The organism is Kitasatospora sp. NPDC052896 (genome assembly GCF_044547075.1).
GTDB lineage: Bacteria > Actinomycetota > Actinomycetes > Streptomycetales > Streptomycetaceae > Kitasatospora.
In genome coordinates this window covers 646802-758850 of sequence record NZ_JBITZU010000001.1, presented here as the reverse complement: position 1 = coordinate 758850, position 112049 = coordinate 646802, and the positions used below count along the sequence as shown (strand labels likewise).

The 112049-nt window shown below is 72.8% G+C and carries 102 protein-coding genes, 4 tRNA genes and 5 pseudogenes (2 of these 111 running past the window's edge); 50 read left to right on the top strand and 61 right to left on the bottom strand.

The annotated features are described in order from the left end of the window. The 5 genes and pseudogenes from ACIGXM_RS03555 to ACIGXM_RS03535 form a co-directional block, all read right to left on the bottom strand. Positions 1-3209, bottom strand: the 5' portion of a protein-coding gene (locus ACIGXM_RS03555) for an RICIN domain-containing protein (protein WP_396556365.1). It extends 1774 nt beyond the left edge of the window; 3209 of the gene's 4983 nt are visible here — the first part of the coding sequence; the start codon lies at positions 3207-3209; the stop codon falls past the left edge of the window. 510 nt (positions 3210-3719) lie between these two features. Then, positions 3720-4052, bottom strand: coding sequence for a hypothetical protein (locus ACIGXM_RS03550; RefSeq protein ID WP_396556363.1), 333 nt, complete (start codon positions 4050-4052; stop codon positions 3720-3722). Continuing rightward, positions 4049-4486 (bottom strand): ATP-binding protein, encoded by a 438-nt coding sequence (locus ACIGXM_RS03545; protein WP_396556361.1) that lies wholly within the window; start codon positions 4484-4486, stop codon positions 4049-4051. Before ACIGXM_RS03545 ends, ACIGXM_RS03550 begins: the two co-directional genes overlap by 4 nt. Next, a complete protein-coding gene (locus ACIGXM_RS03540; RefSeq protein ID WP_396557362.1) occupies positions 4483-4701 on the bottom strand; it encodes a UTRA domain-containing protein in 219 nt (72 codons plus the stop codon). The genes ACIGXM_RS03545 and ACIGXM_RS03540 overlap by 4 nt, the downstream gene beginning before the upstream one ends. 322 nt (positions 4702-5023) lie before the next feature. Continuing rightward, positions 5024-5212: pseudogene (locus ACIGXM_RS03535) on the bottom strand (GntR family transcriptional regulator); the annotation flags it as partial. A gap of 506 nt (positions 5213-5718) precedes the next feature. On the opposite strand from ACIGXM_RS03535, the gene ACIGXM_RS03530 reads away from it, so the two are divergent. Beyond that, positions 5719-6474, top strand: a complete 756-nt coding sequence (locus ACIGXM_RS03530) for a GntR family transcriptional regulator (RefSeq protein ID WP_396556359.1) — start codon at positions 5719-5721, stop codon at positions 6472-6474. A 425-nt stretch (positions 6475-6899) separates the two neighbouring features. Here ACIGXM_RS03530 and ACIGXM_RS03525 read toward each other — a convergent pair whose 3' ends face one another. Both ACIGXM_RS03525 and ACIGXM_RS03520 read right to left on the bottom strand, forming a co-directional pair. Then, positions 6900-7175, bottom strand: a complete 276-nt coding sequence (locus ACIGXM_RS03525; RefSeq protein WP_396556357.1) for a hypothetical protein — start codon at positions 7173-7175, stop codon at positions 6900-6902. 24 nt (positions 7176-7199) lie between these two features. Continuing rightward, positions 7200-8144, bottom strand: coding sequence for a hypothetical protein (locus tag ACIGXM_RS03520; protein ID WP_396556355.1), 945 nt, complete (start codon positions 8142-8144; stop codon positions 7200-7202). A gap of 279 nt (positions 8145-8423) precedes the next feature. On the opposite strand from ACIGXM_RS03520, the gene ACIGXM_RS03515 reads away from it, so the two are divergent. The 7 genes from ACIGXM_RS03515 (at position 8424) to ACIGXM_RS03485 (ending at position 12328) form a co-directional block, all read left to right on the top strand. Further along, on the top strand, positions 8424-8747 hold the full coding sequence (locus ACIGXM_RS03515; RefSeq protein WP_396556353.1) for a hypothetical protein: 324 nt from the start codon (positions 8424-8426) through the stop codon (positions 8745-8747). A gap of 533 nt (positions 8748-9280) precedes the next feature. After that, positions 9281-9607: a hypothetical protein gene (locus tag ACIGXM_RS03510; protein ID WP_396556351.1), complete on the top strand. Its 327-nt coding sequence runs from the start codon at positions 9281-9283 to the stop codon at positions 9605-9607. 817 nt (positions 9608-10424) lie between these two features. After that, positions 10425-10670, top strand: coding sequence for a hypothetical protein (locus tag ACIGXM_RS03505; RefSeq protein WP_396556349.1), 246 nt, complete (start codon positions 10425-10427; stop codon positions 10668-10670). 72 nt (positions 10671-10742) lie between these two features. Next, positions 10743-11051: a transposase gene (locus ACIGXM_RS03500; RefSeq protein ID WP_396556347.1), complete on the top strand. Its 309-nt coding sequence runs from the start codon at positions 10743-10745 to the stop codon at positions 11049-11051. After that, complete coding sequence (locus tag ACIGXM_RS03495; RefSeq protein WP_396556345.1) at positions 11048-11272, top strand: hypothetical protein; 225 nt, start codon at positions 11048-11050, stop codon at positions 11270-11272. Before ACIGXM_RS03500 ends, ACIGXM_RS03495 begins: the two co-directional genes overlap by 4 nt. Positions 11273-11311: 39 nt before the next feature. Further along, positions 11312-11920, top strand: coding sequence for an IS3 family transposase (locus ACIGXM_RS03490; RefSeq protein WP_396556343.1), 609 nt, complete (start codon positions 11312-11314; stop codon positions 11918-11920). Between the two features lie 207 nt (positions 11921-12127). After that, positions 12128-12328 (top strand): hypothetical protein, encoded by a 201-nt coding sequence (locus ACIGXM_RS03485; protein WP_396556341.1) that lies wholly within the window; start codon positions 12128-12130, stop codon positions 12326-12328. Positions 12329-12953: 625 nt separating this feature from the next. Here the strand turns inward: ACIGXM_RS03485 and ACIGXM_RS03480 are convergent. Continuing rightward, a pseudogene (locus ACIGXM_RS03480) lies at positions 12954-13114 on the bottom strand (tetratricopeptide repeat protein); the annotation flags it as partial. 163 nt (positions 13115-13277) lie between these two features. After that, positions 13278-13532, bottom strand: a complete 255-nt coding sequence (locus ACIGXM_RS03475; protein ID WP_396556339.1) for a hypothetical protein — start codon at positions 13530-13532, stop codon at positions 13278-13280. A gap of 138 nt (positions 13533-13670) precedes the next feature. Between ACIGXM_RS03475 and ACIGXM_RS03470 the strand changes: the two genes are divergently transcribed. Both ACIGXM_RS03470 and ACIGXM_RS03465 read left to right on the top strand, forming a co-directional pair. Continuing rightward, positions 13671-14168 carry a hypothetical protein gene (locus tag ACIGXM_RS03470; protein ID WP_396556337.1) on the top strand — a complete coding sequence of 166 codons (498 nt, stop codon included), beginning with the start codon at positions 13671-13673 and terminating at the stop codon, positions 14166-14168. A gap of 924 nt (positions 14169-15092) precedes the next feature. Then, on the top strand, positions 15093-15554 hold the full coding sequence (locus ACIGXM_RS03465) for a hypothetical protein (protein ID WP_396556335.1): 462 nt from the start codon (positions 15093-15095) through the stop codon (positions 15552-15554). Between the two features lie 109 nt (positions 15555-15663). Here ACIGXM_RS03465 and ACIGXM_RS03460 read toward each other — a convergent pair. Beyond that, positions 15664-16554: pseudogene (locus ACIGXM_RS03460) on the bottom strand (hypothetical protein); the annotation flags it as partial. A gap of 141 nt (positions 16555-16695) precedes the next feature. Here ACIGXM_RS03460 and ACIGXM_RS03455 point away from each other — a divergent pair. Then, positions 16696-17328: an RNA polymerase sigma factor gene (locus tag ACIGXM_RS03455; RefSeq protein ID WP_396556333.1), complete on the top strand. Its 633-nt coding sequence runs from the start codon at positions 16696-16698 to the stop codon at positions 17326-17328. After that, positions 17325-18116: a hypothetical protein gene (locus ACIGXM_RS03450; protein WP_396556331.1), complete on the top strand. Its 792-nt coding sequence runs from the start codon at positions 17325-17327 to the stop codon at positions 18114-18116. The genes ACIGXM_RS03455 and ACIGXM_RS03450 overlap by 4 nt, the downstream gene beginning before the upstream one ends. 783 nt (positions 18117-18899) lie before the next feature. On the opposite strand, the gene ACIGXM_RS03445 is transcribed toward ACIGXM_RS03450, so the two are convergent. The 6 genes from ACIGXM_RS03445 to ACIGXM_RS03420 form a co-directional block, all read right to left on the bottom strand. Next, positions 18900-19835: an MBL fold metallo-hydrolase gene (locus ACIGXM_RS03445; protein WP_396556329.1), complete on the bottom strand. Its 936-nt coding sequence runs from the start codon at positions 19833-19835 to the stop codon at positions 18900-18902. Between the two features lie 40 nt (positions 19836-19875). Beyond that, positions 19876-21105 (bottom strand): MFS transporter, encoded by a 1230-nt coding sequence (locus tag ACIGXM_RS03440; protein ID WP_396556327.1) that lies wholly within the window; start codon positions 21103-21105, stop codon positions 19876-19878. A 77-nt stretch (positions 21106-21182) separates the two neighbouring features. Further along, the gene (locus ACIGXM_RS03435; protein WP_396556325.1) at positions 21183-21767 is read right to left on the bottom strand and encodes a TetR/AcrR family transcriptional regulator; all 585 of its coding nucleotides are present in this window, start codon (positions 21765-21767) and stop codon (positions 21183-21185) included. Between the two features lie 605 nt (positions 21768-22372). Further along, the gene (locus ACIGXM_RS03430; protein ID WP_396556323.1) at positions 22373-22714 is read right to left on the bottom strand and encodes a helix-turn-helix transcriptional regulator; all 342 of its coding nucleotides are present in this window, start codon (positions 22712-22714) and stop codon (positions 22373-22375) included. Further along, positions 22680-23042, bottom strand: coding sequence for a response regulator transcription factor (locus ACIGXM_RS03425; protein WP_396556321.1), 363 nt, complete (start codon positions 23040-23042; stop codon positions 22680-22682). The genes ACIGXM_RS03430 and ACIGXM_RS03425 overlap by 35 nt, the downstream gene beginning before the upstream one ends. 82 nt (positions 23043-23124) lie before the next feature. Further along, a complete protein-coding gene (locus tag ACIGXM_RS03420) occupies positions 23125-23331 on the bottom strand; it encodes a hypothetical protein (RefSeq protein ID WP_396556319.1) in 207 nt (68 codons plus the stop codon). 187 nt (positions 23332-23518) lie between these two features. On the opposite strand from ACIGXM_RS03420, the gene ACIGXM_RS03415 reads away from it, so the two are divergent. Further along, complete coding sequence (locus tag ACIGXM_RS03415) at positions 23519-24529, top strand: LuxR C-terminal-related transcriptional regulator (protein ID WP_396556317.1); 1011 nt, start codon at positions 23519-23521, stop codon at positions 24527-24529. Between the two features lie 122 nt (positions 24530-24651). Beyond that, positions 24652-25137 carry a hypothetical protein gene (locus ACIGXM_RS03410; RefSeq protein WP_396556315.1) on the top strand — a complete coding sequence of 162 codons (486 nt, stop codon included), beginning with the start codon at positions 24652-24654 and terminating at the stop codon, positions 25135-25137. Positions 25138-25242: 105 nt separating this feature from the next. Here ACIGXM_RS03410 and ACIGXM_RS03405 read toward each other — a convergent pair whose 3' ends face one another. After that, positions 25243-26826: an FG-GAP-like repeat-containing protein gene (locus tag ACIGXM_RS03405; protein WP_396556313.1), complete on the bottom strand. Its 1584-nt coding sequence runs from the start codon at positions 26824-26826 to the stop codon at positions 25243-25245. A 189-nt stretch (positions 26827-27015) separates the two neighbouring features. Continuing rightward, on the bottom strand, positions 27016-27522 hold the full coding sequence (locus ACIGXM_RS03400) for a hypothetical protein (protein ID WP_396556311.1): 507 nt from the start codon (positions 27520-27522) through the stop codon (positions 27016-27018). Positions 27523-28212: 690 nt separating this feature from the next. Between ACIGXM_RS03400 and ACIGXM_RS03395 the strand changes: the two genes are divergently transcribed. From ACIGXM_RS03395 to ACIGXM_RS03365, 7 genes are all read left to right on the top strand, one after another. Continuing rightward, positions 28213-31497 (top strand): hypothetical protein, encoded by a 3285-nt coding sequence (locus ACIGXM_RS03395; RefSeq protein ID WP_396556309.1) that lies wholly within the window; start codon positions 28213-28215, stop codon positions 31495-31497. Positions 31498-31637: 140 nt separating this feature from the next. Beyond that, the gene (locus tag ACIGXM_RS03390) at positions 31638-32045 is read left to right on the top strand and encodes a hypothetical protein (protein WP_396556307.1); all 408 of its coding nucleotides are present in this window, start codon (positions 31638-31640) and stop codon (positions 32043-32045) included. Between the two features lie 164 nt (positions 32046-32209). Further along, positions 32210-32737, top strand: coding sequence for a hypothetical protein (locus ACIGXM_RS03385; protein WP_396556305.1), 528 nt, complete (start codon positions 32210-32212; stop codon positions 32735-32737). Between the two features lie 179 nt (positions 32738-32916). Then, entirely contained in the window at positions 32917-33888 is a 972-nt protein-coding gene (locus ACIGXM_RS03380) for a hypothetical protein (protein ID WP_396556303.1), read from the top strand. A gap of 290 nt (positions 33889-34178) precedes the next feature. Then, the gene (locus ACIGXM_RS03375; RefSeq protein WP_396556301.1) at positions 34179-35543 is read left to right on the top strand and encodes an FAD-binding oxidoreductase; all 1365 of its coding nucleotides are present in this window, start codon (positions 34179-34181) and stop codon (positions 35541-35543) included. Between the two features lie 279 nt (positions 35544-35822). Then, positions 35823-36158, top strand: coding sequence for a hypothetical protein (locus ACIGXM_RS03370; protein WP_396556299.1), 336 nt, complete (start codon positions 35823-35825; stop codon positions 36156-36158). Positions 36159-36397: 239 nt separating this feature from the next. Continuing rightward, positions 36398-37351: a DUF1906 domain-containing protein gene (locus tag ACIGXM_RS03365; protein ID WP_396556297.1), complete on the top strand. Its 954-nt coding sequence runs from the start codon at positions 36398-36400 to the stop codon at positions 37349-37351. Positions 37352-37365: 14 nt separating this feature from the next. Here the strand turns inward: ACIGXM_RS03365 and ACIGXM_RS03360 are convergent, their stop codons facing one another. Together ACIGXM_RS03360 and ACIGXM_RS03355 are read right to left on the bottom strand one after the other, a co-directional pair. After that, positions 37366-37770, bottom strand: coding sequence for a nuclear transport factor 2 family protein (locus ACIGXM_RS03360; protein ID WP_396556295.1), 405 nt, complete (start codon positions 37768-37770; stop codon positions 37366-37368). Between the two features lie 43 nt (positions 37771-37813). Then, positions 37814-38743 (bottom strand): zinc-binding dehydrogenase, encoded by a 930-nt coding sequence (locus ACIGXM_RS03355; protein WP_396556293.1) that lies wholly within the window; start codon positions 38741-38743, stop codon positions 37814-37816. A gap of 115 nt (positions 38744-38858) precedes the next feature. Between ACIGXM_RS03355 and ACIGXM_RS03350 the strand changes: the two genes are divergently transcribed. From ACIGXM_RS03350 to ACIGXM_RS03340, 3 genes and pseudogenes are all read left to right on the top strand, one after another. After that, a complete protein-coding gene (locus ACIGXM_RS03350; RefSeq protein ID WP_396556291.1) occupies positions 38859-39815 on the top strand; it encodes a LysR family transcriptional regulator in 957 nt (318 codons plus the stop codon). Positions 39816-39936: 121 nt separating this feature from the next. Next, entirely contained in the window at positions 39937-41604 is a 1668-nt protein-coding gene (locus tag ACIGXM_RS03345) for a long-chain fatty acid--CoA ligase (RefSeq protein ID WP_396556289.1), read from the top strand. Positions 41605-41660: 56 nt separating this feature from the next. Further along, positions 41661-41966, top strand: a pseudogene (locus ACIGXM_RS03340) (fatty acid--CoA ligase); the annotation flags it as partial. Positions 41967-42056: 90 nt separating this feature from the next. Here ACIGXM_RS03340 and ACIGXM_RS03335 read toward each other — a convergent pair. Next, positions 42057-42779: a transporter substrate-binding domain-containing protein gene (locus ACIGXM_RS03335; RefSeq protein WP_396556287.1), complete on the bottom strand. Its 723-nt coding sequence runs from the start codon at positions 42777-42779 to the stop codon at positions 42057-42059. Positions 42780-42876: 97 nt separating this feature from the next. After that, positions 42877-46287 carry a PAS domain-containing protein gene (locus ACIGXM_RS03330; RefSeq protein ID WP_396556285.1) on the bottom strand — a complete coding sequence of 1137 codons (3411 nt, stop codon included), beginning with the start codon at positions 46285-46287 and terminating at the stop codon, positions 42877-42879. Between the two features lie 214 nt (positions 46288-46501). Here ACIGXM_RS03330 and ACIGXM_RS03325 point away from each other — a divergent pair. The 6 genes from ACIGXM_RS03325 to ACIGXM_RS03300 all read left to right on the top strand — a co-directional run bounded on the left by ACIGXM_RS03325 (position 46502) and on the right by ACIGXM_RS03300 (position 52011). Continuing rightward, positions 46502-46592 (top strand) — tRNA-Ser (locus ACIGXM_RS03325). Between the two features lie 161 nt (positions 46593-46753). Then, positions 46754-46826 (top strand) — tRNA-Arg (locus ACIGXM_RS03320). 123 nt (positions 46827-46949) lie between these two features. After that, a tRNA-Arg gene (locus tag ACIGXM_RS03315) sits at positions 46950-47025 on the top strand. Between the two features lie 174 nt (positions 47026-47199). After that, positions 47200-49902, top strand: a complete 2703-nt coding sequence (locus ACIGXM_RS03310; protein ID WP_396556283.1) for an Ig-like domain-containing protein — start codon at positions 47200-47202, stop codon at positions 49900-49902. A 196-nt stretch (positions 49903-50098) separates the two neighbouring features. Further along, a complete protein-coding gene (locus tag ACIGXM_RS03305; RefSeq protein WP_396556281.1) occupies positions 50099-51301 on the top strand; it encodes an SPFH domain-containing protein in 1203 nt (400 codons plus the stop codon). Next, complete coding sequence (locus tag ACIGXM_RS03300; protein ID WP_396556279.1) at positions 51292-52011, top strand: C40 family peptidase; 720 nt, start codon at positions 51292-51294, stop codon at positions 52009-52011. The genes ACIGXM_RS03305 and ACIGXM_RS03300 overlap by 10 nt, the downstream gene beginning before the upstream one ends. A gap of 54 nt (positions 52012-52065) precedes the next feature. On the opposite strand, the gene ACIGXM_RS03295 is transcribed toward ACIGXM_RS03300, so the two are convergent. Beyond that, entirely contained in the window at positions 52066-53034 is a 969-nt protein-coding gene (locus ACIGXM_RS03295; RefSeq protein ID WP_396556277.1) for an aldo/keto reductase, read from the bottom strand. A 188-nt stretch (positions 53035-53222) separates the two neighbouring features. Between ACIGXM_RS03295 and ACIGXM_RS03290 the strand changes: the two genes are divergently transcribed. After that, a complete protein-coding gene (locus ACIGXM_RS03290; protein WP_396556275.1) occupies positions 53223-53429 on the top strand; it encodes a hypothetical protein in 207 nt (68 codons plus the stop codon). Positions 53430-53502: 73 nt separating this feature from the next. Here the strand turns inward: ACIGXM_RS03290 and ACIGXM_RS03285 are convergent, their stop codons facing one another. From ACIGXM_RS03285 to ACIGXM_RS03250, 8 genes and pseudogenes are all read right to left on the bottom strand, one after another. Continuing rightward, positions 53503-54447, bottom strand: a complete 945-nt coding sequence (locus ACIGXM_RS03285; protein WP_396556273.1) for an endo alpha-1,4 polygalactosaminidase — start codon at positions 54445-54447, stop codon at positions 53503-53505. Positions 54448-54463: 16 nt separating this feature from the next. Further along, complete coding sequence (locus ACIGXM_RS03280; RefSeq protein WP_396556271.1) at positions 54464-55165, bottom strand: spherulation-specific family 4 protein; 702 nt, start codon at positions 55163-55165, stop codon at positions 54464-54466. Further along, positions 55162-56043, bottom strand: coding sequence for an NAD-dependent epimerase/dehydratase family protein (locus ACIGXM_RS03275; protein WP_396556269.1), 882 nt, complete (start codon positions 56041-56043; stop codon positions 55162-55164). The genes ACIGXM_RS03280 and ACIGXM_RS03275 overlap by 4 nt, the downstream gene beginning before the upstream one ends. A gap of 83 nt (positions 56044-56126) precedes the next feature. Continuing rightward, a pseudogene (locus tag ACIGXM_RS03270) lies at positions 56127-56831 on the bottom strand (NDP-sugar synthase); the annotation flags it as partial. Positions 56832-56870: 39 nt separating this feature from the next. Continuing rightward, positions 56871-57863: an SDR family NAD(P)-dependent oxidoreductase gene (locus tag ACIGXM_RS03265; protein WP_396556267.1), complete on the bottom strand. Its 993-nt coding sequence runs from the start codon at positions 57861-57863 to the stop codon at positions 56871-56873. A 41-nt stretch (positions 57864-57904) separates the two neighbouring features. Further along, entirely contained in the window at positions 57905-59428 is a 1524-nt protein-coding gene (locus ACIGXM_RS03260; protein ID WP_396556266.1) for a hypothetical protein, read from the bottom strand. Next, complete coding sequence (gene pelF, locus ACIGXM_RS03255) at positions 59425-60984, bottom strand: GT4 family glycosyltransferase PelF (RefSeq protein ID WP_396556264.1); 1560 nt, start codon at positions 60982-60984, stop codon at positions 59425-59427. The genes ACIGXM_RS03260 and pelF overlap by 4 nt, the downstream gene beginning before the upstream one ends. A 95-nt stretch (positions 60985-61079) precedes the next feature. After that, positions 61080-63311 (bottom strand): hypothetical protein, encoded by a 2232-nt coding sequence (locus tag ACIGXM_RS03250; RefSeq protein ID WP_396556262.1) that lies wholly within the window; start codon positions 63309-63311, stop codon positions 61080-61082. Between the two features lie 414 nt (positions 63312-63725). Between ACIGXM_RS03250 and ACIGXM_RS03245 the strand changes: the two genes are divergently transcribed. Further along, positions 63726-64637 carry a tyrosine-protein phosphatase gene (locus ACIGXM_RS03245; protein WP_396556260.1) on the top strand — a complete coding sequence of 304 codons (912 nt, stop codon included), beginning with the start codon at positions 63726-63728 and terminating at the stop codon, positions 64635-64637. Between the two features lie 8 nt (positions 64638-64645). On the opposite strand, the gene ACIGXM_RS03240 is transcribed toward ACIGXM_RS03245, so the two are convergent. From ACIGXM_RS03240 to ACIGXM_RS03195, 10 genes are all read right to left on the bottom strand, one after another. Beyond that, positions 64646-65581 carry an RNA polymerase sigma factor SigF gene (locus tag ACIGXM_RS03240; RefSeq protein ID WP_396556258.1) on the bottom strand — a complete coding sequence of 312 codons (936 nt, stop codon included), beginning with the start codon at positions 65579-65581 and terminating at the stop codon, positions 64646-64648. Positions 65582-65755: 174 nt separating this feature from the next. Next, the gene (locus tag ACIGXM_RS03235) at positions 65756-66619 is read right to left on the bottom strand and encodes an RNA polymerase sigma factor SigF (protein ID WP_396556256.1); all 864 of its coding nucleotides are present in this window, start codon (positions 66617-66619) and stop codon (positions 65756-65758) included. 253 nt (positions 66620-66872) lie between these two features. Further along, positions 66873-67166 carry a Dabb family protein gene (locus tag ACIGXM_RS03230; RefSeq protein WP_396556254.1) on the bottom strand — a complete coding sequence of 98 codons (294 nt, stop codon included), beginning with the start codon at positions 67164-67166 and terminating at the stop codon, positions 66873-66875. Positions 67167-67228: 62 nt separating this feature from the next. Continuing rightward, a complete protein-coding gene (locus ACIGXM_RS03225) occupies positions 67229-67369 on the bottom strand; it encodes a hypothetical protein (RefSeq protein WP_396556252.1) in 141 nt (46 codons plus the stop codon). A 361-nt stretch (positions 67370-67730) separates the two neighbouring features. Beyond that, on the bottom strand, positions 67731-68156 hold the full coding sequence (locus tag ACIGXM_RS03220) for a DUF6917 domain-containing protein (protein ID WP_396556250.1): 426 nt from the start codon (positions 68154-68156) through the stop codon (positions 67731-67733). Continuing rightward, positions 68153-69109 (bottom strand): Gfo/Idh/MocA family protein, encoded by a 957-nt coding sequence (locus tag ACIGXM_RS03215; RefSeq protein ID WP_396556248.1) that lies wholly within the window; start codon positions 69107-69109, stop codon positions 68153-68155. Before ACIGXM_RS03215 ends, ACIGXM_RS03220 begins: the two co-directional genes overlap by 4 nt. Next, positions 69106-70302, bottom strand: a complete 1197-nt coding sequence (locus ACIGXM_RS03210) for an Ldh family oxidoreductase (protein WP_396556246.1) — start codon at positions 70300-70302, stop codon at positions 69106-69108. The genes ACIGXM_RS03215 and ACIGXM_RS03210 overlap by 4 nt, the downstream gene beginning before the upstream one ends. An 82-nt stretch (positions 70303-70384) precedes the next feature. After that, positions 70385-71734: a M20/M25/M40 family metallo-hydrolase gene (locus tag ACIGXM_RS03205; RefSeq protein WP_396556244.1), complete on the bottom strand. Its 1350-nt coding sequence runs from the start codon at positions 71732-71734 to the stop codon at positions 70385-70387. After that, on the bottom strand, positions 71728-72654 hold the full coding sequence (locus tag ACIGXM_RS03200; RefSeq protein ID WP_396556242.1) for a sugar phosphate isomerase/epimerase family protein: 927 nt from the start codon (positions 72652-72654) through the stop codon (positions 71728-71730). Before ACIGXM_RS03200 ends, ACIGXM_RS03205 begins: the two co-directional genes overlap by 7 nt. Continuing rightward, positions 72644-73684, bottom strand: coding sequence for a Gfo/Idh/MocA family oxidoreductase (locus tag ACIGXM_RS03195; RefSeq protein ID WP_396556240.1), 1041 nt, complete (start codon positions 73682-73684; stop codon positions 72644-72646). The genes ACIGXM_RS03200 and ACIGXM_RS03195 overlap by 11 nt, the downstream gene beginning before the upstream one ends. 326 nt (positions 73685-74010) lie before the next feature. On the opposite strand from ACIGXM_RS03195, the gene ACIGXM_RS03190 reads away from it, so the two are divergent. The 7 genes from ACIGXM_RS03190 (at position 74011) to ACIGXM_RS03160 (ending at position 82016) form a co-directional block, all read left to right on the top strand. After that, entirely contained in the window at positions 74011-75273 is a 1263-nt protein-coding gene (locus ACIGXM_RS03190; RefSeq protein WP_396556238.1) for a DegT/DnrJ/EryC1/StrS family aminotransferase, read from the top strand. Continuing rightward, the gene (locus ACIGXM_RS03185; protein WP_396556236.1) at positions 75270-76412 is read left to right on the top strand and encodes a DegT/DnrJ/EryC1/StrS family aminotransferase; all 1143 of its coding nucleotides are present in this window, start codon (positions 75270-75272) and stop codon (positions 76410-76412) included. Before ACIGXM_RS03190 ends, ACIGXM_RS03185 begins: the two co-directional genes overlap by 4 nt. 291 nt (positions 76413-76703) lie before the next feature. Further along, a complete protein-coding gene (locus ACIGXM_RS03180; protein WP_396556234.1) occupies positions 76704-77198 on the top strand; it encodes a hypothetical protein in 495 nt (164 codons plus the stop codon). Between the two features lie 80 nt (positions 77199-77278). Continuing rightward, positions 77279-78091: a class I SAM-dependent methyltransferase gene (locus ACIGXM_RS03175; protein ID WP_396556232.1), complete on the top strand. Its 813-nt coding sequence runs from the start codon at positions 77279-77281 to the stop codon at positions 78089-78091. Between the two features lie 45 nt (positions 78092-78136). Further along, positions 78137-79108: a UbiA family prenyltransferase gene (locus tag ACIGXM_RS03170; RefSeq protein WP_396556230.1), complete on the top strand. Its 972-nt coding sequence runs from the start codon at positions 78137-78139 to the stop codon at positions 79106-79108. Continuing rightward, a complete protein-coding gene (locus tag ACIGXM_RS03165; protein ID WP_396556228.1) occupies positions 79105-80703 on the top strand; it encodes a class I adenylate-forming enzyme family protein in 1599 nt (532 codons plus the stop codon). Before ACIGXM_RS03170 ends, ACIGXM_RS03165 begins: the two co-directional genes overlap by 4 nt. After that, a complete protein-coding gene (locus ACIGXM_RS03160; RefSeq protein WP_396556226.1) occupies positions 80703-82016 on the top strand; it encodes a protoporphyrinogen/coproporphyrinogen oxidase in 1314 nt (437 codons plus the stop codon). Before ACIGXM_RS03165 ends, ACIGXM_RS03160 begins: the two co-directional genes overlap by 1 nt. Before the next feature lie 74 nt (positions 82017-82090). On the opposite strand, the gene ACIGXM_RS03155 is transcribed toward ACIGXM_RS03160, so the two are convergent. From ACIGXM_RS03155 to ACIGXM_RS03140, 4 genes are all read right to left on the bottom strand, one after another. Beyond that, a tRNA-Ser gene (locus ACIGXM_RS03155) sits at positions 82091-82180 on the bottom strand. 102 nt (positions 82181-82282) lie between these two features. Beyond that, positions 82283-82810, bottom strand: coding sequence for a tRNA adenosine(34) deaminase TadA (gene tadA / locus ACIGXM_RS03150; RefSeq protein WP_396556224.1), 528 nt, complete (start codon positions 82808-82810; stop codon positions 82283-82285). Between the two features lie 56 nt (positions 82811-82866). Next, the gene (locus ACIGXM_RS03145; protein ID WP_396556222.1) at positions 82867-83391 is read right to left on the bottom strand and encodes a hypothetical protein; all 525 of its coding nucleotides are present in this window, start codon (positions 83389-83391) and stop codon (positions 82867-82869) included. A 277-nt stretch (positions 83392-83668) separates the two neighbouring features. Then, positions 83669-83869 carry a hypothetical protein gene (locus tag ACIGXM_RS03140; protein ID WP_396556220.1) on the bottom strand — a complete coding sequence of 67 codons (201 nt, stop codon included), beginning with the start codon at positions 83867-83869 and terminating at the stop codon, positions 83669-83671. Between the two features lie 144 nt (positions 83870-84013). On the opposite strand from ACIGXM_RS03140, the gene upp reads away from it, so the two are divergent. Continuing rightward, a complete protein-coding gene (gene upp, locus ACIGXM_RS03135) occupies positions 84014-84649 on the top strand; it encodes a uracil phosphoribosyltransferase (RefSeq protein WP_396556218.1) in 636 nt (211 codons plus the stop codon). 78 nt (positions 84650-84727) lie between these two features. On the opposite strand, the gene ACIGXM_RS03130 is transcribed toward upp, so the two are convergent. The 4 genes from ACIGXM_RS03130 to ACIGXM_RS03115 form a co-directional block, all read right to left on the bottom strand. Further along, a complete protein-coding gene (locus ACIGXM_RS03130) occupies positions 84728-85546 on the bottom strand; it encodes a LytR C-terminal domain-containing protein (RefSeq protein ID WP_396557360.1) in 819 nt (272 codons plus the stop codon). 232 nt (positions 85547-85778) lie between these two features. Further along, the gene (locus ACIGXM_RS03125) at positions 85779-86075 is read right to left on the bottom strand and encodes a type II toxin-antitoxin system VapB family antitoxin (RefSeq protein ID WP_030273186.1); all 297 of its coding nucleotides are present in this window, start codon (positions 86073-86075) and stop codon (positions 85779-85781) included. 160 nt (positions 86076-86235) lie between these two features. After that, positions 86236-87402: a hypothetical protein gene (locus ACIGXM_RS03120; RefSeq protein WP_396556216.1), complete on the bottom strand. Its 1167-nt coding sequence runs from the start codon at positions 87400-87402 to the stop codon at positions 86236-86238. A gap of 77 nt (positions 87403-87479) precedes the next feature. Further along, entirely contained in the window at positions 87480-88166 is a 687-nt protein-coding gene (locus tag ACIGXM_RS03115) for a rhomboid family intramembrane serine protease (RefSeq protein WP_396556214.1), read from the bottom strand. A 273-nt stretch (positions 88167-88439) separates the two neighbouring features. Here ACIGXM_RS03115 and ACIGXM_RS03110 point away from each other — a divergent pair, with 273 nt between their 5' ends. Beyond that, positions 88440-91190, top strand: a complete 2751-nt coding sequence (locus ACIGXM_RS03110; RefSeq protein WP_396556212.1) for a lectin — start codon at positions 88440-88442, stop codon at positions 91188-91190. Positions 91191-91246: 56 nt separating this feature from the next. On the opposite strand, the gene ACIGXM_RS03105 is transcribed toward ACIGXM_RS03110, so the two are convergent. Next, positions 91247-91846, bottom strand: a complete 600-nt coding sequence (locus tag ACIGXM_RS03105; protein WP_396556210.1) for an HhH-GPD-type base excision DNA repair protein — start codon at positions 91844-91846, stop codon at positions 91247-91249. 44 nt (positions 91847-91890) lie between these two features. After that, a complete protein-coding gene (locus ACIGXM_RS03100; protein ID WP_396556208.1) occupies positions 91891-93060 on the bottom strand; it encodes a 4-hydroxybenzoate 3-monooxygenase in 1170 nt (389 codons plus the stop codon). Between the two features lie 331 nt (positions 93061-93391). Here ACIGXM_RS03100 and ACIGXM_RS03095 point away from each other — a divergent pair, with 331 nt between their 5' ends. Next, entirely contained in the window at positions 93392-94843 is a 1452-nt protein-coding gene (locus tag ACIGXM_RS03095) for an amino acid permease (protein WP_396556206.1), read from the top strand. A gap of 130 nt (positions 94844-94973) precedes the next feature. Beyond that, positions 94974-95501 carry a DinB family protein gene (locus tag ACIGXM_RS03090; RefSeq protein ID WP_396556204.1) on the top strand — a complete coding sequence of 176 codons (528 nt, stop codon included), beginning with the start codon at positions 94974-94976 and terminating at the stop codon, positions 95499-95501. A gap of 57 nt (positions 95502-95558) precedes the next feature. On the opposite strand, the gene ACIGXM_RS03085 is transcribed toward ACIGXM_RS03090, so the two are convergent. From ACIGXM_RS03085 to ACIGXM_RS03075, 3 genes are all read right to left on the bottom strand, one after another. Next, positions 95559-95969, bottom strand: coding sequence for a VOC family protein (locus ACIGXM_RS03085; RefSeq protein ID WP_396556202.1), 411 nt, complete (start codon positions 95967-95969; stop codon positions 95559-95561). 19 nt (positions 95970-95988) lie between these two features. Beyond that, the gene (locus tag ACIGXM_RS03080; protein WP_396556200.1) at positions 95989-96420 is read right to left on the bottom strand and encodes a helix-turn-helix transcriptional regulator; all 432 of its coding nucleotides are present in this window, start codon (positions 96418-96420) and stop codon (positions 95989-95991) included. Positions 96421-96548: 128 nt separating this feature from the next. Continuing rightward, positions 96549-97085 (bottom strand): GNAT family N-acetyltransferase, encoded by a 537-nt coding sequence (locus ACIGXM_RS03075; RefSeq protein WP_396557358.1) that lies wholly within the window; start codon positions 97083-97085, stop codon positions 96549-96551. Between the two features lie 132 nt (positions 97086-97217). Between ACIGXM_RS03075 and ACIGXM_RS03070 the strand changes: the two genes are divergently transcribed. Next, positions 97218-98039 carry a MerR family transcriptional regulator gene (locus ACIGXM_RS03070; protein WP_396556198.1) on the top strand — a complete coding sequence of 274 codons (822 nt, stop codon included), beginning with the start codon at positions 97218-97220 and terminating at the stop codon, positions 98037-98039. Between the two features lie 114 nt (positions 98040-98153). Here the strand turns inward: ACIGXM_RS03070 and ACIGXM_RS03065 are convergent, their stop codons facing one another. Continuing rightward, the gene (locus ACIGXM_RS03065; RefSeq protein WP_396556196.1) at positions 98154-99281 is read right to left on the bottom strand and encodes an NADH:flavin oxidoreductase; all 1128 of its coding nucleotides are present in this window, start codon (positions 99279-99281) and stop codon (positions 98154-98156) included. A 223-nt stretch (positions 99282-99504) separates the two neighbouring features. Then, complete coding sequence (locus tag ACIGXM_RS03060; protein ID WP_396556194.1) at positions 99505-100179, bottom strand: TetR/AcrR family transcriptional regulator; 675 nt, start codon at positions 100177-100179, stop codon at positions 99505-99507. Between the two features lie 92 nt (positions 100180-100271). Between ACIGXM_RS03060 and ACIGXM_RS03055 the strand changes: the two genes are divergently transcribed. From ACIGXM_RS03055 to ACIGXM_RS03045, 3 genes are all read left to right on the top strand, one after another. Beyond that, positions 100272-101216: an alpha/beta fold hydrolase gene (locus ACIGXM_RS03055; protein WP_396556192.1), complete on the top strand. Its 945-nt coding sequence runs from the start codon at positions 100272-100274 to the stop codon at positions 101214-101216. A 44-nt stretch (positions 101217-101260) separates the two neighbouring features. Further along, positions 101261-102592 (top strand): PP2C family protein-serine/threonine phosphatase, encoded by a 1332-nt coding sequence (locus tag ACIGXM_RS03050; RefSeq protein WP_396557356.1) that lies wholly within the window; start codon positions 101261-101263, stop codon positions 102590-102592. Between the two features lie 196 nt (positions 102593-102788). Continuing rightward, complete coding sequence (locus ACIGXM_RS03045; protein ID WP_396556190.1) at positions 102789-103802, top strand: MASE1 domain-containing protein; 1014 nt, start codon at positions 102789-102791, stop codon at positions 103800-103802. A gap of 158 nt (positions 103803-103960) precedes the next feature. On the opposite strand, the gene ACIGXM_RS03040 is transcribed toward ACIGXM_RS03045, so the two are convergent. The 5 genes from ACIGXM_RS03040 to ACIGXM_RS03020 all read right to left on the bottom strand — a co-directional run bounded on the left by ACIGXM_RS03040 (position 103961) and on the right by ACIGXM_RS03020 (position 110583). Beyond that, a complete protein-coding gene (locus tag ACIGXM_RS03040) occupies positions 103961-106426 on the bottom strand; it encodes a helicase-associated domain-containing protein (protein WP_396556188.1) in 2466 nt (821 codons plus the stop codon). A gap of 3 nt (positions 106427-106429) precedes the next feature. Next, positions 106430-106795, bottom strand: coding sequence for a MerR family transcriptional regulator (locus ACIGXM_RS03035; protein ID WP_396556186.1), 366 nt, complete (start codon positions 106793-106795; stop codon positions 106430-106432). Between the two features lie 111 nt (positions 106796-106906). Continuing rightward, the gene (locus tag ACIGXM_RS03030) at positions 106907-108103 is read right to left on the bottom strand and encodes a metallophosphoesterase (protein WP_396557354.1); all 1197 of its coding nucleotides are present in this window, start codon (positions 108101-108103) and stop codon (positions 106907-106909) included. A 431-nt stretch (positions 108104-108534) separates the two neighbouring features. Further along, complete coding sequence (locus ACIGXM_RS03025) at positions 108535-108849, bottom strand: hypothetical protein (protein WP_396556184.1); 315 nt, start codon at positions 108847-108849, stop codon at positions 108535-108537. 516 nt (positions 108850-109365) lie between these two features. Continuing rightward, complete coding sequence (locus ACIGXM_RS03020) at positions 109366-110583, bottom strand: MFS transporter (protein WP_396556182.1); 1218 nt, start codon at positions 110581-110583, stop codon at positions 109366-109368. 89 nt (positions 110584-110672) lie between these two features. On the opposite strand from ACIGXM_RS03020, the gene ACIGXM_RS03015 reads away from it, so the two are divergent. The 3 genes from ACIGXM_RS03015 to ACIGXM_RS03005 all read left to right on the top strand — a co-directional run. Continuing rightward, entirely contained in the window at positions 110673-111131 is a 459-nt protein-coding gene (locus tag ACIGXM_RS03015; protein ID WP_396556180.1) for a MerR family transcriptional regulator, read from the top strand. A gap of 383 nt (positions 111132-111514) precedes the next feature. Beyond that, complete coding sequence (locus ACIGXM_RS03010; protein WP_396556178.1) at positions 111515-111829, top strand: hypothetical protein; 315 nt, start codon at positions 111515-111517, stop codon at positions 111827-111829. 127 nt (positions 111830-111956) lie between these two features. After that, a protein-coding gene (locus ACIGXM_RS03005; RefSeq protein ID WP_396556176.1) for a hypothetical protein crosses the window boundary here: on the top strand, positions 111957-112049 show its start. Its footprint extends 651 nt past the window's final position; only the first 93 of its 744 coding nucleotides appear in the window; the start codon lies at positions 111957-111959; its stop codon lies off the right edge, out of view.

Sequence of the window (112049 nt, the reverse complement as noted above, 5' to 3'; positions counted from 1 at the left end):
GCTGCTGCCTGAGTGTCGTACTGAATGGCCCGCGCCTGGGAGGCCTGGGCGTCCGCCGCCGCTTGTGCGGCGTGGGCGGCGGAGGCCAGGGCGTCCTTGGCGGAGGCCTGGGCCTGGGCGGCCGAGGCGGCGGCATTGGCCGCGGCCAGATCGGCGGCCTGGGCGTCGCCGGTGGCGGCGTTGGCGAGCGAGGCGGCCTGGTCCGCAGCCTGCTGCGCCTGCTGGGCCTTGGCCTGTGCCACGGCCTGTTGCTGGTCGGCGATGGTCTTGGACGCTTGCCCGGTCAGCACCGCCAAACCTGCTGAGGAGTCACTGTCCTGGTACGGCGCGCCGAGCTGGATGGCGTCATTGGCCGGGGCGGCGACCTGCTGGGCCGCCGACGAGGCTGCCGTGGCCGCCTGCGCGGTGGAGTGGGCATACCCGGCCGCCGTTGCTGCCGTAGTCTGCGCCTGACCAGCCTGCGCCCAGGCCTGGATGGCGTTCTGTCGCGCGGTGTCGGCCTGGGCCTGGGCGGTCGCGGCATCCTTCTGGGCGGTCGCCGCGTCGGTGGACGCCCGGTCGGAGGCGGCCATGGCATCGGCTGCCGCAGACTCGTCAGCGCGTACCGCCGCGTCAGCGGTGGCCTTGGCGGCCTGGGCATCGCTCGCGGCGGACTGCGCCTGGGCAGCGGCCCCCTGTGCGCGGGTCGCCTCCGCGTCCGCGGTCTGGGCCGCCGCCGTGGCGTCCTTGGCCGCTGCGGAAGCCTGGTCGGCCGCGGTGCCGGCGTCGGAGGCGTCCTTGTCCGCGGCGCCGGCCGCGTCCTTGGCGGCCTGGGCGTCCGTGCCTGTGGCCTGGGCGGCTGCGTAGGCGTCCGCGCTGTCGGCCTTGGCCTGCAGCACGTTGTGTTGCTGCTCGGCGTCCCAGGCCTTGCCGCGGGCCTGCTGCGCGGCTTGGTCGGCCTGCTGGGCGGCGTCCTTCTTCTGTGCTGCGGCTGTTCCGGCGGTCGAGGCCGCCGACGCGGCAGCAGTGGCCGCGGCGTCCTTCTGCTGGGCGGTGGCCCGGTCGCCGGCGGCCTTCGTCTGCGCGGCGGCGGCCTTGTTCTTCGCATCCGCCGCAGTGGCCTGGGCAGCTTCGGCCGCCTGGCGCTTGGTATGGGCGGTGTCGGCGGCCTGCTTGGCCGTCTGTTCGGCGCCTTGGGCGGTGACCAGGTCGGCCTGGGCCGTCTGGTTGGCCTGTTCGGCGTTCCTCGCCTGGAGCGCCGCGCCGTCGGCAGCGGCCTTCGCCTGGTCCGCGGCGGCCTGCGCCGCGGTGCTGCGGAAGGCGGCCTGCGCCGCATGGGTCTGGGTCTGAGCGAGGGCTTGCAGGGTCTGGCTGTCCGAGCCCGAGGCGGTGGTGGCGTCGTACGCGGTCTCGGCGGCCTTCGAGACGGCGGTCAGCGCCGCGGCGGAGGCCAGGGTGGCCTGGGCCTCCTGCTGGCCGGCCAGTAGACCGCGACCGCGCGGTTGACCTGCGGCGTCCGCGATCGCCCATGCCTGCTGCTGCGCGGTGGTGGTGTCCTGCGCCGCCTGCTGGGCGATGGCCGCCTGCTGCTGGGTGACCTGCCACTGAGCCTTCGCCGTCTGCTGCGCCGCGGCGAGCGCGTTATTCACCGCGTCGAAGTCCGACTGCTTGGGGTAGGAGGGGTTGTCCGTGCCGGTACCCGTCCCCGTGTTGTCCTGCTGCGCGTCGAACTGCTGCGCGCCGGTGCCGTTGCAGTCCCACATCTGCGAGGCCTGGCCCCAGTTGGGAGTGTGCAGGTCCAGGCAGAGCTGCGAGCCGACGTTGTACAGGCGGGTGAGGCCGTTGGTGGTGTCGAACTGCCACTGCTGGGAGGCGGAACCGTTGCAGTCCCAGACCTGCACGCGGGTGCCGTCGTGCTGCGGGCCCTGGGTGCCGTCCACGTCCAGGCACAGGTTCGTCTCCCCGTTGACCAGCGCGCCTGTCGGGGACGGCCGCCACTGCTGGGCCGCAGTGCTGTTGCATCCCCAGGCCTGGACGGTCGTACCGTCGTGCGGCTGGCCGTTATTGCCGTCCACGTCCAGGCAGTTGCCCGAAGCGGTGTGCAGGTGGAAGACGACCGGACCATTGCCCGCAGCACCCTTGCCACCCGGCAGCCAGTACGCCTGCCACCTGCCGAGGTGGTCGGCCAGCCACGACTGTGCCATGGCTTCGCCCAGTGCCTGCGAACCGGCCTGCAGGGCGGCGGTCGCCTTCGCGCTGGAGGCGAGGATCGCGTCTCGCTGGGTCTGTTGGGAGGCGATCTCGGTCTGCCACTCGGCAGATGCCGTCTGAACCTCCTGGCTGAGGACCTTGTTCGGGTCGACGTGGTCCGGGTTCGTGCTGTCACAGGACGCGAAGCGGGCTTTGAGGTCCTCCACCCCCACGCGGAAGGCGGCCGTGCCCGGTTGCGGCGCACTTCGCGGGAATCCGCCGTTCTCCAGGAAGATGCGGGTGTCGTCCGCCGAGAGTCCGGAGGAAGCCGCCAGCGACTGCCAGGCGTTGTACTCGTTGGCGTCGCGTAGGTAGTTCGGGTCGTGGGTGGGGTCCGGATACTGGGGATAGAGCGCGGCGCCCTGGCTCTTGACCGCCTTCGACGACGCGTCGTCGGCCTGCGGGGTGTGGTCCTGGTAGAGGCCACCTTCCGTGGTCCACATGCGCTTGCCCAACCAGGGGCCCAGACCCGTCTGGTCGAAGAAGTCCCCGTGTGGGTCCCCTGAGAACCCAGGTGCCCAGCGGAAGTCGTTCTGCGACGCGAAGCCTTCCGGTGCCGGGAGGTTGGCCAGCGGTGCCTCCCAGGTGAAGTGGCGCTGGTTCAGCTCGTCGGACTTCGCCGACACGGCCTTACTGTCGGCCGTGAACGCGTCGTGCAGTGGAGTGCTGTGAAAGCGGGTGTCGGTGTCCGCGGCGGCGTGCAGCTGGTCCGCGGTGCCGTCCAGCGCGGTCGCGGCGACCTGCTTCATCGCCGGGCCGCCCTGGCGCAGCACGGACGACATCAGGCACTGGTCCTGACGCAGCTGCGCCGCGGCCGCCGGGTCGAACCCGCCACCGGGGCCGGCCGGGGAGGGAACGTTGGCCAGCGCAGGAAGGGCTGATGCCCGGAGCGCGGTGGCGGTGAGCAGAGCGGTGGTGCCCAGTAGTCGTGACAGAGCGCCCCGTGCCCGGCGGCGGGACGGGGGAGAGTTCGTTTTCAAACGCAGAATCCCTGTTCAGGGCATGCGGGTGCCCCGGAATCACGCGCCCCCCGGACACCTGCACGCTGATACGTCGACCAAGCCGCCGCAATGGCCCCCGTGGGCGGCGGTCGTCTGACCCAAACGCGCCAGGCAGGCAACCAGCCGGCACGAGTTCACAGTATTTACTCAGAAAACACTCAGGTCAACAGGAAATCTGTCGTCAAGTCGACACCTTAAAGCATGATTTGCGGCAAACTAGCAGGCCTCGCCTGCCCGTACGGGGGCCGGCGTCGGGCGGATACCGAGGGAGACGATCGGGGCGAGGAACTACCGTGCCAGGAAAGGAAAGTGCCCGGACATCCCCTGACGGGGACATCCGGGCTGGACTACAAAGAACTGGCTTGGTGACTGTCGCTGTGACGTGAGGTGGCCCGGTCACTCTCCGGTCCGGTGTCGGCCCGGAGGAACTGCTCTTCCTCAGGTCTACGATCGTCCAGCCAGCCGCAGTACGACCTGCGGGACAAGGCGTCAGGGAGCGCGACCATCCCGGTGTGCCGTGGAGTTGGCCCGGGAGATCTTGAGCTGGCGGGTCTCACCGGAGAGCGTGAACCCCAGGGACAGTGGTCCGACGGATTCCAGCAGCCTGATCACGTTCTCCACCGCTTGCGGGCCGGTCAGGAACAGCTGATAGGCGAGCATCGTGAAGTCGTCCAGCGGCAGGTGCCTCACGGACGCCCACAGCGCGTCCATGGAGACGGACAGTCGGCCGAACACGGTCGGCGGTGTCACGCCCTCGATCTCCACGACCACGGGGATGTCGACCACCCCGCGCGCTTCCTCCGCTGGCTGGTTCGCACTCACGATCCGATCCCACCTTCCGAGGCCACCAGGGCCCAGACGACCTTGCCGACCCCCAGGCGCGGGCCGAAGCCCCACCCCGAGGCGACTTCTCGTACGAGGCACAGCCCCCGACCGGACTCGTCCTCGCCCATCGGGGTTCGGACCTTCGGGGGGTGATCGCTGGCGTCGTGCACCTCGATCCGGAGAACCCCCGAGGTGAGTTCGAACCGGACCTGGATCAGGCGATCGCGCGGGACCCGCGCATGCTGGACGGCATTGCTGACCAGCTCCGAGACGACCAGCAGCCCGGTTTCCAGGCAGCGCCCGCCGCCCTCATCGGTGCCGAGGAACCCGCGCAGCAGCTTTCGAGCCGCCCCCACCGATGCCGGACGATGCGGCAGCCAGGACGCTGCGGAGCGCGTGCTCGCCGCTTCCCGCGGTCGGATATCCGTCATCGGGCCACCTCCGTTCGGGACGGCGCGTGTGTGGTGAAGCGGATCTCGGCACGGTCACCTGGGAGGGCCAGGAGCGCGGCCTCCACCACATGTCCGGCGCGGTCAGTGGAGACGCGCTGAATCGCCAGCAGGGATGTCCGGGCGGTGACGTGAAGGAGCTCCATCTCCTTCCAGGTCGGGAACCGCGTGGTGACGTGTTCGACGACGTCCGTGATCTCGGTGCCGGTGGCGATGAGTTGATCCCGGATGTCCTCCCCCCCACGGCGAGTTGGCCGTTTCGGGCAGCTCGATGGTAGTAACGCCCAGCACGTACACGCGGGCCAGGCTGTGCGGAAGGCCGGCTTGTTCGCTGAGATAAACGAACTCGGTCAGCGGCGTGCGTTCCGGGACCCGCAGCAGCGAGGTGAGTTCGCCCAGTGCGCCCACCTCGTTGGTGGTGACCTCGATGGAGAGCGCGGGATAGGTGATCGTTGCCGGTGCCGTTCCCACACTGCGGGCGTAGGTGATGCGCCGGAGCGTCTGGCGGATGAAGTTGCCCCGCCCGTGGATCTTCTCGACCAGGCCTTCGTCCTGCAGGACCTCCAAGGCCCGGCGCAGAGTCGGCTTCCCGACTCGGTACTCGGCGGCGAGGTCCTGCTCCGACGGCAGTTGCGAGCCGGCCGGGATGCGTTCCGTGGCGATGCGCTGCCGGATGGCGTCTGCCACCTGCAGATAGCGAACGGTCATGCTCTTCTCACTCCTCCCCGACGGTCTCGGAGGCGGGCAGTTGCGTGAGGGGCCGGACTCGGCGGGAACTCCCGTCGGCCAGCGGCCTGTTCAGACCAGTTGCACGGCGGATAGTGTTGAACACGCTGATCAGCTCCCATACAGCTGATGGCAGTGCCCCCCGTCGGTGACCGCATCGCCTGTCGCGGGGGCATCTTTGCGGACGGCGGCCCACAGGATCTGGCCGCACCAGGCGGTGCTGACGTGCCCGAACCGGTCGGCCAACTCCAACAGCGCCAAGGCATCTCTCCACGACTCGATCGGCGTCGAGCCCGGCACCTCCGTTTCCACGCAGATGTGGTCGCCGTGGTCCCTCGCTCGAGGGCTGAACCCCATGGCTGAGAGTCCATCAGCGATGCGACCAGCCCGTGCTTCAGGTGAGGTCACACGACACCCCTCTGTCGCCACAGGATCACTCAGGGCGAAGCTAGTTAACTAGATTAGACCTGGTGGACTAGATTTTCCACATGCGCGAGCAACCTCCCTACCTCCGCATCGTCGATGCACTTCAGCAGCGCATCGCGAGCGGCCAATGGGCACCCGGTGACCGTCTCCCGTCCCGCTCTCACCTCGCACAGGAGTTCAGCGTCGGCGACAACGTGGTGCGCCGGGCACAGGAACTGTTGATCTCTCAGGGCATCCTCGAAGGTCGCGCTGGCTCGGGTACCTACGTCGCCGAGCCGCGGCAGCGCCTGCGCCTGGTCCGTTCACAGGCGCGCGAAGAGCGCGGAGCGTCGCCGTTCCAGGCCGACATGGCCGGGCTCGGCAAGCGAGGAAGCTGGGAGAGCCACACCGAGGCCAAGGTTCCCGCCCCCGCGGAGATCGCCACCCGCATTGGCATCGCCGAAGGTGACCTCTGCGTCCGCACCACGTACGAGTACTTCGCCAACGGCAAGCCGGTTCAGCTGTCAACGAGTTGGGAGCCGTACGCGCTGACCGCCGGCACGGTTGTCCTGCTCCCCGAGGGCGGCCCGCATGCTGGCGCGGGCGTGGTCAACCGCATGGCCGAGATCGGCATCACCGTCAGCCATGTCGTGGAGCAGCCCGAGCCGCGCCATGTGACCGACGAGGAGGCCTCCCTCCTCGGCATCCAGCGCGGCTCCCTCGTCACCCACATCCGCCGCACGTACTTCAGCACAGAGGGCCGGCCGGTGGAGACGGCGGATATCGTCGTGCCCGCCTCGCTCTGCGAGCTTGTCTACGAGGTCCCGATCAACTCCTGAGCGGGCTCGTGCCGGACGTAACGCGCCAGCAATTCCTCAAGCAAGAGCAGCGTCGTTCGCAGCATGGCATGGCGTGGCGTGATCCAAAATTCACGAAGATCAGGGCAGTGGCCGCTCAGTTGAACGCGCGAAGTCGGTGATCAGGGCGAGGCACCGATGGACGACAGCCGTCACCCAGGCCGCCCAACCCCAGGCCTCGGAGCACCGCAGTTGACGCACCGGGGTCGAGAGCAGGCCCGGCATCCAGCACCTCCAGTACAGCTGGCGCCGCAGGCACACCAGTGCCCAAGTAGGCATCGCACCCGAGCCTGCCATCCTGTCCGCCGGACCCACTTGCTGGGCCAGGTACAGGGTTCCAGCGCGTGTGCATTTGGGCATGGGTGTGGCCCGGACAGTCAGCTGTCCGGGCCACACCCATAGTCACCTCAGCGCGGAGAACCGCGGTGCACTCGCTCCACCGCCGCACCAGCAATCCCACCGAGCGCGATGGCGGGCACGATCGCCGTCCACGGCTGGCTGGTGGCCGCTCCCGCGCCCACCACCAGGGCGGCCACTACGAGAGCCACGGCCCGGGCGACGGCCGATGCGGGTACCAACGGCAGCGGCTGACCGGTCCTGTAGCGCCGAACCCACTTGACCGCGACCAGGACCACCGCCGCGACCAGAATTGGCGGAACCATCGTGTGCGAGAAACTTTCCATGGCCTCTTCGCCTCTCCCCACCTGCTAGCTGCAGTACCCGCCAGAGTACTCGTACGCCTGGAAGGTCGGGACCTTGACCTCCACGCACTTGTTGTCGTTCTGAGCGTTCCAGGCAACCCGTGAGATGTTGGCAGAGTTCAGAATTCCGTACACGTCGAACGGCGGCGGGGCAGCCGCGAAGGCAACCGCGACGAAAGCGGAGTCAGCCGCGACGTGACCGGTGTCGTGCTTGTTGAAGTACACGGTCCCGCTGATGTAACCCCAGGTCCACTTCGGATCGGCTACCACCGGGTAGGCAGTGTTCTTGTCCGTCTCGACGGTCTGGACAAGCGTGGTGCCGTCCAGGCGGTAGGTGGTGGCCAGGGACTTGCCGGTGGCGTCCTTCGCCCACGGCGCGTCGATGTGACCCAGCACCAGAGAACCGCCGTCGCCGACGCTCTGCACCAAGTCGTAGCCACCCCCGGCGGCTACGAGCCGGACGCCGGCCGGCAGACCCAGGTTGAAGCGCTGCTCGTTGGCGGCACTCGCGTCCTTGAGCGTGACCAGCGCGCGGGCACCACCATCTGTGGTGGCCTGCACCGCGAGGTCAGCGCCCTGCGCGGCATCCGGGTAGACCGTGGTGCCGGTACTCGTGGTGACACCAGCGGTATTGCTGGTGGCCGGCATGGACAGCGTGACAGCAGTGCCGTTCGGCGCGGTCACCGCGATCTTGCCGCCCGCGGTGGAAGGCACCGTGACGACTACGTTCCCGCCGGAGCCTGCGACCTGCGCCTGGGCGCCGTCGGCGCCCGCGGTCGTGTGGGCGATGCCCGTGGTGCCAGTGGCCCGCTGAACCACAGCGGCGACCTGAGCAGCACCACCGTTACTGGCTGGCTGCGCTGCCTGAGCGCTGGCAGCCCCCACCGTTCCGGCCAACGCGAGCATCAGCGACAGCGAACTGACGGTGGTGATGGAGTGGCGTATGCGCATAGATGTATCCCCCTTGCTGCCGTGTTGCCCCTGGGGCCCCGTGCCCCCATGGGGACGACAGTTCCTCGAACATACACGCTTTTTGATCACCGGTGTTCGATTTTCGGTAACCAGCCGTTCACCCAACTCACTGTCAGAGCCGGTACGGCGCCGCAGCCGACGTCGGCGCCGGCTAACAGCAGCCCCTTGGTGCCGGCGGGGGCAAAGGTTTGCGGGACACCTGACCGGCCAGCCTCTATCCTCAGGCCATCAAGATAACTTCATGTCCTGGGAGTCGAGTTGGGGGCCGCCGAGCAACTGGTGACGATCGGTGCCGTGCTGCTGGGGGCGTTGACGTCACACTTCACCAACCACTCGATGGAGCGGATGCGCAAGCAACACGAGCTGCTGACCCGGTGGGACGACAAGAAGCTCCACGCTTACGAGGGCTACATCGACAAGATCAGGTCGAGCGTCTTCCTCGCCGTGCGGCTGTACGAGCGCAGGGAGGGCATCCACCCCAGCAGCAAGAACGAAGAAGACCTGCGCCGGGAGCTGTTGGACGCTGGATGGGAGCGCGGGCCTTCGAGCGGATCATGCTGCTCGGCGGTGACGAGGTTGTAGAAGCGGCCCACCGGCTCAACGTGGTATCGCTCGAAGTCGACTGGCAGGCCAGCGGCAAGGTCCAGGGCACCCTGGACAGGTGGCGCGACCGGAACCGGGCCGTGTTCCGTGCGATCAACGAGTTCCACGAAGCAGCTCGGCCAGACCTCGGCGTGCGGGGGACCGTCACAGGCGAACAGCACCCGGAGCGGGACCTCCTGCTTCCCCCTCCTCGAAGCGAGAGCGGTACGGCTGTGAAGACCAAAGCGACGCCGTCACACTCTGGTCCGGTCCTGCCAGGAGAAGAACAATCGCCCACGTGAGTCCTGCAACGTGTGGCCTACGTGTTGAGACCTTCCCCACGTGTTCAAGGCGCCGCGCATCCGCGCGGCGCGGCCCCGCCCGGCCGCTCGCCGTCGCTCCTGTCTTCGCCCCGCTCCCGGCGGCGGCCGGTGGGCCCGCGGGGGATGAGGCTAGGCAGGACACGGCCAAAACCGCTGCACCGCCCGCGCGGTACCGTGCCGCAGGGAGTACCGGAACCAGGGAGACGGGCCGTGAGCGGCAAGCACAAGGTCGATGACTGGACAGCAGGCAGGCACCTTCGCGGCTTGGCGATGCTTGAGATCCGGGCCATGGCGCGACGACGCAAGCCGTTGACCGGGTGGCCCGACGACGACTTTGTCGCGTGCATCGCGTGGCTCGCCGATCTGTGCCACAACATGCCAGTCGTTCCCTTCCGGACGCGTCGTTGGTGGCACTGGCGCGACCGGCGTCGCCCCATGGAGTGGACCTGGAAGGTTGCCGGGCCAGCTGGCCGGGAGTGGATCCTGACGTCGCTGGAGAAGGACGGAATGAACTGGACCCCGCCGTCAGGGGAGTAGAGGCCGGGCCGTCTGTGGGCCTCCGGCGGACTGGCTGTCCGTGCCGCTACCGCCGCCCGGGTCGGCCGCCGTTGTCGGCTGCGCGAGGGCAACAGGTTGACCTGTACTGCGCCGATCGCGAAAGTCCGGCTGCCGCCGGACCCGGGCCTTGACGGTCCTTTCCGCGCTCCTTCATCACGTGGCTGACCGTCCTGCCCGGCTGACCCTACGGCGGAGAACCGAGCGAAGCGCGCCCGCAGGCGCCGGTCGCTGACCAGGCAGGACGCCGGCCAAAACCGCTCCACCGCCCGCGTGGTCACCTCACAAGCCCGTGCAGACGCAGCGAGATTCGCGTGCCCGCACTGAGGCTGTGTGCAAGGAGGCGACCTCTCCGCGCGGCAGACGGGCGACAGCCGCGAGTACGCGGGCCCGGTCAGCTGGCGTCTGGCCGACTACATCCAGCTCGCTCTGTTCCCCGAGGGTTGCTCGAACGAGCGTACTGAATACGTACTCGCCTGCTTCGGAGCTGTAGCCGTCTGCCCACAGCTCGATCACGGCCCCACTCGGCAGCACGACGTGCCAGAGTGACGGTGGTCCGCTAAGGAGTTCCATGCCGGGACTCTACGGGCTCTTGCCGTCGTGCCCCATCCGTGCCCGACTGAGCAGCGAGCCAAGGGGAAGAGCGGGGACCCACGGCCCAACTGATGGCAGGCAGCCCAGGTGGCATGCGGCCAGGCCAGCCCAGGTGGGCGCCTGCCGTCCTCCGGAGGCGGTTGGCCAGCGGTAATTGCGCGATGGTTGCCACCATCGCGCGGTAGCGTCGTCCAAGAGGTGCACCATGCCGAAGTCCGACCTCAGCGGACACGAAGCCATGTGGACGACCGAGCGCGATAAGTTCGTGTTGTGGAAGCTCAGCAGCGGGGCCTACATGCCGATGCAGAAGGGTGACCCGCCGATGGCTCAGCTGATCTGCGATGAAGAGTTGTCCCACTTGGTTATCACGAAGATGCTCGAAGCCGGGGTGCCCGTAGTTGACTCATGGGCCGACATCGCATCGGCCGCAGATCAGGCCGCCCAGGCCTGAGTGTCTGGGCTTGCTTCACTTTGACGGACACCTGAGATCCGGGGCTTCGGCCCCAGAAGGATGATGTCCATCATGGAGAGCATGGGGAAGAAGAAGCCGCGTCCTCGCCGCTCGTTCACGCCGGAGTTCAAGGCCGAGATCGTCGAGCTGTGTCGGCGCGGGGATCGCTCGGTCGGCCAGGTGGCCAAGGACTTCGAGCTGACCGAGACCGCGGTGCGCGACTGGGTCAGGCTGGCCGAGGTTGATGCGGGTGAACGGGAGGGCCTGACCAGTCGCGAACGCGAGGAGTTGGCCCGGCTGCGGCAGGAGAACCGGCGCCTTCGGGAGGATGTGGACATCCTCCGCCGTGCCACGGCTTTCTTCGCGAAGGAGACCCGGTGACGGTGCACCCGTTCATCGAGGCGGAGAAGCAGGGCGGCCACAACGTCAAGCGCGCTTGTGAACTGCTGCAGGTCTCCCGTGCCGCCTTCTACGCCCGCCGCACCGCCGCCCCGGGACCCCGTGCGGTGCGCGACGCGGACCTGACCGGGAAGATCGCCGAGGTCCACGGGACCTCGCAGGGCAGCTACGGGGCACCGCGCATCCATGCCGCGCTCCAGTAGAACGGCGAGCGGTGCGGACGCCGACGGGTCGCACGGCTCATGCGCCAGGCCGGCCTCCAGGGCCGGCACCGCAGGCGGGCCCGGCGCACCACGGTCGCGGACCCGCACGCCGGCCTGCGGCCGGACCTGGTCCTGCGGGACTTCCAGCCCGATCCGCAGGCCGTGGATACGCGCTGGTGCGGTGACATCACCTACATCCCGACCGCGGAGGGCTGGCTCTACCTGGCCACCGTCATCGACATCGCCTCGCGGCGCGTCGTCGGCTGGGCCACCGCCGACCACCTTCGGACCGAACTCGTCGCCGAGGCAATGCGGGCCGCCTGCCGCAACCGTCGGCCCGACGGCCCGGTGATCTTTCGCTCGGATCGCGGCTGTCAATACACCAGCCGCGAACTCGCAGATCTTGCAGATGAGTTGGATGTCCGGCTGTCGGTCGGTCGGACCGGCCAGTGTTGGGACAACGCGCTCGCCGAGTCCTTCTTCGCAACGTTGAAGCGGGAGCTGTTCGAGGACAGGCCCTTGTCGACCCGGGCAAGCACCCGCACCGCGATCTTCGAGTGGATCGAAGGCTGGTACAACATACGCAGGCTGCACAGCAGTCTCGGCTACCGCAGTCCCGCCGAGTACGAGACCACCCTGGCGGCCTGACCACCACAACCACGGTGTCCGTCAAAGCGGAGCAAGCTCAGTCTAACTGCGCTACAACGGCCCTGCACTTCGGCGGATAACCACAGACGCTCGGGGACTGTCTGTGTAGGTCAGCGGCGCTCGCCCCCGATATCGGGTGCGTCCCTGAGCGGCTTCGGGACGAAGAAGCCACCTGACTCCGTTGTGCCGGCGCGATACGGTTCGGGTATGGGGCACGAGGCAGCGGCAGACGGGCCGTTGAGCGAGACCGAGTGGGAGCAGCTCCGCCAACTGTTGCGGCGGTTCCTGTCGCACGAGCTTGATCAGTGGGAGAACTGGAAGGCTGACACGCCGGACGGCATGGCCTACGTACTGCTCACCCGGGCACTGCCGCCCGGGGTGCTGCCAGAGCACTTCCGGCCGATCTGAGCGTGCCATATCCGTGCCAGATCGAGTGGTGCGTGACGAACCCACGGCGCCTACGAGGCAAGCGTCCAGTAGCCGCGCCACGTCGCAGACGCCCAGGCCAGACGGGTCGTCAGATAGCAATTCTTGTAAAGCAGGGGTAGAGCGCGGGCGTCCCCCAGTGGTCAACGTAGGTCTGCAGGGCAGCCGTGAGGTGGGCCGGGGCCAGCTCGGGGCCGGGGTGACTAGCTGGGGCTCGGTTCTGACCGTTTCCTGAGGTCAGGGCCGCTTTGAGTGCGTGGGCGGCTTCGTTCTTGAAAACTGTCGTGCGGTGACCCCGTACCGTGGGTTCGAATCCCACGCTCTCCGCCAGAGAACGGCCCCTGACCAGCTAGAACGGTCAGGGGCCGCCTGCTTTTCCGGGCTCGGCCGTGATCCGCCACTGACCGTTGTTGACCGGGGTTGTCCGTCTCTTCTGGCACGGATCTGGCACGGTTGAGCGGAAATCTCAGACCGGCAGCTCCCAGCCGGCGTCGCAACGGGCTGTGGACGCGCTCCGCCGAATGTGGCGAGGGTTCGTCCCGCTCAGCCTTTCCAGGAATCGAGGGAGACGCTGGGCCTAGTGCTCAGGTAGCCGTGCAACGCCATGGGTGTCGCCAAGGTCGGCATAGGTGAGGGCGTGGGCCCGCTTGTACCTCCCGGATCCCAGCGGATCAGCGCGGCCCTGTGCTGCCGCTGGGTGCCTGCGTGGTCGCCGAGATCGGTGAGGGAACGGGCGGTGCGGCTGACGACGGTGCCGGCCGCTGGGGCCGGGCAGACGGGCACCGTGGGACGCAGCCCCCTTCCCTGTGCCCTGAAGTTCGGGGAGGGGGCTGCTGTTCCGGCATTGTCGGGGTGGGCACCTGGGGGAGCTTCGTGGGCTGACGCCTGCGGTGGCCAGCGAACAGCGCGAAGCCGGAGGCTGGGCGCGTGATCAGTTCGCGCTCTGCGCCACCGATCTGCGGCGTAGCGCGATAGCACCGAGGGTGACTCCGCCCAGGAGCAGGGCCGTGCCGTTGGCCAGGTCGATCCCGGAGGCGCTGAAACCGCTCGCGACCGTGTGGGTGTCGGCGGGTGATTGCGCGACATCCCCCGGGTCCTTCACGTGGTCGCTCTTCCCGCCACTTCGGGTGAAGGCGCCGTCGAGCCCGTGACCCGTACCCGGTGAGGAGGGCGTGCGTGCGGCCATGCCACCACCGCCCGTGTGGACGCCGCCGTGCGGATGTCTCCACTCACCTCCGCCGACGTGATCGGAGGATGGCCTTGCCGCACTCGTCTCATGCCCCCCGTGAGGACCCTGCGGCGACTTCGAGCCATGTGCCGCAGTGTGATCGGGTACTCCCTGCTGTTGCTTCTCGACGTTGATCTCAACCTGGACATGTGCGTCCTGTACCGGCTTCACCACCACCTGCTGACCTGCGTTGGTCTGACCCTGGCCGCTTCCGGGCTCGCTGGCGTGGCTACCCGGGGGGCCGTCGTGGTGCCACACAAAGTGGTAACTGTGTTGCCACTCATCCGGCTGGCCGCCGTGATCGTCGTGGTGGGGTCCACTCGGCATTCCGATGTGGTCACGCTCATCCGGCTGGCCGCCGTGATCGTCGTGGTGGGGTTCGCTCGGCATTCCGATGTGGTCACGCTCGTCGAGTTGGCCGCCGTGGTCGTCGTGGTGGGGTTCGCTCGGCATTCCGATGTGGTCACGCTCGTCGAGCTGGCCGCCGTGGTCACTGGCCCCGGGCCCGTCGCTGGCACCATTCGCCGGGGCCTTCGACTCGGGCGCTGTGGGCCGCTCCGGCTGTCCGCCAGGGCCCACCGCTCCCGCAGTTGACTCCGGGGCAGCTGTGGCGCCGCTACCCGGCATGTTCGGGCTGGCGGCCACCGAATCTGTCTTCGCGAGCGAGCCCGCGTCCGGAGCCCCGGCCGTCTGGCCGCCCGCACCGATCTCGGGAACCGATGTGTCCCGGGCACCGGCTTGCAGCGGTGAAGTGTCGCCGGATACCTCACGGCGGTCGTCCGGCCGCTGTGCGGGACGGGGAAGCCGGCTCGGGTGGGAGCTGTACTGGTCGGCCGAGACCACGTCGCCCTGGGCTTCCGCGTCCGGCACGGCGGCCTGTGGGAAGCCGTCGAGCCAGGAACCGCCCAGGCCCTCCACAGTATTGGTTGTTGCGCCCAGTTCGGGCGCGGGTGCGGCTTGAGCCGTATTCGCAGCGCCTGCGGCCAGAGCGAAAGACGCCAGTCCGGACACAGCCAGACCAGTGATGCGAGATCGCATACTTACTCCCATGATTGTTGGGAAGCCTGATTACCTGCCTATCTGTCCCATGGGCTCATCGTGAATAAGCGGGCCCGAAAGTTGACCGCTTCGAGTGAATCGGATACACCTGATTGCCTTGCCGGGCCCCGATGGCCTGAAGTGGCTGCAGAGTGTCCTCTGGCCCCGCACGGCTTCGCAACAGGTGCTGTCCAAGGTGTCGGAACCGCGACCCTCTGGACTGACGTGCAGTCATGAGCGCGGGTGTCGGGGCGCATTGGGGAACCAGGGTGGGCGGCCCGGTTTGCTCCTGGGCCTGAACTGGGGAATTTCGGCGAGCTTTTAACTGCCTCGTCGTCGATGTCGAGCGGTACCGGTGCATTCTCGGATGGGCTGTTCCGGTCATAAATACCTTCAGTCGTATTAGGGAGGATGGCGCCCAGGGAATGTTAGGGCGGGTCGGATCCCGGCCTCTCTGGAGTCAGATGAAGGAGCATCACTTTGAGACAGACCAGGCGTTTCACAGCGATCCTGACGGCCGCTCTGGCCATGTCCGCCTGCGGCATCGGCAGCGCCGCCGCGGCGACGGACCACCACCACAAGGCGCACGCGTCCTCCCACCGCGACTACACGGAGTACGTGGAGGACTACTCCTCGAGTGATGGTCGCTACGGCGGGCACAACCACGGCGGCGGCTCGGAAGGGGACGGCACCGTCTCGATCGGCTACGAGGTGCGGACCGCTATGACGGGCGTTCCCCTCGTCGGCTCGTTCGCGGCCGTCGCACAGTGCTCGCCAGGCAAGCGGGTCCTCGGCGGGGGCTACACGACCAACGGCGTCACCGTCGCCCTCCCGCTCACCGCGGAGGGCCCCACCCCGCTTTATGACGGTTGGTACGTGAGCGGCGTGGCCGTGTCCGCAGGCGGCACTGTCACGGTCTACGCGATCTGCGCCTCAGTGTGATCCGCCCGCGAGGGTGAGCCCTGACCGCCCGGTCGGGCCGGCCGGCGACTGGTAACTCGTCGAGCCGGCCCACCGCGGCGCCAAGCGTGCAGCTCCCCCCGGGTGAATTTCAGCGACGCGGATCGCCACGGGCAGAGGACCGCCGTGGTCGGTGTGCGGAATGGCCTCGGCCAGGCTGCCGCGGGTGCGTCCGGCCGCGTGCAGCGCGTCGATGACCAGGTCGGCGCGCATGTGGTCGGCCGGGGCCCCAGACCTGGCCGGTGCTGATGCCGTAGGGCCGCACGGATGCGCTCAACTGGTCGGGGGCCCAGGCGTCGTAGACCTCCGGCCGTAGCTCCGTCAGCCGGGCGACGACGGTCTCCGACCACACCTTGGCCTCGGTGGCCGGGGCGACCGCGAGGATGTCGGCGAGCAGGTCGTAGGACGGGCCCGGCTGCGCGTCGTTGTCCTTGCCGGCGGCGTGGCCGGTGAGCAGCCCGGCCTTCTCCCGCACTGCGCGGGCTCGGGTGGCGATGGTCTCGGCCGTGGGTGCGTCGATGTTCACCGCCCGTACGATCCGGGCGTCCGCACCCTCGCCGACGAAGTGGGCGATGCCCTTGTCGGCCCACGCGAAGGTCGTTGCGCGGATGCCGTTCTGTAGGAGCTGGTGCCGAGCACCATGTCGTTCTCCAGCTGGCCCATGACCTTCAGGCACAGCCGGACGGAGGCGTTGGCGCTGATCCCGGTCGGGAGCGACTTGGCGTCCGGGCGCTGGGTGGCCAGGAGGATCACGATGCCGGTCGCCGGGCCGCGCTTGACCAGGTCAGTGCAGATCTCCTCCAACTCCCGCCCGTACACCGGGTGTTCGAACCATTTCTGGCACTCGTCCACCGCCGATGACGATCGGGTGCAGCCGCAGGGACTTCTTGTCGGCGAGTTCGTTGGTGACCTTCGACTCGGGGCAGATGTCCCGGGGCCGGGGCAGCGAGCGGATCACCTTCGCCCCGCTCCGGCGGCGGCCGGCTCGCCCCGCCGCACGACGAAGAACAGACCACACGAGCGACCGGGCAGACGGCGAGCGCCAGGGCCATGTGATGTGGGTCATGGGAACTGGTTTGAGTCGTCGCACCAGATAGTGGGCGTGGACTATTCAGATCCAGACATGCGAACTCGGGTGCGGGCCGGTGACCGGGACGCGTTCGGGCAGCTCTTCGACGGGTACGCGCACGCGGTGTACAACCATGCGTACCGGCTCACCGGGGACTGGTCGACAGCGGAGGACGTGATGTCGCTGACGTTCCTGGAAGCATGGCGTCAGCACGGTCGCGTCAACGCCGAGGGCGGGTCACTGCGGCCCTGGCTGCTGGGCATCGCCACCAACCTGGTCAGCAACCAGCGCCGGGCCGCCCGGCGACACCGGCACGTGATGGCCCAACTGCCGCCCGTGCCCGAGGGCGTCCCCGACTTCGCGGAGGAGGCGGCCGGGCGGATCGACGACGCGGCGCGGATCGCCGCCCTGCAGGACGCGTTGGCGCGGCTGCGGCGCCCGGACCGCGAGGTGCTGGCCCTGTGCGTGTGGGCCGGCCTGGACTACCAGGAGGCCGCCGAGGCCCTCGGCGTACCGGTGGGCACCGTCCGCTCACGGCTCTCACGCGCCCGGGCCAAGCTGCACCGCCTCACCGAGGCGGCCGCCCGCCGAGCCCCCCAGAAAAAAGGGGAACTCGGCCGCGCCCCGCACCAGATGAAGAGTGGGCCCGCGACCGCGGCCCTGTCCCCCAAGGAGGCACACCAGTGAACGCCGACCAGCGGCCGGATCCGGTCGAGCGCGCCGAACCGCTCGGGCAACTGCCCCTGCCGGCCGAGCGCGACCTCCCGCCAGGACGCCATGCCCTACATCGGGAGCGCCTGATGCGCCGGATCGACCTCGACACCCCCGCCACCTCGCCCACCAGGCCGCGCTTCCAGCGGCGGCTGGCCTTCACGCTCGCTGGCGCCCTCGCCGCGGGCGCGGCCGTGGTGGGCGTGACACTGCACGATCGGGCGAACAGCGGGCCGCTGAGCTCCGCCGAGCTCTCCAGCTGGACCAGCAACCCCACCCCCGTGGACACCTCGACGGGCCCGGGCGCCACCACCCTGAAGTGGTGCTTGAACGGGATGCCGGACGCCGGCGGGCCCGTCACGATCACCAACGCGGACCTCCGCGGCAAGGTCACCTCCATGGTGGTCGCCCGCGGCGGCACCGTCATGCTCTGCTACGTCGCCTCGAAGAACAGCGGTCTGTCGATGTCGATCGGTGCTGTGAAGCCCGTCGCGCACGATGTGATCACCTACGACACGGGTGGCTCCCACGGCAGCGGCTCGGCCACGTTCAACTACGCCGAGGGTCTCGTCGGGGCCGACGTCAAGGCGGTCACCATGAAGGACGCCGGGCGAACCTTCGAGGTCACCCTGGACAACGGCCGCTGGATCGCCTGGTGGCCCGGCTCTGACCACGACAACGGTGGCGTGCCCGACTCGGTGACCCTCACCCTCGCCGACGGCACCACCCGCACCGTGACCGGGGACTCGCTGTTCCCCAGGTAGGCCAGGGTGGCCAGTGGCTCCATCGCGCGAGGCCGAGCACCGTGCCCGGCTGACTCGCTCGGCGTAGTTCCCCGGCGGTGTCTGGGGACGTCGTGGACGCAGTTGCGCCCTCGGAGCGCAAGTTGTCGGCGGTGGCGTGTCGATTCGTGATCGTGGCGTCGGCGCGGGCGTCTGCGGCGACGATGTCAGTGCGGCCTCACCTCGCGTGCTGCTGGAGGAAGTCGGTGACGTCCGGGTTGAGTCGCAGCATGCCGAGCCATGGGGCTCCGCCCCAAACCCCGGCCCTCCTCGGAGGGGGCCGGGGCCTGCGCACGGGTGCGGCTCCGCCGTGGTGATCGTGCTCGGGCCGCGGGTGGTCCCCTCCTCGACCGGACACCCAAGGGCGTACCCGGAACCTCCGGGGGCCGCGAAGCTGCCCGATTGTAGATGACGAGCAGTCAGCAGGAAAATGGGTACGCTCCGGGCGCTGGACCCGCTGGACCGGAGGGCTACTGCTCACAGCGCCTGCACGGGGTGCCTTGGGTCGATCCCGGCAAGCAGGCCGGTGATTGCCAGGGGCGGCTGCTCGCTGCTGAGCGGGCGAGGGGAGGGGTGTTCCCACTTCGTGACTGATGGCGCATCGACAACGAGTAGGGGCTCGGACACGCCACCCCACCCCACCGCGATGCCGGCGGACGGACCCCACCCGACGGCGACGCTCCGTCGTGCTGTGGGGGTGAGTCACGTGGTGCCCCGCCGCGGGTTCCCGCGACGGCTCGTGCCGGTGGGGGCGGGGGACGGCCTTCAGGCCGAGGTGGGCGGAACCTCGGTGCCGTGTTCGGCGAGCAGGCGGTAGCGTCCGTTCTCCCGGCGGACGGTGCCGGCGGTGGGCCGCGGGAAGTGGGTGCCCAGGAGCAGGGCGTCGGTGTCGGCGAGGTCGTCGAGCAGGTGGCTCCGGGTGCGGAGCGCCTGGGCGGGGTCGATGTCGACGCAGCTGGTCACGTGGGGATGGGACAGCTGCACGGGGTGGTGGATGCTGTCGCCGGTGATCAGCGCCCGGCGTTCGCTGCCGCGCAGTTCCACGGCGACCTGCCCCGGGGTGTGGCCCGGTGCCGGGACCAGAAGGATGCCCGGGGCCACTTCGCGCCCGTGCTCGGGCACGTCGACGAGGTCGTACTGTCCGTTGTCGCGAACGGGGTGGACGGAGTCGCGGAACATCTGGCTGCGGGCCTCGTCCAACTCGGTGGCGGCCCAGTGGTCCCATTCGGTGCGGCTGGTGAGGTAGCGGGCGTTGGGGAACGTCGGAGCCCACTCGTCGTCGACGAGGCGGGTGTTCCAGCCGACGTGGTCGGTGTGCAGGTGGGTGGTGATCACCAGGTCCACGGACTCGGGCGGGAAGCCCGCCGCCGTCAGGCGCTCCAGGAAGTCGGTGTCGAGACCGTGCCAGGCCGGGTTGGCGCGGGTCTTGGCGTTGCCGATGCCGGTGTCGACGACGATCCGCAGGCCGCCCGCCTCCACCGCGAAGCTGTGGCTCGCCAGGCGGGGCACGTCGGCGTCGGCGAAGTCGGGGCGCAGCCAGGACGCTTCGTCCAGCACCTCCTTGGTGGCCTGGGGCAGCAGCCATGGCCCGGTCTGCGGTGGCAGTTCGATCTCGTCGACGCGGCGTACGGCGATGTCGCCGAGGTTCCATGCCGGAGTGGCGATGGCGGGTGCGGTCTGGCGGGGCGTGCCGGTGTTCATCGGTGGGTCCTTTCCGAAGGGGGTGCGGGCGGGGGTGGCGTCAGGCGGTGGCGGGTCGCCGCGTGGTGCGGGCGAGCCTGGTCAGGCCGATCAGGGTCAGCAGGACCACCGTCACGGCGTACAGCGACACGGCGGTCTGGAGGCCGTACAGATTGGTCAGCAGGCCGGCGAGGACCGCGGGGACGCTCATGGCGAGGTAGCTGAGCACGTAGTACGCGGCGAGCGTTCCGGCGCGTTCGCCGGGTGCGGCCGGGGGCAGCAGCAGGCGCAGGGCGCCCTGGCCGACGGCTCCGAAGCCCGCGCCCGCCAGGGCGGTGCCGGCGAACAGGGCGAGGAGGCTGTGCAGGTGCGGTCCGCTCAGGGTCAGCAGGGCCCCCGGGATCAGGGCCGCGGTGCCCGCGAGGCTCACGGTGCGGGCGGCCAGCGGCCGTGCGGCGTGGACGGCCAGGCCGGCCGTGGCGGTCAGGGTGAAGAAGACCAGGCCGCCGGTGGCCCGTGCGGCGTGCGGGGCGATGAGCCGGGCGAGTGAGGGGCCGAGGGAGGAGTAGAAGCCGCCCAGCGCCCAGGCGGCGATGATGCCGGGCGCGACGAGCGTCATGGCCGGGCGGGAGGCGGGCGCGATGCTGACGCCGGGGCGCAGCGAGTGCCATGCGCCGGGGTGGGGGTGCGCGGTCTCGGTGGTGAGGAGGACCGCGGCGGTCTGTACGGCGAACAGCACGAGCAGCAGGAGGTAGACGGTGCGGGTGGGGGCGGGGGCGTACTGGGTGAGGGCGGTGGAGACCAGGACGCCGGCCGCCATGCCGGCCACCGGGGTGGTGCTGTTGGCGAGCGTCGCCCGGCCCGGCCGGTCGGGGTCCTCGAAGTCGAGCAGGGCGGCTCCGGCGGCGCTGGTGGCCACGCCGGTGGCCAGGCCCTGCAGGATCCGGGCGGCGATCAGCGTCGGCACTCCCTGGGCGGTGGCGAAGAGGGCCATCGCGGCGGCTTCCGCGAGCAGCGCGCCGACGAGTACGGGGCGTCGGCCCAGGTGGTCCGAGAGCGTTCCCGCGGCGAGCAGTGCCACCAGCAGGGCGAGTGCGTAGGCGCTGAACACGACGGTGACCGTCATGGCCGAGAAGTGCCACGCGGCCTGGTAGAGGGCGTAGAGCGGGGTCGGCGCGCTGGAGGCGGCCAGCAGGCCGACGAGGACGGAGGCGTGGAGGGTGAAGGCGCTGCGGCGGCCCAACACGGGGAGGTGGCGGAGACGGGACGACGGGGCTGTGACGCTGGGCATGAGCACCTCTGAGCCTTAAGGCAAACACTTTGCTTTAAGGAGAGAGTAGCAGTCCCCGGCCCCCGAAACGCAACTTCTTAGCTTTTAGTGCGAGGGATGGTGGGAGTCCGGCCGAGCGCCGCCTCCACGAGGTGGTCGGTGTAAGTCGCGGACAGGTCCGAAGGGCGGAACAGGATGCGGTACATCAGGGGGGAGACGACGACGTCCAGCAGGGTCTCCACGTCGGGCACGGCCTCACCGCGTCCGGCGGCGCGCACGCCGATGTCCTTCAACTGCTCGGCGGCGTAGTCGGAGCAGCGGGCCGCGTTGCCCTGTTCCGGGTCGCCCAGCAGGGCGTCCCGGATGTAGGTACGGCCCGCCGGTGAGGACATCTCCTCGGCGAACTGCTCCGCCCAGGCCGCCAGGTCCGCCCGCAGGCTGCCGTGGTCGGCCGGCGCGGTATCGGGTCGCAGCCGCTCGACGGCCACGTCGGACAGCAGTTCCCGCAGATCTCCCCAGCGCCGGTAGACGGTGGACGGCGTGACCCCCGCGCGGGCGGCGATCAGGGGCACGGTGAGCGCGTCCCGGCCCAGCTCCGCCTCGAGATCTCGGACGGCCTGGTGTACGGACTGCTGGACGCGGGCGCTGCGCCCGCCGGGGCGTGCGGCTGCTCGGGCACTCATGGGTACAGCTTAACGCGAAGAAGTTGCGTCGTGTTGCCTGAGCACCCTCGGCCCGAGGGGGCCGCTGGAGCACCCGGCCCTCGCGGCGGGCCCCCGAAGTGCCGCGACGGTTCGGCACGGATCCCGGGCATCGCGGCGGACCGGACAGCGGCGGCCGGCCGGGCGCCGGTGCCGAAGCCCGGGCCCACCTGATCCCACCGGTCGCCCCGCCGAATCCCAAACCCGTTGGCTGACAAGGCTCTTGGCGCGTCGCACCGAGTCGGCCCGGCACCGTGCGGTCCGAACGGCCTCCCGCGCGTCCGGACGCGGCAGGACGCGGCAGGACGCGGAGCGGGACGTGCCCGGTCCCGTGAGCAGGTGACAGTGCTGGGATTGTCGGTGTTTCCGCGGGCTCTGCGGTGCTGCTGCGGACGGGAGTTGCCGTGGTGCATGCTTGAGGCATCTCCGGTCTCCTTGTCGGGGCCGGAGGCCGGGGCAGCGGACTTCTGCGCAGTCGGCCGTTGCCCCGGGCGCGGTCCTGAGCGCTCGACGCGGCCACCCGGGAGGGGTTCCGCGTTGGTCCGAACTCCGAAGCATCGCGGTCTGACAGGAACTCTGACGGACACTCAAGTGGCGCGGTCGAAGGCCCGCGAGCCCTGGTGCACGGTGCCGCGGTGTCCGGTGCCCGGCCGCAGGTGGGTCTTCGGGGCGGTGAGCCGCAGGTGGGCGCCCAGGGCCACGCCGAGCTGGAACCGGTTGTCCACGCCGAGCCGGTCCATCAGCGAGCGCAGGATGTTGGTCACGGTCCGCGGGCTGATGCCCAGCCGGTGGGCCGCGCTGGAGTCCGTGTGGCCGGCCATCAGCAGCGAGATGAGCTTGCGCTGCCGCTCGTCGAGGGTGACCGAGCAGGGAGCGCCGGCCGGGGCGTCCGGCTCAGCCGCCGACGCCCCCTGCGGCGTCCCGCCCACCGCTCCACCGCCGTGCCTCGGGGGCGGGCGTCTGGTGCTCGAAGCGTCCATCGTGGTCTCCCTCTGCTCTGTGTGGTGGACGGGCGTCGCGGGGAGCGAACGGGTGGGGCGGCACCGCGCACCCCAGCCGGACCGCCAGGAGCGCCAGCTGGACGCGGTTGGCGGCTCCGCTCTTGTCGCGCAGCCGGCGAGCGTAGGTGTCGACGGTGTGCGGGCTGATCCCCAGCCGGTGCGCGATGACCTGGTAGGTCGCGCCCTCCGCCAGATGGGTGAGGATCTCCCGTTCGCGGGGGCTGAACGCCGGCGGGGGCGGGGTCTCGAACGACATGGTGGCCTCTCGGTCTACTCGGTCCACGAGGTGAGCGGTGCGCCGGAGGCGGGCGGTGCGACCGGATGGCGCGACCGCCGGCTCAGCCGCCCCAGGAGCTGTCGTCGCACCTGAAGTGGCGGGGGCAGTTGAACCTGCCGCCCCGGTCCGCGGCGGCCAGCACCGACGTCCGCTGCGTCGGGTGGGGGGTGGCCGCGGCGGCGGTGACGGCCGGAGCGGCCCCGATGACCAGCACGGCGGCGACCGCCGTGGTGTTGACGATCCGCTTGAGCAAGGTGAGTCGCTGCATGGGATTCTCCAGGTGGGTTCCGGAGCCCCAGGGGCAGGGGCTCGTTCGGTCACCTGTGAAGCGTCGCTCGCTGCCTATCCTGACTGCCATGGGTCAAACGCTTCACCAAAGTGCCAAACACCAAAATGACAGGTGGGCAGAAGTGGACAAAGTGCAGGCAAACAGCACTTTCTCCCCTGCCGCCCACTTGCAGGAGATCGACCTGGACGTCTACGCCTGGATCGGCAAGCACCGGTCGGTGGACCCGGAGGCGGTCGCCAAGGGGACGGCGCTGGCCGTTCAGGAGGCGACGGACTCGATCGGCCGGTTGATCTCCGCCCGGCTCGTGCACACTACCCCCGAGGATCCGGCGGTGGGTTACGCGGTGGCGCCGGAGACGGCCACCGCCCAGCTCGCCGCGCCGATCGAGGAGCGGATCCGCGAGGAGCGGCAGCGGCTGGTCGGGATCCGTGAGGCGCTGGTTCGCTACACCCAGGCGTACCACCGCTCCTCGTCGCCCAGCTCGGGCGGTCTCGAGGTGCTGGACAACCTGCAGGACGTGCGCGCGGCGCTGACCCGCGCGGCGGCCAACTGCGCCGAGGAGATGCTCTCCTGCCAGCCCGGTGGTGGCTCCCGGGTCCCCGCGGCGATGCAGGAGGCGATCGACCGGGACCGCGAGATGCTGGAGCGCGGCATCCGGATCCGTACCCTGTACCACCACACCGCCCGGTTCAACGTCCCGAGCCAGGCCTACGTGGCCGCCGCCTCCGTGCTCGGCGCCCAGTACCGGACGGCGCACGAGCTCTTCGGCCGGCTCATCGTCTTCGACCGTGAGCGGGCCTTCATCCCGGTGCAGGACGGCTCGTGGGGTGCGGTGGTGATCAGCGAGCCGTCCACCGTCGGCTACCTGTGCGAGATCTTCGAGCAGACCTGGGAACGCGCCACGCCGTTCGCGGACGCGGCGAGCCAGGGGCTCGGGCAGGTCTCCCGGGAGATCCACGAGACGATCATCCGGCTGCTGGCGGCCGGCCTGAAGGACGAGACCATCGCCCGTCGGCTGGGCATGTCACTGCGCACCGCACGGCGTCACATCGCGGACATCATGGAGCAGTTGAACGCCACCAGCCGGTTCCAGGCCGGGGTCGCGGCGGCGGTCGGCGGTCTGCTGGACGGTGACGATCCGCTGCCGGCGGACGGCCCCGGTAACGTGAACACGTGACTACCGTCGGTCCGCGTGGTGTGGCATGGTTCCCGTACCCCCCATGACCCGGTCAACAGTTCTGGGCGTCCCGGCCGACCCGGGCGAGGTCGGGCGGGGGGACGACACGGGGGAAGCTCGACATGCCGGACACGCAGCATACGGCCGCCGAGGCGGCGGAGCTCCACCATCGGGAACTGGCCCTCTTCCTGGCCGTTCACCACGACCGCTCACCGGGCGTCTTCTGGCCCGAGCACGAGCACCCCGCGTACCGGCCCGCCGCCAGCGCGGACCAACTGGACCTGCTGGCAGTCTGCTTGGGCCGGCTCACCGGCTATGCCGTGCGTACCGTGCGCGGCACCGTCGCGGGCGACTCGGTGCGCTACGCGCCGGTCGACTCGCACGTGATGGTGCACCAGACCGTCGGGGTCGGTGAGTGGTACGTCTCCGGGGCCGGGCCCGCCGCGCCGGTGGCGCTGCAGTGCCGGCTGCGGGCCGGCGAGGTGCTCTACATACCGCCGCGGTGCGCCTGGCGCGCCGATCTCTCCCCGACTTCGCGACACCTGCTCAGCTACCTGGGGCCCGACGCGGGATCCGGCCCGATCGACGCGAGCACCGAGGACTTCTGATTCCGGCAGGCCTCACCGCCCCCGGGACGGCCCGCCCCCACCACCTCGCCGCCGAACACGGCGGGCCCGCGGTCGTGGACCGCGGGCCCGCCCGGTGCTGACGGCTCAGGCGCCGCTGGCGACCTTGCCGAGGTCGCTCCAACCGCCGTTGCCGTCACCGCCGTTCCAGGCGTACACGGTGACGCTGCGGTCCGGGTTGGCGAGCACGTAGTCGGCGTGCCCGTCGCCGGTGAAGTCGGCGAACTGCACCCGGTCGTGGTCGGTGGTCAGCCCGTTGGCGACCCGGCTGATCAGCTGGTAGTCCCCGTGGTCGTCGCCGCCGCGGTTGAGGTAGGCGGTGACGGCGCCGTCCGGATTGACCACCAGGTAGTCGGCCCGGCCGTCGCCGTCCAGGTCGGCGAAGCGCAGCCGGGTGCGGTCGCCGGTCACGCCCCGCGCGATCTGGCCGAGTTCCTGCCAGCCGCCGTGGCCGTCGCCGCCGCGGTTGAGGAAGGCGGAGACCGTGCCGGTGTCGGTGATGGTGAGGTAGTCGGCCTTGCCGTCGCCGTCCCAGTCCGCGAAGCGGACCTTGCTCTGGTCGGTGGTCATCCCGGCCGCCACCTTGTTCAGCACCTGCCAGCCGCCGTTGCCGTCGCCGCCGCGGTTGAGGTAGGCCGTCACCGAGCCGTCCTGGTTGATCACCAGGTAGTCGGCCTTCCCGTCTCCGTCGAAGTCGGCGAACCGGACGCGGCTGCGGTCGGTGGTCACGCCCCGCGCGATCTGGCCGAGTTCCTGCCAGCCGCCGTGGCCGTCGCCGCCGCGGTTGAGGTAGACCGAGACCGCGCCGTCGTCCCCGACGGTGAGGTAGTCGGCCTTGCCGTCGCCGTCCCAGTCGGCCCAGCGCACCCGGTCGCTGCCGCCCACCTCGTTCGCGGCGGCCGAGCGGTGCCCGACCTTCTGCTGGATCCACTGGCTGATGTCGTCCACCCGGGTCTCCACCGCGCTGGTCCGGGTCTCGCTCTCGCCGAGGCAACCACCCTGCCAGGAACGGCTGTTGAGCGCGGCCAGCTCGAAGCCGCCGGTCCGCTCCCGGTAGGCCGGGCCGCCGGTGTCGCCCTTGCAGATCGCCGCGCCGGCCGCCGCGGGGGAGACGTCGAGCGTGCCGTCCCCGACCGTGTCCACGGTGAAGGCGGCGTTGTGCGCGACGTCGGGCACCCAGGCGTCCTTGGTGCGGCCGTAGCCGGCGGCCCTGAGCACGTCGCCCTTGGCGGGCGCGGTGGTGGCGAGCGCGACCGGCGCGACGTCGAAGACCGGCTGGGCCAGCCGGGCCAGCACCAGGTCGCGGTCCTCGCGCGGCACCAGCTCGGCGACGTCCACCAGATGACCGTCCCCTCGGGTGATGTCGGTGCGGCCGACGGTGGCCGTGGTCCTCAGCGCCGGCGCGCCGGCGCCGATCTTCGCCCCCTGCTGGGGGTCGTCGGCGAAGCAGCTCGCCGCGGTGGCCACCCAGCGGGCCTCCACCAGCGCCCCCGTGCAGGAGCGCTTGCCGCCGATGTCGAGCTTGACGGTGAACGGCTGGTCGCCGCCGGCCGCCGCACCACCGGCGACGGCGCCGGCGGGCGCGGCGCCGCCCACGGTGAGGGCGCTGCCGCCCAGGGCGGCGAGGAACAGGGCGGTCGCCGCGGTGCTACGCGGACGGGTCAGGCGCATGAGCAGGTCCTGGCTTTCTGAATACGTGTCGGTCGGGCGAAGGTGTCGGTGTTCCGGATGGCGCCGTCGATGCCCTCGCCGCCGCCCTTCCGGTAGGTGACGTGGGCGCCGTCGTCCCGGAGCCTCGGGTGCGCGCCCGAGGACCAGAAGGTGCCCGAGCTCCGGATGACACCGGTGTTGGTGCCGCCGCTACTTGGAGGAGCGGATCTCCACCAGGGTGTGGTCACGCTCCTTGGGGTCGGCGGCTTCGCCGACCTGGACCCAGGCGTCCTTCTCGATGTCGAAGGACTTCTTCTCGTTGGCCACGGTCATGTCGATCTGGGTGTCGTAGCTGTTGCCCATGAAGCCGTAGACCTTGGGGACTTCCAGGGCCAGGTAGCCCCCCTTCCCGGTGACCTGGAAGCAGAACTTGGGCCTGCTGCGGGACCAGACCTCCAACTGGCCGGGCGCGGCGCCGCATTCGGCGAGGGTGATGTGCCCGTCACCGCTGATCAGCTTGATGCCCTTCTCGGCGAGGATCCTGTCGGCGCCCGGGTAGCTGAAGTCCTCGACCGCCGGGGGCGGCGTGGCGGACGTGGCCGCGGTCGCCCTGGTGTCGGTCGAGCTGTCGGCGGCCAGGGCGATACCGGCGCCGGCGGTGAGGAGGACGGCGCCGGCGGCAACGGCTGCCACCACGTTCCGGGAGAACGGTGTCATGGGAGTGCTGCTCCTGGTGGGGTGAGGTGCCTGTCGTGAGAGGTCGTGCGCGGGCGCCGCGGTGGGCGACGGGTCCGGGCCCGCCGCGGCGCGCGGCGCCACGGGTCCGGGCGACCCGGCGCTCGGATCCCGGCAGGGCAAGGGGCCGTCACATCGCAGCCGCACGGGCGGCGCCGTCCGCTGACCCGCGTCCGGTCGGCGAGCCCTGACCCTGTGACGGGACGGGGACATCCGGCCGTGATCCGGCGCGGGCGCAAACGTATGACATGCCCCATGAGTTTGCAAATCATTGGCAAAGCCATGGGGGTGTCGGCCGGGTCGGCGTGGCTGGCCGGATTCGGCCGAAGCCCATTCGACCCCCGGCTCCGGTGGTGGCCTTTGTCTGTGATCCATGTCTCGTGGTCGCCCCGGGTTGCTCTCGGGAGACATGACGCAACGTCAGGACTGCTTTCTCCCATCATGTGTGATCAGCAGTTACCTGAATGAGAGCGGAGCCCATCCCGGTCAAGCAATTTACCGTTTCATTACCTTCTCTTTTCCTGTGCAAAGATCACGCCGGTGGTCGCCGAGAGCCGCGGCCGCCACGCAGATGAACCCTCGGGGAAGCGAAGTAGGGGCATGAAGACATCGAGCGCACCGCGCGTGCGACGACGACCACGCGCGGTACTCCTGGCGACCACGGCACTGACGATGGCTGTGACCGTGCTGGGCACCTCGGCGGTGTCCGCCGAGCCGGTGGGTCAGGGCCGCGCACTGCCCGCGGACGCGCGCGTCCAGGTGCTCGACGCATGGCAGCTCGGCGGTCCGACCGCCAAGAGCGCGGCCGCCGACGCCCTGAGCGGCAGTGACCAGGAGATCACCGCCTTCCTCACGGACGGACTGAAGCAGGCTCAGGCGGAGGACGAGCGCTTCGCGGTGCTGCGGATGCTCCCGCTGGCGGGCAAGGGGGTACGGGAGGCGGCCCAGAGGGCGCTGAGCGGGTCCGACGAGGAGCTGCACACCTTCGTCACCTCCGGGTTCGCGCAGCCGCTCGGCGACGACCGCCGGGTCGCGGTGCTCCGGCTGATGAACAACGCCGACCGGGCGGTGCGCGAGGCCGGCCAGCAGGCGCTGAACGACGGCAGCGACAAGGCCCTGGACGCCTTCCTCACCACCGGGGTGCAGGCCGCCCGGGAGGAGGACGACCGGGTCAGGGTCTTCAAGCTCATGCGGACCGGCGGGCCGGAGGTGAAGAAGGCCGCGCAGCAGGCGATGTCGGGCACGGCGGCGGACATCTCCCGGTTCCTGACCAGTGGTCTGGAAACGGCCCGGGCCCGTGACCAGGAGACGCTGACGGTCGACCAGCTGGTCCTGATGGCCAACGAGGCCGGTCAGCAGGCCAAGGCCGAGACCGACGCGGCCAAGGACGCCTCCGCCGCAGCGAGTGACGCGGCCCGCCTGGCCAAGGAGGCGGCGCAACGGGCGGCGAAGGAGACCGAGGCGGCCAGGCAGGACTCGCAGCAGGCCGGCCGGGCCGCCGGGCGCGCCGCTGAGGCGGCCGACGCCGCGGCATCGGCGGCGCGGACGGCGATCCAGGCCTCCAGCACCGCGGTCTCCGCCGCCAGGGCGGCCTCCGCGGCCGCCTCCGCCGCGGCATCGGCCGCGGCCGCGGCGGGGCAGGCCGCCTCGCGTGCCTACCAGGCCGCCACCTCGGCGTCCGCCAACGCGAGCCAGGCCGATGCCGCGCGCAAGGCCGCCCAGAAGGCACGTGACGCCGCGGCCGGTGCCCGTACCGCGGCCGAGGCGGCCTCGCACGCCGCCGATGCCAGCGCCGAGGCCGGCCGTTCGGCCGGCGCTGCCGCCCAGGCCGGCCAGGACGCGGCAGCGGCGGCCGAGGCAGCGGCGGCCGCCGGGCGCAGCGCCGGTGTGTCGGCCGCGCAGTCCCGCAAGGCCGCGGAGGCCGCCGACCGGGCGCGCGGCGCGGCGTCGACGGCCGGCGCGGCCGCAGGGCAGGCCAACTCGCTGGCGAGCGCCGCCGCGGCGGCCGCCCGTGACGCGCAGGGCAGCGCCAGCAGTGCCGCCGATCACGCGGAGGCCGCGGCCGGGGCGGCGGACGACGCCGTCGAGCACGCGGGCCAGGCCCAGGACTTCGCGAACCAGGCGACCGCGCACGCCAACGCGGCGAGCCAGGCCGCGCAGGCCGCCTCGGCCGCGGTGGCACAGGCCCAGAACGTGGCCAAGCTCACCGAGGACAGCGAGCAGGCCCGGCTGGAGGCCGACCAGAAGCTCGCCGTCCAGGAGGCGACCGCCATCGCGGTGGCCGATCAGGACGACCAGGACCAGCTGAACCGCGTTCAGACCCAGGCCGCCGAGCTGGACCAGACGACCCAGGACCTCCTCGAGCGGGCCGCGGCCTCTGGTGACACCGCCGAGGTCGCGCGGTTGGGCCGCAAGGCCGCGGTGAACCTGCTCGGCTCCACCGGCGCCTGGACCCGCCAGGCGGCCCGGGACGCGGTCGTCGGCAACGACGACACCGTCGTCGCCTGGGTGCGGACCGACCAGGTCAAGGCCCTGCAGCAGGACGATCGGGAGAAGGTGCTCCACCTCGCCCAGATCGGCAGCCCGGTCCTCGCCGAGGCGGCCCGGGGCGTGCTGGACGGCGACGATCCCGCCAAGGTGACGGCCTTCCTCACCGACGGCGCCTACGACGTCCAGGCCGACGACTACCGGGTCCAGACCCTCAAGCTGCTCAACGGTGCGGGCAAGGCCGTCAAGGCCGCCGCGAACGCCGCCATGAACGACGGCAGTGTCAAGGCGCTGCGTGACTTCCTGACGACCGGCTACCGAACCGCCCTGGCCGAGGACGACCGGGTCGCCACGCTGAGCCTGCTCAACGACGCCGGTCCGAATCTGCGGGCGGCCGCCCAGGCCGCGATGGCCGGACCGGTCTCGATGCAGCACGACTTCGTCACCCGGGTCCGGTACAAGGCCGCCCAGCAGGACCAGGACACCGCCACCCACGTCGCGGCCATCCGCGCCGCCATCGCCGGTGCCGCGGGAGTGGCGGCCCAGGCCCACCAGAGCGCCGCCGAGGCGGGCGAGGCGGCCGCCAACGCCCGGGGCGCCGCCCAGGAAGCCGCCGGCTGGGCCGACCAGGCCCGCACCTCGGCCGACCAGGCCAACGGCTACGCCCAGCAGGCCCGCGACCGAGCCGCCGAGGCGAGTGACTCGGCCGCCCGGGCCACCACCTCCGCCGAGCAGGCCGGCGCCGCCGCCAGCACCGCCAGGACCGCGGTGCGGCAGGCCAACTACGCCGTCAACCAGGCGGCCGTCTCCGCCCAGCAGGCCAACGCCTCGGCCTCCGGCGCCCATACCGCCGCGGTCGGGGCCCGCGCGTCAGCGGTGGCGGCCGGCAAGGACGCCGCCGCGGCTGATCAGGCCGCCCGTCAGGCCCGGGACATCGCCGTTCAGCAGAGCCAGCGGGAGCAGGCGGAAGCGGCGGCCAGGGCGGCGGAGCAGGCCAGGGAGAACGCCAGGACCGGGCAGAACCCGGCGAACGACCCGAAGAACGACCGGGTCGACATCCCCGCGTCGAACACCGATGTTTCGGGCCCGAACTCCGGCGGCGCTCCGGCGCCACCCGCCGACTGGAAGGGGACCGCCCAGGAGTGGGCCCAGCGCCTCGGTCGGGTGAGCACCGTCCTGGGGGTCGGGGCGTTCGTCACGGGCTTCATCCCGGGAGTGGACCTCGTCGCCACACCCCTTCTGGGCGGCGCCTCTCTCGTCACCGGGGTGATCAGTACCGGGCTGTACGGTCTTGGGTATGGCTTTACCAGTGAGGAGTTCGTCGGTAGTGTTGCCGGAATGGCGCTGGGCGGAGTCATGTCCGGCATGAACAAGGTGATCGCATCGTCCGGAATCACCTCGGTGGCGACGAAGTCGATAACGAAGGCCCATGAGGCGGTATCCAGCATCGTGGGTCTGTTCACCTGGTAGCACGGGTGGTGCGGGAGAAGCTCCCGAGGAAGCGCGGCCGTCGCACGGGGAGTTCTTCTCCCGACGCGGGAAAATCACCGATCAGTAATGAACGAAGTGCCGGGGTCTGCCATCGGACCCCAGCCGGGCAAGGAAAGAGAATGCAGCCTCCGCACATCTCCGAGTCGATCTGGTGGCTCGTCTCCGTCGCTGTGACGGTCGTCTACCTGATCACTCTCGTTCCGTTGATGCCGAATCGGGGCTACCGGATCCGGGTGTCTCTCGGCCCGGTCGCCGGGGCCCTCTTCGCCGCCGCGTCGGGGCTCGTGAAGCACATGGGGCCGGGTGAGTTGCTGCCGTTGTACGCCTCGGTGGTCCTGGGCGTTTCGCTGAGTCTGGTGGGGCGGCGGCGGGAGATGCGGACGAAGGTCGCGGACATGGCGGTGAACGGCCGGAACCGCGGAAACGAGCTGTCCAGGGCGACGCAGGTCCAGGTGATGGCGGTGCTGCTGGCCTGCATGGCGGTCGGGCTGTGGTTCACCGAGGCCGCGGTGGGTCGCGTCCACTGAAAGGGTCGGGCGGGCGGGCGTCGGCGGCATGCCGGTGCCCGCCCGTGCCGCGTCCGGTCAACCCGGTGGTGGGTGGGTCAACCCCGGGGTGGAGGGACGGGTCCACCCGGGGGCCAACCCGCGGGCTGACGCCCCGGGCGGGGGTGCGGCGGGAGAGTGGGGGCATGTCCACTACTGAGTACTGCGTGCAGCTGGTGCTGGTCCTTCTGGTCGTTCGGCAGATGAAGGGCGGGCGGCTCGACCTGGTGAGCCTGGTCCTCCCGGTCGTGCTGGTCGCCGGTACCGCGTTCTACTACCTGCGTTCCATCCCCACCGCGGGCGGCGACCTCGGCCTCGAGGTCGTGCTGGCCGCCGCCGGCATCAGCCTCGGCGTGCTGTGCGGGCTGGTCACCCGGGTGTGGGTCACCGCCGAGGGGGCCTTCGCCAAGGCCGGGGCGCTGGCCGCGGTGCTGTGGGTCGGAGGCATCGGCGCGCGGATCGCGTTCGTCCTGGCCGAGCAGCACACCGGCTTCGGCAAGACCGTCACCAACTTCAGCATCGACCAGCACATCACCAGCTCGCAGGCCTGGGTCGCGGCCTTCGTGCTGATGGCCCTCGGCGAGGCCGTGGCCCGCCTGGTCACCATCCGGCTGCGGGCCTACCGCGCCACCAACGCCCGGGTCGCCTCCGGTCCGGCCCTCCGGGCCGCCTGACCGTCCCGTCGCGGCCCGTCGCGGGGGCGGAAACGCTCGTGACGCGGCCGTGACAGTAGGCATACGACTTGCGGATGATCGGTTGGAAGAATTTTCCCTGCGCGACGGACTGAGCCGGGGAAACGGTCAGGGGACGCGACACCACACCAGCACCACGTCGATGTCCTTGGGGGACCATCATGACCATCCAGCGCCCTGCCCTGTCCGCGGCCGCGAAGAAGACCGCCGCCGTCGCCGCCCTGCTGCTCGCCGCGACCGGCGCGGCCACCGTCCCCGCGTGGGCCGACAGCCACCCCGTGACCCCGTGCACGCACGGTTCGGTGACGCTGCCCGGGGAGACCCCGGTCGCCGGTGGCCCGGCCCACCACGGCTCGCCCACGCTCGCCACGAGCCTGGTCGGGACGACCAGCTCGGCGGGTCGGACCTCCTTCGAGGTCCAGGTCACCGCGACCAACCACACCGGTGCCGGGTACCAGCACGTGACGCTCGTCCCGTCCTTCTTCACCACGCTCGGCGTCATGAACCAGGGCAACACCGTCGTCCAGTGGGTGCACGGCGGTGGCGTGGTCGACCTCCCGACGCGGCCCGGCTGCGACCCGACCGTGTTCGTCGACTCCGCCGCGCTCGACAGCCCGCTGGCGGACGGGCAGTCGGTCAGCTACGACCTGCGGATCACCACGCCCACCACCGTCGCCGAGCAGGTCAAGAACTACTTCCTGGTGGGCACGGAGGGCGCCGCGGACGGCCAGGCCGGCCTGACCAGCAACGAGCTCGACCTGATGGGCCAGCTGCCCACCGCGCAGCCCACCCCCAGCCAGCCCGCCCCCAGCCAGCCCGCCCCCAGCCACCAGCCGACCACCGCGCCGACCCCCGTCCACAAGGCGGCCCCGGCTCCGGCGGCGCACACCTCCGCCCCGGCGGCGCCGGCCGTCGCCCCGGTCCCCGCCGCCCCCGCGCCCGTCGCGAGCGCCAGCGCCGCCCCGGCCTCCGCGCCGGCCGCCGCACCGACCCCCGCCACCAGCGACGCCTCGCTGGCCTTCACCGGTGGCGGCGGCAACAGCGGCACCCTGTTCGCCGGTGCCGCCGCCCTGCTCGCCGCCGGCGGCGCGGTGCTGTTCGGTCTAAAGCGCCGTGCCCGGCGCGGCAACTGAGTACCAGTCACACACCGGTGCGGATGAGCACCGGGTACGAACGCGACCGTCCCCGACCGGAACGCTCCGGCCGGGGACGGTCGCGTTCGCGCGGGCGGGTGCGCCCGGGGTCGTGGGACGGACGATCACGGTGACGGGCCGGCCCGGTGCGACCGGGGCGACGGCGGTGCCGCGGCCGGCGGCGACCGGCGGCGGTCGCGGCGCGGTCGTCTGTCGCCCGGGCCGCTCACGCGGCAGAGTGCAGGGCGGGGGCGGGCGCCAGGCCCGCCCCCGGAGCTGAGGAGGCGGGCGTGGACGAGCTGACCGAGCGGCTGCTCAAGGGGCTGCCGGAGTCGGCGGTGACCGTCGACCCGGAGGTCACCGCGAGCTACCGGCACGACATGGCGGGGTTCTGCGCGGCGGGTGCGCCGGCGGTGGTGGTCTTCCCGTCCACCGTCGAGGAGGTGCAGCACGTGCTGCGGACCGCGACCGAGCTGCGGGTCCCGGTGGTGCCGCAGGGCGCCCGGACCGGGCTGTCGGGCGCGGCCAACGCGGTGGACGGCTGCATCGTGCTGTCGCTGGTGCGGATGGACCGGATCCTGGAGCTGGACGTGGTCAACCGGATCGCGGTGGTCGAGCCCGGCGTGGTCAACGCCGAGCTGTCCCGGGCGGCCGCCGAGCACGGGCTGGCCTACCCGCCGGACCCGTCGAGCTGGGAGTCCTGCACGATCGGCGGCAACATCGGCACCGGTGCGGGCGGCCTGTGCTGCGTCAAGTACGGCGTGACCAGCGAGTACGTGCTCGGCCTGGACGTCGTGCTGGCCGACGGCCGGCTGCTGCGGACCGGCCGGCGGACCGCCAAGGGGGTGGCCGGCTACGACCTGACCCGGCTCTTCGTCGGGTCCGAGGGCACCCTCGGGGTGGTGGTCCGCGCGGTGCTGGCGCTGCGGCCGGCCCCCGCGCCGCAGTTGGCGCTGGTGGCCGAGTTCGCCGACACCGACAGCGCCTGCGCGGCGGTCTGCGCGGTGAGCGAGGCGGGGTTCGTGCCGTCGCTGATGGAGCTGATGGACGCGGTGAGCGTGCGGGCGGTGAACCGGATGGCCCGGATGGGCCTGCCGGAGTCGACCCAGGCGCTGCTGCTGGTGGCCTTCGACGGGCCGGAGCGGCTGCGCGAGTTGGCCGAGGTGGGCGAGCTGTGCCGGTCCGCCGGGGCCACCGAGGTGGTCCCGGCCGAGGATCAGGCGGAGTCCGAACTCCTGCTGGCGGCACGGCGGTTGGCGCTGACCGCGTTGGACACGCTGGGCACCACGATGGTCGACGACGTGGCGGTGCCGCGCTCCCGGATGGCGGAGATGATGACCGGAGTGGCCGCGATCGCCGAGCGCTGCGGGCTGACCATCGGCATGGTCTGCCACGCGGGCGACGGCAACACGCACCCGATCGTGGCCTTCGACGCGGCCGATCCGGACCAGGTGGCCCGGGCCGCGGAGTCCTTCGAGGCGATCATGGCGCTGGGCCTGGAACTGGGCGGCACGATCACCGGGGAGCACGGCGTCGGTCTGCTCAAACGGGACTGGCTGGCCCGCGAGTTGGGACCGGTCGGTCTGGAGCTGCAAAAGCAGATGAAAGGATTGTTCGACCCGCTGGGAATCCTCAATCCCGGCAAGCTGTTCTGAGCCGTTCCGGACCTCGTGACCAGGGCGTCCGGTCGGAGCGGAAGCGGCCTTGGACGCTGGTCGGAGCGGTGCGGTGACCGATGCGTATCGGCTTTCCGGTGTTCCTGGTTTAGCGCCCGGAAGTCACGCGTTCGAGGGAAACGGACCCGGAGCACTGGCGGGTTCTCGATTTGCTGAGCAAGTCTGTTCTTCGGCGTCGCAGCCCGCAGGGGTTCATCTGGCCGTGAACTCCCGCACCAGTCTTGGCAATTCATTGGTCCAAGCTCCTTGGAGGATCCCATGGCACGCTTCCGCTCGGCCCGCGTGGCCGTCGCTCTCGCCGCCGCTCCGCTCGCCGCGGGTCTGCTCCTCGCCGGTGCCGGCTCCGCCTCCGCCTTCGCCAACGACGGCGCGGGTGCCGACAACGGTTCCAACAGCAGCGTCGTCTCGACCGTGGGCAGTGGCAACGTCTTCGGCACCATCGACGGCAACAACAACTGGACGCAGCAGACCGCCACCGGCGACGGCGCCTCGAACCAGAACAACACCCTCGGGGTGAAGGACAACTCCGGCATGGTGCTGTCGGGCCAGGGCGACAAGAACGTGCAGATCCAGTTCGCTCCGATCGGCGGCTGAGGTCGGTTCCGGCCTGACGGGGCGGTAGCGCGCCACCCTGGAAGGCCGGCCCGGCGGCGGAAAGGGTCACCGCACTCCGGGTCCGTGGGCGGTGTCGGCAACGGCGCCGCCCACCGGCATGGCCGCGGACGGCGGGTGGCACCCCTGGTCGGGTGAGCCGGTCCCCCGGAGGGGTGAGCGGCGAGCCGGCCCGGCGCGTCCGGCCACCAGTGTGCTCGACAGATCGTCAGGATAGCCCGATGGTCCGCTACCTCCGCCCGGTGCTGCTCTCCGCAGCCGCCCTGACGCTGCTGTTCGCGACCACGGGAACGGCCGCCGGAAACGCCCCGCTCGCCCCCGCCCGCTCGGGCGCCGCATCGAAACACGACCCGAAGTCCGCATCGGGACACCACCCGGGCCCCGCCCCGGGGCACGATCCGAAGCACCGGCCGCACCAGCCCGACGGCGCCGGTCGCGACCGCCACGGCACGGACTACCTCCCGTACTCCGTCTACACGGGCGCCGGCTTCGACGCCTGCAGCGCGCCGCCGCTGGCCGCCATGAAGGCCTGGCACGGCACCTCCCCTTACGGTGCGGTCGGCATCTACATCAGCGGCCGGCAGCGCGGCTGCGACCAACCGCTGCTGACCGCCGCCTGGGTCAGCCAGGTCCGCGCCCAGGGCTGGCGGCTGATCCCGACCCACGTCGGCCGGCAGGCACCGTGCGCTGACGTGCCCGGCAAGCCGCAGCGGATCGACCCCGCGCACGCGGTGGAGCAGGGCCGCGAGGAGGCCGCCGAGGCGGTGCTCGGCGCGCAGGCGCTCGGCCTCGGCCAGGGCACCCCGGTCTACCTCGACATGGAGTCCTACGCCTCCGGTGACGCGGCCTGCTCGCGGGCCGTCGTCGACTTCACCGTGGGCTGGACCGCGGGCCTGCACGACGCGGGCTACTGGTCCGGCTACTACTCCAGCGTCGACTCCGGGATCTGCGACCTGGCCACGGCCCAGCGGACCGGTGTCCAGCCGCTGCCGGACGCCGTCTGGTACGCCCGCTGGGACGGCCGGGCGGTGACCGACGGCGGCGGGGTGCTCGGCGACGGCCAGTGGACCGCCCACCAGCGGATGCACCAGTACCACGGCAGCGCCGACGAGACCTACGGCGGAGTGACGCTCACCGTGGACGGCGACCAACTGGACACCGTGGTGGCCCCCTGAGGGCGCGGGAGGGCTCAGCCGGCGGCGAACAGGGTGCGCGCGGCGTGCAGGGTGTCCAGGTACTCCCGGACCGCGACGATCCGCCCCTCGCGCACGGTGAAGACGCCCAGGCACCGGTTGTCGTAGGTCCGCCCGTTGGCCGCCGTGCCGCGGGCGGTCCACTCGGCCACCACCCGCTCGCCGTCGGCCAGCACGCTCCGCAGCGTCACCACCGGCGCGCCGCCGGGCGCGAACAGGGCACCGGCCGCGCCCAGGAAGTCGTTGACGATGGCGTCCCGGCCGGTCCACACCCGGCTGAAGGGGAGGTCGCCCGGGTACTCCCAGGTGGCGTCCTCGGCGAAGCTCTCGGTGATGGTCGCCAGGTCGCCCTCGGCGACGGCGGTGACGTAACGGGTGACCACGGTCCGTGGGTCCAGCATGGTGATCGGTCCTCTCGAAGACGTGCGACGGTGGATGGGTCGACTAGCCGACGGTCAGCACGGCGTTGCCGCGCACCCGACGGTCCCGCAGGTCGTCCAGGACCTCGGCGGTGTGCCGCCAGCCGCGGACCGTGCCGATCTCCGGGTGCAGCCGGCCCTCCGCGACCAGCCGGACCAGGGTGGCCAGGTCGGGCCCGTCCGGCTGGTCCACGTCCGCGTAGCTGAAGTGCCGCAGGGTGGCGCTCACCGGGCCGGCGAAGAAGTCGAAGAAGTCCAGGGTGGCCGGCTGCCGGCCGGCCTGGCCGAACCAGAGCAGCAGCCCGCGCGGCGCCAGCCGGGCCAGCGCGAGCGGGAGCGCCCGCCCGCCGGTGGACTCCAGCACCACGTCGAACGGCCCGGCCGCCTCGGCGACGTCGCGCACCACCGCGGCGGCCCCCAGCTCGGCCAGCCGGGCCCCGCGCTCGGCCGAGGCGGTCACGGCGGTCAGCTCGGCCCCGGCCGCGGCGGCGAGTTCGGTGAGGTAGTGGCCCACCCCGCCGGACGCGCCGGTGAGCAGCACCCGGCGACCGGTCAGCGGGCCGGCGGCGCGCAGCAGGCGCAGCGCGGTCAGGCCGGCCAGCGGCAGCGCGGCGGCCCGGACGGTGTCCACGGTGTCGGGCAGCGCGGCCAGCGCGTCGGTCGGCACCGCGACGTACTCGGCCCACCCGCCGGACGCCGGGTGACCCACCACCCGGGCGCCCACCGCCGGTCCGGAGCCGTCCGGCGCGGCCTGCACCACCAGGCCGGCGACGTCCTTGCCGGGCCGCCAGCCGGCGGCCGGCCGCTCCAGTTGGAAGGTCTCGCCGCGGTTCACCGAGTACGCCTCGACCTTGACCAGCGCCTGGTCCGGCCGCTGCGCCGGCTCCTCGACCTCGGCCAGTCGCACCGACTCCCCGGTCCGGCCGGTCCGGCCGGTCGCTGTGAACGCCTTCATCGCTCGCTCCCTTGGCTCCGTTCGGTTGCCTCCAGCCAACCGCCCGCGGCCGGGGGCGGTCCAACAACCACCGGACCGCCTTGACAACCGGCGGTTGTCGGTGAGGATGGCGGTCGTGGATCTCGATCTCGCCCAGGTGCGGGCCTTCGCCGCGACCGCCGAGCACCGGCACTTCGGGCGCGCCGCGGCCGGGTTGGCGATCACTCAGCAGGCGCTCTCGAAGCGGGTGGCCCGGCTGGAGCAGCGGCTGGGCGAGCGACTGTTCGAGCGTGGCGCCGGCCCGGTCCGGCTGACCGCGGCGGGCGAGCGGTTCCTCGGTCCGGCGCGGGCCCTGCTGGCCGCCGGGGAGGACGCACTGGCGGCGGTCGGGGCGCGGGCCAGGCCGCTCCGGCTGGACGTCTGGGGGCACCTGTTCGGGCCGCTGCGAACGGTCCGGCAGGGAATGGGCGGGATGGCCGAGTCGGCCGTCGAGGTCGGATCGGGGCGCGATCTGCCCTCTGCGGCCGGGGCGATGCTGCGCGGCGAGGCCGACGCCGGGTTCGGCCGCCACCACGCGCTGTCGGACGGCCGGGACGAGGCGCTGGCGCACCGGCTGGTCCGGCTGGAGCCGGTGGACGCGATCCTCGGCGCGGAGCACCCGCTGGCCGGCGCCGACCAGCTGCGCCCGGCCGATCTGCGGGGCAGCCGGCTGCTCTGCCCGGCGAACGTCGAGCGGCTCGACTTCCTGCGGCGGTTCGCCGAGCGCTTCGAGGTGGCGGTGGAGTCCGGGGAGGCCAACCTCGGCGTCGAACACCTGCTGGCCCGGCTGCGGGCGACCCCGGACGGCTTCTCGCTCCTCCCGGCCGAGGTCCCGCTGCCGGACGGCGCGGCGGGGGCCGGGCTGCGGGCCGTCCCGCTGGTGGAGCCGGTGCCGCTCTACGCGTGGTCGCTGGTCTGGCCGCGGCGGCAGGCGCACCCGGGGATCGCCGCCCTGCTGCGCGGCTTCGCCGAGGCCGGGCGGCGGCACCGCTGGCTGGAGTACCGGCCGGACCGCGACTGGCTCCCGGAGGCCGACCAGCTCCGGTCGCACTGAGCCGCTCGTCTCACCTGGCCCGAAGCTGCTGACACCGCCCAGGTCGGAGCGCCAGAATCGAGCGACGCCGTACCGCTACCCGCCGGTAGCACGGCAGGCAGCCCGGTCAAGGAGGACCCGCGTGTTCAGCACCATGCAGGACGTACCGCTCACCGTCGCCCGGATCCTGACTCACGGCTCGACCGTCCACGGTCGCGCGACCGTGACCACCTGGACCGAGCACGGCCCCGAGGAGCGCAGCTTCGCGGAGATCGGCGCCCGCGCCGCCCGGCTCGCGCACGCGCTGCGCGACGAGCTCGGCGTGACCGGGGAGAGCGTGGTCGGCACGCTGATGTGGAACAACGCCGACCACCTGGAGGCCTACCTCGCGGTGCCGGCGATGGGTTCGGTGCTGCACACGCTCAACCTGCGACTGCCGGCGGCTCAACTCGCCTACATCATCAACCACGCGGCCGACCGGGCGATCCTGGTGAACGGCAGTGTGCTGCCGCTGCTGGCCGGGGTGCTGCCGCAGCTCGCGCCGACCCTCCGGCACATCGTGGTGAGCGGTCCCGGTGACCGTTCGCTGCTGGCCGGGTTCGCCGGATCCGTGCACGACTACGAGGAGTTGATCGCGGACCGGCCCACCACGTACCCGTGGCAGGAGGAGATCGACGAGCGTCGCGCGGCGATGATCTGCTACACCTCCGGGACCACCGGTGACCCCAAGGGCGTGGTGTACAGCCACCGTTCGATCTACCTGCACTGTCTGCAGGTGAACTCCGCGGCCACCTTCGGGCTCACCCCGCAGGACACCGCGCTGCCGGTGGTGCCGATGTTCCACGTCGGGGCCTGGGGGGTTCCGCACGCCGCGTTCATGTCCGGCGCCGACCTGCTGATGCCGGACCGGTTCCTCCAGCCGCAGCCGCTGGCCGCGATGATCGACCGGGTCCGGCCGACCCTCAGCGCCGCCGTGCCGACCATCTGGAACGGCCTGCTGGACGAGCTGGACCACCCGACGAGCCGCGAAACCCCTTACGACACCTCGTCGTTGCGGATGGTCGTGATCGGCGGGTCGGCCTGCCCGCCGGCCCTGATGCGCGGCTTCGAGGAGCGGCACGGGATCCGCGTGGTGCACGCCTGGGGGATGACCGAGACCTCCCCGCTCGGCACCTTCGGGCTCCCGCCGGCCGGCCTCACGGCGGACGAGGAGTGGCGCTACCGGGTCACCCAGGGCGTCTTCCCCGCCTCGGTGGAGGCCCGGCTGACCGGCCCCGACGGCCAGCGGATGCCCCACGACGGCGTCTCCGCAGGCGAGTTGGAGGTGCGCGGCCCGTGGATCGCGAGTGCCTACTACGGCGGCGCGGGGCAGCACCCGGAGCGCCCGGAGGACAAGTTCAGCGAGGACGGCTGGCTGCGCACCGGTGATGTCGGCACCATCACCCCGGACGGTTTCCTGACCCTCACCGACCGGGCCAAGGACGTCATCAAGTCCGGTGGCGAGTGGATCTCCTCGGTCGAGCTGGAGGGCTGTCTGATGGCTCACCCGGAGGTGGCCGAGGCCGCCGTCGTAGGCGTGCCGGACGAGCAGTGGGGCGAGCGGCCGTTGGCCACGGTGGTGCTCCGCGAGGGTGCGTCTGTGGCCTTCGCCGAGCTGCGTGACTTCCTCGCGAAGAGCGTTGTCCGCTGGCAGCTTCCCGAGCGTTGGGCGTTGATTCCGTCAGTGCCGAAGACTTCCGTGGGCAAGTTTGACAAGAAGGTGATCAGGCAGCGGTACGCGAACGGGGAGTACGACGTGATCAAGCTCTGACCGGTATGGCTTCCCCCGGCGGTGGGTCGTCCGAGTGGTGAGTACCGTTGACGTGATCAGTCGAGCTGGAGAACGCGCTGATGGCGCACCCGGAGGTCGCGGAGGCCGCCGTGGTCGCCGTCCCCGACGAGAAGTGGGGCGAACGTCCGCTGGCCACCGTGGTGTTGCGCGCCGGGGCGAGCGTGGACCTGCCGGGCCTGCGTGCCTTCCTCGCCGACCGGGTGGCGTCCTGGCAGCTCCCGGAGCGCTGGTCGCTGGTCGAGGCGGTGCCGAAGACCTCGGTCGGCAAGTTCGACAAGAAGGTGATCCGCGCCGACTACGCGGGCGGCCGCCTGGCGGTCACCGTCCTCGGCAAGGGCTGACGCCTGTGCGGTTTCCGGTGTTCGGTGGTGTCGGCGCGGCTCCGGCTCCCCGCCCGCCGGCACCGGCGGCGGGGACGCGTGGCTCCGCGCCTACGCCGGTGGGGCGACCAGGTCGGCGGACTGGTTCGCGCGTCGGAGCGCCTCGGCGACGAATCCGCCGGCCTTGAGCTCCTCGACCAGGTCCCGGAGGAACCGGACGGTCTCGGGCCGCCGGGCCCTGGTCGTGCCCACCGCCTGCCGGATCTGCATGAACCGACCCTCGATCAGCCGGAGTTCGGGATGCGCCGCGACGAACTCGGTCATCGGCTGCCGGATCCCGGCCGCGACCTCCAGGCCCTGAGCGCGGAACTCGTCGACTCCCTCCTCCCCGCGCACGACGCTCGCGTGCTGAAGGGTGCGGGAGAGGAAGAGGTCGTAGGCGGATCCGCGCTTCACACCGATCCGCACACCGGCACGGTCGACGTCGGCGGTCGTGGTGAGAGCCGACTCGTGGGGTACGGCGAACACACCCTCGATCACGACGTACGGCGGCGTGAAGGCGACCTCGCCCTCACGCGCGGGTTCGACGGCCAGGAAGCAGATGTCGGCCCGGCCCGTCGCCATCGCCTCGTACGACTTGCGCGCCGCGTCGAAGCAGACCAGTTCCACCGGGACGTCCAGCCGCGCGCCGACCTCACGCGCGATGTCGACCGTGATGCCGGTCGGCGCGGCCGGTGTTCCCTGGGCCAGTACCGGGTTGCCCAGGTTGATGGCGGCCCGCAGCCCGCCGCTCGGCGCGAGGTCCCTGGCAATTGCGGCGGTTGCGATGCTCATGGCGGGGGAGTCTAGGGCAGTTCGACGTCCTCGGCCCGGGGATGGTGCTGACGGCCGGGCCGGGTGCGGACGGATGGCGTCGAGCGCCAAGGGCGAACTACTGGGCGGAGCTGACCTCTCCCAACGTCCCTATCCGGCCCAGCAGATCGACGATCCGCGACTGCACGTCCGCGCTGGTCGACCGCTCCGCCAGGAACAGCACCGTCTCGCCGGTCCGCAGCCTCGGCAGCTCCGCCGGATCCAGGTCCACCGAGGTGTACACCACCAACGGCGTGCGGTGCAGCCGGTCGTTGGCGCGCAGCCAGTCGAGCAGGCCCAGCCGCCTGCGCCGGATCTGGAGCAGGTCCATCACCACGAGGTTCGGCTGCACGCTACTGGCCTTCGACACCGCGTCGTTCTCCGAGACGGCGTGCTCCACGTGCATCCCGCGCCGTTCCAGGCTGGTGATCAGTGCCGCCGCGATGTCGGGATCCGACTCCACCAGCAGCACCCGGGCCGCGTGGTTCTCGCTGTCCTTGGGGGCCAGCGCGCGGAGCAGCACGGCCGGGTCGGCACCGTACGCGGCGTCCCGGGTGGCCTGGCCGAGGCCGGCGGTGACCAGGACCGGGACCCGGCTGTTGAGCGCGGCGGTGCGCAGCGACTGCAGCGCGGTACGGGTGATCGGGCCGGTCAGCGGGTCGACGAAGAGGGCCGCCGGGAATCCCGACACCTGGGCGTCGACCTCCTCGCGCGAGCGCACTATCACCGGGCGGTAGCCGCGGTCCTGGAGCGCCTGCTTGGTGGAGGGGTCGGGCTCCGGCCAGACCAGCAGCCGGCGCGGGCGGCCGTCGGCGGCCGGGTTCACCACGGTCGGGTAGTCCGGGTACTCGGGGTACTCCGGCACCCGCGGTGCCGGGGTGGCCGGGTCGTCCTCGCCGGTGAGCCGGGGCAGTCGGCCCTCGGTGGCGTTGGCGCCGCCGGGCAGGGCGATCGGCCCGCCGGTCTCCGGGCCGGTGGCCGCGGGGAGTTCGGCCAACGGACGCGGCGCGGTCCGCGGTTCGGCGGGCTCCGCGGCGACGACGGCCGGGAACGCGTTGGGGAAGGCGCCGGCGAAGCCGGACGGCCGTGGCGGGGTCAGCTCGCCCAGCCCGGTGCCCACCGGCACCTGCTGCGCCGCGGCGGCCTGGTCCGCCGGAACGGCCGGCGGCGCGGGCGGCATCGGCGGCAGCGCGGGGGCCGCCGGACTCGCCGAGTCGGTGAGCGCCAGGGCCGTGCCGGGAGTGCCGGGCGACTGGGCGGGCCGGGCGGGTTCCAGCGCGGCGGGGCCGTTGGCCGCCTGCTGCGGGTCGCCCCCGGTCGACCCGCCCGGGATGCCGAGTCGGCGGCGGCGACCGGTCGGCGGCTGCTCGGCCGGAGCGGCGGGTGCGGGCAGCTCCGCCGGCACCGCCGGCAGCGCGTGCTCCAGGCCGGGGTAGACCGGCAGCCCGGGCTCGGGCAGGCCGGGGACCGGCGGCGCCGGCTCGCCCGTGCCGCCGTCGGCCGGCTGCCCGCCCCCGGGCAGCGCGCGGCGCCGGCGCGTGGGCTGCGGCTCGGCGGCCGGGCCCGTCGCGTTCTTGGTGCTCGGGCCGGCCTGCCCCGGGATCCGCGGCCGGGGTTCGGCGGCGCTCGGTTTGCCGGGGCCCAGCGCGAGCGGGCCCTTGCCGCCGCCGGAGCCGGTACCGCTCCCCGCCCGTTCCGCGCCGGGCTCGTCCTCCGTCGCCGGACCGGGCTCCTCACCACGGACCGAGATCGGCTCCGGCATGCCCGGCAGGTCCGGGATCACGGCGGTGTCCGTCTCCCGCGGCACCTGCCGCCCGTCGGTGGCCGCCCGGTCGGCCGCGGCGCGCGCGGCGGCCGGATCGAGCGGCAGCTCGACGACGTACGTGGTGCCCGCGTGGTTGGGCAGTTCGTGCCGCTGGAGCACTCCACCGTGCCGTTCCACCAGCCCGCGCGCCATCGGCAGGTGCACCCGGCTGCCGCCCTTGCCCGGGCCGCGCACCTCGATCCGGGCCACCTCACCACGCTGCGCCGCGGCCAGCACCACCATCGGCGGCTGCCCGGGCTGCTGCCCGGCGCGCCCGCCGGAGGAGAGCGCCGTGCCGCTGACGTCCGCGACCAGGTACGCCAAAGCCTGGGCCAGCCGGTCGAGATCGGCGGTGACCTCGACGGCGGCGGCGTGCACCGAGAAGCGCAGTCGGCCCGCGCCGACCAGCTGGCCGCCGATCTCCACCGCGCGGTCCACGAGCTTGTCCAGCGAGGTCACTCGGCGGGCCAGTCCGTCGGCACCCTCGCGCGGCTCCGAGCCCTTCCGGCGCTCCGCGCGGCCCTTGCCGCTCGCCGGGACGTCCCCCTTGCCGCCCGCCGGCGCGTCCTCCCCGGCGGCGCGCCCCTCGGCAGCCGGACCGCCGCCCTCGGCGCGACCCTCGAAGTGCTGGTGCTCCAGCACCCCGTCGATCAGCAGGCCGAACCTGCGGCACTCGTCCGCGAGCGCCCGCAGCGTCCAGTTCGCCTCCGGCCAGAGCTGCCCGGCCGGGTCGGCGGCCAGCGTGTCGATCCGCCGGCGCAGCGCGGCCAGCGCCCCGCTGACCTCGCTCTCCAGCACCGCCGTGAGGTGCTCGTTGCGGGCGGCCAGCGCGAGCTCGCGGGTCCGGTCGGTGAAGGTCATCACCGCGCCGACCAGCTGGTCGCCGTCGCGGACCGGGGCGGTGGTCAGGTCCACCGTGACCGGGCGGCCGTCCTTGCGCCAGAGCACCGCCCCGCGGACCCGGTGCTTGCGACCGGAGGTCAGCGTGTCGAGCAGCGCGGACTCCTCGGCGGCCAGCGGCGTGCCGTCGGCCCGGGAGTGCTGCACCAGCGGGTGCAGCTCGCGGCCGCCCAGCTCGCTGGCGCGGAAGTCCAGGATGTGCGCGGCGGCCGGGTTGACCAGCACCACGCGGCCTTCGAGGTCCACCCCGAGCACGCCCTCGGCCGCCGCCCGCAGGATCATCTCGGTCTGCTTGTGCTGCCGGCGCAGCTCCGCCTCGACGCCCAACCGGCTGGTCAGGTCGCGGACCAGCAGCAGCAGGAGGTCGTTGGCGTTGGACGCGCCCCGGCCGCCGCGCTCGCGGTACGGGTCGTACGGGACGAGCGGGGCCAGCGCGTAGCCGCGGCCCTCGCTGGCGCCCTCGTCGGCGAAGTCGTTGCCGGAGACCTCGACCGGGAAGGTGCTGCCGTCGGTGCGCCGCGCGGTCATCCGGACCGGGTGGTCGGTGCCCTCGTCGTCGCGCGGGGCCGGCCGCATCGAGCCCGGGATCCGGCTCGGGTCGAACTCCGGCAGCAGGTCCAGGACACCCATCCCGACCAGCGACGTCCCCGGGGTCTGCAGGCTGCGAACGGCGGCGTCGTTCGCGTCGACCACCGTGCCGTTGCTGTTGACCAGCAGCAACGCGTCGGGGAGGGCGTCGAGTATCGCGGCGAGGCGAGCAGCGCCTCGGATCGGCCTGCTGCTCACGTCGACAGGTCTCCTCACGACTCTTGCTACGTGCGGCTCGCGTACTGCGGTGTACGGCGGACCGGGCTGCTCCGGGGGTTGGAGTATCCCATTGTTTTTGCCGAGAGGACGACCCGCCTAGTAACGTAAGCAGCGGTTGGTGCCGAGCCCCCTGGCTGTGGCATCATCACATGCACAAGGAACGCACCACCCCGGTGGAGCGGTCCGAGTGAATGGAGGCTTCGCCTAGTCCGGTCTATGGCGCCGCACTGCTAATGCGGTTTGGGTCTTAAAGCCCATCCGGGGTTCAAATCCCCGAGCCTCCGCTCCACGGGAGCCCCGCCGATCTTCGATCGGCGGGGCTCTTCCCGTTCCCGGGGGCGGCCCGGCCCGGCCGGGGCGCCCGGAAGCAATGGATTTCACCCCAGGTCGACGGTCATGTAATGTTGTCCCCGCAACGCCCCGAGGGTGCAGATCACCGGGGCGAGCGCTCATAGCTCAACGGATAGAGCACTTGACTACGGATCAAGAGGTTGCAGGTTCGAATCCTGCTGAGCGCACCGCGACGAACGAGGCCCCAGGCTCCGGCCGGGGCCTCGTCCCTTGCGAAACGCCAGGTGGACAGCCCGTTGTCGGGTAGGCTTGCCGGGCAGCACCGCGGAGTGGTTCCGATCGCTCCGAGGGCGCTCATAGCTCAACGGATAGAGCACTTGACTACGGATCAAGAGGTTGCAGGTTCGAATCCTGCTGAGCGCACCAACGTGAAGGCCCCCTCCTCGGAGGGGGCCTTCGGCGTTTCCGGGGATCCTCCGGCTGGTTGTCCGGCTGGGTTGTCCGGGTGAATCGACCCCGGCGGGCACGGGTGTCGACGGTTACCAAAGGTTAGATCGTGATTCCTTCTTGTCACATCGTGTGCACAGGAGGGGCGGTCGCATGGTCGCGCGAGCTTTCCGGGGAGGCCGGCGACCGTCGGTGGTCGCACTGGCCCTGGCCGTCGGACTCACCATCGGCTGGCTGCCGGCGGTCTCCTCGGCCCAGCAGACCCCCGACGGCTGGTCGAAGGACCACCGAGCGGTGCTGCGCTCGGGCCTCACCGCCGATCTCGACTTCCAGGCGGAGCCGGGGGTGAGCGTGCGCGCGGCGGCCGGAACCCTGGACGGCGCCACCGGTGTCGGCACCAGGCGCGCCCCCGCCTACGCCGACGGCGTCCGCCCCGGTGCGCCCGCGCAGACCTTCGAGATCACCCCGGACCGCCCGCACGCCGACGGCGCCTGGCGCACGATGGGCACCCTCCAGCTCACCTTCTCCCGCCCGGTCCGCAATCCCCGGCTGCACGCCAGCGGCCTGGCCGGGGCGGTCGCCGGACCCGGCGGCACCAGCACCGCGGTGCGGCTCAGCGTGATCGGCGGCACCCCGGTCGGCCCGGCGCTCACCGCCCGGTCGCCCTGGTCCGGTTGGACGGTCGACGGCGGGGCGCTCGCCCCGGCCGGCGGCGACGGCAGCGGCGACGCCACCGCCGATCCGGCCGGCAGCCTGGAGCTGGACGGCACCTTCGACACCGCGACCTTCCGGATCGAACAGCGCAGCACCGCGACCGGCGACGGCAGCGCCAAGCCCGTCCAGCTGCGCCAGGCGTTCACCGTGACCCTGGACGAGACGGTCGGCAGCGCGCCGGAGGGCTACGGCAACGCCTCGCACCTGGTCTCCGACCTCTTCCTCGGCGCCGACGCGGCGGGCACCACGCCGGGCCGGATCCGCCTCCCGGCCGACGGCCGGGTCCACGTCACCGGGCCGGTCGGCGGCACCGGCCCGACGCCCGTGCCGCCGGAGGTCCAGCCCGGCCGCACCGCGCACCCAAGCGACGACGCCACCATCGACTTCCCGAGCGTGGCGGCGATCGGCGGGTACTACGACGTGACCGTGCCGGTCAGCCCCGGGCAGGACGGCGCCACCCTGGCCGGCTGGATCGACTTCGACCGCAACGGCCGCTTCGACGCCTCCGAACGGGCGCAGGTCGACATCGCTCCCGGCACGACCAGCGCCACCCTGGAGTGGACCGTGCCGCCGAGCGTCTCGGCCGGCGACACCTGGGCCCGGCTGCGGATCGCCCGCGACCCGGCCCAACTGGTCTCGGCGGGCGGGTTCGCGGATTCGGGGGAGGTCGAGGACCAGACCGTCCGGCTGGCCGTGGGGGCGCCCAGGCCGGAGATCACCAGCCCGGTCGGCGGGGCGGTGGTGGGCGACGTCCGGCCGCAGTTCCACGGCGGCGGCGCGGTGGCCGGGGCCACCGTCGAGGTGCAGGAGGGTGCGGTGGCGCTCTGCCAGGCCACCGTGGACGGGAACGGCGGCTGGTCCTGCCGGCCGGGCGCGGCGCTGGCGCAGGGCGCGCACACGGTCGTCGCGGCCGAGACCACCGGCGGGGGCGTGATGCTGCACAGCGAGCCGCTGCGGTTCGCGGTCAGCACCACGCCGCCGCCGGTGCCGGTGCTCACCGTGCCGGAGTACAGCAACGATCCCGACCTGCTGATGACCGGGACGGCCGGGCCGGGGACCACGGTGGCGGTGGTCGACGGGAACGGGACGGAGGTCTGCCGGACGAGGGTGCGGGCCGACCGGTCCTGGTCCTGCCTGCCGGTGGAGGACCTGGCGGAGGGGAGGCACGTGCTCACCGCCGTGGCGCAGGACCCGGCGGGCAACCGGACCAGCGGGGAAGCGGTCACGCTGATCGTCGACACCGTGCCGCCGGCCAAGCCGCTGATCACCTCGCCGCCGGCCGGGGCCGAGCTGGCGGCGGTCCGGGCACGGCTGGCGGGGACGGCCGAGCCGGGCGCGACGGTGACGGTGGCGGTGTCCGGGCGGGCCGGGGTGGTGTGCAGCGCGGTGGCGGCGGTGGACGGGAGCTGGGGCTGCTACGTGCTGCGCGATCTGCCGGTGGGCGAGCAGGTGCTGACGGCGACGGCGACGGACCGGGCGGGCAACGCGACGGCGGGGGACGGGGTGCCGGTACGGGTGGAGGCGGAGGTGGGTGCGTCCCCCACCAGCGCTCCCGGTCCTTCGCCGTCGCCCAGCGCGTCGGCTGCGCCCCTCCCCTCGCCCTCGCCCTCGCTGAGCGTGGGTCCGTCCCCGAGCCTGGGCGCTGATCCGACCGTGGGTCCGCCCTCGAGCCTGGGCGCTGATCCGACCGTGGGTCTGCCCTCGAGCCTGGGCGCTGATCCGACCGTGGGTCCGCCCTCGAGCCTGGGCGCCGATCCGACCATGGGTCCGCCCCCGAGTGTGAGCCCTGCTCCGAGCCTGAGCCCGTCCTCCCCGAGTGTGAGCCCTGCTCCGAGCCTGAGCCCGTCTCCGAGCGCCACGGTCCTGCCGTGGTTTCTCGGGTGGCCGTGGCAGCTGGTGGGGCCTTCCGACGCGCCCCTGGAATCGGCCGGGCCGACTCCTCCCGCGGCCGGCGCCTCCGAGGTCGCGACCGGTTCCCCGGGCCGGCCGCTGGCGGCGCCACCCACAAAGCTGGTCATGTCCCGCCGCAGTCCCTTCGGCGGCTGGCGCACGCTGAGCTGCGCGGTGCTGCTGACCCTCACCGGCGCGCTGCTGGTGACCCGTCGGGTCCTCACGCGCTGTGCCGATCGCGGTCGGCGCTGAGCGGACCGCGGCGAGGCCGTAGCTGCCCTGGCACATCGTCGGTGCGCGGAGGGGCCGGGTGCGACGGTGCGTCAGAACGAGTCGACACGCCATGGGATGAATGTCGCATTTGCCCGCTTATCTCCTTAGTCTGACTCTGCATCGCCCGTCAGACCCGGGCCGGAGTTGCGCGTCACATCGACCCTGAGGATCCTGCATGGACGTCAATCGCGATTCCTCGTCGCACCCCGCCGCCGACCCCACCCGGACACCGGCCGGGCTGATGCCGCCGGTCGGGGCGACCCAGCTCGCCCTGGCGCAGCCGGACCCCGCCGCGGTCGGCGGCGGTGCCACCGGGACGCAAAAGGACCAGTACCGTCCACAGCCTGTGGACAGCGGGCGCGGACTCGCCACCCGCCGTCCGCCCCGGTTGGAGCCCGGCCTGCGGGAGAGCGCGGCGCTCGCCGCACCGGGCTGGACCGCGCTGCTGGTGGCGCTGCTGACAGCGCTCTCCGTCGCCACCGCGCTGGCCTGGGTCGGGCTGCTGCCGCGGCTCGGCGACGGGCTGCCCGACCTGCGCTCGGTCGCCGCCCGGGAGGCGGGCGGGCCCGTGGTCACCGTGGTCGCGCTGGTCACCATGACCGCGGCCGGCCTGCTCTGCCTGCTCTCGCTCGCCGGCCTGATCGCCAACGGTGGAGGCGAGACCCGGGTGCTCACCGGCTGGGGCCGCTACCACGGCACGGTCCGCCGGACCGGCCTGCTCTGGGTCAACCCGCTGCTCCGCCGCCGGGTGGTGGACGTCCGGCTGCGGCACTGGAGCAGCGAGCCGGTGCCGGTCACCGACCGGATGGGCATGCCGTTGCTGGTCCGGCTGCTGGTGGTCTGGCGGATCAAGGACACCGTGCGGGCCCTGCTGGCCGTCGCCGATCACGAGGACTACCTGCGCGAGCAGATCCACGCCGTGCTCAGCCGGACCGCGAGCACGCTGCCGTGCGACGGCGACGGCGACGGCGTCCCGGGGCCGGCACTGCGGGACGGCCAGTGGTTCGCCGACGAGCTGACCCGCGCGCTGGCCGCGGAGACCGCGCCAGCCGGGCTGGAGGTGTACTCGGTGCAGCCGCTGAGCCTGGAGTACGCGCCCGAGGTGGCCGAGTCGATGCGCCGGCGCCGGCTCGCCGACCTGGACGCCGGCCTGCGCACGGTGCTGGTGGACGACGCGGTGGAGGCGGCGGTGCTGGCCGTCCGGCGGCTGGAACGGGCCACCGCGCAGGAGCTGGACGAGTCCGCGCGCGGCGCGCTGATGAAGCAGCTGCTGGTCGCGTTCGTCGCCCCGGCGGGGGTGCCGGGCACCGCCCAGCTCCCCGCGCCCGCGCCGGTCGTCCGGGCCGGCGCGGCCCGGGGGGAGGGGACGTGGGGGTGATCCGCTTCGAGGAGTCGCGCGGGGAGGACGGGCCGGCGGTGCGCGGCTGCGGTTGCCCGCACTGCGCGGCCCGGGTGCGGCGGGCGCGGTCGACCGGCCGGGCCGGCTCGGCGCCGGTGCGGCGGGTGGCGCCGGCGGTGCGCGGTACCTGGCTGGCCGCCGTCGTGCTGGCGAGCGTCGGGGCGGTCGGCCTCGGCCTCCCGGCGGGCGCCGCGCACGCGGAGGTGGCGCCCAGCCGGCCGGGCTGGGACGGCTCGCGGTACTGGTTCCGCAACGAGGTGGGGGAGTGGCGGTACACCCGGTTCAAGGGCGTGTACCTGAGCCGGACCTCGGGGCGGCCCGCCGGCACCGGCGTCGAGCGGGCGATCGGGTACGCGCTGGCCCAGCTCGGCAAGCCGTACGTCTGGGGCGGCGACGGGCCGTCCGGCTACGACTGCTCCGGGCTGGTGCGGCAGGCCTACCAGCGCGCCGGCATCGCCCTGCCGCGGGTGGCCGACGACCAGTACGCGGCCACCACCCCGGTCCGCGCCGACCGGCTGCGCCGCGGTGACCTGCTCTTCTGGTCGCGCAACGGGCGGGCCTCGGGGATCCACCACGTCGCCATCTACCTCGGTGGCCACCGGTACGTGGAGGCCCCGCACCCGGGCAGCGCGGTACGGATCGCGAACCTCAGGGAGGGCTTCCTCCCCACCCACCTGGGTCGCCCGTAGCGCGGCGGCCGTCGCCGTCCACAGCCTGTGGACGGCGACGGCCGCCGCACTGACTCAGGCCGATGCGGTGTCCAGCAGCTCGAGCTGGTCCGGGGCGAGCCGGAGGGTGACGCCGGCCAGCAGGGCGGGCAGCTGCTCGGGGACGCGCGCGCTGGCGATCGGCGCGGCGACCGTCGGCTGGGCCGCCAGCCAGGCCAGCGCCACGCTCGCGACCTCGACCCCGTGTGCGGCGGCCACCGTGTCCAGCGCCTCCAGCACCCGGGGACCGCGCGGCTCGGCCAGGTAGCGGGCCGCGCCCTCGGCCCGGGCGCTGTCCACCGCCGTGCCGCCCGGCCGGTACTTGCCGGTCAGGAAGCCCGAGGCCAGCGCGAAGTACGGCACGGCGGAGAGCCCGTACTCGGCCGTCACCTTGGCCAGCTCGCCCTCGTAGGTGTCGCGCGAGACCAGGTTGTAGTGCGGCTGCACGGCGACGTACCGGGCCAGCCCCTCGCGCGCGGAGAAGTCCAGCGAGGCGGCCAGCCGCTCCGGGGAGATGTTGGAGGCGGCGATCTCCCGGACCTTGCCCTCCCGGACCAGCTCGTCCAGCGTGCCGATGATCTCCTCGACCGGCACCTCCGGGTCGTCGCGGTGGGTGTAGAGCAGGTCGATCCGCTCGACGCCGAGCCGGCGCAGCGAGGCCTCGGCGCAGGAGCGGATGTTGCCGGCGCTCAGGCCCGGCGAGCTCGGGAGCATGCCGAGCTTGGTGGCGACCACGATCCGGTCGTGGTCGCCGCGGGAGCGCAGCCACTCGCCGATGATGGTCTCCGACTCGCCGCCCTGGTGGCCGGGGGCCCAGGCGGAGTACATGTCGGCGGTGTCGACGAAGTTGCCGCCGGCGGCGGCGTAGGCGTCCAGTACGGCGAAGGAGTCGTCCCGGTCGGCCGTCCAGCCGAAGACGTTGCCGCCCAGCGAGAGCGGGAACACGGCGAGGTCGGAGGTGCCGAGGGTGACCCGGCTCGGGGTGTGCGCGGGAATATCGGTCATGTCCTGCGACAACCAGCGCCGTGCCGGCCCCATTCCGGATTCCGGCCGATGTCCGCCGAACGGGTGAGGCGGCGCCGATCGGTGTGGGTGCGGAGCAGGTCAGCCGGGGTGCGCGGGGGCGTTCAGGGGGCACTTCGCGGCGGGTCCGGGCTGTCCTGGGCGGTGGGGGATTCGTTAGAGTCCCTCGCATGGCTGAGAACTATGAAGACAACGCCGGCAGCACGCAGATGTTCCGCGCCTTCGTCGAGACCCCGGCGCAGCAGCAGGCGCAGGCCCCCGGCAGTGTGTCCGTGCACCGCAGTGGCGGCGGTGGCGCCCGGACCGGCGTGATCACCGTCTCGGTGGTGGCGGTGGTCGCGGTGGTCGTCGCGGTGGTCTGGCTCGCGCTCAGCTAGCAGACCGTCAGCACCGTTTCCGTTCGGGGAGGGGCCGGGCCACCAGGGCCCGGGTCCCGCTCCGACCTGCCGGTCAGCAGGGCTGCCGCCAGGCGTCCAGGCTCAGGTGCTTCTCCATCGAGCTGAACCCGAGCTGGTCGCTCTGCGCGCAGTACTGCGAGTTGGGCACGTTGTACTCGACGTGCAGCACCGCCTTGCCCTGCTTGATGAAGGGCGTGAGTTCGTCGCACTCCTGGTACTCGGCGCACTGTTCGTCGATCGAGAAGTCGAAGTAGTCGACCAGCTGCGCGACTTGGTCGACGTCGTTCTTCAACGCGACGCCGAGGCCCCGCTGGTGGGCCAGGTTGGCGATCATCTTGTTGTAGGTGAGCTGCTCGTCCGCGGTGAGCGGGAAGCCGGTGTCGTTCTCGTAGCCGTCCAGCAGGTCGGGTTCGACCGCGTCGAAGCCCTTCGCCTTGCACATGTCCATGCGCTGGGCCATCAGCGGCTCCAGCACGTTGATCTGCCGGATGTCGAACCACTTCTCGCCCTTCCAGCCGTCGCCGTCGCCACGCACCGACTGCGGGAAGGCCGGGGCGTCGGGCCGGAAGTCCTCCCAGGAACCGGCGTTGATGTAGCAGATCACCTTGCGGCCCTTGGCGTGCAGCGAGGCGACCACCGAGGCGTCGTTCTCGAAGCCGTCGATGTCGTAGACCGGCACGTCGACGGACTGGTCCACGGTGCCGCTGAGTTGCCACTGCCAGGCCTCCCCGGGAGTGGGGTGCCAGTACTGGCCGGAGGCGGAGGCGGAGGCCGAGGGGGACGGAGCAGGCGACCCGGACGGTGACCCCGACGGCGAGGCCGGGGCCGACCCGCTCGGCGCGGGCGCCGGCGCGGAGGTCCCGCCGCCCGCGGAGGGCGTGGCCGACTGCCCGCCGTCCCCGTCGTCCCCGCCGCCGTCGCTGCCGCACGCGCTGACGAACAGGGTGACGGACAGGCCCAGGGCGGCCAGCAGTACGGGGGTACGGCGGGTCGTCACGGCGGACTCCAGGTGGTCAGCGGATCAGGGTGGGAGTGGCGTCGGCCGGCACGATCCCGTGTGGCAGCGCGGACCACGGGTTGGCGCCGCCGCCCGGCACCGCGCACCCCGCGCCGGCCCGCCGGGTCGCGATCAGTGCCGCCGCCGCCCGGGCCAGCCGGTCCGGCACCGAGTACACCAGGTGGCAGAACCGGTCGGCCGAATGGTGCCCGGTCCACCACGGCAGCGCCAGTGCTTCGTACTCCGCCCAGCTGCCCTCGAAGGTGACCAGCAGGTCGGCCAACCCGGGCTCGGCGAAGTCGGGTTCGGGGTGCGTGCCGTGGCCGAGCACGACCGTGCCGCAGCCCGCCGCGCGGGCCGCGGTGGCCAGTCGACGGTAGTGCGGCAGGGCGGCCGGGTGACCGGCCGCCTGGTCGAAGTAGACGCCGGAGACGTCGTACCACTGACGGTGCGTCAGAACTTCGGCCACCACCTCGCCGTGCGGCCGGCGTCCGTAGCGGGTGTCCACGTAGCCGAGCAGCGTGACGCCCGCGGCGCGCAGCGCGGCCGCGGCCGCCGTGAAGGCGGGGTCGGGCGCCGGGCCCGGCCCGTCCGCGACGTTGAGCACGACCGCGCGGACGAGGGCCGGGCCGGCCGCGGCCACCGCCTGCCAGGCCGCCGGGTCCACCGCGGGGTGGACGTACAGCGGCACCAGCAGGCGGGGCGCGGAGACCGTCATCGGGCGCAAGCCTGCCACAGGTCGCGCAGGGTCCGGTCCAGCGGGATCTCGGGCTGCCACCCGAGCGCCTTGCCGGCCGCCGTGATGTCGGCCTGTTGCCAGGAGACCGCGGCCGAACGCTCCGAGCCGCTGCCGCTCTCCTCGATCCGGCCGGTGAACCCGGCCGCCGCCACCAGCCCTTCGGCGATCGCCCGGACCGGCTGGGCCTGCCCGCTGGCGATGTTGAGGATCCGTGGCAGTTCACCGAGGGCGGTGGCGGCCAGCGCGACCGCGCGGGCGACGTCCCGGGCGTCCACGAAGTCTCGGTACGCCGAGAGGTCGCCGACGGTGACCACCCCGCCCGGGCGGGCGGCCAGTTCGGTCGCCAGCCGGCCGGGCAGCGAGGCGGCGGGGGAGCCCGGGCCGACCGGGTTGAAGACCCGCAGCACCACCGCGTCCAGTTCGCCGCCGGCCACCGCGAGGCTGCCGGCCAGCTTGGTCGCGCCGTAGATCCCGACCGGGCGGGGCACCGCGTCCTCGCCGAGGGCCACCCCGGGCTCCACCGCGCCGTACTCGCCGGCCGATCCGAGGTGCACGAACCGCGCCTTGGGACAGGCGAGTTGGAGCGCCTCGACGAGTACCGCGGGGCCGCGCGCGTTGACCTCGGCCTGGTGCAGCGCGCTGCCGGAGACCGCGCCGGCGCAGTTCACCAGGACGTCCGGGGCGAGCGCGGCCAGCGCGGTGGCGACCTGGGGGACCTGGGCGGTGGCCAGGTCGAGCCGCAGGCTGTGGCCGGTCCGGCGGCCGCCGGTGACCAACTCGCCGTTCGGCAGCGCCCGCAGGGCGGTGGCGACGTGCCGGCCGAGGAAGCCGTCGGCGCCGAGCAGCAGGAACCTCATGCGGCCCGCCCGTCGCTGGAGACCGTACTCTCCGCCTCGCCGCCCGGCAGCGTGTGCAGCAGCTCGGTGGCCGCCCGGTCGTCCCGGAGCAGCAACGAACGGCGTTGCGCGAACTCGGCGTTGGCCCGGTCGTAGTCGTCCGGCCGGCCGATGTCCAGCCAGTAGCCGCCGAACTCGTAGGCGGCCGGCGGCGTCTTCGCGGCCAGCAGGTCGAGCACCAACTCGTCGAAGCCGAGCGGGAGTCCGGGCGAGTACGTGGTCAGCGCGGCGCGCGACACGCCGTAGACGCCCATCGAGACCCGGTAGTCCATGCTGGGCTTCTCGCGGAAGGCGGTGATGCTGCCGTCCTCGGTGGTCAGCACGCCGAAGTCGATCTTCACCTGGCGGGCGTAGGTGGCGATGGTGAGCGGCGCGTCGGAGGCCTCGTGGTGCTTGAGCACACCCGCGAAGTCCAGATCGGTGAGGATGTCACCGTTCATCACCAGGAAGTTCTCCGGCAGTCTGTCGAGCATCGTGAGCAGCGGGCCCATGGTGCCGAGCGGCGTGTCCTCGACCGCGTAGCCGACGCGCAGCCCCCACTGCGAACCGTTGCCGACGTACGCGCGGATGATGTGGCCGAGGTGGCCGATGGCGAGCGTGACCGTCTGGAAGCCGGCGGCGGCCAGCTGACGCATCACGATCTCCAGGATGGCGTGCTGGTCCCCGATCGGCACCAGCGGTTTGGGCAGTGCGGTGGTGTAGGGGCGGAGCCGGACACCTTTGCCCCCGGCGAGGATCACTGCATGCATGGTGGTTCCCCCACGGTAGAGATGCGGATGCGGACGGGATCAGACGTTGTAGATGTCGGTCTTGTAGCGGGCCAGGTTGGCCGGGTCGCGGAAGAACTCGATGGTCTGCTCCAGGCCCTGCTCCAGCGAGAAGGCCGGGGCCCAGCCGGTCGCCGTGCGCAGCCGGGTGGCGTCCGCGACCAGGCGCATCACCTCGGAGTTGGTGGGCCGGATGCGCTGCTCGTCCTCCCGGACGGTGATCTCGACGCCCATCAGCTTGCCGACCAGGGCGACCAGGTCGCCGATCGAGATCTCGCCGCCGGTGCCGGCGTTGAAGGTGCGGCCGACCACGGTCTCGGCCGGCGCGGTGCCGACCGTGTGGAACGCGGCGGCGGTGTCCTTGACGAACATGAAGTCGCGCGTGGGCCGCAGGTCGCCCAGGGTGATCTCCCGCTCGCCGGCGGCGAGTTGGGCGATCACGGTGGGGATCACGGCGCGCATCGACTGGCGCGGCCCGAAGGTGTTGAACGGGCGCAGGGTGACCACCGGGGTGTCGAAGCTGGCGTGGTAGCTGTCCGCCAGCCGGTCCCCGCCCGCCTTCGAAGCGGCGTACGGGGACTGGGTGTTGATCGGGTGGTCCTCGGTGATCGGGACGGTCTGCGCGGTGCCGTAGGTCTCGCTGGTCGAGGTGTGCACCAGCCGGGGGATGTCCAGGTGGCGCACCGCCTCCAGCACGTTCAGCGTGCCGGTGACGTTGGTCTCGATGTACGAGTGCGGTGCCTGGTAGGAGTACGGGATGGCGATCAGCGCGGCCAGGTGGTAGACCGCCTCGACGCCCTTGACCAGCCCGTTCACCGAGCCCGGGTCGCGGACGTCGCCCAGCACGATCTCCACCGAGTCCAGCGTCTCCTGCTCCAGGGTCTCCAGCCAGCCGAAGGAGGAGAAGGAGTTGTACTGGACCATGGCGCGGACCCGGTGACCGTGCGCGACCAGTCGCTCGACCAGGTGGGAGCCGATGAAACCCTCGGCTCCGGTGACTGCGACAGTGCTCATCTGTGTCGGATGCCCAATCTCTGTGGTGAACTGACGGAACGTCAGCGATGCGTGGTGGTGCGACCGAGGACGACCGTGGCCAGCAGGACCAGCAGTACGGCGGCTGCTCCGCAGCCGTACAGCTGGACCCACAACGGATCGGCCCCGGAGAGCAGGGCGGTGGACTCGGCGACGGCCGCGGCCGCGCAGAGCCCGGTGGTGCGCCAGACCAGGCCGAGCGCCTGCAGCAGCAGTGCCGTCCACAGCGTGGCGGCGAGCAGCAGCAGGTCGACGGCCGTCAGCGGTCCGGTCGGAGAGGAGTTCGAGGGGGTGTGTGGCCAGAGCAGGGTGGCGGCCAGGTCGAGCAGGCCGACCACGGCCAGGTAGCCACCCAGGCAGCCGGCCAGCACCAGGCCGGTCCGGCGGCGGAAGTGGCCGGGGCTGAGACTGGTGCGCAGCGCGGCGGTGGCCAGGCTGCGGTACCGGTAGAGCAGCCACTCGGCGAGTCCGAGGCTGAGGGTGAGCGCGACCAGCACCGGGCCGGTGCTGCCCGGGTGGCCGGTGGTGCCCGGCCGCAGGCCGTGCTGGAGGCTCGCGCCCAGCCCCGCGAACAGGGTGAGGGTGCCGACCGAGAGTCCGAACAGGCCGGCGCCCAGGGTCTCGTGCCGTGGCGGACGACTGCCGCCGGCGGTCGGCTCGGTGCGCAGGCAGCGCACCAGCTGCCAGACCGCCAGGCCGACCGCGCAGGCCAGGGTGGCCAGCAGGATCGCGCTCCGGGCGGTACCCGGCAGCCGTACCCCCAGTACCAGCCCGGTCCCGACCACCGACGGGGTGAGCGCGGCCAGCAGCAGCTTCTCCTGGCCCAGCACCAGCAGCACGGTGGCCGCGGCGAGGTAGAGCGACTGCCCGGCGATGAACCAGAGTGCGGCCAGCGGTCCGCCCACCAGGTACCCGGTGGCGGCGGCCAGCAGCGCCCCGGCGGGCGCGCCGAGCGCCAGCGCCCGGCCCGCCGCGCGCCGGTTCGTCCGGCTAAGCCAGCCGTACGAGCGGTGCGCCAGCCCCTGGTTCCAGGCCCAGCTGACCAGGGTGGCGGCCGCCATCGCGGCCAGCCCGGAGGGCAGCCCGAAGCGCAGCCGGTGCGCGGCGAAGAAGCCGGAGGCGAGCAGGTAGCCGAGCCCGGGCAGCGCGAAGACCAGCCCGCGCAGCACGCAGCGCCAGGGGTCGGCCCGCCACGGGTCGGCACCGGTGACGATCACCGGTGCCGGGTAGCGCCGGGCGACCTTGGCGAACAGCTCCTCGGCCAGCGCGAACGAGTCCGGCCGCCCGTAGTTGAGCGCCGCCTGCTCGTCGGTGAGGCCGTCCGACTCCAGGAACGCGGCGATCTCGTACGGGTGCACCGCGTCGGCGCAGACGTCGGCCAGCCGCTCGGCGAGCTCGTCGATCGGGTCGGGGGAGAGCTCGGGGGCGTCCTCGGCCGGGGACGGTGCCCCCGGACGGCGGCGCCGCGGCAGCTCGCGCAGCCGCATGGTCTCCTCCGCCCAGCCCGGCGTGCCCTCGTCCGGGACGAGCCGCAGTGGCCCGCTCACCTGGCCTCCCGTTCCCACCAGCCGTAGTCGTCCGCGGACTGCTCGCCGGACCCGGTCGCGGCGCCCACGCCGGCCGGGACCAGTTCGCCGGTCGGCGGCGACGCCGGGGCGGCCGGTTCCGCCGCGACCACCTGGCCGGGCCGCCAGCGCCGCTCGCCCAGCAGCTCGGTGTAGATCGAGCGGAAGCCGTCGATGGTCTGTCGCAGGGTGAACTGCTCGATCACCCGCAGCCGGGCCTGCTCGCCCATCCGGGCCCGTCGCTCGGGATCGCGCAGCAGCTCCAGCGCGGCCCGGGCCATCGGCTCCGGCTCGCGCGGCGGCACCACCAGACCGGTGTCGCCGACCGCCTCGCGGACCCCGCCGACGTCGGTGGAGACCGTCGCCCGCCCCGAGGACATCGCCTCGATCAGGGTGAACGGGAACCCCTCGCTGATGCTGCTGAGCATGACGATGCTGCCGGCCGCGTAGGCGTCCTTGATCTCCTCGACCCGGCCCTCGAAGACCACCGAGTCACCCAGGCCCAACTCCTGGGCCAGCTGCACGCAGCCGTCCCGGTAGCCCTCGGCGCCGCGCGCGGTGCCGCCGAAGAGTCTCAGTCTGGCCTCCGGCAGCTCGGCTCTGACCAGGGCGAACGCCTGGATCAGGGTCTCCAGGCCCTTGATCGGGTCGACCCGGCCGGCCCAGCTGAGGGTGGGCGTCCGCGGCTCCGGCCCGGCGGCCGGGAAGAGGTCCGGGTCCACGCCGTTGTAGACGGTGCGGATGTTGGCGCTGGGGGTGCCGCCGCGCTCCTCCCAGCGCCGGTTGTACCGGTTGCCGGGGGTGACCAGCGCGGCCTGGGCGTAGCTCTCCTCGGCCAGCATCCGGTAGAAGCCGAGCACCAGCGCCTTGACCGGCCAGCGGTAGGGGCCGGTGCGGTAGCCGAGGTAACGTTCCCTCAGGTAGATGCCGTGCTCGGTGAGCAGGAACGGTACGGCGTGCTGCTGCGAGGCGATCAGGCCCGGCAGCGCCGCGAGGCCGCCGCTCACCGCGTGCGCCACCCCGTCCGTGGGCGGCTGGACGGCCAGCGGGCGCAGCGCGTGCTCCAGCAGGTCGGTGGCGTGCAGCGCGTCGTGCAGGGTCGGCCGGGCGGCGGCGGTCGGCAGGTAGTCGCGGGTCCAGACCTGTTGCAGGGTGCGCAGGGCGGGCTCACTGCGCAGGGCCGGGCTGAGCAGCCCCCGCCGGGCGAAGTCGGCGAAGCCGTACAGCTCGGGGCCGAAGTGCGAGGCGTAGACCGGGTCGAGGAGGGAGTGCAGGAAGCGTTCGTACGCGTCGAGGAAACGGCGCAGGACCTTGCCACGCGGCGGCTTGCGGTCCTCGGCCGGGCCCCAGAGCGGAGCGGTGGTCACGGTGCGGACGTTCGCCGGCAGCTCCCAGGCCAGCTTCTCGCTGCCGGTTCCGGTCACCGCGATGATGTCGAAATCGACGTCGGGCATGCCCTGGACGAGCTGGTCGCACCAGACGCTGACCCCGCCGTGCGCGTGCGGATAGGTCCCCTCGGTGAGCAGGGTGACGTGCATCCTGCCTTCCCCTCCCCCTCTCGGGCGCCCGGTCGGTTCGGGCGCGGCGCGTCGGTGGAGGCCCGGTAGAGCCTCCACCGACGCACTGGTGATGCCTACTGCTGGGTGTCGCTCGGGACGAGCGACTTGCTGCCCTTGGTGCGGGTGGTGTCACTCGGGCCGGCCGGGACGGCCTTGGCCACGCCCGCGGGCACGGTGCCCTTGGGAGCGACCGGGGCGACCTTGGCGGCGGCGGCCTTCACGACGTTCGCGTTGCTGGTGCCCGCCACCGGGGCGGCGGCGGACTGAAGCTGCAGTGTCACCGCGCTCTGGAAGGTGCCGGGGGTCACCCAGCCGGTGAGGCTGCCCGCGTACGGACTGCCGAACGCGCTGTGACCGAGCAGCTGGGTCTGCGTGGTGCCGTTCGGCATCGTGGCCTCGACCTGAACCCCCTTGGGGGCACTGACCGTTACGGTGTTGCCGATCCGGTAGGCGGTGACCTGGCCGGCCGCCACCGCGTTGTCCCAGGCGGTGCGCTTCTGCAGCTCGCCGCCGATGTTCGCCTCGGTCAGGTTCTGCAGTGGCGCGTTGGCGCTGTACAGCCCGTTGTAGGTGTCGAGGATGCTCTGCAGCACCGGGTAGGCGATCCGACCCTCGGCGAAGTTGGACTGGTGGATGAAGTGCGGGCGCGGGTCGTTGTCGAGCGCCTGCCCGAGGTCGATCCGGGTCTCCAGCGGGACGATGTACGAGGTGTAGCCGGTGTTCTCGTCCAGCGCGGCCGGCAGGCAGGTGGAGTTGCCCGAGGTCTCGCAGAGGCCGCTGCCGCCGTCCGCCTTGCTGGTGTAGATCCAGTTGTACTCGTCCGTCTCCTCCTGCGGCGTGGCCACGTTGTAGAAGACGTTCATCGGGTAGCGCGGCACGGTCAGCGTGGAGCTGCCGACGGCCCGCTGGTTGGGCTCGCGGGAGGCGTCGCTGCCGGTCCACTTGACCCCGGCGGCGGCCAACGCGGGCGCCAGGTTGGGGTTGTCGGTGGGCTGCTGCGGCAGGGTGACCAGGCCGGAGTGCTCACCGGTGACCAGCTCGGTCGGGTCGGTCTTCAGACCGGCCTTCTGGGCCCAGGCGGTGTTCTCCTGGATCTCGGTCTGGATGGTCGACTCGTCCACCCAGACGTCGTTGCCGCTGGCGTCGGTCTCGCAGGTCCAGGGCACCACGGTGGTGTTCTGGACGCAGCCGATGAACGGGTGGTCGTAGGTGTGGTTGATGAAGTTGTAGTTGCTCTGGTCCGCCACGAACGCGCTCACCAGCGGGTCGGTGGTGGTGTTGTTGTCGGACTTCCAGTCCTCGCTGCCGCCGCCGTTGAAGAGGAAGGTGAGCTTGAAGTTGTTCTGCTTCTCCCACTGCGTCAGGTACTGCTCGTCGGCCGGCGTCATCCGGATCGGGTTGTTGTCCGTGTTGTCGTCCGGCGGGCAGGTGACGTCGCCCGGCGTGCACTTGAGCGTGCTGTTCCAGCGGTCGTCGGAGAGGAACAGGTCGTCGACGTGGACCTCGAAGTAGTTCTGGTCGTAGCCGAGGTGCACGCCCTGGGTCAGCCAGTCCACGAACCCGCGGGCCAGCAGCCGGTACTGCTGCTGGTACTGGTTGTAGACGAAGGTGACGACCAGTTCCTGCCGGCTGTCGTGGTCGTACTCGCCGACCAGCGAGCCGCGGCTGCTGGTGCCCGGGATCGGCATGTCCACCAGCGGCGTGAACGAGGAGCCGGCCGGCAGGTTGCCCAGCGGGGTCGCCAAGTAGCCGTAGCTCTCGCTGACGTTGGGGTCGATGTTCTCGAACGGGACGTTGCCCTTGAGGTAGTTGAACGGACCGCTCAGGCCGGCGCTGGTGACGCCGCCCTGCATGCCGTCCAACGTACCGATGTAGCCAGGGTTCTGAGCGTAGTTCAGACCAACGTCCGGCTGCGCGTAGGTGTACGCGTCGATCTGTCGGATCCCGAACTGCGCCTCGTAGGAGGCGAGTGCGGACATCTCGGCGGAGCCGGTCCCGAAGGGGTTCTCGTTCGGCAGGACGACACCCTGGAACTTGGCGCGGGGTGTGCCGTTGACGGTGTCGCTGAGGAACGCGGCGTTGATGGTCGGCCGCTTCGGGTCCGACAGCTTCACCACGGTGTAGGGCGTGCCCTCACTCTGCAGCTCCGCGGTGATGGCGGCGGTGGCAGGGCCGCCGTCGTCCACCACGAGGACGGTGAGGTCGATTCGGTTCTGTGTGGCGGCGTGCGCCGTGGCGGTCTGCAGTCCGGCAGCCAGCAGACCGGCAGCCGCGCAGGCGGCAGCCCGTCGGGTCGCTCGACCCATAGTTCGGTGTTCCCCTCCTGAGCAGGGACGGACCGCCCCCGCGTCCACCCCGGATGTGCTTGAACCCCCGTGCCTCACACGGAAAGAACGCGTGGGTCACTGTTGGACCATCCTGGGGCAGGAGCCGCCGCCGACGCGGCCGAATGGGTGAGAGTGCAGCGAATCTGTCATAGACGTTCACCCTGGCGCCATGTTGGGCACCGGCTATGCGTTAAGGAAGACTTAAGGAAGCACAACGTTGCTAGCACATGTCAAGTTTTTCTCATGAAACCCGTCTGGCCAGCCAGAACGCGCCTCCTGGGACGCCTGTGACCAGCGGCCGGCCGAGTGCGCCCGCCGGGCCGGCCGGGCTCCTTCGTACGCTTGTCTGGGTCCCGCACTCCGGATCCCCGCTCTCCTTCAGGAGGAACCATCGTGACCGAGCAGCCGCCCATGGCCGCCGCCGAGCTGGCCGCCCGCAGCCTGGGCCTGGCCGGTGCCGTCAACGCCCGCGACCTCGGCGGGTACCGGACGGCCGACGGTCGGGTGCTGCGCGGCGGGGTGGCCCTGCGCAGCGACGGCCTCAACCGGCTCACCGAGGCGGACCTGGAGCTGCTGCTCGGCCTCGGCCTGCGGCACGTGGTCGACCTGCGCAGCCTGGACGAGGTGCGCGAGGCCGGCCCGGACCGGGTGCCCGGCCTGCCGGTCGCCGACGTCTCGGCCGTGGAGCTCAGCGCCGAGCCGGTGCGCCTGGACTCCCCCGACCCGGACGGCATCACCCTGCACCACCTGCCGATCTTCGCCGCCGACTTCGACATCTACGTCGCGCTGCGCGACGCGCTGGCCGATCGCGATCCGGTCCGGCAGCACCAGCTGCTCGGCGACGGCAAGGCCGCCGCGATCATGACGGGGCTGTACCGCTGGTTCGTCACCGACCCGGTCGCCCGCGAGCGGTTCGCCGCCGTGCTGCGCCTGCTGGCCGCCCCGGACGGCCCGCCGGTGCTCTTCCACTGCACCGCGGGCAAGGACCGCACCGGCTGGACGGCGGCCCTCCTGCTGACCGCGCTCGGCGTGGACCGGGAGGCCGTGATCGAGGACTACCTGCTGACCAACATCCGCTCGGCGGCGATCATCGAGCGGATCGTGGACAGCTTCGGCACCCGTGGCCTGATGAGCGACCCCAGCCTGCTGCTCCCGCTGTTCCGCGCCGACCTGGCGTACCTGGACGCGGCCTTCGCCGAGGTCGAGGCCGGCTGGCCGAGTTTCGACGCGTTCTGGCAGGCCGGCCTGGGGCTGGACGACACCGTGCTCTCCGGCCTGCGCAAGAACCTGCTGGTGGAGGGCTGACGGGTCGGTCAGCCCTCGCTGATCAGGCCCTCGCGGAGCTGGGTGAGGGTCTTGGTGAGCAGCCGGGAGACGTGCATCTGGGAGATCCCGATCTCGTCGCCGATCTGCGACTGCGTCAGGTTGCCGAAGAAGCGCAGCATGATGATCCGGCGCTCCCGCGGCGGCAGCTTGGCCAGCAGCGGCTTGAGCGACTCCCGGTACTCGACGCCCTCCAGGGCGAGGTCCTCGTAGCCGAGCCGCTCGGCCAGCGGGCCCTCGCCGTCCTCCTCCCCGGGGGCGGAGTCCAGCGAGCTCGCGGTGTAGGCGTTGCCCACCGCCAGGCCCTCCACCACGTCCTCCTCACTGACGCCCAGGCAGGCGGCCAGCTCGGCGACGGTCGGTGAGCGGTCCAGCCGCTGGGACAGCTCGTCACCGGCCTTGGTGAGCGCCAGCCGCAGCTCCTGCAGCCGCCTCGGCACCCGGACCGACCAGCTGGTGTCCCGGAAGAAGCGCTTGATCTCGCCGACCACGGTGGGCATCGCGAAGGTCGGGAACTCCACCCCGCGCTCCGGGTCGAACCGGTCGATCGCCTTGATCAGGCCGATCGTGCCGACCTGGACGATGTCCTCCATCGGCTCGTTGCGGCTGCGGAAGCGCGCCGAGGCGTAGCGGACCAGCGGCAGGTTGAGCTCGATCAGGGTGTCCCGGACGTAGGTGTGCTCGGCGCTGCCCGCGGGCAGGGTGGCGAGCCGCCGGAAGAGCGAGCGGGAGAGCGTGCGGGTGTCCAGGCCCGGGCCGAGCGGGGACTGCTGACGGGGGATCGGGCCCGCGGCGGGCTCGGGGACGGCGGGCTCGGGGACGGCGGGCTCGGGGACGGCGGGCTCGGGGATGGCGTGTTCGGAGACAGTGTGCTCGGCGACCGCCGTACTGCCGTGGATCTCCGTGCTGCCCAGCTCTGCGGACATGCACCCACCCCCTTGTGACTGGTCCAACGGGAGCCGCCGCTCGGTGGTTCCCCGGTGCACGCCGACCGCACGCGGCGCCCCCCAACCGCTTGCTTACCGGATCACGGTCCCCGGCAAACCCGAACGTCGCAAGATGTCACTCGGCGGTGACGCCGAGCGACCCGCCGGCTCCCCTCACTCCTCCCAGGAGTTGCCGGTCCGCAGCCGGGTCAGGATCCGCGCGAGCAGCCGCGAGACGTGCATCTGGGACATCCCCAGTTCGTTGCTGATCTGCGACTGCGTCAGGTTGGCGAAGAACCGGAGCATCACGATTCGGCGCTCCCGCTCGGGCAGCTGCACCAGCAGGTGGCGGACCATGTCCCGGTGCTCGACGTCGGTGAGCGCGGAGTCCTCGTAGCCCAGCCGGTCCAGCAGGGCCAGGCCGCCCTCGTGCTCCTGGGCCGCCTCCAGCGAGGCCGCGTTGTAGGCCCGCCCGGCGTCCAGGCAGGCCCGGACGTCCTCCTCCGGGATCCGCAGGTTGGCGGCGATCTCGGGCACCTTGGGGGTCCGTCCGTGGGTCACCGTCAGCTCCTCCATCGCGCCGCTGACCTGTACCCAGAGCTCCTGCAGCCGGCGCGGCACGTGCATGGTGCGGACGTTGTCGCGGAAGTAGCGCTTGATCTCGCCGAGGATGGTCGGCAGCGCGTAGGTCGGGAACTGCACGCCGCGGCTCGGGTCGAACCGGTCGATCGCGTTGATCAGGCCGATCGTGCCGACCTGGACCACGTCCTCCATCGGCTCGTTGCGGCTGCGGAACCGGGTGGCCGCGTAGCGCACCAGCGGGATGTTGACCTCGATCAGGGCGGCCCGGACCTGCTCGCGTTCGGGGGCGTCGGCCGGCAGCTCGGTGAGGCGCTCGAAGAGCACTCGGGTGAGGGTGCGGACGTCGAGTGGCCGGCCGCCCGGGGTGTCGTCGTGGGCCGGGGGCTCCTCGGGGCGCTCGTGCTGCTCGCCGGGGCCACCGGTGCCGGTGTCCGGTGTGCCGTCCTGGATCCGCACGGACCACCCCTCCCTCGGTTCACCACCTCGTCCTGCCCGGCAAAATCGGTCATAGCATCACAAGCCGGGCGCTGTTCGTTCAAGCACCCCATGGAGGCGTGTTGGTGGGCGGGTGAACCGGGCAGGACCGGCCGGCGGGCAGCCGGTCGGGGAGTGCGAACGGCCCCCCGGACCGCCCGGGGCTCGCGGGGAGCCACCGGGAGGCCGGGGGGCCGTTGGGTCGTGCGAATGCGATCGAGGGCCGGAGCGGGGATCAGACCTCGAAGTCGGCGACCACCAGGGTGGCGATCTCCCGCCACCGCGCCGCCGCCGCGACGTGGGCCGGATGGGTGGCGTAGGCCTGCAGCGCGTCCTGGTCGGCGACCAGGCTGTTGATCGCGTAGTCGTACGCGACCTCCCGCGGGCTGATGTTCCAGCCGGTCTGCCACTCCAGCAGCTCGGGGATCTGCTGGTCGAGGCCCTCGAAGCCCTCGGCGGCGGCGAGGGCGCGCTCGTCGTCCTTGGCGATGCCGTCGTTGAGCTTGAACAGGACCAGGTGCCGGATCACGATGCGCTCCTAGCGGGGGTGAGGGTGCGGGACCCGGACACGGTAACCCGGCGGTGCCGGCACTACTTGACCAGCCCGGTCATGAACGCCCCCACCGCCTTGGCCGCGTCGGAGATCCCGACGAAACCCGACTGGACCAGCTCCGCCGCGCGTGCGGGTGAGTGGATGATCGTGTACACCACGAAGATCAGTAGCAGGTACATTCCGATCTTCCTTGCCTGTGCCATCGAACCGCCCTGCTTCCTCCGCCGTCCATGCGTCGCCGCGCGCTCGTACCGAACGGCAGCTTATCCACCGGACGGCCCAACGGCGTGAGCAACGCGTTCACCCGGTGGGACGAAGGTCCCCGGGTGAGGGGCCCTTGTACGGGGTGCCCGGGACGGGAGCGGACGGCAGGATGGTGGTCGTACCGAGGATCTGGCAGGAATCCGTCGGTGCGTGGATCCGGAGTTCCCCGCTGTGGGACCGGGCGTCGTGGCTTCCCCCCTGACACGACGCCAGGTGGTGGGAACTCCGTCGGGGGAGCGGTCTGGCCCCCCGTGGCCGCTCCCCCTATTCGGCTCGCTACCGGGACTGCGCGAAGCGGACCTCGGCCTCCGGCGCCAGGTCCAGCTCCGCCCCGGTCACCGGCTCACCGGTGCTGATCAGGATGTTGTAGTGATTGGGGAAGTGGCAGGCGTCGAAGCCCAGCACGGTGCCGACCGGCCGGCCGGCGATCCAGACGGTGTCCCCGCGGTCGATCACGCCGGCGCGGGAGATCTCGGCGAACCCCAGGAAGCCCACCCGGTTCACCCTCGTCCCCGGCGTCCCGTCCGTCACGTCCGTACTGACCAGCTCGTGCAGCTCGCCGGCCCGCACGCAGCGGCCGGCGTACGGCTCGACCACCATGCCGCGCTCCTCCCGGCGGTGGATCAGCACCTTGACCAGCGCGCCGAGGACGGCGCGCTTGGCGCCGTCCTCGGTGCGGCGGGGATCGGCCAGCAGGGTCATCGGACCTCCAACGCGTCGTGGTCGAGCCGGTAGCTGGCCTCGACCAGGTCGAGGGCGGCGATCCCGCCGTCCTGATGGGCGGCCGGGTCGGCCAGGGCGGTCTCGAAGGCGGCGAGGATGCCCCGGTACTCGTGCCAGAGCGAGGCCTTGAAGCCGTGGTGGCCGGCCAGCAGGTCGGCCCGGTGGACCGTACCGTCGGCCAGCTCGACTTCCACGTCCTTGCACTCGCCGTCGTAGGACCAGTCCAGCTCGACCCGGGCGCGTGCCGCCGGGCCGGCGGCGGTCGGTGTGGTGGCGGTCAGTTCGATCACGGCCTGCCGGTCCAGCCCGGTCGTGTCCCGGTCGATCCGGGCGGCGTCCACGGTGACCTCGCCGAGCAGCAGCCGGACCAGGTCGAAGGCGTTCGGCCCGTTGTCCGCCACGCAGCCACCGCCGCAGCGCGCCGGGTCCAGGTACCAGCGGTCCCGGCCGACGTGCTCCTCGATCCGCTCCAGGTAGCGGACGGTGACCTTGGTGATCGTGCGGCCCAGGCAGCCGGCGGCCAGTCGGATCGCCTCGGCGTTGTAGCGCCGGTGGAACGCGGTGAGCAGCGGCACCCGCCGCTCGGCGGCCAGCGCCGCCAGCGCCCGGGCGTCGGCCGAGCGGGTCGCCAGCGGCTTCTCCACGCAGACCGGCAGGCCGGCCGTCAGCAGGTCGCGGCAGAGCGCGAAGTGGGCGTCGTTGGGCACGGTGACGATCACCCCGGCCAGCTCGGGATGGGCCGCCAGCAGTGCCCGGTGGTCCCGGTGGGCAGGCAGACCGGCCGCCCGGGCGGGGGCCAGCGCGGCCTCCTCCAGGTCGCAGACGGCGGCCGCCCGCAGCCCGGGAGCCTGCTCCAGGGCCGCCAGGTAGAACCGGGAGATGACGCCCAGTCCGATCACCGCGACCGGGCGCGGTGCCCCTGCCGCGGTCATCGCCCGGCCCCCAGCGGCGCGGGTGCGGTCAGGCCGGTCGTGGCGGCCAGCTCGGTCAGCTCGCGGTAGCGGGCCGGGGCCAGCGGCACGCCCTGCCGCCGGTGTCGCTCGGCCAGCTCGCCCTCCAGCAGCCCCGGGTAGCCGACCGGCCGGCCGGGCTCGACCGGCGGGCAGTCCAGCAGACTGCCGAACAGCCCGCCGGCGTCCTTGTCGAACTCCGCCGCCGGCCGCAACGCGCCGGGGGCCACGGCCAGCGCGAGGAAGCCGATGTCGTCGTCCCGGCCGGTCGGGCCGCCGTCGCCGGTCAGCGCCTCGGCGGCCGGGCCGAGCCCGGCGCCGGCCAGCAGCGCGCCGAGCACCTCGACCACCAGCCCGAGCCCGTACCCCTTGTACGCGCCGCCCTCCGGGCTGCCGCCCAGCCAGAGCAGGTGCGCCTCGCCGCGGTCGAAGGCGGCCGGGTCGGTGACCGGCCGCCCGTCCTCGCCGGCCAGCCAGCCGGCCGGGATCCGCTGGCCGGCCCGGGCGGCGGCCCGGATCCGGCCGGTGGGGACCGCCGTGGTGCTCATGTCCAGCACGAACGGGTGGTGCGGTCCGGCCGGCGCGGCCAGGCTGAGCGGGTTGGTGCCGAGCATCGCCACCCGGCCGCCCGGCGGGCGGGCGATCCGCTGCCGGCCGCAGTTGGAGGCGAGCAGCCCGATCCGGCCGCGCCGCGCCGCCCGCAGGGTGTGGAAGCCCGCGCAGCCGAGGTGGGTCGCGCCGCGGACCGAGACCAGGCCGACGCCGTGCCGCCCGGCCCGCTCGACCGCGAGGTCCATCGCCTCCGGCGCGGCCCACAGGCCCAGCGCGCGGTGGGCGTCCAGCAGCACGGCGGCGCCCAGGTCGGCCAGCACCTCGGGCTCGGCGGCCGGGTCGGTCCGGCCCTGGTCGAAGAGCGGGAGGTAGAGCCGGGTGAGGTTGGTCAGGCCGTGCGAGGTCAGGCCGGTGAGGTCGCCGTAGCAGAGCGCCTCGGCGGCGAGCTCGGCCCGGGCGGCCGGCACGCCGCGTTGTTCGAAGACGGCGGCGGTGAAGCGCAGCAGCTCGGCGTGGGCCACCAGCACGGCGGGCGCGGCGCCGGCCGGCCGGGCGGCGGGGACGCGGGCGCCGTCGCCCTCCTCGGCGGCGGACGGCGGGGGCGCGGGGGTCAGCTGCGACATGCGGAGTCCTCGGCGGGGGTCGGGTGGGGCAGCGGGGGCTCGGGCCGGTCCGGCGGATCCTTCCGGGTCCGCGGGACCGGCCCTAGGGGTCGGCGTCGAAGGCGGCGAGCAGGTCGGCGACCGTCCGGGCGAAGCGGGCCAGCTCCGCGGCGGTCACGAACTCGCCCTCCGCGTGGGCGTGGTTGCCGTCCAGCGTGCCCGGCCCGAGCACCACGGTGGCGGTGCCCGGCCGGTCGGCCAGCCAGATCGCGTCGCAGGTGAAGGCGGGCTGGTCGGCGGGCCAGGCCGGCACGCCGGCGGTGGCCAGCAGCCGGGCGAGCCACTCGCCGGTGCTGCCGTCCGGGGTCAGCGCCGGCAGGCCGCGCTTGAGCCAGTCCAGCCGGGTGATCCGCTCGGCGTCGGCCGCCGTGCGGGCCAGCAGCGGGACGTCGGCGAACCGCTCGGCGAAGGCGCGCAGCCCGTCCGCGAGGGCGGTCGGGACGGCGGTGGCCAGCCGCTCGGCGGTGGCGGCGTCGGGGTAGGCCAGGTTGAGCAGCAGCTCGCCCCGGCCGTAGACCCGGTTGTGCAGCCGGCCGGTGTGCAGCCCGGCCACGCAGAGCTGCCCGGCGCCCGGGTCGACGGCCGCGGCCAGGTGCTGGGCCAGGAAACCGAGCAGCACGGTCGCGTTGTGGCCGGCCGCCGGGCGGTCGTCGACGGCGTCCTCGCCGGCCACCCGGATCCGGGCGGTCATCGCCGCCGTGGAGCGCGGCAGCGCGCGGTTGCCGGTCGGCTCGCAGAACACGTTGAGCCGGCCGTAGTGTCCGGCGGCGACCAGCGGACGGGTGCCGAAGGTGCCCAGCGCGCCGCCCTCCTCGCCCGCCACGGCCTGCACCAGCACGCGGATCCGCTCGGCCAGCCCGGGCCGCTCGGCCTGCGCGGCCCGTAGGCCGGCCAGCAGCGCGACCGCCGGGCCCTTGGCGTCCACCGCGCCCCGGCCGGTGAACCGGCCGCCGTCCGGGCCGGGGTGGTGGCCGACCGGCTGCACCCCGGCGACGGTGTCCAGGTGGACGTTGAACATCACCGTCCGTTCGCGCGGCGCCGGGCCGCCGAGGCGCAGCAGCAGGCTCGGCTGGCGGGCCAGGAACTCCGGGTCGGCGGCCGCCGCCGTGCGGACCGGCAGCGGGACCTCGGGTGCCTCGACCCAGTGCCGCTGCGGGGGGCCGTGTCGCAGCACGGCGAAGCCGAGCTCCGCGGCGGCGTCGGCGTAGCGGAGCTGCGCCTCGGCCAGCCGGGCCGAGTGGTCGCCGCTCTCCAGCGGTCCGGCGGTGGGCAGTCGCAGCAGGTCCAGCAGCAGCTGGTGGTCGGCCGGGGTCAGCACGGCCTCGGCCGGCTCGGTGGGAGCCGGCCCGGTCGGGATCAGCTCGGTGGGGGTCGGCCCGGTCGGGATCAGCACGGCACCCGCTCCAGACCGGCCGGGCCGGAGCGCCAGCCGGACCCGCTCGCCACCCGCTCGGCGAGCGCGCGCAGCGCGCGCCCGCTGGCGAGGAAGGCCGCCCGGCACTCGGCCGGCCCGTCCCGGTGCCCCTCGTGCGGGCGGACCGCGAGGTGCGGCTCGATCGACCAGCCGCCCCGGTAGCCGCCCTCGGCCAGCAGCCGCAAGACCTCGGTCACCTGCGCCTCGCCCTCGCCGGGCAGCCGGTACTCGGGGGCCGCGGGCCCGCCGACCGCGTCCTTCACGTGCACGTGCCGGACGTGGCCGGCCAGTTCGCGCAGCATCGGGTAGCTGCGGTAGCCGTGCGCGGCGCCGTTGCCGGTGTCGAAGAGCAGGCCGAAGGCGTCCTCGCGGACGGCCGCCACCAGCCGCAGCGCCCGGGTCGCGTCCCGGCCGGCCCAGCCCGAGCAGTTCTCGTGCAGCAGCACCAGGCCGGCGTCGGCGGCCCGGTCGGCCAGCGCGCCGATCCGGCGGACCACCTCCCGCTCCCACCCGTCGTCCGGCCGGCCGTCGTTGGGGTAGGACATGATCCGTACGAAGCGGGTGCCGAGCACCGCGCAGCGCTCGGCCAGCACCGCCAGCTCGGCCAGCTCGGCGGCGAAGTCGCAGTCGACCGGGCGGGACCAGCCGCCGATCCGGGAGGCCACCACCGGTACCGCCAGTCCGGCCTCGGCGATCCGGGCGGCGGCCCGGGCGAACTCCGGGCCGCTCAGCTGGTCCACTCCGAGGCCGTCCACCGTGCGCAACTCGACGGCACGCCAGCCGAGTTCGAGGGTGACGTCGATCTGGTCGGCGATCCCGGGGGCGGCCTCGTCGGCCACTCCGCAGTAGAAGATCCGTTGCACGTCCAGCCCGGGGCCGGCCGTCAGCTCACCGGGCATGGGTCAACTCCAGTTCGCGGTCGACCGGTTGGGAGGAGCGGGCGGTGGCCCGGCTGATCCGCTTGGCGTCGGCGAGCAGCCCGACCGCCCGGACATGCTGCTCGAACTCGGCGGGCGGAAGCGGCCGTTCGTCCAGGAATCGATCGTAGGCGCGCCGCAGGTAGTGGCTGAGCGAGTCGTCGGGGAAGACCTCGTGGGAGCTCAGCCGCCGCCCGGAGAGCCGGAGGTGGGCGTACTCGTCGTCCGCGCTGCCCGGGTAGTGGCCGGTCGCCGTGCCGTGTTGGAAGCGCAGCGTGATCCGCCGCTCGCGGATCGGCGAGGCCAGGTTGGAGACGATCTCGGTGCGTACTCCACCGCGGTGCGCCAGCACCAGCCGGGCCGAGGCCAGCGCCGGGCGCAGCTGGTCGCCGACCCGCAGGTCCTGGCAGTCCGCCTGGACCACCTCGGCGTCCCCGGCGAGGCGCAGCGCGACCCCGAGCGAGTGCGGGATCTCGATGTCGAAGGCGGTCGGGTGGCCGTGGGTGTGCAGCGAGCGGCGGATTCGCGGCTTGTGCTGGCGCACCGAGATCCGCCGCAGTGGTCCGAGTTCGCCCTGGACGACCAGCCCCTCCAGCCGCTCGGTCAGCGTGCTGGCCAGCCAGGGAGCGACCACCGAGACCGCCAGCCGCTCGGTGCGGACCAGTCGGGCGAGCGCGGCGAGGTCGCTGTGGTGGGCGCTGAGCGGCTTCTCGATGATCAGCCGGCGGAACCCGAGCTCCACCAACTCGCGGACCAGGGCGGTTCGTTCCTCGGGTGGTGTGCACAGGTGGACCACCGTGCGGGCCGGGTCGAGCTGTTGTCGGGCCGCCGCCGGCGAGGCGACCAGTCGGACCTCCGGTCCGCCGGGCACCGCCGCCGGCCGCGGGTCCACGGCCAGGATCGGGCCGTCCGCGAAGAGTCTGCGGCCCGGCTCGCGCCGGAGCCTGAGCAGCACGGGGATGTGCAGCCCGGCGCCCGCGCGGCCGAGACCGACGACCAGGGTGCGGAGCATCGCGGAGCGCCTCCAGGCGTGAAGGGATGGGGAGTTGGAGTGACGGGAGCCTGCCGGTGGACCGGTGGCACGGGAGGGGCGCGTGCCAGCGCCGGGCGCCCGCGCCGACCGGCCACAGCCTGCCGATCAAGCTGACGAGAAGTCAATTCGCTTTGGGGCGTTCCTTCACGAAAGGGTGGATTATCAACGATCAGCACTCTTTTGACGGTATTGCCGAGTGTTGTTGACGTAGCCTCGGGCCCCCGGCGCGGGATCATCCCGATCCCCGTCGGTGATCCCGTCCTCCCGATCCCGTCCGCCCGATCCCGTCCTCCCGAGGGGGAGCGTTGCAGCGTCCCGCGACCACCAGTCCCGTAGCCGGTACCGCGGCCGACGGCGGTCCGCCGCGGCGGACCGCCGCGCACCGCCCGGTGCCGTTCTTCAGCCAGGCCCGCGGCTACGCCGAACTCTGGCCGCTGATCGAGCGCTACGCCACCGAGGTGTTGGACGACGGCAAGTTCTCGCACGGCCGCCAGGTCGAGCGCTTCGAGCGCGCGCTGGCCGAGTACACCGGTGTCCGGCACGTGATCGGCGTCAACAGCGGCACCGACGCGCTGGTGCTGTTGCTGCGCGCGGCCGGACTGCGGCCGGGCGACGAGGTGGTGGTCCCGGCGTTCAGCTTCGTGGCCAGCGCCAGCTCGGTGGTGCTGGCCGGTGGCCGCCCGGTCTTCGTCGACATCGACCCGGAGAGCTACGCGCTCGACCCGGCCGGGCTCGAGGCGGTGCTCACCGAGCGGACCAGGTTCGTGGTGCCGGTCCACCTCTTCCACCGGCTCGCCGACATGGCGGCGATCGGCGAGATCGCCGACCGGCACGGGCTGACCGTGCTGGAGGACAGCGCGGAGGCGATCGGCATGCGGATCGGCGACCGCCACGCGGGCCGGTTCGGGGCCGGCGGGGTGCTCTCGTTCTTCCCGACCAAGACCCTCGGCGCGATCGGCGACGCCGGCGCGATCCTCACCGACGACGACGCGATCGCCCGGACCGCCGACGCGCTGCGCCACCACGGCCGGTTCGGGCGCACCATCGGCAACTTCCCGGCGATCAACACCAGCACCTCGCTGCCCGGTTGCAACAGCAAGATGGACGACCTGCAGGCCGCCGTGCTGCTCGCCAAGCTCGGCCGGCTGGACGCCGACATCGCCCGCCGCGCCGAGCTGGCCCGGGCCTACGACCAGCGGCTGGCCGGCCTGCCCGGGCTGCTGCGCCGGCCGCCGGTCGGCGGGATCGAGGGCCAGGTCTTCTACGTCTACCTGATCGAGACCGAGCGGCGCGACGAGCTGGTGGCCCACCTGGCCCGGCACGGCGTGGAGACCGAGACCTACTACCCGAGCCCGCTGCACCTGCAGCCCTGCTTCGCGGAGCTCGGCCACCGCCCGGGCGACTTCCCGGTCGCCGAGGCGGCCTGCACCCGCGCGGTGGCGCTGCCGCTCTACCCCGACCTCGAACTCGACCAGGTCGACACCGTCTGCGCGCTGATCCGCGGCTTCCTCACCGGTGACCCGGTCCCCGGCGGCGCCGCGCCCGACCCGGCAGGAGTCCCGGCATGACCCTCGGTATCGAAGCCCGCCCGCTGATCCCGTTCTTCCCCCCGGACCTCTTCGAGGAGGACCGCGCGGTGCTGCTCCGGCTGCTCCGGGAGACCGGCACCCACCCCGCCCAGCGCTTCATCCTGGGCGAGCGGACCGCGCGGCTGGAAGGGGAGTTGGCCGAGCAACTGGGCGCGGCCGACGTGATCGCCTGCGGCAGCGGCACCTCGGGGCTCACCCTGATCCTGGCCGCGATGGGGATCGGCCCGGGGGACGAGGTGGTGGTGCCGGCCTTCGGCTGCGCGCCGCTGGCCTCCAGCGTGCTGAGCGTGGGCGCGGTGCCGGTCTTCGCCGACGTCGACCCGTGGCTGATGGTGGTCGATCCGGAGTCGATGGCGAGCCGGATCACCTCGCGCACCAAGGCGTTGATGCCCGCGCACGTGTTCTCGGTGATGGCCGACATGCCGGCCGTGGCGGCGCTGGCCGAGCGGCACGGCCTGCGGCTGCCGGAGGACTCCGCGGTGGCCCAGGGCGGCGTACTGGCCGGCCGTCCGGCAGGCCTGTGGGGCGAGGCCGGGGTGTACTCGTTCGTCCAGGTGAAGACCTTCGGGATGGCCGGCGAGGGCGGTGTGGTGGTCACCCGGGACGCCGAACTCGGGCGCGCGGTGAGGATGTTGCGCAACCACGGGCAGGACGGCCGAGAGCGCTTCCGACACCACCGGATCGGCTGGAACAGCCGCTTCGACGAACTGCAGGCGGCCTTCCAGCTGCACCGGCTGCCCGGCCTGCCCGCCCGGCTGGCCCGCCGGGCCGAGATCGCGGCCTACTACGGCGAGCGGTTCGCCCCGCTCGCCGAGCGCGGGGTGCTGGCCCCGCCGCCGGGTGTCGAGGGCCGCTGCTACTACGTCTACACGTTGCTCGCCGAGCGGCGGGACGCGCTGCGCGACCACCTGGCCGCCAGCGGGGTGGCCTCGCACGCCTACTATCCGCAGGCGCTGCCCCGGCAGCCGGCCTTCCAGCGCTACGCCCGGCCGGGCGCGGACTGCCCGGCCGCCGACCTGGCCGCCGCGCGGGCGCTGTCCATCCCGGTCTATCCGCACCTGACGGACACCCAGGTCGAGCGGATCGCCGACGCGGTCACCGAGTTCGCCCTCAACTGACCCTCCTTGCCGCCTGGTTGGCGGATCGCACGACTACGAACGGGCCCGTGGTGCCGGTCAACGCCGGTCGCCACGGGCCCGCCGTGCGAGTGAAGATCAACGTCCATCCGGGTGATCTTGGTGACTGTCGGTGCGGCCCCTCGTGGCGCCCGCGGGACCGCGAGATCCCTTGGTGCACAAGGGAGGCGGCCGTCCGATCCATCGCGACACGCAGAGTGATCGACTGAATCCCCGCTGTGATCAACTGGCGCCGCAGTCGGGCACCGGGCCCGGCGCGTCCAAGGAGGACCCATGCAACTCACGGCCAAGCGTTCCGTCGCCCTCGCGATCGCCGGTCTCGCGGTCGGGACGGTCGGCGCGCTGACCGTCCCTGCTCTGGCGAGCAGCCAGTCGGTGCGGGTGGCGAACGTGCCGTCCCTCACCCTGGACTTCAACGGCACCAATGACGAGGCCGGCTCGGCCCAGTCGGTGGGCAGCGCCTTCGGCGGCACCGCTCGGGTCAGGGACACCAACGGTAACTTCATCGGCACCGCCTACGACCTCTGCGACAAGGACCGGATCGGCGGCAGGACCGACGAGGTCTTCTGCACCGGCCTGATCGAGATCAAGGACCAGGGCAAGATCTCCTTCAGCGTCGTGCTGCCGATCAGCAACGACCCGGGCCGCCCCGACGACCGCCCGGTCACCGGCGTCGTCAGTGGCGGCACCGGCGCGTTCGAGGGCATCACCGGCGAGGCCCGGCTCCAGCCGCGCCAGCAGGGCGTCTACGACCTGAACTTCAGCTGAGCCTGACGCAGTACGCGGGGAGCCGCCGACTCGTCGGCGGCTCCCCTTCGTTCGCCCACCCACGAGTGTGGAGGAGCCGCATGTCCGACCTCATCGCCCGTCCCGCCGAGCCCGAGTACGCCTTCGGGGACCTCGGGGACGCCGTCCGGGACCAGGCCGCCAGCCGGTCCGCCGCCTACGACCCGTTCACCACCGAGCGGTTGGCCGCCACCGGGCTCGGCGCCGGCTGGCACTGCCTGGAGGTCGGCGCCGGTGAGGGCGAGATCGCGCGCTGGCTGGCCGAGCGGGTCGCGCCCGGCGGCCGGGTACTGGCCACCGACCTGTTCCCCGAGCGGGTGCCGGCCCACCCGAACCTGCGCACCGAGCGCCACGACGTCGGTCACGACCCGCTGCCCGAGGCGGCGTTCGACCTGATCCACGCCCGGCTGGTGCTGCAGCACGTGCCGAACCGGCGGGCCGCGCTGGGCCGGCTGCTCACCGCGCTGCGTCCCGGCGGCTGGCTGCAGATCGACGAGTTCGACGTCTCCTACGGCCCGGTGCTGACCGCGCCCGACGAGGCCTCCGCGCGGCTCTACGAGGATTTCCTGGCCGCCAAGAACCGCGCCTTCGAGCGCGCCGGCGGCCGGCCGGTCTGGGGGCGCGAGTGCGCCGCCGAGCTGCACGCGGCCGGCTTCACCGCGATCGACCCGCAGCCGCGGATCGTGCTCTGGTCGGCCGGCCACCCCGGCCTGGAGCTGCTGGTCAGCCACACCCGCACGCTGCGCGAACGGCTGCTGGCCGAGGGGCTGACGGACGCCCAGCTGGCCGGGGTGCGCGCGGTGATGCGACACCCCGGGTTCCGGGCCGCCTCCTGCGTCCACTACTCGGTCCAGGCCCGGCGGCCCGCCCGCTAGGGCCTGTCCGCAGCAACGCCGTCACGAAGGGGAGTTCCACGTCCCATGGGAATCACCGCCGTCCTCACCCGACCACCCGGCCCCGCCCCGGCGCCCGCGGTCGTCTCCTGGCGGGTCTACGCGCGGCTCGCCAAGCTCGACATCTACGACTACTACCTGGCCACCCCGCTGCTGCTGGCGATGCTGCTGCCGGCCGGTGGCCCCGGCCCGGCCGGCTACGCGGTGCTCGCGCTCTTCCTGGCCGGCGGCGTGGCGATGTTCGCCGGCGGCTGCTCGTTCGACGACGTGACGGGCTACCGTGACGGCAGCGACGCGACCAGCTACGGTCCCGACGCGCCCGCCCGGCGGCTGGCCCGCAAGCCGCTGATCGCCGGCAGTCTCGGTGAGGCGCAGGCCGTGCGGTTCGCCTGGCTGGCCATCGCGGTCCAGTTCGCCTGCTGGACGGGGGCGCTGCTGCTGGCCCCGGTCCGGCCCGGCTGGGCGGTGCTGTCCATCGCGGCCTGCGCCTTCGCCGGGTTCCAGTACTCCTGGTGGCTCAAGCTCAGCTACCACGGTTGGCAGGAGTTCCTGCTGGCCTTCTACGGCTGGGTCTTCGTGGTCGCCCCCTACGGCCTGATCACCGGCCGGATCGGGTCCTTCGCACTGGTCCAGGCCCTGGTCTTCGGCCTGGGCCCACTGCTCTTCGGTGTCTACTCCAACATCAACGACATCGCGGGCGACCGCGCGGTGGGCCGCCGGACCGTCGCCGCGCTGGCCTCCCCGCGCGGCAACGCGGCCTTCATCGCCGCACTCTCCCTGTTGGAGGCGGCGTTGTTGGTGGTGCCCTCGTTGACCGGCCTGGCGCCGTGGTGGTTCGCGGCCCTGATGTCGCCGGTGATCGCCCTGCGGGCCGGCCAGTTCACGCTCGGCCTGGCGGCCGGTGAGGTCCTGCGGGCCCGTCGGCTGGGCATCCACACCCACCGGGTCTGCTGCGCCCTGCTGGTGGCCGCCTGCCTGATCAACGGAGGCGTCGCATGAGGCTCTCCCGCGCCCCGAGGCCGCTCGACCCCGGGCCGCTCCTCGAGACCCTGGCCGAGCGCGGCTCGCCCACCGTCGTCCGGCTCAGCCGACCGCTGGACCTCGCACCGGAGGCCGGCTGCACCTGGACGATCCCGCAACTGGCGGAACTGGTGCGGGAGATGTCGGCCGTGCTGGTCGCCGCCAAGGTCCGCCCCGGCGACCGGGTGGCGATCCACAAGCGCAACCACTGGGACTACGCGCTGCTGACCTGCGCCGCCACCCGGATCGGCGCGGTGCCCGCGCTGCTCTCCGAGCAGCTCGCCCCCGAGGCGCTGGCCGTGCTGCTGGCCCGCCTCAAGCCCGTCCTGCTGATCTCCGACCGCCACACCCTGGCGCTCGGCGGCGCCGCCCACGGGGTGCGCACGCTCTGCCTCGACGGCTCCGCGCCCGGAGCGATCGCGCTCGAGGCGCTGCGCGGCGGCGCCGTCCCCGCCGTGCACCGCCGGCCGGACGACGAGCCGTTGGTGATCAACCACACCTCGGGCACCACCGGGCTGCCCAAACTGGTGATCCACTCCACCACCAGCCTGGTGCGCCGGCTCACCGGGATCGAGGCGCACCGCTGGCCGGTGGTCTCGGTCCGCCGCGAGGACACCGCGGCCAGCGCGATCGCCTTCGCCCACGGCCGGGCGGTCTCCTGGACGATCTCCGCCCTGTGGGCCAGGCCGCGGACCGTCCTGCTGCTCGCCGACGCCGAACCGTCGCTGGCCGCACCGCTGTTGCGCGCCCACCGGCCCACCGTGCTGGAGGCGCTGCCGGCCACCTACATGCGCTGGCAACCGCTGGCGGCCGAACCGGACACCCCCTTCGCCGACCTGCGGCTGTGCATCAGCACCTTCGACGCCGTCCACCCGCCCACCGTGCGGGACTTCCTGGCCGCCTCCCGGCGCCGGTGGCCGATCTGGGTGCAGGGCCTGGGACAGACCGAGACCGGCCCGCTCACCTTCCGCGTGCTCACCCGGCGCGCGGTCGCCGGGCGCGAGCAGCGCCACCCCACCACCCGTGACCTGGGCCGCCCGGTGCCCGGCTGGGTCGGCCTGCGGGTGGTCGACCCCGAGACGCTGCGCCCGGTGCGGCGCGGCGAGCCGGGCGTCGTGCTGGCCCGGACCCCCGGGCTGTGCGGCGGGTACGAGGGGGAGCCCGAGCGCTGGCAGGCCAAGCTGACCGGGCGCTGGTTCAACACGGGGGACCTCGGGGTGCGCACCCGCACCGGCAGGCTGCGGCTGGTGGACCGCGAGGTGGACATGATTCCCGGGCTGAGCTGCGTCGAGCTGGAGGACGTGCTGCACGACCGGCTCCCGGAGCTGGCGGAGGCGGTGGTGCTGGCCGCCGGTGAGGGGCGCCCGCCGCTGCCGGTGCTGGTCACCCGGCACGGCGCGCTGGACCCGCGGCGCTGGCGGCACGCGGTGCGCGACCTGCCGCCGCTGGCCGAGCCGTTGCAGCTCGGCTGGGACGCGCTGCCGCGCACCGGCACCGGCAAGGTCTGCCGGCACCTGTTGCGCAGCCGCTACCTGGCGGGGGTCGCCGCCCACGGCACCGGGAGGTGGACCTGATGGCCGGCCCGGAGCTGGACGTCGCGGTGGTCGGTGCGGGCATCGCGGGCCTGGCCACCGCGCACCGGCTGGCCCGGGCCGGTCGCGAGGTGCGGGTCTTCGAGGCCACCGGGCGGGTCGGCGGTCGGATGGCCTCCAGCCGGCACCAGGGCTACCTGATCGACGAGGGCGCCGAGACCATCGCGCTGCGCGGGTACGACGCCACCTGGGAGCTGATCCGGGCCTGCGCTCTGCCCCCGGCGGAGGTGCTGCCCATCGAGCACACCTACGCGCTGTGGCGCGGCGGGCGGGCCCACCCCCACTCCGGCCGCCCGCTCGGCCTGCTGACCGGCGCCGGGATGTCGCTGCGCGGGCGCCTCGACCTGCTGCGCTTCGGGGCCGCGGTCCGCCGGTCGGCCACCGCGTTCGGCGAGCTGACGGTCAGTGAGGCCGCCGGGCGCTACCACCCCGACCTGCACGACGCGCTGCTCCAGCCGCTGGCCGGCGGGTTCTTCGGCTGGCACTGCGAGCGCTCGGCGATCGGCCCGATGGCCGCCATGCTGGCCGCCACCGGCGGGGTCGGCGCACGCTGGCTGACCTACCGGGACGGGATGGACACGCTGACCCGCCGGCTCGCCGAGCGGCTGCCGGTCACCACCGGCGCCACCCTGGCCCGGGTCACCGAGCGACCCGGCTCGGTGCTGCTGGAGTTCGCCGACGGGCGCACGGTCAGCGCCCGGCAGGCGGTGCTGGCGATGCCCGCGCCGCAGGTGCTCGCGGTCCACCCCGGCCTGCCCGAGGACGAGCGCCCGTACCTGGCCGCCAGCGGCTACACCCCGATGCTCAAGGTGGCCTGCCTGCTGGACCGCGCGTTGCCCTCGCCGACCCGCAGCCCCAGCTGCGGCCTGCTGATCCCCGCCACCGAGAGCCGGGTGGTGGGCGGCGCGATCCTGGACCACCTCAAGGCCGCCGGGCGGGTGCCGGAAGGGCGGGGCATGGTCAGCCTGCTGCTCGCCCCCTGGGCGGTCCCCGACCTGCTGGGCGCCCCGGACGCCGAGGTGGTCTCGGCCGCCGTCAGCGAGGCGGAGCGCTTCCTGCCCGGCCTCACCGCCGCCCTGCGCACCGCCCGGGTCTTCCGCCACCGTCACGGCCTGCCCGAGGCCACCCCGGCCGCGCTGCGCCTGCGGCCCGCCTTCCTGACCCGCCCCCGCCGCCGGGTCGACTACGCGGGCGACTGGCTCTCCCTGCGTCCGAACAGTGAAGCGGCCGCCCACTCCGCCCTCCTCCCCGCCCAGCGCCTGGCCGCCGAGCCGGCCACCGCGGTACGGGGGTGACCCGGCAGCGGAACCGAGGCCAGGACGACGGAGGGCCCCGACCGTGATGGTCGGGGCCCTCCGTCGTCCTGCTCTGGCGGTAGCGGTGGGATTCGAACCCACGGTGGAGTTGCCCCCACACACGCTTTCGAGGCGTGCTCCTTTGGCCGCTCGGACACGCTACCGAGAGGAGACTCTACCGGACGGGTGGCGTGGTCACGAAATCCGTTGGGATCGCCGGGCCGGCGGCCGGTGGCCCGGCGGCGGGCGTCTCGGTGCTGGGTGTCTCAGCGGTGGGTGTCGAAGAAAGCGCGCAGCTGGGCCCCGCAGTCCTCGGCGAGCACGCCCCAGACGACCTCCGGCCGGTGGTTGAGCCGGCGGTCGCGGATCACGTCGAAGAGCGAGCCGGCCGCGCCCGCCTTCTCGTCCAGCGCGCCGTAGACCACCCGGTCGACCCGGGAGAGCACGATCGCGCCCGCGCACATGGTGCAGGGCTCCAGGGTGACCACCAGCGTGCAGCCGCTGAGGCGCCACTCGCCGAGCGCGGCGGCGGCCTCCCGGATGGCCTGGATCTCGGCGTGCGCGGTGGGGTCGCCGACCGCCTCACGCTCGTTGTGGCCACGGCCCAGTACGGTGCCGTCCGGGCCGAGCACCAGCGCGCCGACCGGCACGTCACCGGTGGCCGGCGCGAGTGCGGCCTCGGCGATGGCGAGGCGCATCGGCGCCGTCCAACGGTCACGTACCGGGTCCGGGCGCACCGGCGCCGGGAGCGGGCGCAGCGTCGGCAGGGGGTCGAGGTCGAGGTGGGGCTGCATGCCTTCCAGTGTCGGGCACCCGGAGGGCCCACCCGGTCCACCCGACCCCGCCGCCCCTAACGCACCGCCTCCAGGACGTCGGCGCAGCCGAGCGCGTCGGCGATCTCGCTCAGCGCGTCACCGGGCTCGGCGCCCTCGCCGCTGAGCTCGAGCAGCTCCTTCGAGCCCACCCCGAGGTCGGCCAGCAGCTCGACGTCGCCGAGCGGGCCGACCGGGACCCCGCCGGGCCCGGTGACCGGGCGGTCCTCGTCGTCCTCCTCGGTGTCGGAGTCGGCGAGTTCGGCGTCCTCGCCCTCCTCCAGCTCGTCGACCAGGCTGTCGAGGTCCTCGAACTCACTGTCGCCGGCCCGGCCGACCAGCTCCTCGGTGAGGACCACGTCCCCGTAGGAGCTGCGGGCCGCGGCCGCGGCGTCCGACACGAAGATCCGCGGATCCTCCTCGCCGTCCACCCGGACGACGGCGAACCAGGCGTCCTCCTGTTCGATGAAGACCAGCACCGTGTCGTCGTCCTCTGCCGATTCACGAGCCAGGTCGGCAAGATCGGCAAGGGTTTCCACGTTGTCCAACTCGGTCTCGCTCACATCCCACCCGTCACCGGTGCGAGCAAGCACTGCAGCGAAGTACGCCACCAGGGACTCTCCCAAATGGTCTCGGCCGTAGGCGGTCTCGGGCGAACGCGGTCTGGCCGCCCCCGCGCCAGAGGCGGTCCGCTGTTCGGACCGTCCCATCGGAATCGTGACAGAAAGGCCGGCTTCGCGGGGGGTGTTCGGCACCGCGTCTTTGCAGGTCGTGTCGGAATCCGGGGTCCACCGGGGTGCTTCGGCGGTGGGGTGGCGCGCGGGAGTGGCGGACGGGGTGTCAGATTCGGAAGGTCCGCATGCGCAGTGCCTCGCGCATCCGGCGCTCCTTGGTCTTCCGGGGCTGCACCCGGGCCCTCAGTTCGCGGGCCTCGGCGAGTTCGCGCAGGAAGACGGCGCGGCGGCGCCTGCGCTCGGCCTCCGTCTCCAGGGGCGGCTCGGCGGGTTCCTCGGGGGGTCCGGCGGCCGACTCCGGTGTCATGTTCATATGGTCTGACTTTCCCAGAAGGGGAGGTTTGATACCACGGCAACGTCGCCACCTGGGCGAGGACACGGCCAGGACGCCACGGGCGGTCCGACCGGAGCGAGGTCGTACCCGCGTCCAAACGCCGTTAAGGTCGGAGCCATGCGGATCCACGTCGTCGACCACCCCCTGGTGGCGCACAAGCTCTCCACGCTGCGCGATGAGCGCACCGACTCCCCGACCTTCCGTCGCCTCACCGACGAGCTGGTCACGCTGCTGGCCTACGAGGCCACCCGGGACGTGCGGACCGACGAGGTCGAGATCACCACTCCGGTCGCGGTCACCACCGGGACCCGGCTCAGCTACCCGCGCCCGCTGGTGGTGCCGATCCTGCGGGCCGGCCTCGGCATGCTGGACGGGATGACCCGGCTGCTGCCGACCGCCGAGGTCGGGTTCCTCGGCATGGTGCGCAACGAGGAGACCCTGGAGGCCTCCACCTACGCGACCCGGATGCCGGACGACCTCTCCGGCCGCCAGGTCTACGTGCTGGACCCGATGCTGGCCACCGGCGGCACCCTGGTCGCCGCGATCCGGCTGCTGATCGACCGCGGCGCGACCGATGTGACGGCCGTGGTGCTGCTCGCCGCGCCGGAGGGCGTGGCGGTGATGGAGCAGGAGCTGGCCGGGCTGCCGGTGACCGTGGTCACGGCCGCGCTCGACCAGCGCCTCAACGAGAACGGCTACATCGTGCCCGGCCTCGGCGACGCGGGCGACCGGCTCTACGGCACCGCCGGCTGACCCGGCGCCCGGCGCGGCGCCCCGGCGCACAGCACGAGGACACGGCGCCCAGCACGAGAACACGGCGGACGGCCCGGCTCAGCAGCTGCCCGGCGACTGGCCGCCGGTGGGCTTCGCCTTGGTCGCGTCGGCCAGCGCGGCGGCCGCCGCGTTCGGGTCGAGCAGCGCGTTGTATCCGTCGCCGATCACGAAGTCGACGGTGGCGTCGGTCCGGCTGTCGGTCATCGTGGCCGACCCGGCGACCTGCGCGCCGAGCAGGGTGGCCGCGCCCGCTCCGGCCGGCCCGGAGATCAGCTGGACGCTGCCGGGGACCTTCTTGTCGAGCGCCGAGGGGGCGTTGCCGACCTTCCCGATCGTGAAGCCGCGCTGCTTGAGCTCGTCGGCGGTCCGGGCGGCCAGGCCGGACTTGTCGGTGGCGTTGTAGACGTTGACCGTGACGGCCTGCGGCTGCGGGATCGCGGTGCTGGCGGGCAGCGGCGGGCCGGTGACCGGCGCGGCCGAGGAGGCGGGCGCGGCCGAGCCGGAGGCGGCGGCCGAGCTCCTGCCGGTGGCCGAGGCGGCGGGCGAGTTCCTGCCGGCGGCCGAGGCGGAGGCCGCACCGCCGGCGGAGGCCGTACTCGAGGCGCTGGGCGGGCCGCTCACCAGGACCGGCGCGGCCAGCGGCTTACCGGACACCGAGGCCTTGCCGGAGGCGCAGGCCGAGGCGACCGCGTGCTTCCCCTTGCCGGTGAAGATGTCGACCACCTGGACGCCACCGAGCGCGATCATCGACAGCGCGAGTAACGAGCCGATCAGCATCAGGACCTTGCGCCTGCGGCGCGGCGGAGGGCCCAGCCGCGGGTGGCTTCTGCCAGTGATCCGGAACTGCTTCCCCTTCAAGCCCTGGGGCGTCAACATGCTCACGGTCTGTCTCCCCTTTGGTGGAAGGGCAGCGGTGACGGGTGACAGGACGCCCACCGGGCGGCTGATCCAGAAGCCCGCCGGGTGCCACGGCCGTGCTCAGCAGCCTAGACCGGATCACGGGACGGCGTTATAAATGATCATCATTTGGAGTATTCGGACACCCGAAGGGGTGTACTGACGATCACTTGGGAGTAATCCGCCGCGCTGCCGTCCGAGGGGAGCGGGGTCAGTCCATCTCCAGCACCCGGGCGTGCAGCACCTGACGCTGCTGCAGGGCGGCGCGCACGGCGCGGTGCAGCCCGTCCTCCAGGTAGAGGTCGCCGTGCCACTTCACCACGTGGGCGAAGAGGTCCCCGTAGAAGGTCGAGTCCTCGGCCAGGAGAGTCTCCAGATCCAGCTGCCCCTTGGTGGTAACCAGCTGGTCCAGTCGCACCGGGCGAGGGGCGACGTCCGCCCACTGGCGGGTGCTGGTACGGCCGTGATCCGGGTACGGCCGCCCGTTGCCGATGCGCTTGAAGATCACACGGAAAGCCTACCGTTTGGGCGGCGCGTGGCGCAGCAAGCGCGCTGCTCCGCTGGCGCCGCCAGGTGTCCGGTCTGCGGCGGTTTCGGGAACGCCGGGTGAAGGCCGGATGCCCGGGGCCGGACCGCGGCGAGCGCCCGGCGAACCGTGCGGACACCCCTCAGCCGTGCAACGCGGCCCCGATCCGGTCCAGCGAGGAGAGTCGCATCAGCCCGTAGTTGTAGAACTCAACCTCGGGCACGCCCAGCTCGCGCAGTACCGAAAGCTTTGCCGCGAGGTTGACCGGACCGTCGCAGTCCTCGGCCATCGGGCGCAGGATCACCGCCAGACCGGCCGGCCGCACCCCGTGCAGGGCGAACGCGGCGATCTTCTCGCGGACCGCCTCCGGGGTCCTGGCGTAGCCGAGCGTCTCGATCCCGACGCCGGCCGCGGCCAGTGCGGGCAGGTCGATCCCGGCCAGCCAGCCGGTGCCGGGGCCGCCGCCGTCCAGGAAGCTCAGCCGCATCCCGTGCCGACGGGCCCGCTCGGCCAGCTCGGCGGCGAGCGAGGTGACCGTCCCGGCGGCGGCGTCCAGGTAACCGGCCAGCGCGCCGCCGGCCAGCTCGTCCAGCGCGGCGGGGGCCGCGGCGGCCCGCTCGTCGGCCAGCCGGGCGCGCAGTTCGGCGGCCACCGCCCGGCGCACCTCCTCGGCGGGGACGCCCCGCGCCTCGGCCGCGGCCCGGCAGTGCGGGCAGAAGCAGACGCCGAGCAGCGCCTCGGCCACCGGGCCCAGCGGTTCGAAGTAGCGCTCGTGGTGGAAGCCGTGCCGCAGACCGTGGAAGTGCAGCGACTCGGCCCGGATCGCCTCGACGCCGTACCGGGCCAGCTCGTCCAGCAGGGTGTGGGCGTACTCGCGGACCTCCGGGTTGGCCGGGCACAGCTCGGTCAGCGCGCGGTCGCCGAAGGCGTTGGCGGGGGAGCAGTCGGGGTACTGGAAGCCGAGCCGGTCGTTGTGGCAGAAGACCGTCCAGGCGTGCAGGCGCAGCCCGCGCCGCCGGGTCTGCTCGGCGGCCAGCGCGAACGGGTCGTCGGCGCCGATCGCCCCGGACGGCACCGGGATCAGCCGGCGGCCGGCCCAGCGGGTCGGGTCGGGCCGGAAGTACGCCGCGCCCGGCTCCAGGTAGCGCACCACCCGGGTCGGGTGGTGCGGGAAGACGTCCCGGGCCGCGTGGTAGACCGAGGCCAGCGTGACGCCGTCGACGCCCGCCCGGTCGGTGAGGTTGCCGAAGAAGGTGTCCGCACCCTCGTCGAGCAGGTCGGTGGCGAAGGCGAGGACGGACGACTGCACGGTGCGGCTCCGGAGCAGGGGGCGGGGGGACCACGCTAGCGGCCCGGTCCGAATTGGTCTATACCTGCCGCCGTCGATCAGAGGCCGAGGTCGTCCAGCTCCTTCAGCAGGTCGGCGCGCGGGCCGGAGGTGGTCGCCGGGGCGGCGGCGCGCGGTGCGCCGGCCGCCGGGCGGCCGGCACGGTCGCGGAAGAGCCAGGCCCCGGCCAGTCCGCCGGCCAGCCCGCCGAGATGGGCCAGCCAGCTGATCCCCGGCGTCCCCGGAACGGCCAGCGTGACCAGGTAGGCGAAGGAGGCGCCCATCACCAGCCCGATCAGGCTGTCGATCAGCCGGCGGTCGATGAAGCCGCGCAGCACCACGTAGCCGAAGTAGCCGAAGATCAGCCCGCTCGCCCCGATCGTCACCACCCCGGTGCGCTCGAAGAGCCAGACCGCCAGCCCGCTGGTTACCGCGATCAGCAGGGTCAGGCCGAGGAACTTCCGGACCCCGCGGTAGGCGGCCAGGAAGCCGAAGACGAAGAGCGGTCCGGAGTTCCCCTCCAGGTGCTGCCAACTGGCGTGCAGCAGTGGCGCGGTGAACACGTCCGGCAGCCTGGCGGGATCGTCGGCGACGATCCCGAAGCGCTGGGCGAGCAGGCCGTCGTCGGCCCAGTTGCCCAGCTGGATGGCCCAGACCAGGCAGAGGAAGCCGAACATGACGAAGAAGGCCCTCCGGGCCTCCGCGATCAGCCGCGCCTCGGCGTCGCTCGTCCCGGTGTCCGCCATGTCGTTCCCCTCCCGCGCTTCGTGCCTTCGCGTTCGACTCTAGGCGGCCGGGCCGGCATCCGGGTATCCCACCCGTGTGGCGCAATGATCCTTCGTCCTCGGGGGTTTCGTCCTGCCGCGCTGCGCCGGGTGGGTGACTCTTTGACGCCGGTAGTTCGAAGCCGTCGGGGGCGCCTTCACGATACGGATATGACTATCCGTCAGTTCATCGCATCGTCATCGGGTATTCGCGGTGGCGCCCTCGGGGCTCGGGGACGACCGTGGCGGGCGGCCGTGGCCGTCGGCGCCTGCGCCGCGCTGCTGGCCGCCGGCACGGTCGGGTCCCCGGCCGCCGCCGCACCGGTCGGGGCCGGTCAGGGCCGGTCGGTCACCGTCAGCGATCCGGCGCAGTACGTCAATCCGTTCGTCGGGACCAAGCAGGGGGCCGTCGACTACGGCAACGGCGGCGGCGCCGGCAACACCTTCCCGGGAGCCACCGCGCCGCTGGGCATGGTCCAGTGGAGCCCGGACACCGTCACGTACCAGCACGGCGGCTACTTCTACGACGACCAGCGGATCCGGGGGTTCAGCCTCACCCACATCTCCGGCGCCGGCTGCGGGGACTACGGCAACATCCCGTTCATGCCGGTCCTGGGCACCGACCCGGTCGCCTACTCCTCCTTCTCGCACGCCCACGAGTCGGCCTCGCCGGGGTCGTACTCGGTCACCTTCGACAACGGCGTGACCACCGACCTCACCACCACCCAGCGCACCGGCATCGCGCGGTTCAGCTACCCGGCCGGGCAGACCGCCTCGCTCACCGTCGACGCGGGCAAGGCGTTCAACGCGGCCAGCGGCTCGATCTCGATCGGCGGCAACACGCTCTCCGGCTACACCGACGGCGGCGGCTTCTGCGGCACCGGCAACCGCTACCGGATCTACTTCACGGTGGCCTTCGACCGCCCGTTCACCCGCTCGGGCATCGTCACCGACGGCCGGCTGGACACCGGCCGCAAGGACGCGACCGGCCAGGACCCGGGGATCGCCCCGCAGCCGGCGCGCACCGCCGAGGCGGTGGCGCAGGCCCAGAGCAAGGGTGAGCGGGGACCCGCGCCGCACCCGGAGGTGAACCAACCGGCCTCCGGCGCGCTGGCGCTGGTCTCCTTCGACACCAGCGCCAGCCGGACCGTCACCGCCCGGGTCGGCATCTCCTTCGTCAGCCCGGCCAACGCCCGGGCCAACCTGGCGGCCGAGCAGGGCGACACGGGTTTCGACCGGCTCCGCGGCGCGGCCCGGACGGCCTGGAACGACCTGCTCGGCCGGATCGCCGTGGCGGGCGGCGGCGCCCGGGCCACCCGCACCTTCTACACCGAGCTCTACCACACGCTGCTGCACCCGAGCGTGCTCAGTGACGTCAACGGGCAGTACCCGGGCTTCGACGGCCAGGTGCACAGCACCGCGCCCGGACACGTCCAGTACGCCGACTTCTCCGGCTGGGACATCTACCGTTCGCAGGCCCAGCTGCTGGCGCTGCTGCTCCCGAAGGAGGCCTCGGACATCGGCCAGTCGATCGTCAACCAGGGCGCCCAGGGCGGCTACTTCGACCGCTGGACGCTGGCCGACGGCGGCACCGGGGTGATGGTCGGCGACCCGCTGCCGATCATCGCCGGCGACCTCTACGCCTTCGGTGCCACCGGCTTCGACGCCGAGAACCTGCTCTGGCGCGCGCTCTGGGGCAGCGAGGACGACCGCGAGCGTTCGGGCCACCAGAGTTACGACCAGGTGGGCTACGTCCCGGTCGGCACCGGCAACGAGTGGGGGCCGGCCGCCGACACCCTGGAGTACGCCACCGCCGACTTCGCGCTGGCCCAACTCGCCGGCCGGCTGGGCGATCCCGAGGTGCACGACACCCTGATGCACCGCTCGGCCAACTGGCGCAACATCTTCAACACCGGCACCGGCTACCTCCAGCAGCGCAACGCGGACCACAGCTGGCCCGACGCCCCGCCGGCCCAGCAGGACGGCTTCGTCGAGGGTGACGGCGCGCAGTACACCTGGCTGGTCCCCTACAACCTGCGCGGGCTGTTCACCGCGATGGGCGGGGACGACGCGGTGGTCGGCCGGCTGGACCCGTTCTTCGACAAGCTCAACGCCGGGCCCAACGCGCCCTACGCCTACCTCGGCAACGAGCCCTCGGTGGGGATCCCGTGGGCCTACGACTACGCCGGCCGTCCGGACCGCGCCCAGGACGTGGTCCGGCGGGCCGCCGTCACCCTCTACAGCGACGCCCCGGACGGCGAGCCGGGCAACGACGACCTGGGGGAGATGTCCTCCTCGGTGGTCTGGGCGGCCCTGGGCATGTACCCGGAGGTGCCCGGCCGGGCCGAACTGGTACTGGCCAGTCCGATGTTCCCGGCCATCACGGTGACCCGGGGCAACGGGGTCCGGCTGGAGATCCGCGCGCCGGGCGCCTCCGACGCCGTCCGCTACGTGCACGGCCTGCGGGTGGGCGGGGTCCCCTCGAACCGGCCGTGGCTGGGCGAGGACTTCGTCAGCGGCGGCGGCAGCCTGGAGTACACCCTCGCCGCCGACCCCGACCCCGGCTGGGGCCGGGCGCCCGCCGACGCGCCGCCCTCCTTCGACGTCGGCCCGGCCACCCCGGCCACCGGCACGATCACCGAGGCGGCCGGCAAGTGCGTCGGCGTGCAGCGCGGGGACGACGCGGACGGCACCCCCGTGCAGCTCGCGGAGTGCGACGGGACCGCCGCCGAGCAGTGGACGGTGGCCCCCGACGGCAGCGTGCGGGCGCTCGGCAAGTGCCTGGACATCCAGCAGAGCGGGACCGCCGCGGGCACCCCGGTGCAGCTCTACCACTGCAACGGCACCGGCGCCCAGCAGTGGTGGCCGCGGCCGGACGGGGCGCTGCTGAACCCGCCGTCCGGGCGCTGTCTGGACCTGCCGAAGAACGACACCACCAGCGGGACCAGGCTGCAGCTCTGGGACTGCAACGGCAGCGCGGCCCAGCGCTGGACGGTGCCGCGGTGAGCCCGGGCTGACCCGGGAACGAAACGGACGGCGGGGACGGCCGGGCGGCCCGCGGGCTACCCGGCCGTCCCCGCCCGCTTCGCCGCCTTGGCCTGCCGCTTGGCCTCCTGCTTGTACGCCCGGACCCGGCTCAGCGACTCCGGGCCGGTGATGTCCGCGACCGAGCGGTGGCTGCCCTCCTCGCCGTAGGGCCCGGCCGCCTCCCGCCACCCCGGTGGCCGCACCCCGAACTGCTTGCCCAGCAGGGCCAGGAAGATCTGCGCCTTCTGCCTGCCGAAGCCGGGCAGCGCGGTAAGCCGGTCCAGCAGCTCCTGGCCGCCGGCGGCGTCCCGCCAGACCGCGGCGGCGTCGCCGTCGTACTCCTCGACCAGGTACCGGCAGAGCTGCTGCACCCGGCCGGCCATCGAGCCCGGGTAGCGGTGCACCGCGGGTCTGGCGGCGAGCAGGGCGGCGAAGGCCTCCGGGTCGTAGCCGGCGATCACGTGCGCGTCCAGGTCGTCCGCGCCCAGCCGCTCGGCGATCGTGAACGGGCCGGTGAAGGCCCACTCCATCGGGACCTGCTGATCGAGCAGCATGCCGACCAGGGCGGCCAGCGGGCTCCGGCTGAGCAGCGCGTCGGCCTCGGGCCGCTGGGCCAGGTGCAGGGTCGGGCTCATGGCTCCATCCTGGGCCGCCGCGCCGCCCGGCCGCCACCCGGCCGCTATCCGCCCACGTACTGGCGTGCGAACAGCCCGGCGAACGGTGTGGAGCCCTGCAGCTGGCTCAGCCGGGAGACCCGGAGCCGGTGCAGGAAGGCCGCGTCGGCCGGCTCGGCGACCGGGCTGTGCAGCAGCTGCAGGAACCAGTGCGAGAACTCCTGGGCCTGCCAGATCCGCGGCAGGCGGGCGTCCGAGTAGCCGTCCAGCACGGCGGCGTCCGCGCCGCGGCAGCGGGCGATCAGCCGTTCGGCCAGCTCGTGGGCGTCGGCGATGGCCAGGTTCATGCCCTTGGCCCCGGCCGGGGTGATGATGTGCGCGGCGTCCCCGGCCAGGAAGAGCCGCCCGTAGCGCATGGGTTCGACGACGAGGCTGCGCATCTCCAGCACGGTCCGCTCGGTGATCGGGCCGGGCCTGAGTTCGTCCGCGGTCAGGTCCAGCCGGCGGTGCAGCGCGGACCAGATCCGTTCGTCCGGCCAGTTCTCCGGGGAGTCGCCGACCGGGCACTGCAGGTAGAAGCGGCTCACGGTCGGGGTGCGCAGCATGTGGCCGGCGAAGCCCTCCTGGTGCAGCGCGTAGATGATCTGCTCGGTGGCCGGTGGCGTCTCGGCCAGTACGGCGAGCCAGCCCCACTCGTGCTGCCGGCCGTACTCGCGCAGCCCGCCGGTCGGCACCGACCGGCGGGCGATGCCGTAGGAGCCGTCGCAGCCGGCCACGTAGTCGCACTCGATCGCCAGCTCCGGCCCGTCGCCGTCGGCCGGCGCGCAGCGCAGCACCGGGCGGTCGCCGGTCAGGCCGTCCAGCGCCCGGGCGGGGTGCGAGAAGAGCAGCTGCCCGCCGCCGGCCAGGTAGGCCTCGGCCAGGTCGCGGACCAGGGACTGCTGTGGGTACACGAAGTGCGTGCGGCCGCCGGTGAGCTCGCCGTACGGCACCGAGAAGCGGCCGCCCCGGTGGCGGAACTCACAGCTGCCGTGCCGGGCGCCGGTGGCCAGCAGCGGGCCGGCGAGTCCGTACCCGTCCAGCAGCTCCACCGTGCGCTGTTCGATCACGCCGGCCCTGGCCCGGGCCTCCACGTGGGCCCGGCTGTGCCGCTCGACCAGCACGCAGTCGACGCCGGCCTGCCGCAGCGCGTTGGCCAGCAGCAGGCCCGCCGGCCCGGCCCCGATGATCCCCACGCGCGTCCGAAGGCGCCGCATCGTCCCCCCAGTGTTCGGCCCCGCTCGCTGCCCGGGCCATCATGCCGGGCGGCCGGGCGCCCGTTCAAGATCGACGGCTCGCGACCGGCGGGAATTCGCTGGTCGCGGTGGCAATTGCCGAAGTCTGATGATTCGTCGGTAGATATGGCAGTCGATGTCAGAACATTCAGTAGGCGAATCCAGAACCTCAGGTAATCCTCAAATAATTCGAAAAGTTTTCCGCTATGGGTTAACAGAATCGATCGTCCCGGCTATGTTTCCTGACCATGTACGGTCCATCCCCGCCGTACAGGGAAGGCAGCAGAACCTGATGCGCACCGACAGCACGACCGGCACGCCGGTCCGTCCCGGGTCCGGCACACCAGCGCCGGCCGCGGGCGGCCACCTCCAGGCCGGACTCAAGAACCGCCACCTGTCCATGATCGCCATCGGCGGCGTGATCGGCGCAGGCCTGTTCGTCGGCTCCGGAGCCGGCATCGCGGCGGCCGGCCCGGGCATCCTGCTCTCCTACGCGCTGGCCGGCACACTGGTGGTGCTGGTGATGCGGATGCTCGGCGAGATGGCCGCGGCCGACCCGCAGAGCGGCTCCTTCTCGGCGTACGCGGACCGCGCGCTCGGCCGCTGGGCGGGCTTCACCATCGGGTGGCTTTACTGGTTCTTCTGGGTGGTGGTGCTCGCGGTGGAGGCCACCGCCGGTGCCAAGATCCTGCACAACTGGCTTCCCGCGGTGCCGCAGTGGGGCTTCGCGCTGCTGGTGATGGCCATCCTCACCTCGACCAACCTGTTCTCGGTCGCCTCCTACGGCGAGTTCGAGTTCTGGTTCGCCGGGATCAAGGTGGTCGCGATCGCCGCGTTCCTGGTGATCGGCGTGCTCGCGGTGTTCGGGCTGCTGCCCGGCACCCACGCGGTCGGAACCAGTAACCTCACCGGCCACGGAGGCTTCCTGCCGCACGGCGTCGGGGCGGTCTTCACCGGCATGCTCACCGTGGTCTTCGCCTTCATGGGCAGCGAGATCGTCACCCTGGCGGCGGGCGAGTCGGAGGACCCGGAGCGGGCCGTGAGCAAGGCCACCAACAGCGTGATCTGGCGGATCGGGATCTTCTACCTCGGCTCGATCGCCCTGGTGGTCACCCTGCTGCCGTGGAACTCCGCCTCGGTCAAGATCAGCCCGTACGTGGCCGTGCTCCAGCACGTCGGCATACCGGGCGCCGCGCCGGTGATGGACCTCATCGTGCTGACCGCGGTGCTCTCCTGCCTCAACTCCGGGATGTACACGGCCTCCCGGATGGCCTTCTCGCTCGGTCAGCGCGGCGACGCGCCCAAGGCGTTCGCGAAGGTCACCGCGCGGGGCGTGCCGCGCACGGCGATCCTCTCCTCGGTGGTCTTCGGCTTCGTCGCGGTCTTCTTCAACTACACCTCGCCGAACACCGTCTTCCAGTTCCTGCTGAACTCCTCCGGCGCGGTGGCGCTCTTCGTCTGGCTGGTGATCTGCTTCTCGCAGCTGCGGATGCGCAAGATCCTGGAGCGCGAGTCGCCCGAGCGGCTGACCGTCCGGATGTGGCTCTACCCGTACCTCACCTGGGCGGCGATCGGGCTGATCACCTTCGTCGTGGCGTACATGTTCACCGATCACGACGGGCGGATCCAGATGATCCTCTCGCTGGTCGCGGCCGCGGTGGTGCTGGTCGCCGCGCGGATCGTGGGCAGCCGGCGACGGGCGGTCGAGGCCGCCGAGGCTTCGGAGGAGACGACGACGGCCTGACGAACACCCTCCGCGACGTGGCACGGCGCGGCCCGACCGGGCCGCGCCGTGCCACGTTCGCGTTCGCGTTCGCTGTCAGTGCGGTGTGGTTGTGTGGCCTGTCAGTTTCGACCACCAGGAGGCGGACGCCATGACCACCCCGAACGAATCCCGGCCGACCCCGGCCCCGACCACCGGCGAGCGGGCCGAGCTGCTGCAGACGCTGGTCAAGCACCGCGGCTTCCTGCGCCACACCGTCCGCGGCCTCACCGACGAGCAGGCCGCCCGGCGCACCACGGCCAGCGAGCTCTGTCTGGGAGGGCTGATCCGGCACGTGACGCTGGTGGAGGAGCGCTGGGCGAGGTTCGCGGTCGGCGGCGCGGCGGCGATGGGCACGCCGGACCCCGACTGGCAGGCCCAGTTCCGGATGGCCGACGGCGAGACGCTGGCCGGCCTGCTCGACGAGTACGACCGAGTGGCCCGGCACACCGACGAGTTGGTCGCCACCCTGCCGTCCCTCGACCAGGACCATCCGCTCCCCGAGGCGCCCTGGTTCGAGCCGGGCGCCCGCTGGTCGGTCCGCCGGGTGCTGCTGCACCTGATCGCCGAGACCGCCCAGCACGCCGGCCACGCGGACATCATCCGCGAGGCGCTGGACGGTGCGAAGACCATGGGCTGACCGCGTCGCAGCCGTGCGCCGGCGAGCGCCGGCGAGTGGTGCCGCGACGGTCGGGCGCTACGCCTTGGCCTTCTGCTGGATCCGCACCATGTTGCCCGAGGGGTCGCGGAACGCGCAGTCGCGCGGCCCCCAGGGCTGGTCGACCGGCTCCTGCAGCACCTCGGCGCCGGACGCCCGTACCCGCTCGAAGGTCGTGCCGAGGTCGTCGGTGCTGAAGACGGTCATCGGCAGGACGCCCTTGGTGAGCAGTTCCTGCAGGGCGTCGCCGTCGGCCTGGGAACGGCCGGCGTGCGGTTCCGAGAGCACGATCTCGAGGTCCGGCTGAGTCGCGCTGCCCAGGGTGACCCAGCGGAATCCGCCGGCAGCGACGTCGTTGCGCACGTCGAGGCCGAGCGCGTCGCGGTAGAAGGCGAGCGATTCGTCCAGGTCGTTGACGGTGATGTGGCAGTACTGGAGTGCGATGGTCATGCCGCCAACGTTAGGCGGCTCAGGCACGGCCTGCTTCTCGAATCCTGCTCGGCGGATTTCTCGTCGGGCGGGTACGAACCTTCGCCACGCACGAGGGCATCGCCGCCACCGCGCGGTGCTCCCGAGCGCGGTAGGCACTCGGCGGCTCCCCCACGAGCTCGGTGAACCGCGAGCTGAACGAGCCGAGCGAGGTGCAGCCGACCGCCATGCACGCGTCGGTCACGCTCGTGCCCCCGCGCAGCAGCGCCATCGCCCGTTCGATCCGGCGGGTCATGAGATAGCTGTACGGCGTCTCGCCGTAGGCCGCCCGGAACCGTCGCGAGAAGTGCGCCGGCGACATGAGCGCGTGGCGGGCCATCGTCGGCACGTCGAGCGGCCGTGTGTACTCCCGGTCGATCAGATCCCGCGCTCGGCGCAGGTGCGCGAGATCGGCGAGGTCTTCCGGGGTCATGGAACGACGCTACCACCCGCCGCTCCGAGGGCCGGCGGCTCTGCCGGGGTCGGTGCCGGCGCACGCCCTCGGCTGGGACACGCGGCGTCGGGTACACCGGGACCCTCGGGAGCGTGCGGGTCCCGGGCCTACCGCTGGATCTCCAGGCGCCACAGCCGCTCGTCGTCCTGCCACTGGTCGGTGGCGGAGAGCCCGGCCGCCGTGGCGACGGCGGCCGATGCGAGGTGGTCCGGGTGGATGTGGGCGATCACGGCCGAGACCTGGCGCCGAGCCAGCCAGCTGACCAGCGCGCCGGCGGCCTCGGTGGCGATGCCCCGGCCCTGCCAGGGGGTGCCCACCACCCAGGCGAGCTCGGCGACGGTGCCGCGGGCCGACGAGCCGACGGTGGCCTGGACCGTTCCCACCAGGCGGTCTTCCTCGCGCAGCCGGATCACCCAGTTCCACCAGACGGTGCCGGGGTCGGGTGAACCGGCGACCAGGCGCTCGTAGCGCGAGCGCAGGGCGTCGGGGGTGGCCGGGGCGCCGCCGATGAAGGTGTGCAGTCCCGGGTCGCCCAGCACCGCGGCCATCTCCGCGGCGTGCTCGACCGCCAGTGGCAGCAGGTCGAGCCGGCGGGCGGTGGTGATCCGCGGATCAGGCTGCTCGTGTTGGCGACTGGCGCGCATCCGGGACAAGTCGTACTCCTCATGGCTGGTGGCGTTCGAAGCTGCCGGCGCGGCCCCTCGCCCTCGTCGTCCGCCGCGGCCGAGTAGCTTCTTGACCCTCACACGGTGTCAGACGCTGAACTCGGAGACATCATGTTCACCATCGGAGACTTCGCCCGGCACGGCCGCGTCTCGGTCCGGATGCTGCGTCACTACGACGCGACCGGCCTGCTGCGCCCGGCCCATGTCGACCCCGTCACCGGCTACCGCCGCTACACGGCCGCCCAGTTGGCCCGCCTCAACCGCGTCATCGCGCTCAAGGACCTCGGCCTCTCCCTCCGGCAGGTCCAGGAGATCCTGGACGAGAGGGTCGGCACCGAGGAACTGCGCACCATGCTGCGCCTGCGGAGGGCCGAGTTGGAGGACGCGATGGCCGTGGCGGCCGCACGACTGCTGCGGGTCGAGGCGAGGCTCCGAGCGATCGAGAGCGAGGGGCGCATGCCCATGGACGACGTCGTCATCAAGAGTGTTCCGGTCACGCGGGTGGCGGAGCTCACCGCGACCGCGGCGAGTTTCGAGCCCGGGGACATCGGTCCTGTCATCGGGCCGCTCTACGGCGAGTTGTTCCGGCGCCTGGACGCGGCGGCCGTCACTCCCGCGGGGCCCGGTGTCGCCTACTACGAGGACGCCCCGGAGGGCGACGGCCGGATCACGGTCCATGCCGCCGTGCAGGTCTCCGCCCCCCTCCAGGACGGTGCCTTCCGGGTACTCGACCTGCCCCACCTCGACCGGGCGGCGACCATCGTGCACCGTGGCTCGATGGAGACCGTGCTGCCCGCGGCGCAGGCCCTGGCCCGTTGGATCGACGAGAACGGCTACCAGTCGGCCGGCTACCCCCGGGAGATCAGCCTGGAGTGCCCGGAGAACCGCGACGACTGGGTGACGGAACTCCAGGCCCCCGTGACCCGGGCCTGACCGACGACGTCCGGGGCACCGGACCGCCGCACCCGGTCACCCGACCGAGCCGGCGGACACCACCCGCCTCGGCTCACGAACGAGCCGAGGCGGGTGCCGGCATCCGGTGGCGGGCTAGCTCAGCGTCTTCAGCGCCGCCGCGTCGTACGGCTTCAGCTCCTCGAACCGGTCCGCCAGGACCTTCGCCGCCCACTCCGGGTCCTGGAGCAGGGCGCGGCCGACGGCGACCAGGTCGAACTCGTCGCGCTCCAGGCGGTCGAGGAGGTTGTCGATGCCCTGGACCGGGGCGCCCTCGCCCATGAAGCCACGGATGAAGTCGCCGTCGAGGCCGACCGAGCCGACGGTGATGGTGGGCTTGCCGGTGAGCTTCTTGGTCCAGCCCGCCAGGTTCAGGTCCGAGCCCTCGAACTCCGGGATCCAGTAGCGGCGGGTGGAGGCGTGGAAGGCGTCGACGCCGGCCGCGGCGAGCGGGGTCAGGATCGCCTCGAGCTCCTCCGGGGTCTCGGCGAGCCGCGCGTCGTAGGCCTCCTGCTTCCACTGCGAGTAGCGGAAGAGCACCGGGAAGTCGGCGGAGACGGTCTCGCGGACCGCGGCCACGATCTCGGCCGCGAACTTGGTACGGGCCACGGGGTCGCCGCCGTAGGCGTCGGTACGGCGGTTGGTCCCCGCCCACAGGAACTGGTCGAGGAGGTAGCCGTGGGCGCCGTGCAGTTCGACGCCGTCGAAGCCGATCCGCTCGGCGGCCGCGGCGGCCTCGGCGAAGGCGCCGATGACGTCGTCGAGGTCGCGCCGGGTCATCGCCTTGCCGGTGCCCTCGGTGCCGTCGACGCGGATGCCGGAGGGACCGACGGCGGGGGCGTCGGCGTAGGGCGGATCGCCCTGCTCGCGCACCATGCCGATGTGCCACAGCTGCGGAACGATCGTGCCGCCGGCCGCGTGAACGGCCTCGGCGACCTCCGCCCACCCCGCCAGTTGCTCCTCACCGTGGAACCGCGGCACCCGGTCACTCTGCCCGGCCGACTCGTGGCCGACGTAGGTCCCCTCGGTGACGATCAGGCCCACACCCGCGGCGGCCCGACGGGCGTAGTACGACCGCACGTCCTCACCGGGGACGCCGCCCGGGGAGAACATGCGCGTCATCGGGGCCATCACGATGCGGTTGGGGACGGTCAGGCCGTTCAGCGCGACCGGCCGGGACAGGATCTCGGCCGCGCGGGAGGCGGAGGACGCGGTGACGGTCACGGGGATGCTCCTCGTAGGTACCAGACGGTATGCACGCACGCGTTGAATGCGTGCAGGTGCCAACCGTTCCGACGGTCACGGCATTTCGTCCGTCCGACGGGCCGCCGTGTGATCCCGGACACGGACGCCGTTCGTTCCGCCGGGCCCCGGCCCCGCCCGGGACCGGCGTGGACGCGCTCTCCGAGGGACCGCCGGCTCCCCTGCCGGGTCCCGTCGACCGCGGTCAGCCCAGGAGGCCGTTCAGGACACGGCCGATCGCGCTGTCGAACGGGTCCGCGCCGGCCGTGTCCGGCGGCGGGGTGGTGAGCGCGGCGGCGACGCGGGGGTGGGTGCCGGCGGCCGCCACGTGGCGCAGGTAGGCGGTCCGGTGTCGCGCGGCCGAGGCGGTGGCGGTGGCCAGTTCGTTCTGGACGAACATCGCGGTCATCGCGTTGAGGAGGGCGAACGCCTCCAGCTTTCGCGCGGCGGGGGCCGGGTGGTCGGCGAGGATCTCCAGGAAGCGGTCCAGCACGTCCACCGCGTGCGGGCCGAGGGCCGGCCGGGTGACGACCAGGGCCGGGAGCCAGGGGTGGCGGCGCATGATCCGCCGGGTCTGGTGGGCGACGGCGAGCAGGTCGGCGTGCCAGTCCCCACTCGGCCGGGGCAGCTCGTACTCCGCGCCGGTGGCATCGGTCATCAGGTCGAGCAGGTCGTCGCGGGTCGCGATGTAGCGGTAGAGCGAGGCGGCGCCCGTGCCGAGCAGCGCCGCGACGCGGCGCATGGAGACCGCGTCCAAGCCCTCGCGGTCGGCGAGGTCGAGAGCGGCGGAGGTGATCTCGGCGCGGCTGCGTTCCGCCGGCCGGCCGGTCGCCGCGCGCTCGGGGCGGAGCCAGATCACCGTCTCGTCCGGTTCTGCCACGGTCACCTCCTTGGTTGCCCCCAGCCTATCGCTTTGCGTACAGTGTTCGCGATATTCGCGAACGCCGTACGCAAAGCGAAGGAGCGCCTGGGATGGCTACCCGGTACGCGGACAACGACGGAGTTCGGATCGCCTTCGAGGAGCTCGGCGGTGCCGGAGGCGACCCGCTCCTGCTCGTCATGGGGCTCGGCGCCTCACGCTTCTGGTGGCCGAAGGGGCTGGTCGACGGGCTCCTGCGGCGGGGCTTCCACGTGGTGGCCTACGACCAGCGCGACGCCGGCGAGTCCACGCACTTCCCCGACCGCCGCCAGGCCCACCCGCTCCTGGCGCTGCTCCGGCGCGAGGCGCCGGCCTACGCGGCCGAGGACCTCACCGACGACGCGGTCGCGGTCCTCGACGCCCTCGGCTGGGAGCGCGCCCACCTGTTCGGCCACTCCATGGGCGGGCTGGTGGCCCAGCGCGTCGCCATCCGGCACCCGGCGCGGGTGCTGACGCTGACCAGCTCCTCAGCCGTCCCGAGCGACGTCCGGGGACTCGGCGTCCTGCGCTACGTGCGACTGGGGACGGTCGCCCGCTTCACCCGCCTGCGCCACCCGCGGACCCCTGAGGGCGAACTGGCACTGGCGCTCGAGGTCGCCAGGATCCTCGCGCCCGGCCGGCGGATCGGCGTGGAGGACGTCGGCGAGTTCGTCCGGAACGAGACCACCCACCAGGTCAGGAGCTTCCGGGACGACAGGGCGCAGAGCCGCCAGATCGGCGCGAAGTGGCGCGGCGGCCGGCTCGCCGAGATCACCGCGCCCACCCTCGTCCTGCACGGGGAGGACGACCCACTGCTCCGCACCACCGCCGGCCACCGCACCGCCGCGGCGATCCCGGGCGCACGACTGCGCACGATGCCCGGCGTCGGCCACTTCCTCGACCGGGAGACGTGGGCCCGCTACGCCGATCAGGTACGCGCCGTCGCCGACTCCCCGTCGGCCGGTGATCGCCGGCTGCTCGACGGGCGGGGGTCACCGGCGGCTTCTAGCTTGGAGTGAGGAAGCTCAGCTGGCAGCAGGGCAGAGCAGGGCAGGCGGTCGTGATGGCGGGCGGCAGGGAGGGGGAAGGAGCGGGCCGGCCGTGGCGCCCCGAGGCCCTGGCCCGCCTGGACGCCGAGCTGGGCCGGATCGACGAGCAGCTGCGGGCCATGGCCGCCGCCAAGGACCGGATCCAGGGCCTGTTGGACGCGGTGGTGGCCATCACGCGGGAGCTGGAGTTGCCCGCGGTGTTGCACCGCATCGTGACCACCGCCATGGAGCTGGTCGGTGCCCGCTACGGGGCACTGGGAGTACTCGACGAGTCCGGCGAGTTCCTGGAGCAGTTCATCGCCGTCGGCCTGTCCGAGCAGGAACGCGCGGCCTTGGCCGGGGTGGGGTTCCCGCGCGGCCTGGGCGTGCTCGGACACCTGATCCGCCACCCGGAGCCGCTGCGGGTCGAGGACATCTCCTTCCATCCGTCCTCGGTCGGGTTCCCGCCCGGCCACCCGCGCATGTGCACCCTGCTGGGCGTCGGCGTCAGCGTCCGCGGCGAAATCTACGGCGACCTCTACCTCTCCGAGCGACGCGACGGACAGCCCTTCGACGTGCGCGACGAGAACATCGTCGTCGCCCTGGCCAGCGCCGCCGGTATCGCGATCGAGAACGTCCGCCTCTTCGAACAGGTTCGCGCCGGATCCGAACAGTTCCAGCGGCTCCTGCTGCCGACCGTGCCCGACCTGCGGCCCTTCGCCGCCGCCGCCATCTACCGGCCCGCCGCCGAGCCCAACCCGGTCGGCGGGGACTGGTACGACGCCATCCCGCTGCCCGACGGCGCGGTGGCGGTGGTCATCGGCGACGTGGTCGGCCACGATCTGCACGCCGCCGCCGCCATGGCCTCCACGCGCAACATGCTGCGCGCCCTGCTGTTCCACCTGCGCACCCCGCCCAGCGCGGTGCTCACCGAGCTCGACCGCACCCTGCAGGCCATCACCGACAACCCGGTCACCACCACCAGCCTGGCGCGCATCGAACCCGCGGGGGCCGCCTGGAGGCTGCACTGGAGCGTCGCGGGCCACGTCCCCCCGCTGCTGGTCGCCCCCAGCGGCCGGGCGGAGTACCTGTTCACCGAGCCCGGACTACCGCTGAACGTCGACAGCGAACAGCCCCGCCCCGACCACACCCACCCCTTGCCCCCGAACACCACCGTGGTCTTCTTCACCGACGGCCTGGTCGAACGCCCCGACCGCCCCATCGACGAGAGCCTGGACGAACTCGCCGAACTCGCCACCAGGCACGCGGCCCTGCCCCTGGAGGACTTCGTGCGGGCCCTGGCCGACCACCACCCCAGCGACGGGCACGACGACATGGCCGTCCTCGCCGTGCGCACCCCGTGCTGAAGCCGCACGGGCGCACGGCGAAGCGGCCGAGGTGGAACCGTCGGGAACGGGGCGCGACACGGCCCCCGGGCGGTCACCCGAAGCGATCGCGACAGCGCACACCGCGGAAGATCAGGCAGATGAGCGGTGGTGTGGTGGAGCCGGCGGGGTCAGCGGACGATGGATGACGGGGCGAGGCCGAGGGGAAGACTTCCCGATGACCGTTGTGAGCCGCGGCAGGCTCCGGCGCGGTGGCACGACCGTTCTGCAGATCGGTGCCGTCGCCGTCCTGTACTACGCCACGGGCAGGCTGGGGCTGCTCCAGCAGCTCGTGCACGGTCAGGTCACGCCGCTGTGGCCGCCGACCGGCATCGCCCTGGCCGGCCTGCTCCTGATCGGCCTGCGGGCCTGGCCCGGGATCGCGATCGGCGCCCTCCTGATCAACATCTCACTCGGGCCGTCGCCCATCGCCGTGATCGCGATCACGGCGGGCAACACGGTCGCGCCGCTCTGTTCCTACGCGCTCCTCCGCCGCACCGGGTTCCGCACCCAGATGAACCGTTTCCAGGACGCGTTCGCGCTGGTCTTCCTCGGCGCGTTCGCCGGCATGCTCATCAGCGCGACGGTGGGCGGTCTCACCCTGCGCCTCGCCGGTGCACTGCCCGCCGGTAAGTTCTGGACCACCTGGTGGGTCTGGTGGACCGGCGACGCCATGGGCGTGCTGCTGGTCGCACCGGTGCTGCTCGCCCTGCGCTCGGCGCACTGGCCGAAGGACGCGCCACCGTCCCGATGGGCGGAGGGAACGCTGCTGGTCGCTGCCACCGTCGGCGTCGGCTTCCTCGAGACCACGCCCACACCGCTGATCTTCCTCGGCCTCCCGCTGCTGACCTGGGCGGCCTTCCGCTTCCAGCGCGTCGTGGCCGCACCCTGCGCGCTGGCCGTGGCCACCTTCGCGATCCTCGCCGCCACCCGCGGATCAGGCCCGTTCGCCGGTCACAGCCTGCTCACCAACATGATCGCCCTGCAGGCGTTCAACGGCGCCGCCGCGCTGACCGCGCTGCTGCTCTCGGCGGCCATCACCGAGCGGAACCAGACCCAGGAGGAGATCGAGCAGGCGTGCCGGCGACTCGCCGAGATGGTCAGGAGAGCCGCGCCGGACATCGACGGCGAGCCGACGCTTCCGCAGGGCCGGGCCGACGAGGGGGACGACGGCGGCCGGACCCGGCCATGACGGTCGGCAAGTGCGGGACCAGGGGACGACGCCGGCCCCGACCGCGCACCGTCGGGGCCGGCGTCCTGCCCGGTCGGGCTGGCATCAGTGTGTGGGCGCGTACGGGCGCATCATCTCGGGTGAACGAGAGTCGGAACCGGGACCAGTCGGCCGTGGCGCTACGCGGGCATCACCCCGTGGATGCGGGAGATGGTGAACAGGCGTTCGTCGTCGCGCAGGTGGCACCAGGCGTGCAGGTAGGGCGGATCGAGATCGAGGCGGCTGAGGGTGCGGACGGTCGTGTTGCCGGAGGTGGCGACGTACTCGATCGTGATCGCCGCGCCGCCGTCGACGGCGTGGGCCAGCTGGCGGACGTCGGTGAAGGACAGGTCGCGCGCGTACCCGGCGATGATCTCCTCGGTGTCGCTGGCGTAAGGGCGGCCGTCCCACGGGTCGGGTTCGGGGATGTCCTGCGGGGCGGCCAGCAGCCGGGCGGCGAGCGCGCTCAGGTCGGCGGCCGACCGGGCGTCGGGAGTGCCGATCTCCGTCCCCCGCGGCCGGGACCGGCCGGCGGGACGGCGCGGGGACGGGACCGGGCCGGCCGCGCGGGGACGCTGGGCCCGCTCGATGCGGACGGACCCGTCGGGTTTCTCGGAGACCGGGGCGTAGCCCGCGGACCGCAGTGCCGCGAGCGTCTTGTCCGGCGGGGTCCGGCAGATCAGCACCGTCGGTGCCACTTGCCGCAGACCGAGCTGGGCGAGCTTGCGGTGGGCGGCCAACTCGGCCAGCAGGGCGGGCTCTTCGCCGTGGATCACACAGGTTGCGGAGACGACGCGGACTCGGCCGTGGCCGCGCGCGGTGTCGTGGATCAGGTACGAGAGCGGCTGGGGGAGCGGTTCGACGGCGACGGCGGCCAGCTCGGCGGTCAGGCCCTCGTAGGTGAGGCCCGCGTCGAGGGCGCGGCGGACGCTTCCCGGGCTGAACCGCCACACGGATGCCGCACCGCTGGTCTCCCGGTCCGCCGCGGAGTCCAGCAGGGTGCCGAGGGCCGTCGACGGCGTGCCCGCGACCACTGCCGTGAGGTCGCTGCCGAACCGGGCGGTCCCGCTGGCGGCGGGCAGCAACCGCCGACAGGCGTCCGCCAGCGCTCGGGCGTCATCGGTGAGCAGGGCGGCCCCGATCGGGGACAGCGCCCCGAGGGCGAGTGCGCCGAGCAGTTCCGCCTCCCGGATCAGGGTGGCGAACGGCGCGGTGTCCTGCGGGAGTTCGTCGGCGAGTGGACGGTGCCACCCGATCGGCGGACCCAGTTCCCCCGGGTCCGCCGCGCCTTCGCCCGGCGGGAGCTGCGACGCCGCCGTGAGCAGTCCCTGCCGGGCCAGTACGCAGCCTCCGCACGGCGGTCTCCCGGCGAGGGCCGGCAGGGCCTTCCCGTCCTCGTCGCGGCTCCCGCCGGGGGTCAGCGGCAGTGTCCACCACGCCCGGAGCAGCACGGCGAGTTGGTCGGCCGGTTCCTCCTCGGCCCAGGTGTCGTAGGCGTCGGTCGCCGCCACCCGGTCGCCGTCCCGGGCGAGCAGCCCGGCAGCGCTCGCCGTCTCCAGCGCGAGGCGGACCACGATCTCGTCGCACTGCGCCGCCTTGCCGATCCGGGACAGTTCGCGGGCGCCGACCCCGCCGGCCTTCAGCCGGGCCGGGGGAGCGGTGGCACACACCCTGAGAGCGGAGGCGGCGTGGCCGGCGAAGACCATCGAGGCGGCTGCGGCCTCCTGCCCGATCCTCGAAGCGCTGACGGGCACCGACCGCGGGACGGGCGGGACGGGCGTGAACGGAGCGTGCCAGTCGGGGCCGCGCAGCGCGAGCGCCACCTCCGCGGGCATGCGGGCCGGACCGTACCGGTGCCGGTCCCGGATCAGCAGCCCCCGTTCCAGCGCCCACCGTTCGCCCGGCCCGGTGCTGGACGGCGCAGCCCCGAACAGGATGAGGCCCGATCGCTCCGGAGCCCGACTCGCCTGCCGCTCAAGGAGTTTCCGGGCGGCCGCGGGGGCCTTGGCCACCAGCGCGACGACCCGCTCCGGATCGCTGTGATGGTCGATCAGCGCCGCCAGCCGCTCCTGCTTGTTGTTGCGTGAGGGTTTGACGCCGAGGGCCGCCAACATGCGGCCCAGTTCGTCGGAGTTGGTGCTGGCCAGGAGCTGCGCCAGCGGCGCGTCCAGGCCCAGCGGCGTGTCCCACGCCTGCCGCAGCGGTGCCGACATGCGCAGCAGCCCGTTGCCGTCCGGCCAGACCAGGGCGCGATCGGCCAGCCCTTCCAGGGCGGCCTCGAACGCGCGGGCGCGTTCCCCGTCGGCCGCGTCCAGGAAGCTTCCCAGGACGTCCCGCGAGGCAGGTGCCAGCGCGGCGAGGGCCTCCGCCACCTGCAGGTGCGGGAGCGCCAGCCGGGGCAGCGCCAGGGCCACCGACGCCGGGCGCTGGAGGCGGTCCGCCAGTTCACCGACGCAGCGCGGCTCCGGGGCCGACGCCGCATCCGGGCGCGCCGCCAGGATCCTTCCCAACTCGGCTGTGTCGAGATCCCGAAGCCGTGCGGCCAGGGTCGATCCGCTCTTCTTGGTGATGGGGAACACCTCGTTCGGCAGGTGCGGCGAAGACATGGGTCACGCGACCGCTGCTTCGTGGCGCAGCAGTGGCCCGCGTTCGTGGTCGGTCGAGGGGGACGGGCCGTGACACTGGTGGGCGGCTGCGCCCCCGACCTTGAACCTGATCAGGTCCAGGCACTCCGTGAGCCTGCCGTTCTGGGTGGTGACGTGCTCGTGGTGCTCGCGCATGAGCGAGAGCCGCTCCTCCTCGTTGCCGGAGCCTTCTCCGACGAGGTCGGCGTATCGGGGGAGCCGCCCGCCGGGTCCGCGTCGCACGGGGTGGACGAAGAGGCCCTCGCACTCGTGGAAGCGCAGCGCGTGAACGCTCGAGCCAGTCTGTTCGGTGACCTGTCCGATGCTCGGACCCGTCGTGCTCTCGGCCATGCCCGTCAGGGTATCGGGATCGACCTGGAGCCAGGTCCGGTTCCGGGGGTGCCTGCGCGCGGTCGGGCAGCGCCGTCCTCGGCGGTGGGTTCCACGAGGGGTTGCCCTGCGCTACGCGGCGGGCGACGAGCCGCCCGAGCGCAGTGTGAGCAGAGTGATCTCGCTCGGTGCGAACACCCGGAAGGGCGGTCCCCAGAAGCCGGTGCCCCGGCTGGTGTAGAGCTGGGTCCGTTCGCCGTGTCGGCTCAGGCCGTGCACCACCGGCTGGTCCAACCGGACGAGGAAGTTGAACGGCCAGATCTGGCCCCCGTGGGTGTGCCCGGAGACCTGGAGGTCGACACCGGCGGCAGCGGCCTGCGGGACGTACTTGGGCTGGTGGGCGACGAGCAGGACCGGACGGGCCGGGTCCGCCCCCGCCAGCGCGCCGAGCAGGTTCGCGCGGTGTCCGGCCAGGCCGGAGGACTCCGCGGTCACGTCGTCCACGCCGGCGAGCACGAGGGCGTCCCCACCGCGCTCCACCACGACATGGCGGTTGTGCAGCGGTTCCCAGCCCAGGTCCGCCATGCGGTCCAGCCAGCCCTGGGCCTCCCCGGAGTACTCGTGGTTCCCCGTGACGTAGACCTTCGCCAGCCGTGACCGGATCGTTCCGAGCGGTGCGGACTGCTCCCGGCGCTGGGCGGGGGTGCCGTCGGCGATGTCGCCGGCGTGGACCACGACGTCCGCGTCGAGCGTGTTGACCGCCTCGGCGACCCGCGCCGACCAGTTCGCCCGGTCGATCGGCCCGTAGTGGGTGTCGGCCAGCACCACCACGCGGGTCCCGTCCAGGCCACCGCCGAGCCGCGGGACGTGGACGTCCAGCCGCTTCACCCGGGGCACGCGCATCGCCTCGTGGTGCCCCCAGCCCAACAGCCCGGCCGAGACCACGGCGACGGTCACGGCGACGATCCTGGCCCGGTCGGTGCCGCCGACGTCGAGCCCGGTCAGCGCGAGGTCCACCAAGCCGCCCAGCACCGACCAGGTGAACAGGACCCAGACCATCCCGAGGCTGGTGTCCGCGACGCGAGCGGCCCGGTCGTCCCGCCGTGGCCCGTGGCCCGCGACCATCAGGAAGGGAAAGGCGACCGGCCAGGCGGCGAGGACGACCGTGCCGGTCAGGAAGACCGGGAACGGCCAGTCGACCCCGTCGGCGAACAGCGTCCACCAGGGCGGCAGGCACAGCACCACCAGGACGAGGACGGCCACGGCCAGCCGCCGGAGCAGGGATCGCCGAGGCCTCACACCCCCGCCCGGGGTCTCCGCACCCGGCACGGGTACCGCCCCGGCCTCGGGTCGGGTGGCGGCCACGACGGTCCCGGGCCCCTCACCGTCCGTCCGGAGGTCCGACTCCGACCCCATGGATTCGCTGTCTGCCACTGCGCGCCCCTCACGTCCGCTGTCCCTATCATCCGGATCATCCGGCACACGGTGACCGTGGGAGTCGTCCGGGTCCCGTTGCCCGTCAGCGGCCAGGGGCCGCCTTGGCTGCTGTCCCGCCCCCACCCGCCCCGAAACCGGGCCGTCGACGCACCCGCTCCTGCAAGGGCGCTGGAGGCCAGGTCCGACGCGGCGACGCTCGGACCAGGCCGAGGCTGTTCCCGTCTCCCCCTCAACTCGGATTCACCGTAGGGACGGTGACACTTCCGATCCCCTCCGAACGGCCGTGAACGGGACCAGAACCGAGACCGTTGATGTCGAGAGCGCTACGACGCGGTCGGCTCCTCGCGCAGGGCTCGGAGCGCTTTGGCGATCACCTTGGCGCGGAACGGATTCGCAGCGTCCAGCGCCCCGGCCACCGCCACCGCCCCCTCCAGCAACGCCCTGCGGGCGCCGGGAAGTTCACGAAGTCCGTGCGAGCGACTCGCTTCCACCAGTACGTAGGCGAGCTTCGACCCGTAGACGGCCGGGTTGACCTGTGTCAGGGCCCGGTACACCCACAGCGCGTCCGGTCCGCGCAGCACTCGCTGATTGCCGCTGAGCAGCTTTACCCTCGCCCGAAGTACGGTGTCCTGGTTCATCGTTACCCCTCGTCCCAGCACTCCCCGGGCGTCCCCCCGCCGGCGGCGGGGCAGCACGACGTACATGCCGGGGCCTGATGGCAGACACCGGCACGTCAGCCGAGGAAGTGGATGCCGTCGAGTCTGCGGCTCGCCGGGGTGCGTGGACAAGGGTGACGATGCGTGCTCTCCGTCCTACCGCCAGGGCCTCCGACCAGGCATGATGGACTCGACACTCTGTCAGCGGCGGTGGTACACCGGCACGCCGTGGAGGTGGCAAGCCGGGTCCGCGGTCAGAAGGACCGCGCGTTGTCGCCGTGGTCGACGCCGTCATGGGCCGGGAGTCCGGGAGATCCGTTCCGCGGCGGATCGCAGCCGAGGGCGGCCGCTTGTTCCGGCCTGTGCAGTCGAACGCGGACATGGCTTCGCGCGTGAACGCCGCGCGGCGTGGACGGCGTGCGGACGCTGCCTGAATGAGCAGCGGCGAGGGCTCCGACTACCTGGTCGGAGCCCTCGCCGCTGGTTGCGGGCGGGTGGTCACTCGGGGTCGTGGCCCGCGCGCATGCTCGCCGCGGCACACACGAGCAGTGTGGCGGTGAGCGCGGCCAGCGGTGCGGTCCAGGTGCCGGTGGCGGTGTGCAGGGCGGCGGCGAGGACGGGGCCGGTGGCGGCGAGGAGGAAGCCGCAGGTCTGGGCCATGGTGGACAGGGCGGTCACGTGGTCGTGGTCGGTGCCCCGGTGGGCGTAGAGCACGCCGGGCAGTGCCTGTCCGGCGCCGAGTCCGATGCCCAGGACGGCGACCCAGAGCATCGAGGTTCCGCCCGGGGCGAGCAGGAGTCCGATGAAGCCGACGGCGCAGACCAGGATGGTCGCCAGGATGTGCGGGCGCTGGTCGGCTCGTTTCGCGGCGAGGACCGGGGCGGCGAAGCCACCGGCGGCGACGCCGCAGATGAGCAGGGCCTGGCCGGTACCGGCGGCGCTGCGGCCGAGGCCGGCCTGGACGAGGATCGAGGGCAGCCAGGCGAGCGTGGTGTAGAAGGCGAGGGTCTGGATGCCGAAGAAGGCGGTCAGGCTCCAGGCGACCGTGGTACGGGCCACGTGCGGGCGCTTGACCCGCTCGGTGTCGGCCGCGGTGGAGGGCTGCGGCGCTCGGTGGCGCAACTGCGGGGTCATGCCGGTGGCGGCGAGGACGGCGGGGATGATGGCCAGGCCGATGGCCGGCTGCCAGGAACCGGTGGCCTGGGCGACGGGGACGACCATGGCCGCGACGAGTGCCGAGCCGATGCCCATCGACAGGGCGTAGACGCCCATCATCGCGCCGACGCGCTCGCGCGGGAACCGCTTGCGGACCAGGACCGGGATGAGCACGTTGACGACGGCGGTGGCCGCGCTGACCACGACGGTTCCCGCGAACAGGCCGGGCATCCCCAGCATGCGCAGCACCGCGCCGACCACCAGGACCAGGCTCGCCCACCACAGCCCTCGTTCCTCGCCGAGCTGCCGCCGCGCCACGGCCGCGAGCGGCGCGAAGGCGCCCATGCACAGTGGCGGCAGCAGCCCCAGGAGGGAGACCGTGGTGGGGCTGAAACCCGCGACCGGAGCCAGCGGTCCGATCTGGCCGAACGCGACTCTGGTGTTCAAGCTCATCAGCACGAAACCGACGATGAGCAGCGCACCCGCAGGAGTGGCAGGCTGTGGCGCGGTGCGGTCTCGGGAGACGGTGGCGGTTGCCGTCGGTGGCGGGGACGTGGTCATGGCAGGCCCTCCAGGCGCTCGGTGGTTAGGCTTGCCACCCTGCGCGCTCAAGTGAACTTGAGCGCAAGTGCCCGCACGCGGAGGAGACGGTGGAGCAGCTGTACTCGATCAGCGAGGTCGCCCGGGCGTTCGGGGTCTCGGTGCCGACACTGCGCTACTACGAGGAGTGCGGACTGATCCGTCCCGCCGCCCGGCGCGGCCGGGTGCGCCAGTACGACCGCACGGCGCTGGAACGGCTGGCCTATGCCCAGCTGTGGCACCACGACGGCATGATGACGCTCGCGGACACCGCCGCGGTGATGACCAGCGAGCACGCGCCGGAACGCCACGCCCTGATCGCCGCCCAGCACGCCGCGATGCAGGAACGGATCGACCGGCTCACCCGTGCCGCCGCCGTGCTGCGGCACATGCTGGACTGCCCGGCGGACCACCCGCTGAGCTGCCCGGTGACCGGCGCCTATATCCGCTCCCGCGTCGACGCCACCCTCGCCGGCGAGGACTTCGAGGGCACCTTCCTCCCCGACGAAGCGAGTGACGGTCGAGCGTGAGGGGCGGCAGGTGGCCATGACCCTGCTGTTGCTCCCACGCGGGTCCGTCACCGGACGGCCGGCACTCGGCGTGATGCGCGGGCGAGCTGATCCGGGTACCCGGCCCCTCGCCGGACCGGCCGCTGTCGCGCGGATGAGTCGGAGGATGCCCGACGAGACGACGGAGGCCCCGACCGCGATGCAGTCGGGGCCTTCGTCATGGCTGGTCAGCCACGGCGGAGAGTACGAGGTTCGAACTCGTGAGGAGGTGCCCCAACACGCCTTCCAACTGTTCGTCCGGCTGTCCGGGGACGGCCACGGCCGGCGACTGGCCGCGAGGCGTCCGGCCGGCCCGGCGTGCCATGCTGACCGCGGCAGCAACCCGCGTCCCTTGGAGAGGTTCCGTGACCGCCACCTGCCACCTTGCTGACAGTGAGAAGGGCGACCGTGGTGACGACCCGTCCGAAGACGCAATCGCCATGCTGATCAACGATCTGAGCGACGGTGAACAACACGTCGTCGTTCAACCAGATGAGGACGGATCCGCTTGGCATGTCGCGGTGGCTGTCCTCGACACGGACCAGGGATGCGAAGCCGTCGTCCGCCGGGACGTCCGATGCCGCGAGCACGACGACACCGCGAGCGCCAACGCCAGCGACGTCGCGCATGGGATCGCCTTGTGGCTCAGGGACGGGAACCGCCGAAGGCCCTCGAGCTGAGGACAGCAGCGTTCCACAGCACGCCTTGGGTACCTGCTCCGCCTCGCCGGCACGATCAGCGACAAGGACCGACCCACCCGCCTGTGTCCGGCTGCTGCCGCGGCCAGGCCCTGACGAGAGAACACCAGTGAACTCCTACGACCAACCCGGCTTCCCCGGCAATGGCTTGAGCCCTGCCTGGGGCAGCCAGCACCCCGCCCACCCGGCCCCGCCGCCCGGC

Bases quoted from the DNA above. Each gene is read 5' to 3' on its own strand.
- ACIGXM_RS03545 (WP_396556361.1), bottom strand. From the start codon at position 4,486: ATGACGGATATCCGACCGCGGGAAGCGGCGAGCACGCGCTCCGCAGCG.
- ACIGXM_RS03530 (WP_396556359.1), top strand. From the start codon at position 5,719: ATGCGCGAGCAACCTCCCTACCTCCGCATCGTCGATGCACTTCAGCAG.
- ACIGXM_RS03525 (WP_396556357.1), bottom strand. From the start codon at position 7,175: ATGGAAAGTTTCTCGCACACGATGGTTCCGCCAATTCTGGTCGCGGCG.
- ACIGXM_RS03520 (WP_396556355.1), bottom strand. From the start codon at position 8,144: ATGCGCATACGCCACTCCATCACCACCGTCAGTTCGCTGTCGCTGATG.
- ACIGXM_RS03505 (WP_396556349.1), top strand. From the start codon at position 10,425: ATGCCGAAGTCCGACCTCAGCGGACACGAAGCCATGTGGACGACCGAG.
- ACIGXM_RS03500 (WP_396556347.1), top strand. From the start codon at position 10,743: ATGGAGAGCATGGGGAAGAAGAAGCCGCGTCCTCGCCGCTCGTTCACG.
- ACIGXM_RS03490 (WP_396556343.1), top strand. From the start codon at position 11,312: ATGCGCCAGGCCGGCCTCCAGGGCCGGCACCGCAGGCGGGCCCGGCGC.
- ACIGXM_RS03485 (WP_396556341.1), top strand. From the start codon at position 12,128: ATGGGGCACGAGGCAGCGGCAGACGGGCCGTTGAGCGAGACCGAGTGG.
- ACIGXM_RS03475 (WP_396556339.1), bottom strand. From the start codon at position 13,532: ATGGCCGCACGCACGCCCTCCTCACCGGGTACGGGTCACGGGCTCGAC.
- ACIGXM_RS03455 (WP_396556333.1), top strand. From the start codon at position 16,696: ATGCGAACTCGGGTGCGGGCCGGTGACCGGGACGCGTTCGGGCAGCTC.
- ACIGXM_RS03445 (WP_396556329.1), bottom strand. From the start codon at position 19,835: ATGAACACCGGCACGCCCCGCCAGACCGCACCCGCCATCGCCACTCCG.
- ACIGXM_RS03440 (WP_396556327.1), bottom strand. From the start codon at position 21,105: ATGCCCAGCGTCACAGCCCCGTCGTCCCGTCTCCGCCACCTCCCCGTG.
- ACIGXM_RS03435 (WP_396556325.1), bottom strand. From the start codon at position 21,767: ATGAGTGCCCGAGCAGCCGCACGCCCCGGCGGGCGCAGCGCCCGCGTC.
- ACIGXM_RS03425 (WP_396556321.1), bottom strand. From the start codon at position 23,042: ATGTCGTTCGAGACCCCGCCCCCGCCGGCGTTCAGCCCCCGCGAACGG.
- ACIGXM_RS03420 (WP_396556319.1), bottom strand. From the start codon at position 23,331: ATGCAGCGACTCACCTTGCTCAAGCGGATCGTCAACACCACGGCGGTC.
- ACIGXM_RS03410 (WP_396556315.1), top strand. From the start codon at position 24,652: ATGCCGGACACGCAGCATACGGCCGCCGAGGCGGCGGAGCTCCACCAT.
- ACIGXM_RS03405 (WP_396556313.1), bottom strand. From the start codon at position 26,826: ATGCGCCTGACCCGTCCGCGTAGCACCGCGGCGACCGCCCTGTTCCTC.
- ACIGXM_RS03400 (WP_396556311.1), bottom strand. From the start codon at position 27,522: ATGACACCGTTCTCCCGGAACGTGGTGGCAGCCGTTGCCGCCGGCGCC.
- ACIGXM_RS03395 (WP_396556309.1), top strand. From the start codon at position 28,213: ATGGCTGTGACCGTGCTGGGCACCTCGGCGGTGTCCGCCGAGCCGGTG.
- ACIGXM_RS03390 (WP_396556307.1), top strand. From the start codon at position 31,638: ATGCAGCCTCCGCACATCTCCGAGTCGATCTGGTGGCTCGTCTCCGTC.
- ACIGXM_RS03385 (WP_396556305.1), top strand. From the start codon at position 32,210: ATGTCCACTACTGAGTACTGCGTGCAGCTGGTGCTGGTCCTTCTGGTC.
- ACIGXM_RS03380 (WP_396556303.1), top strand. From the start codon at position 32,917: ATGACCATCCAGCGCCCTGCCCTGTCCGCGGCCGCGAAGAAGACCGCC.
- ACIGXM_RS03370 (WP_396556299.1), top strand. From the start codon at position 35,823: ATGGCACGCTTCCGCTCGGCCCGCGTGGCCGTCGCTCTCGCCGCCGCT.
- ACIGXM_RS03365 (WP_396556297.1), top strand. From the start codon at position 36,398: ATGGTCCGCTACCTCCGCCCGGTGCTGCTCTCCGCAGCCGCCCTGACG.
- ACIGXM_RS03360 (WP_396556295.1), bottom strand. From the start codon at position 37,770: ATGCTGGACCCACGGACCGTGGTCACCCGTTACGTCACCGCCGTCGCC.
- ACIGXM_RS03355 (WP_396556293.1), bottom strand. From the start codon at position 38,743: ATGAAGGCGTTCACAGCGACCGGCCGGACCGGCCGGACCGGGGAGTCG.
- ACIGXM_RS03335 (WP_396556287.1), bottom strand. From the start codon at position 42,779: ATGAGCATCGCAACCGCCGCAATTGCCAGGGACCTCGCGCCGAGCGGC.
- ACIGXM_RS03310 (WP_396556283.1), top strand. From the start codon at position 47,200: ATGGTCGCGCGAGCTTTCCGGGGAGGCCGGCGACCGTCGGTGGTCGCA.
- ACIGXM_RS03305 (WP_396556281.1), top strand. From the start codon at position 50,099: ATGGACGTCAATCGCGATTCCTCGTCGCACCCCGCCGCCGACCCCACC.
- ACIGXM_RS03295 (WP_396556277.1), bottom strand. From the start codon at position 53,034: ATGACCGATATTCCCGCGCACACCCCGAGCCGGGTCACCCTCGGCACC.
- ACIGXM_RS03290 (WP_396556275.1), top strand. From the start codon at position 53,223: ATGGCTGAGAACTATGAAGACAACGCCGGCAGCACGCAGATGTTCCGC.
- ACIGXM_RS03280 (WP_396556271.1), bottom strand. From the start codon at position 55,165: ATGACGGTCTCCGCGCCCCGCCTGCTGGTGCCGCTGTACGTCCACCCC.
- ACIGXM_RS03275 (WP_396556269.1), bottom strand. From the start codon at position 56,043: ATGAGGTTCCTGCTGCTCGGCGCCGACGGCTTCCTCGGCCGGCACGTC.
- ACIGXM_RS03265 (WP_396556267.1), bottom strand. From the start codon at position 57,863: ATGAGCACTGTCGCAGTCACCGGAGCCGAGGGTTTCATCGGCTCCCAC.
- pelF (WP_396556264.1), bottom strand. From the start codon at position 60,984: ATGCACGTCACCCTGCTCACCGAGGGGACCTATCCGCACGCGCACGGC.
- ACIGXM_RS03250 (WP_396556262.1), bottom strand. From the start codon at position 63,311: ATGGGTCGAGCGACCCGACGGGCTGCCGCCTGCGCGGCTGCCGGTCTG.
- ACIGXM_RS03240 (WP_396556258.1), bottom strand. From the start codon at position 65,581: ATGTCCGCAGAGCTGGGCAGCACGGAGATCCACGGCAGTACGGCGGTC.
- ACIGXM_RS03225 (WP_396556252.1), bottom strand. From the start codon at position 67,369: ATGTACCTGCTACTGATCTTCGTGGTGTACACGATCATCCACTCACCC.
- ACIGXM_RS03220 (WP_396556250.1), bottom strand. From the start codon at position 68,156: ATGACCCTGCTGGCCGATCCCCGCCGCACCGAGGACGGCGCCAAGCGC.
- ACIGXM_RS03215 (WP_396556248.1), bottom strand. From the start codon at position 69,109: ATGACCGCGGCAGGGGCACCGCGCCCGGTCGCGGTGATCGGACTGGGC.
- ACIGXM_RS03210 (WP_396556246.1), bottom strand. From the start codon at position 70,302: ATGTCGCAGCTGACCCCCGCGCCCCCGCCGTCCGCCGCCGAGGAGGGC.
- ACIGXM_RS03200 (WP_396556242.1), bottom strand. From the start codon at position 72,654: ATGCCCGGTGAGCTGACGGCCGGCCCCGGGCTGGACGTGCAACGGATC.
- ACIGXM_RS03195 (WP_396556240.1), bottom strand. From the start codon at position 73,684: ATGCTCCGCACCCTGGTCGTCGGTCTCGGCCGCGCGGGCGCCGGGCTG.
- ACIGXM_RS03185 (WP_396556236.1), top strand. From the start codon at position 75,270: ATGACCCTCGGTATCGAAGCCCGCCCGCTGATCCCGTTCTTCCCCCCG.
- ACIGXM_RS03180 (WP_396556234.1), top strand. From the start codon at position 76,704: ATGCAACTCACGGCCAAGCGTTCCGTCGCCCTCGCGATCGCCGGTCTC.
- ACIGXM_RS03175 (WP_396556232.1), top strand. From the start codon at position 77,279: ATGTCCGACCTCATCGCCCGTCCCGCCGAGCCCGAGTACGCCTTCGGG.
- ACIGXM_RS03170 (WP_396556230.1), top strand. From the start codon at position 78,137: ATGGGAATCACCGCCGTCCTCACCCGACCACCCGGCCCCGCCCCGGCG.
- ACIGXM_RS03165 (WP_396556228.1), top strand. From the start codon at position 79,105: ATGAGGCTCTCCCGCGCCCCGAGGCCGCTCGACCCCGGGCCGCTCCTC.
- ACIGXM_RS03160 (WP_396556226.1), top strand. From the start codon at position 80,703: ATGGCCGGCCCGGAGCTGGACGTCGCGGTGGTCGGTGCGGGCATCGCG.
- tadA (WP_396556224.1), bottom strand. From the start codon at position 82,810: ATGCAGCCCCACCTCGACCTCGACCCCCTGCCGACGCTGCGCCCGCTC.
- ACIGXM_RS03140 (WP_396556220.1), bottom strand. From the start codon at position 83,869: ATGACACCGGAGTCGGCCGCCGGACCCCCCGAGGAACCCGCCGAGCCG.
- upp (WP_396556218.1), top strand. From the start codon at position 84,014: ATGCGGATCCACGTCGTCGACCACCCCCTGGTGGCGCACAAGCTCTCC.
- ACIGXM_RS03130 (WP_396557360.1), bottom strand. From the start codon at position 85,546: ATGTTGACGCCCCAGGGCTTGAAGGGGAAGCAGTTCCGGATCACTGGC.
- ACIGXM_RS03115 (WP_396556214.1), bottom strand. From the start codon at position 88,166: ATGGCGGACACCGGGACGAGCGACGCCGAGGCGCGGCTGATCGCGGAG.
- ACIGXM_RS03105 (WP_396556210.1), bottom strand. From the start codon at position 91,846: ATGAGCCCGACCCTGCACCTGGCCCAGCGGCCCGAGGCCGACGCGCTG.
- ACIGXM_RS03095 (WP_396556206.1), top strand. From the start codon at position 93,392: ATGCGCACCGACAGCACGACCGGCACGCCGGTCCGTCCCGGGTCCGGC.
- ACIGXM_RS03090 (WP_396556204.1), top strand. From the start codon at position 94,974: ATGACCACCCCGAACGAATCCCGGCCGACCCCGGCCCCGACCACCGGC.
- ACIGXM_RS03085 (WP_396556202.1), bottom strand. From the start codon at position 95,969: ATGACCATCGCACTCCAGTACTGCCACATCACCGTCAACGACCTGGAC.
- ACIGXM_RS03080 (WP_396556200.1), bottom strand. From the start codon at position 96,420: ATGACCCCGGAAGACCTCGCCGATCTCGCGCACCTGCGCCGAGCGCGG.
- ACIGXM_RS03075 (WP_396557358.1), bottom strand. From the start codon at position 97,085: ATGCGCGCCAGTCGCCAACACGAGCAGCCTGATCCGCGGATCACCACC.
- ACIGXM_RS03070 (WP_396556198.1), top strand. From the start codon at position 97,218: ATGTTCACCATCGGAGACTTCGCCCGGCACGGCCGCGTCTCGGTCCGG.
- ACIGXM_RS03055 (WP_396556192.1), top strand. From the start codon at position 100,272: ATGGCTACCCGGTACGCGGACAACGACGGAGTTCGGATCGCCTTCGAG.
- ACIGXM_RS03050 (WP_396557356.1), top strand. From the start codon at position 101,261: ATGGCGGGCGGCAGGGAGGGGGAAGGAGCGGGCCGGCCGTGGCGCCCC.
- ACIGXM_RS03045 (WP_396556190.1), top strand. From the start codon at position 102,789: ATGACCGTTGTGAGCCGCGGCAGGCTCCGGCGCGGTGGCACGACCGTT.
- ACIGXM_RS03040 (WP_396556188.1), bottom strand. From the start codon at position 106,426: ATGTCTTCGCCGCACCTGCCGAACGAGGTGTTCCCCATCACCAAGAAG.
- ACIGXM_RS03035 (WP_396556186.1), bottom strand. From the start codon at position 106,795: ATGGCCGAGAGCACGACGGGTCCGAGCATCGGACAGGTCACCGAACAG.
- ACIGXM_RS03025 (WP_396556184.1), bottom strand. From the start codon at position 108,849: ATGAACCAGGACACCGTACTTCGGGCGAGGGTAAAGCTGCTCAGCGGC.
- ACIGXM_RS03020 (WP_396556182.1), bottom strand. From the start codon at position 110,583: ATGACCACGTCCCCGCCACCGACGGCAACCGCCACCGTCTCCCGAGAC.